This window comes from Bacillus sp. UNC437CL72CviS29, assembly GCF_000482345.1.
In the GTDB taxonomy this organism is placed as follows: Bacteria; Bacillota; Bacilli; order Bacillales; family Bacillaceae_G; genus Bacillus_A; species Bacillus_A arachidis.
This window is the reverse complement of sequence record NZ_AXVB01000005.1, coordinates 230687-344863: the sequence shown is the minus strand read 5'-3', so window position 1 is coordinate 344863 and position 114177 is coordinate 230687. Positions and strand designations below refer to the sequence as shown.

Here is a 114177-nt window from a genome sequence, read left to right as displayed (position 1 = left end):
GAAAGTGCTGAATTTGTCTTACCTGATCAATACGCTAAACTAGAAAATGAGCAAGTATTAAAAGTAGAAGTGACAATGAAAAATAAAGGTGATAAATCATTAAATATTCTTCCAAATGATTTCGCTCTATATCTTGATGATAAGAAAATGAAAACCTATTTTGGATCAGAAGGAAACTTAAATCCTGGAGAGTTGGATAAGGGTAAGTCAATTACTGGTAATATATTTTTTGATGTAGAAGCTGGAGAAAAGTATGAACTAGTGTATACAAAGTTCATTTCAGATCCGAAAAAAGATAAAGATGAAAAAGTAAGATATAAGATTGATGGCAAAAAATTAGCTGAAAAGGCGAAGGATTTACAAAAGCCAGCAGAAGCGTTAAATGCCTACATAAATGCAGCATTTTATGACAAAGATGCGGGGAAATTAAAAACTTTAACTGGTGAAGATAGTACTCAATTTTTAAATGATTTTGAAGCAGCATTTAAGCAAACGATGGAAAGAGAAATCGGTCAAAAGGTGAATGACGATTTATTAAAAAGTTTATTAGGAAAAATAAAGTTAGCTATTCAAAAAAATGTAAAGTATGAAACGAAAGTAATTTCAAATAAAAATGGAAAAGCAAAGGTTGAAATTAAAGGGAAACCAATTGATAATAGTGCATTAGAATCTAAAATGCAAAGTGAAATGATGAACTTTGCTTCAACAAATCCAAATGCCACAGATGAACAAATTGTTAATCAGGTATTTGCTGTTTATGAGAAATTGTTACAAGAGGTAACAACTTCTAGCATTGAAGAAAAGGCTGAAGTTGAGATGGAGAAACATGGTAAAAATCAATGGAAATTAAATTCTACATCTGCTGGAAGTATGAATCGTATTTTTATGAAATGATGTATGAATCAATTAATTAAACATATTATTTAGAACACGGTAATTTATTAAAGACGATATAGAGAGAAAATAAAAATATGAGTAAAACCTGCTAAAAGAGCAGGTTTTTCTTTTTAATTATGAAAGGATGTATAAAAATGATTCGAATTTTATCTGACCTTAACGCAGTGCAATATTGGGATTTACGTTTGCAGGCATTACGAGTAAATCCAGATGCATTTGTGACAACGTATGAAGAAGCGATGCAAAAAGAAAATCCTGTAGAGGAAGTTGCTCAAAATTTAAATTCAAAAACTAGTTACACATTTGGAGCTTTTAATAACGAAAATCGACTGCTAGGTGTAGTAACATTACTGACAGAGCAAAAGGCAGCCTTTAAGCATAAAGGACATCTTGTTGCTATGTATGTAGATGCTCAAAGTAGAGGGAAAGGATTCGCAAAATGTTTAATTGGAGCAGTAATTGAAAAAGCAAGAGAGCTGAAAATTGAGCAAATTAATTTAGGAGTTGTTTCAGATAATGAAGCAGCAAAAACATTGTATCAATCAATGGGTTTTACAACGTATGGTGTAGAAAGAAGAGCGTTGAAAATGAATGATGTATATCGTAATGAGGAGCACATGGTTTTATTTCTCTAAGAGAATGTTTCAAAAGGGTTGAAGGTGTTTAAAAACAAGAGGCGTATTCATTATAATCATCATGAACAGGCAACTGAGATCAATGAAAAGATAAAGAGTTAGATGGGAGAATTACAGTGAAAGATTTATATTTAGAAAGGGACATGAACCCTCATGTTGCAATATTATATGCTACTGTAAGTGACACATTCAAAAGATTAAGAGATCTAGTTGAAGGTGTAGGAAAAGAAGAATTGTATTACAAAGGTCCTTCTAATGATGAAAATAGCATCGGACAGCTTCTTCAGCATTTAGCAGTTGTAGATTTACATTGGGTGTATCGTTTGAAAGGTGTGCAGGCTCCATTAGTATTACAAGAAAAATATGGTCCTATGCTTGATGAAAAAGGAGAATTGCCCAATATAACAAAAGGTTCTTTGCAAGAACTCATGCACGATTATCAAGATGTTCATAATATGTTTTATAATGAATGTATAAAACTAATAGAAACCGACTTAACCCGCGAAGTCTATTATGAAAAAGCTGAAACAGCTACGATTAGGTGGGGGATATGGCATATAGCTGATCATAGCCGCTATCATCAAGCTCACATAAGCCGATTACGGAAATTGTATCGACAAGAAATAAACATATAAAAGCACTAATTCAAGCATGAAATTTCCGAATTTTATTTCAAATTGATTATATTTTGTTATATAGTAGAGGGAAAACGGTATAAGGGGTTTTAGGATGAAAGCAATTGCAGCGGGAGTTTTGGCATCGTTTTTCTTTGCCTTTACATTTATTTTGAACCGTGCGATGGACATACAAGGGGGAAGCTGGATTTGGAGTGCATCGTTACGATATTACTTTATGGTTCCGCTACTTGTCATGATAGTCATGTATAGAGGAAACTTAAAGCAACTCTTTCAATATATGAAAAATAATCCGAAAGAGTGGTTGTTATGGAGTATTGTGGGCTTCGGTCTTTTTTATGCACCACTTAGTTTCGCAGGTGCATTTGGACCAGGGTGGCTCGTTGCCTCAACATGGCAAATTACGATTATAGCAGGAATTTTATTAACACCATTCTTCGCAACGAATTCGCTACATAAAAAAATTCCAATGAAAGAATTGATGATGTCTGCTGTCATATTATTAGGTGTTCTTCTCATGCAAGTAGAGCAAGCTTCTTCTTTAGGGATTCGTGAAACTGTTTTATGTGTAGTTCCTGTAATAGTTGCAGCGTTTGCTTATCCATTTGGTAATCGGAAAATGATGCAAATATGTAAAGGTGAGATAGATGTTTTTCAGCGAGTTCTTGGAATGACACTCGCAAGTTTACCATTTTGGTTTTTGTTATCAGGTTATGAGGTTTCTACAAATGGCTTGCCATCAAGTGACCAAGTCTTCCAATGCTTCATCGTAGCAATTAGTTCTGGTTTAATTGCTACTGTATTATTTTTCTTTGCAACTGACCTTGTAAAGGATGATCCGCAGAAATTAGCTACTGTAGAAGCGACGCAATCTGGTGAGGTTTTATTTGCGCTATTAGGGGAGTTGATATGGTTATCTGCTCCGTTTCCATCATCGCTATCATGGATTGGAATGAGTTTAGTGGTGGTTGGAATGATTTTGCATAGCTATGTTGCAGTTGTCGTGAAAAAGGATGAAAAAATAACGGCGTGAATGAATATTAGCTCTTTGAAAATAAGGAGCTAATATTTTTTTTATGTAGGAATTTACATGGAATTAAAAGGATTCATTCATTTTCTAAATAGATTAGAAGACAATCATATATTCTATAAGATAAGTAAAGTGAGAAGGGAAAGCATTATGGTGGAAGTGACTGTACTAAGGCAACGATGGGAAATTGAATTCCTAGTTGCAGATTATAGTGATTAAGTAAAGAGAAAGGAACGGATGCATAATTATAGTGGGCTGATCCTTTTTTGTTTTAATCATATGAATTGATATATACTAACTTTATATGTAACATATAATAAAGGTGGGAGTTCCTGTTTACTGAGACGTGTTTTCGCATAGTAAGGATAGAACAAATAGATTAGGCTAAAGGGAGAGAAAGAAATGAATAATATGGAAAAAGATATAAATATAACAGATAAAAACATGGATAATATCGTTACGTTATATATTACTAGACACGGCAAAACAATATTAAACACAAATGAACGTGTACAAGGCTGGGCTGATTCTCCATTAGTGGAGAAAGGCATTGAAGTAGCTAAAGGTTTAGGGAATGGATTACAAGATATTCTTTTTGTTGATGCTTATAGTAGTGATAGTGGGCGTGCAATTGAAACTGCTAACTTAGTATTAAAGTATAGTGGACAATCAAATTTAAAACTTGAACAAAGGAAAGATTTACGTGAATTAAATTTTGGGATTTATGAAGGTGAAAAGATTGAAAATATGTGGGAGGCTATTAAAAACCTTGCTGGTGTGAAATCAGCGACTGAATTAATGAAGTTCTCTATTAAAGAGATTACCAATTTCATTGTAGAAGCAGACTCTACAAAACAAGCTGAAAATTGGGAAGTATTTTCAACTCGTATCAAAAAAGAAATTGATAAAATTAGTGAAGACACCGCCAAAAATGGAGGAGGTAACGTTTTAATCGTATCTCATGGACTGATGATCACTTCATTAGTAGAAATGCTTGATAGTAGTAAAACAAAAATGGGGGTAGAAAATGCAAGTGTAACTAAAATTCTCTATCAAGATGGGACGTATAAAATTGAGTCTGTTGGCGATATGAGTTATGCTGAAAAAGGTAGCGAGATTGTAAAATCGTGATAGTTTGTATAAAGTAATAGAATGAAAAAGACGGATTTCTTATGAAGATAAGGACGTCTTTTTCTTTGGTTTTTTTTAGTTATGAAGTATTGTGTTTTTATTGTTGTGACGTAACTCCTTCATTCTGTTTTATCTCAAAAATTTTTTTACCATCTTCATTTACAATGTTTACAGAGTCTCTTAATTTATTTACGCCAATATACATAACAGGGGTTTTATCTCTACCTTTATCTTTTTCCACATGTAATACAATAACTGATTTATCTTTTTCATCTTTCACTTCTTTTACTGTAATTTTATCATTCTGATATTTTTCGCCAAATGCTAAAAATATCATCATTTTTCCTTCGCTAATTCTTTCAATTGAGTGATGAACAAGTGTTGGATCTTCTTGTGCTTTTTCATACAGATTAATTGGTCCGAATTCACCTTCATTATATCTAGATTTTTCTAGAACCCAATAGTTTTCATAATCGCTTGTAAATAGAGTACATCCACTTAATCCGATCATACACAGTACTCCAAAAATGAATATGAATTTTTTCATATTATCCACCTTTAAAAAGAATATGATTCATATAATCATACCATAAATTTACTATTTTGGATTTTTAATCTTATATTTATAGATTTAGTACTTAACGTGTTCGTTTAGATTAAAAATTGAGAAAAATATGATAAAATATTGATAGTGAATTCAAAGTGAAAATTGGTAGTTTATAAAATCTTAACACAGAACAAACGGGGGAGTAATCATGAAAATAAACGACATAGTGGCGGAAACGCAATTACCAAATACAATTGAAACGATATCAAATGATTTACAGGCATTAGGACTTAAAAAAGGAATGACAGTGATTGTTCATTCTTCTCTTAGTTCAATTGGTTGGGTATCTGGTGGGGCAGTCGCGGTTGTAGAAGCGTTAATGAATGTAATTACTGAAGAAGGTACGATCATTATGCCGACACAAACGTCTGATTTATCGGATCCAAAAAATTGGGCAAGACCTCCTGTTCCAGAAAGCTGGTGGCAAATTATTCGAGACAACGTTCCAGCATTCCATCCAGATATAACCCCAACACTCGCGATGGGAAAAGTTGTAGAATGTTTTCGTACATATCCGAATGTAAAACGGAGTAATCATCCATTAAATAGCTTCGCAGTATGGGGGAAACATGCAGAGACTATTATAGCTGAGCATTCACTTTCCATTAGTTTTGGAGAACACTCACCTTTAAAGAAAATATATGATTTAGATGGATATGTATTGTTGATAGGTGTAGGCTATGATTCTAATACATCGATTCACCTATCTGAAATACGTACAGGAGCACGTGAATTAATTAAAGTTGGAGCACCCGTTTTAGAAAATAACATAAGGGTGTGGAAAGAGTTCGATGAAATGGATTATGATTCTGACTTGTTTGTTGAGATTGGAAAAGAGTTTGAACGTATAAATGCTGTAACAATTAATAAAGTAGGAAATGCAACGTGTAGATTAATGAAACAAAAAGAAATTGTTGACTTTGGTGTACAATGGTTTCGTTCGAAAAATAAGTAAGGGATGGTTATGATGAAGGGGAAAAAGATTTTAATTACAAGTGGTGGCTGTTTAGAGAAATGGGATCAAGTACGTGGTCATACAAATTTAGCAAAAGGTACAATCGGAAGAATGCTTGCTGAAGAAGCGATGACAAAGGGAGCACACGTTATATATTTACATGGTTATTTCGCTGAAAAGCCGCATACTACCAATGATCAATTAGAATTACATCCATTCGAAGGTATTGTTGATTTACAAGATAAGATGAAAAGTATCATTACACACGAGAAAATTGATGCAGTAATTATGGCGGCAGCTGGATCGGATTGGATCGTTAATAAAATTTGTGATCAAGATGGAAATATACTTGATAAGAATGGGAAGATTTCAAGTGATATAGCACCAATTATTCATTTTCAAAAAGCACCAAAAATATTAAAACAAATTAAACAATGGGATCCAGAAACGGTTTTAGTTGGATTTAAACTTGAAAGCGATGTCAATGAAGTAGAATTAATTCAACGTGCGAGTGAAAGAATGAGGCAGGCGAAAGCAAATCTTATGGTAGCAAATTCTCCGCATTCATTATATTCAAATGCAGCCATCCATCATGTAATCGGAGAAGATGGTAATGTTTGTATTTGTGAAGGGAAAGATGAAACAGCAAAAGAGATTGTAACCAAATTAGAACAGTTATGCAATCGTGTAGAAGAGGGGAGTTTGGGCCGTTTATAAAAAGGGAGAGGTGTTCATGCTTTTTCAAGATATCAAAGTCATTGTATTAGATTTAGATGGTACATTGTTAAATAATGAAAAGAAGGTATCAGAGAGAAATATAAAAGCAGTTTTGGATTGTCATAGAAAAGGAATACATATTATTTTTGCGACAGCAAGAGCTCCTCGTTCTGTAAAACAGTTTCTTCCAAAGGAATTACAGAGTATTGGAATGATGGTGTATTACAATGGCGCTCTATTACGGGATCAAATAACAAAAATGAATTACCATTACCCAATTGATGCTGTTCACACAGCGGAAATTATCAATTTTGTTATGCAAACGCAACCTGCTTCTTTCATTGCAATTGAGGTACAAGATACATGTTACATTAATCAAAATATAAAAACAAATTTTATAACAGCGACGAAGCCGATTGTTATGACGAATGAAGAAATGAAACAACGTTCTGTATCTAAAATACTGTTACACTCGTTTTCTCACTATGAAAAATTAGAAGAACAATTTCGGCATAAAGTAAACGTAATTTGTACAGATCAAAATCAGCTCGTCCAAATAATGGGGCGTAATGTTTCGAAAGAAAATGCTGTGTTGAATTGGTGCCAAAAGCACGAGATAAGTGCAAAACAAGTAATGGCATTTGGTGATGATTGGAATGATATCGGCTTGTTCAAAGAATGTGGTTATCCAATTGCGATGGAAAATGCAATTTTGGAGCTAAAAGAATTAGCATATTGCATAACAGATAGCAATGAAGAGGATGGTATAGCATGTATTCTGGAGCAGATAAGGAGTGATGTAGGTGAAACACTTATTGGAGCAAACGATTCAATTTCGGAATGAAAAAATATGTACAAGTAAGGGATATACTCATTGGGTTAACTAACCTTACCCAGCATCCAGAAGTTCTCTATGAATGCGCTTATATACATGATGTAATGGGACTTAAAACAGAAGCTGTTCCATTTTACGAAAAAGCAATTGTAAATGGACTTAAAGGAGAAGCATTATGTAGGGCATATATTGGACTCGGAAGTACATATCGATGCATCGGTGAATACGATAAAGCGATTGTTACATTAGAAGCTGGGCTCAAAAAGTTTCCGGACAATGAAACCATGAAAGTAGTTCTTTTCATTGCAAAATATAATATTAAAGAATATGAAGAAGCAATGAAATTATTGCTTAAAACTGTTGTGAAACTAGAAGATGTACACGAATATGAAAGAGCTATTTTGTTCTATAAAGACCAGCTTAATAAGATTTTTAAATAAAAAGGAGAGAGTGCATGAGTGATTCAATTTCACATAAAAGAAGAAATGTTTCGATTGGTCTTATTGCTTTAATTGTAATATCAAATTATCTAGCATATACACTTCCTATTGTACCCGCTGTACCGAAGGAAATGGTGCTAGGGTCCTTGTTTGATTTTCTTATTGTAATTCCAGTTATTACGTATTTCTTTATCATACGAAAACGCTATTCGTTAACTTATATATTTCCAGTTGTAATAGCAGGCTATATTGCCGCAAGATTCATAATTCCAAGCGATTATTTACAGTCGTTTTCATTTGTTTCTTATATTTTAGTTGCAGGAGAAATTGTGTTTATCGGTTTAGAGTTATTTATTCTATATAAGACTGCTAGAGCATTACCGAAGATTATACGATGTTATAAGCAATATAAGAATGAATATCCATCATTTTCTTTTGCAATTGATAAGGCATTAGATAAAACATTCACAAGAAATACTGTAGTAAATGTGATCGTTACAGAATGTAAGTTATTTTACTATGCTTTATTTTCTTGGCGTACAAAGATGCCAGAAAGTCAGCATGTTTTTTCATATCATAAAAAGACTGGAGCAATTCCATTTTATATTATGCTGATTCACGCAACATTAATTGAATCAATTGGGTTTCATTATTTACTTCATCAATGGAATCCAGTGTTAGCTTGGATTTTACTCATTTTAAATATATATGGAATCCTTTATTTTTTAGCTGAGATACAAGCAGTCCGTAAAAATCCATATATTATGACAGAAACAGAAATGATCATTCAAGTTGGATTTGGTAGGAAAATTGTTGTACCATTTTTTCAAATAGAAGAAATTTCCTTTTACAAAGGTGAAGTATTAACTAAGGAAGAAGGAAAAGAAATATTCGAAGCAACGGTAATGGAATTTATAAAAGAACCGGCTACCTTTGAAATCAAATTAAAAGAGCCGTTAACAGCGCAGTTACTATATGGATTTACGAAAAAGGTGAATCGTGTACATGTGAATGTGGATGATAATCGGAGATTTTATGAAGCAATTGTTGAAAAACTAGAGAAAGATGAGGAATAAAAGAATAGGAATCAGTAAAACCGGCAAGCGAGAGACTTGCCGGTTTTCATCGTAAAAAATTAGAAAATATGATAAAATTAAGAGGTAACTTATGGTACGGTTGGTTGTTCAATTATCACTTCTCCAGGCTTGAAGGGAGGTGATAATAAATGAGTGAAATTTCGTTATTGTTGCAAGGCGGATTATTTCTCGTTGCACTGTTAACGTTTGTTGTCGTTTTAATCGATAAGCTCAAAAAATAACAACCCACCTACGCCAATAGAATGTGGGTTGTCTCGTTTGTAAGAAACAAATAGGATAAATGAACAATCCAATCTGCTAAGTTACATGGACTGGTGTGTAGCCGCACACTAGTCTTTTTTATTTATATACAATTTATAATTGTTTTATGTGATTGTATTGTTCTTTTCATACTCATTATAACATAGTGTCTTTTCAACAAGAAAGGAGACCGTATGTTCTTGTTGCGAATTCTTGTTATTTAACTATGATTCAATCTGTAAAAATAACTTTGTTATCCAAAGATTATTAAATGCGAGTCGTTTGTGTACTCTTTTGTTTAAATAATTGATCCATGTATTGTTTTAAATTCTCAATATAGAATTCTTGCTTTTCTACATCATTCACTCCAACAATTGGAGATGGAAGTTGATATTTTTTTCGAGAAAGATGGACAACAACATCGAAAATATCAAATAGGCGAATAAAGCAGAATAGACCATCTTTATCACTTAATAAAATAAAGTAATGGTTATCGCTAGTCGTATTGAGGGTATTCCACAATGAGCTTTTACTTAAATCACGAACAATGCTTCGTTCTTTTAATTCGATAAAGTCAACATTAGATATAATAGTAGAAATATCAATCGCATCAGGATCATTAAAATAACCGTCAATTGTATGTACTGCGAATATATAAGCCATTTTTAAGATACTCATTTTATATTTACGGTTATCTAAAAGTAATTCACGTTGAATGGAGCTTGCTACTTTCGTTACACGTTCTTCTTTCCAAATTTCATTATGTAGTGAAATATCATGTTTTTTACATAGTTTCATAATTAACGCATTAGAATAATATACTTCGCCGTTCGTTTCAACTTCTTCCGTTTCCGCTGCCGCTAATTCTTGACCATATTCATTCGTATAAAGAGGAGAATCAATTTGTTGCTTCATTTGTTCGATTTTGTATTGGATTAGTTTATGCCTGATTAATGGTCGGTCTACGTTTGTTGTGAGATGCTCATAACAAGTATCACAAATTAAATTTGTAAAATAATATCCACATAAAATCTCTGGGACAACATGTTGTTCACTAAGTTCTTTCGTTTCTTTTCTGCAAATGATACATTGCGTCATATTTATCACCTTTTACCCTGAAAATTTGTATGTATTCTTATTGTAGTGTATTTATTAGTATTTTGGAACATTGAAGATGAAAATAGAGTATAAAATTCATGAGTGTTTTGATACAATAAAGTGAAGTGCTAATTTAAAGGAGGCTGTTTTTTTGAAATCGAAAGTGCACTTTTGGACATTGGAAGTGCTAATGGTTGTAGGGATTATATTTATTTGCACAAAAATATCATTTTTATTTCAACCCATTGGTATATTCATTTCAACTTTATTTTTCCCAATTTTAATCGCTTTGTTTTTATACTTTATATTTAATCCCATTTTAGTGTTTTTAGAAGGGAAAAAGGTTCCTAGAAATTTAGCGATATTGTTGTTATATGTTTTTATCATTACACTAACTGCAGTCTCAATTGGTGTAGTCGTTCCGACGATTTCACAGCAGCTGATGGATTTAGTGAAAAATATGCCAACATATATCAAAGAGGGAAAAGTATACATACAAGAATTATCTCATCATAGGCTATTTGAATGGTTAGCTACACAAAATTATGTATCAATTGAAACGATTGAAAAAAATGTAATGGAGTATTTGAAAGAAATACCAAATACAATCACGTCGAGTGCAACGGCTTTGTTTGGTATTATTACAAACGTTGCATTAGTAATTTTTACAGTACCGTTTATTTTGTTTTATATGTTTAAAGATGGTCATGCATTCCCAAGGAAAGCTGTTGGTTTTTTACCAGAATCGTATCGTGAAGAAGGACTTCATATTATAAAAGAAACAGGCGAAACGTTGTCTGCCTATATCCAGGGACAAGCGCTCGTTTGTTTATTTGTCGGTGCATTTACATTTGTAGGATATATAATTATTGATTTGCCGTATGCTTTCGTTTTAGGGATTATAGCGGCATTTACTAATATTATTCCGAACTTAGGGCCATTTATTGGAGCGGCACCAGCTGTAATTGTTGGATTATTTGTATCGCCCATGCAAGCTGTTTGGGTAATTGGTATCGTAACAATTGTACAGCAATTTGAAAGTAATATTATTTCACCGCGTATTATGAGTTCGAAATTAAATATACACCCTTTAACAATCATTGTGTTAATCCTTGGTGTAGGTAATTTCGCTGGTATTATTGGAATGATTTTAGCAGTACCAGTTTACGCTGTGACGAAAACGATTGTTTCAAACTTGGTGAGATTGATTAAGATGAAAAGAAATAATCGGAAATAAAAAGAATTCATAAGAATCAAGAAAGATACATTGCTTTTTAGCAATGTATCTTTTTTTGATTGTGATGTAAAAAGATTTGAAGAAGGGGGATTGCTGCCTTGTTATATATAACGATTAAAGTTAATTTACACATATAAATAATAATAAAAACGCCTAGTTTTTAAGATGTAATTAGCCGTTTTTATTGTATGATTTTTGCATACTTATTTGAAGTATATGGCCTTTTAAAGGTTAACGAACTATGTGGAATCCCTCTCAATAATCCAAATCATTTTTTTACACCGCGCCATTAACATCTTAATTCACTCCTTTTATAATATTTAAATTTGCATCATTATAGATGTGTATAATACTTGCTTCTACGATCTCGAATTTCATCAGAAACTTTTTTATATTGCTCTTTTTGTACAATTTCAGCTTCAGTTAATCGCTTCTTTTGAATCGTAATCGTTAAAAAGAATACATGAAATTTCATAAATGAATTCCTCCTTTCGTAAAGGAATTATAGGTGACTGCAATAAGGAAGTTGCCGCTCTTTCACTTCATTCATAGCGTGTTGAATTTGTTGTTCGTGTAACATTTCGAACTCAGAAACTTTGTTTTTGTGAATTGTGATAGTTAAAAAGAATACTTGGAATTTCATCAGGTAAATCCTCCTATTTATATGAGTTTTTAGTACATATGATTGTAATAAGAAACTTGACGTTCTTTTGTTTCGTTTATCATTTTTTGAATCTGCTGTTCATGTGAAATCTCAGTTTCAGAAAATTGATTTTTATGAATGGTAATGGTTAAAAAGAATACACGAAATTTCATAAGATGATTGCTCCTTTTGAAAATTATTTTTTAATACATTTGATTATAATAAGAACTCTTGCGATCTTTTACTTCTTCCATAATCTCTTTTAATTGTTGTTTACGTAAAATATCAGTTTCAGATAAAGATTTTTTTTGAAGAGTAATCGTAAAAAAGAAAATGTGAAAAGTCATTAACGAATTCCTCCTTTCGTAAAGGAATTACAGGTGACTACTGTAAGGACTTTGACGCTCCTTTATATCACTCATAGCTTTTTGAATGTGTTGATCATGCACAATTTCGACTTCAGATAATTGCTTTCGTTGAATTGTAATACTGAAAAACAGTACGTGAAAAGTCATTGAATATTTGCTCCTTTCTTAAAGAAATGGTGTCAGAGATTTAAAAGATCGCACAAAAAAGCCACAGAAGGATACGGTTCTCCTGTGGCAGGGCATGAAAAAGCCACAGGTAAGCATACGACCTCCTGTGGCGAATGTGTTAATTAAAGAAAATATCGAACGATTTTCAATTCTCCATTAGGGTGGTCGAACTAATATTTAATTGTAAAACAGGTGCAACATGTAATTTTAATTTCATCATTTCATTCGACCTCCTTTTAGAATTTTTTTCTTACGTTAGTAAGTATATACAATTAATGGATAATTGTAAACATAAAAAATGAAAATTTTAAATTTTGATTAAAGTGCGTATATTTTTGAAAGGAATTGTATGATTCATGATAGGATTTAGAGATGAGATAAATCAGTCAATTTTAGAGGATCATATCTTTTTCATCAAGAGACAGGAGGGAGAGAAAGATGGAGCTGTTTTATAAGATTGCCTATCATCGAATGTACGACCATTATTTATCTAAACTAATTCAAACAATTGGGCACTTACATGCAGAAGAATTATGGAAGCAAGAGGATTCAGCGAATTCAATTGGTGGCATCGTATTACATATTTGTGAGCATATAAAAAGGAATAGTAGCCGTTATTCGAATCCAAATATACATTTTGAAAATGGGATTGAAGAATACTTTCCGATTGTGCAATTGAGTCCAGAAATGTTATGTGAAACTGTACAGAGGACATTTGATGAATGGGAAAAAAGTTATGTTAAAGCTTGTAAGGAAATGAGTAGGATAGACATGCATGATCTGTTTCATTTAGTGGAACATACAGGTTATCATTTAGGACAAGTGGTAGATCGTACAAAATTATTAAAGGGAATGAAGCTGAATTTCTGTCAAAATGGTTTAAATGAAAAGAACTTGAAAGTATGTATAGAAAATACAACCGTTTTATAAATAGTTTTTAGAGAAGTATCATCCTGTAAGGTGTGATACTTCTTTTTTTGAAATAAATTATGGGAAAATATTGAATGAATCTATATTCCTGTGATATGGTTAATTACATAAGTAATGAACATATGAACCTAAGGTGGTGAAAACGTGAAACCAACACTTGAGCAGAACAAGTTAATATACATACAAATTGCGGAAACAATTGAGGCTGATATTTTAAAGGGGATATTGCTTGAAGAAGAACAAGTCCCATCGACAAATCAATTTGCTAAGATGTTACAAATCAATCCAGCTACAGCAGCGAAAGGGGTAAATTTACTAGTGGATGAAGGGATCTTATATAAAAAAAGAGGGATTGGAATGTTTGTTACAAAGGGAGCAAAAGAAGTTGTATTAAAAAAACGGCAAAATGCTTTTATGACTGAATTTTTACCTAAAGTGTGGGAAGAAGCAAAAGTTCTTGAAATTTCAAAAGAAGAATTAATGAATATGATTCGAAAAATTACGAAGGAGGGGGAATGACCATGATTGCATTCGAAACAAAAGACTTATCGAAAAAATATAGGGGAAAAGCGGCTGTAAATGCAGTAACGATTTCGATGGAAAAACATAAAATATACGGTTTGCTCGGTAGAAATGGGGCGGGGAAAACGACATTATTACATCTTCTTTCTGGACAGATCGTTTCAAGTAGTGGAAGTGTATCCGTATTTGATGAAAATGTTTTTGAAAATAGGAAAGCGCTGCAAAATATTTGTTTTGTAAAAGTGAAAGAAGAAGTTTATTTAAACTATAAGGTGAAAGAGATTTTTAATCTATGTAACATGTTTTATAAAAATTGGGACCAAGCCTATGCTGAAGAACTTACGAGGAAATTTGGGCTTAATGTACAAGAAAAATATCATAAATTATCGCATGGTATGCAGAATGTTGTTGGAATTATTAAGGGATTAGTAAGTAGGGCACCTATTACAATTTTTGATGAGCCGACTACCGGTTTAGATGCGGCGCACCGAGAATTATTTTACAATATGTTGTTAGAAGACTATGGTAATCACCCTCGAACAATTATTTTATCAACGCACTTAGTAGAAGAAGTAGCGCATATTGTGGAAGATGTGCTGATTTTGAAAGGAGGAGAAGTAGTTGTTCAATCAGCCGTTGAAGATTTATTACAGGAAGCCTATTGCATATCAGGCCGAAAAGATAAAGTGGATGAATTTCTAATAAATAAAAACGTTGTACATCGAGAGGTATATGGAAATAAGGAGATTGCTGTTATATGGGAGGGGTTTTCTACTAAAGATTATCAATTTATTGAAAAAGAAGGATTAGAAATTGATAGCGTAACACTACAAAAACTATTTATTTATATAACAGATGATGAGGTGAAATGATGATGCTAATGAAACAATTGAAGTTACATATGAAATTTCATTACAAAGCGATTCTTATATTTTGGATTGTGGCGTTACTTATAAAAGGAACAACGAGTGCAGCGGATTTAAACGGAATAAAAGTAGGATTTTTACAGGATATTTTAAATAATCCTTCGATTGCAATTACATTTTTTATAGTAGTAAGCACTTTTATTATACAGGATGAAGTATTTCGTTTAGTTGTTTCGTTTGGGGTAACAAGACTACAATTTTTTGTTGGGGCAGTTTGTTATATAACATTACAAGCCGTAGTATTTTCATCTCTTCAATTGATTTTTTTACAGAATATAGTATATAGTTCAGAAAGCGCTCGTATAGGGGGGCATTCACTAGGGGGATTTTTTGCACAGTTTTTATTCTACGTTACAATAGCGAGTTTTTTTCAAGTAGTAGTTATTTTTAAACAACGATTTCAGTGGATTGGTCTTGCTGTAGGGGGGACGATTTTCTTAGGGGTAACGAGTGTGCTCTATGGAGAAGTAGGGATAAGAAGTTTCATGTTTATAAATAGTGAAACCTTAATAGACGTACCATATTTTATTATGATTTCAATGGGATTAACTGTAGTCTATATCATAGTTAGTAGTATACTTATTCGTAAAGTTTCCTTTGAGCAAATGATATAAATGATTGTTAGATAAATATTTTAGGAGAGAAGGGACAATGTATGGAGGATACTTCTTCACTATTAACCTCATTTTTATGTATTGCAATGTTAATTTTAAGGAGACGTTATCGATCAATGCATAAACCGATAAAGGGAAATGGAAAGCGAATTTTATTACCACTACTTTTTTTATCACCAGGAATTTTAATGTTTTTTGGTCCTATTCATCCAGCTGTATTATACATTAGTTTTGCGATATTATTTGGGATTCTTTTTGCGCTTCCGCTTATTATACTTACAAACTATGAGAGAAGAGAAGATGGGAATATATATACGAAAAAAAGTGTAGCATTTCTCATTACTTTTATAGGGATTGTAGTTTTAAGGTATGTTTCTAGGAAATATATAATCGATTTGGATCAGCGAACAATAGGCTTATTGTTTTATGTTGTTGCTGCTTCTTATATCATCCCTTGGAGAATTGCTTGTTATATAAAGTTTAGAAAAGTATTTCGTGCAGTTTCATAAAATTGCTGTTTTTGGTTTTGTTGAAGGAGGAATAGAAAATGCGTACTATTTTACTTTTTCTAAATGAGGCGCAAATAGATGAAATTGAAGTGGTTAGAAAAAAACATGATCCTTTATTCGGACTGATTAATCCTCATATTACACTTGTATTCCCTTTTGAAAGCATGGTTACTAACGATGAACTTAAAAAGCACATTATTGAAAGTCTAGAAGGGGTTGATTCGATAGCAATCGAGTTTACAGATCGAATTAGTAATGAAGGAGAGTACTTGTTTTTACTTACTGAAAAGGGAAGTGAAAAAGTAAGTACATTACATGAAAAGTTATATAAAGGGCCTTTAGCGGCATTTTTCCGAAGCGATATTTCTTATATACCGCATGTGACGGTCGGGAGAAAAGAAAATGAAAAAATAGCAAAAGAAATAGCAGAGGAGCTACCGGATTTAAGTATCAACTTAAAATGTGTAATTGAAAAAGTAAGTGTTGAACGTATTGGGGAAGATGGAGAATCAATAATAGAATTTGAAGTGGAACTTCCAAAATAAAAAGGAGATACAAATTTGTATCTCCTTTTTATTGATTTTTCATATATATGTGTTAAAATGGAAAAACGCTCATTGTTTATTTTTATATAAAACTCAATAATTATCCAATTTAATTATAACAAATCGATTACTTGTTTGTCAAACTTTTTATTGAATTTGTTATAGCATTAAACAATGAGCATCAGAACGATTAGTTGATAAGGAGTGGCGATATGGAAAAAACAAATCAAGAATGGAAACAGGAACAACATCGTCTGAAAGAAGTAGTTGGAAAGATAAAAAATCATATTGATACATTAGAGCGATATACGAGTGCAGCAATGAAAGATGTTGTCCAGATTCGAAAACATTTTTGGGACGATGTAACAGTGAATGTTGATAATACAGAAGAGGCTATTGAAACGGCAGCGAGTATTAAACAACAAGCAGAGTTATTATCCGAACGAGAGCAAAGTCATCGCCATGCTTATCAAAAACTAAAAGGACTACAAAGATTACAACAGTCCCCATACTTTGGAAGGATAGATTTCTTAGAAGACGGTGAAAAAAGTGAAGATGCTATTTATCTTGGTGTTCACTCATTCTACGATGAAAATACAGAACAATTTCTTGTATATGATTGGCGAGCTCCTATATCAAGTTTGTATTATGACTATTCTGTAGGAAGAGCAAAATACGAAGCACCTAATGATACGATTTCGGGTGAAATGACATTAAAAAGACAATATGTTATTCGGAATGGCCAAATTGTAAGTATGTTTGATACAGGTGTTACGATTGGTGATAAATTACTGCAAGAAGTATTAGGGAATAACGCTAATACACAAATGAAAAGCATTGTTTCAACAATTCAAAAGGAACAAAACCAAATTATCCGGAATGAAAAAAGTCGTTTGCTTGTTGTGCAAGGAGCTGCAGGAAGCGGTAAAACATCGGCAGCACTTCAGCGTGTCGCGTATTTATTATATCGATATCGGGATTCTCTACACGCTGATCAAATCGTTCTTTTTTCTCCCAACTCGATGTTTAATAGTTATGTTTCCACAGTGCTACCGGAACTTGGTGAGGACAATATGAAACAAACGACATTCCAAGAATACTTAGAGCGTCATGTTGATAAGAAGTTTGAATTGGAAGATCCATTTACACAAATGGAATATGTACTGACAAGAATGGAAGAAAAGAGTTATGAAACACGATTAGAAGGAATTAGATATAAAGCAAGTTCTGATTTTATTGAAGTAGTAGATCGGTATATATCTTACTTAAAACGAGAAGGTATGTTATTTAAAGATATTAAATTTAGAGGAGAAGTATTAATCTCCAAAGAACAAATAAAAGAACGGTTTTATGAATTTGATTCTTCAATACGGATTCCAAATCGAATAAAATTAATTTCTGAATGGCTACTAAAAGAGCTGAAAGAACAAGAAAAAATAGAGAGAAAAAAACTTTGGGTGGAAGAAGAAGTACAGTTATTAGATAAGGAAACATATGCAAAAGTTCATCAGAAATTACAGCAAAGGCAAGAATATTCCCAGGATGCGTTTGATGAATTTGAACGAGAACAAAATATGTTGGCGGCTATCGTTGTGAAAGAACATTTTAAACCACTCCGAAGACGTGTGAAAAAATTACAATTTATTCATACATCAGCAATTTATATACAAATATTTAAAGATCCGCAGTTTGCTAAGCAACTTGTAGAGGAAAGTAAATTACCGCAAAGATGGAATGAAATATGTAAAGAAACAATAGAAAAAATACAAGATTTTTATATGTCATATGAAGATGCAACACCTTATTTATATTTAAAAGATCAACTGGAAGAGTTGCAAAGAAATACATCTGTGCAGCACATATTTATTGATGAAGCGCAGGATTATTCTGCATTTCAATATGCATTCTTAAAACGAATATTCCCTCATACAAAAATGACAATACTAGGTGATTTTAATCAGACCATTTATGAACATGCATCAGAGAATGAATTTTCACAGTTAAGTACGTTGTATGGAGAAGAGCTGAGTGAAAGAATCGTACTTACGCGTAGTTATCGCTCTACAAAACAAATCATTGAATTTACAAGGCAGTTAATTACAGATGGGCATGAAATTGAACCGTTTCAGCGTGACGGTAAACAACCAAGTATAACGGAAGTGAAAGAAGGAAAAGCGCATCATAAAAAGATTGTGGATCAAATCGAGCAGTTGAAGCAAAGAGGTCATAAGACAATTGCGGTTATTTGTAAAACAGCTGAGGAAAGTAAAGAAGCTTATCTTGCACTTCAAACATCATTACAAGTTCGTCTCATTAAGAAAGAAACGAGTTCGTTTGATACAGGTATTTTGATTATCCCATCGTATTTATCGAAAGGGGTAGAGTTTGATGCGGTTATCATCTATGATGCATCAAAGAAAAAATATAGCCGAGAAAGTGAACGGAAATTATTTTATACTGCTTGTACACGTGCAATGCATGAGTTATATATTTATTCTGTAGGGGAAATGAATGCGTTCTTGCAGTCGGTATCCACAGATACGTATATGTTAGAAAATGAAAAGGTTCAATAGAAAACAGGCTACTCTGTAACATTATATAATTGTTAGTACATCACTTATTAGGGAGTGGTGTACTTTTTGTCATATTTAGCGAGAAGACCTCTACCTCAAGCGCGTAACGGTAGGTGGGGGTAGTTCAATTTAGAAGAACTCTATATGACCTTATGTACTATCACATCAAAAATAGTTTTACTACAACACTCGTTTTACTTTAGATAGTATATAATATTACGAAAATAAAGGCTTTGATATCGGGGTATTTATGAAAATATCCACATTAAACAAAACGTTCTCACACAAGAAGAACCATTACAAGAATCTCATTCAAATCCTTTTATTAACGAAGAAGATGTATGAGTGAAATTGGCATGCGAAGCAGTTACGCTAATCTCACCTACAAACGAAAATCATTTTATTCTCTCTGTTGTCGGGATTAAGCGCACTTTAGAAATACTGCTTATTATGCAGTATTTAATTTATAAACCTCAAGTTTGTAACCTTCTTAGATACTTTTCTCTTGTCGAAATTTACTTAGCGTACAGTAGTCATCTATTTTAAAGAATAACAGAAGAATATATAGAAAATGCTACATATATGGGAAGTTTGATCAATTTAGGGGGGACAACCTTGTTCAATCACATAGTAAAAGCTATACCCAATTTATTTACGATCGGAAATTTATTGTGTGGTGTTTTTTCAATTACCTTGAATATGAGTGGCCTTTTGGAAGCAGCCTCTATTTTTATTTTCTTTTCTGCTGTTTTAGACCTTCTTGATGGAAGGATTGCAAGAAAATTGAAAGTGAACAGTGAATTCGGCGTAGAATTGGATTCCTTAGCTGACATTGTTAGTTTCGGAGTTGCTCCTGCACTTCTATTTCATTCGATAGCAGCACCATCTATTTTAACTTCTTTGGCATTTATCCTTTTTCCAACGATGGGTGCCTTAAGATTAGCTAAATTTAGCGTTAAACCAACCATTGGATATTTTAAGGGATTACCTATCCCAGTCGCTGGATTGCCATTAGCTGGAATGGGGTTGTTTTTATATAGCAATGCATGGATTACTTTAATCCTCGCTCTCTTAATGGTAAGTCCAATTAGGTTTAAAAAACTTTAAAAGCCCTTTCAGAAGTACTGAAGGGGCACGTATTCAGTGTTACCGTAAGTCAATATTGTCGTTCGTTTGGATTCGACTTTTGTATAATTGACGAAATTTGATAAAAGAGATAATTCTCCAAGGTAAGATATATCCCAGTGCTACAGTCATAAATAGTGATGCTTTTGTTTCTGGATCTAGCCATTTTAAATAATCACGAAGTAAAAACCGGATAATAAGTACGATGAGAAAGGTAATAATAAAGCTCTTGTTTCTTACAGCATAAATATGCTGATCGGATCGAATTTCATAGTTAGTGGTCCAAATAAGTGGAATTGACAAAAGGAACCCAAAGATAACTGCACAAATCAATTCCCAACCTGAGGCATGTGCTTTTGGATTTAAGATGATGGGAATGCAGGGTAATAACAAAAATAGTATGGGTAAGAGAATGCGGATCCCGTTTCCTTTAATAGGACGATACATTGCTCTAGTTCTACGCCATAAGACCAACGCAGCAACTATGATCACAATAGAGTAAAACGCAGAAGTATCCATAATTTCACTCCTTTACATAATGTATTTCAATTATATGGGAAATATCATGTCATCCACAATATTAATGGATGACATGATATTTATTCAGGGGCCCTTTTTATTATGTAAGTTACATTAAAGGCTAAATTAAGCCGTGAAGTCGATCTCTAGCTCTTCCTAAGTTAATAATAAATTTATTTTGTTGTACGCAATAAGGCCCCAATAGCCCCGCAAAAACCGTGATCTTGCAAGAAGATAGGTTTTTTATTTTGATACACGGTATAATCACCTATAATCTCTTGTAGTTTTTTATTGTTTGAAAGGGTAGATCCAATATAAATGATATGAGCTACATCATTCGCTTCTGCAAATTGAAGGCTTAATGCAGTAACTACTTCACCGACAAGACCTTGAAGGGTTGCAAGTAAATCAGATTTGTTATAATCCACTTCACTGCTAACAGCTTTTCCAAAATTGCTGGCTGTTAAATTACTATCAATAGGGGAAAGAATGCCGTTATAAATATCTCCAACTGTAATATCGAGATTCCGCCTAGATCCTAGTTTTGTATGTTGAATGACTTCTTCAAAACAATCTATATCTGTTAATAATTTTGATAGCCCCATGATAGTTCCTCCGCCAATCCCTGTTCCACCAGTGCGAATATACTTGTTGTTATGGACATAATGAATGGACGTACCGGTGCCGATATTCGTTAAAATAAAGTTGTTTATGGAATGCTTTTCTTGGTCAATGAGATAATGAACACCAGCAAGTGTGGCATCGAATTCTGCAACATACTCTATATTGTATTTTTCTGGAAATGTTGTTTGTAACTGTTCAGCTTTACCACCAGTCAGAGACAATCTATTTATATATTTATTTTTATTGAACCAATCTTTAATTTTGTTTTGCTCATGTGAGTAAAATTTTTCGAAATGCAATTCATTGTCATCATCAAAATAAGCGATTTTTGTTAGTGTTCCTCCAGCATCAATACCGACGGCGCTCTTCATTTTTGCACCCCTTATCATTGTGTAATAATAATGAACATCTATCATTGACTCTTTATGAAGAAATGTAAACTAATAATTTTTCAACTGTAACAATTGGTTTACCGTTTACAGAAGCAATTCCTTTTCCAAGAATAAATCCTCGTTTGTTTCGCAGAACTTCATATTGCAAATCTAGTTTGTCACCAGGTGTAGCGGTTCCATTAAATGTTACACCGTCTAATGAAGAGAGAAATCCTAATCCAGTAGAATTGTTTGTTCCTACGAACGCACCAAGCTGTGCAAGTGCTTCTACAATTAGCAAGTGAGGCATGTTATTTTGCGACTCCGTTATAAACCATTCATTATTTGTTATGAACTTATATCCTTTAACGGATCTTCCATCTTCAATGTCTGTGATTCTATCAATCATTAAAAATGGGTAGCGATGAGGAAGTATATCGTTAATATTCTTGATATTCATAAAGGTCTCCGATCTTTAATCTTTAAATGGGAAAATAATAACCCCTGCTAAAAGCAAGCAGGGGATTTGTAATTAATTTTTGACTAATACATCTGCTTTTTCAAGAGAAAAAATACCACTCTTTTTTATATTTTCAACAACTTGTTGTAACACTTCTTTATCTTGGACAAGTGCGATACGCACAAAACCTTCACCATGTGGTCCGAAAGCATGACCAGGAGTTACAACAACATGCGCACGATCCATCAATGCATAAGCAAATTCTAATGAAGTCCAGCCTATTGGTATTTCCGCCCATACGAACATACTACCAATAGGTTTATCAACATGCCATCCGAAAGAAGCAAAACCATCGACTAAAGTATCTCTGCGTTCTTGATAGATGATACGATTTTTGGCGCAGAAGTCGGCACCGTGACGTAAGGCAACTGATGCTGCCTTTTGAATTGGCAAGAACACACCGTAGTCTGTATTTGATTTAAATTGTGTTAGTGCACCTACAATTTCTTTATTTCCAATCATATAACCAATGCGACTACCAGCTAAGCTATAGCTTTTGGATAAGGAATTAATTTCAACACCAACTTCTTTGGCACCAGGAACAGATAAGAAACTGATTGGTTTCTTTCCATCGTAATAAAATTCTGCATAGGCAAAATCATGTACCACAATAATTTTGTGTTGTTTCGCGAAGGTAATAACTTCTTTGAAGAAATCTTCATGTGCCATTGCTGGAACTGGATTTCCAGGGAAGTTCAATATCATCATTTTTGCTTGTTTAGCAATTTCCTCAGGAATGTCTTGTAAATTAGGTAAAAAGTCATTTTCTTTTTTTAAAGGCATGAAGTAAGGTTTTGCACCTGCCATTTGAATACCTGTTTCATATGCTGTATATCCAGGATCAGGTACTAAAATAAGATCACCTGGATTTGCAAAAACCATCGGCAAGTGAACGAGCCCATCTTGGGAACCCATCAATAATAAAACTTCATTGTTTGGATCTAATTTAACATGGTGATTGTTATCGTAATATTCAGTTACTGATTCGTGAAATTCTTGAATACCTGATAAAGTATAACCGTAATTTTCTTTTCCACTTGCTGTATGTACCATAGCTTCTCTTACAATATCAGCAGGAGGCATATCTGGATTGCCGATACTTAAATCAATCATTTTGTGACCTGCTGCAATTTTTTCTTTTTTATAAGCTGCTAGTTCACTAAATATAGAAGATTGGAATGCTTTCATTCTAGTTGCTAACGTATAAGTCATCAAAACCCCTCCTAAAAAACTGTGTTTTCAATGATCTACTTTTTATATTCTTTTATTATTCTGAAAACACATAATTATATTTTAACACTTTTGAGCCAGAATTCAAAATGTAGTTGTGTAAAAAGAAAAAGAAGGAAAGACTAAAGAGTATGAATGCTACTATATAATGAAGAGGTGTTTCAGGTGAAACAAATTCCAATCGGCGTATCAAATCGGCATATCCATCTGACAAACGAAGATTTAGAAAAACTTTTTGGGGAAGGATATGAGCTAGTGGTTGCAAAAGAACTCTCACAACCAGGAGAATTTGCAGCAAAAGAAACAGTAACGATTAAGACTGAAAAGGCAGAAATCTCAAAAGTCCGTATTCTTGGTCCTATCCGAAAGTTTACACAGGTTGAAATTTCAAAAACAGATGCACGTAAGTTAGGAGTAGATGCTCCGATTCGAGCGTCAGGTAATATTGATGGAACGCCAGGAATTACTCTTATTGGTCCAAAGGGCTCTTTAGAAATTGAAAAAGGCGTAATCATCGCTGAGCGTCATATACATATGACACCTCAAGATGCTGATACCTTTCAAGTGAAAGATGGACAATATGTAAGTGTTAAAGTAGAAGGAAACAGAGGATTGGTTTTTAATCAAGTACTAATTCGTGTAAAAGATACTTACGCATTAGATATGCATATCGATACAGATGAAGCAAATAGTGGGAGTATAACAACCGGAGACTTTGGACAACTCTTACAATAAGAAAAAATCCATCTCAATGTTGAGATGGATTTTACATGTTTGATACTTTGGAAGTATTTTTAGTTGTTTGCTTTTGTTTTGATAACGACATAAGGATAATGAATAATGAAATGACACCGAAAATAAGCACCATATACTGCAATCCAATTGTATCTAAGAAAAATCCCGTTCCAAGTAAGACAATTTGGAACATGACCCTTTCAAACATATTACGGAATGAGAAAAGACGTCCGTGATAGCTTTTTTCAACTTTCGTTTGAAAAACTGTCGACATGATAGGAAAGAAGCAACCGACACTAAATCCGAATAGCCCGAATGATACAAGTGCCATCCAATTTACATCACTAAAGAACAGTGAAAGATGTGCAAAAGCAGTACAGAACGCAAAGAAGTATAGCAATTTTTCTGGTGGGAAATACTCGGACAGACGTTTAATAACGAAGGCTCCTAACATAAATGCGATCCCTTCAATCGTATAAATAAATCCTTTTATTGTTGTATCATGTTGCATCTCACTAATATTAATTACCATCAAGTTAAAACCGCCAATGAATAAAAGGGGAATGACGCTTAAAATAAGTGCACAAAATGCGATTGGAATTCCTTTTAAAATACGGAATACTTCCATAAAACTGTTGTCTTTTTCTGTTTTTTTATTTGGAGTATTGTTTTTTTGATCTTCAAATTGTAATAGAAATGTTGATAAAAATAATAGTGCATATGCAATCATTGAAAAAGCGTATATATATTGCAAACTCATCATAACAAGCAAAACGCCACCTAAGGATGTACCAACGATACGAGCAATTGTCCCGATATTCATATGAACACCATTCATCTGTAATAGCTCATGTTCACGAACGATAAGTGGAATAACTGATTGTAATGCAGGAAAATAAAACGCAGCTGAAATTTGAATGGCAATCATAAAGGCAATCATAAAAGCAATACTTTCATATTGAATAGCAAAAAACATAAAAACAACGCTTATAACGCGACCAAACCCTGCATATAGAAGGATTTTTTTCTTTTCATATTGATCAATCATTCGGCCAGCCATTGGTCCAACAAGAACACCTGCTAATAGTCCAATAAACATAATCATTGATTTCATAAAATCGGATGGTATATGTTTTTGCATGAACTCTAGATTACCAAGAATACCGAGCCATAAACCGAGTCCTGCAACAAACTCACCGCTTAGAACAATCCAGACGTTTTTATTACGCCACATAACAAAACCTCTCAGTCTTATAAAATAGGAAAAATTGTATATAAACCCTCCTTTTATTCATATATTTCAATCGTTCTTTTTTGAATCAGAGTCTATATTACGTGTTTGATAACGGAAATTCAATCTTTTTGTTTGGGATGAAAAATTGAATTTATAAAGCTAAAAAATCAAATTTACATATTAGAAAATACATTGGAATAAATTTAAAATGTATGAGGGAGGGATACTCATGATTCAACAATTTTTTAAAAAATTGTTCGACGAGTTTTTGCAGGAGCAGAAAGAGGAGATAATAGCAAAGCTTTGTTTTTGGATTGCATATTATTACATATCAGTCCCAAAATATATGGTGAACTCTAGTGGTATTCTAGTACATATGAATCAAACGCACGAAAGCTATACATATGATACAATTGAAGATTTTTTACGGGAGTATAGTGGGAAAACAAGAGGAGCGCTCAATTTTGAAAGTAAAATATACTATATTAAATTTGAGGAAATAATTAGGGAGAAGTGCCGTGAAATGATTTATGCTTATTACTCTCCGCGTTTTATTGATAGACATTCGTTATTATGTAAAGAGCTATTAAGAGAAATAGGTGTAGGCAAAACAGAAATTGAATGCGGAAGTTTCTATACATTGATTTTTAATTTTTGCGCAGAAACAAAGGATTGGGTCGATGAGTACGAAGAGGATGTGTTAAAAGAACTATTTGTATTGTCACTTTCCTTCGTCGTACAAGCATATGGTTTAAATGTATATAAATATATAAAACATGAAGATCGGAAGGAAGTAGAGTGTTTAGTTCATTGAATAGAGAGGACTTACTTGGTTCTTTACGTTTAGAAAGACGAAACTGTAGTTTATTAGGCTGACTTTCGATAACACGAATATGCGTTCAACATTCGTATATGGAGGAGTAGTTACACGTAACAAGATTGTGTTTAACTAAACTAATATAATGTTTTATCCCTTTGGAATTCCTTGTTTTTACATACTTTTCCTAATTCTAATGATATAGTAAAATATAGTTAAAAAAGAGAGGGGATTAGTATGGCAACAATTGGAATTGATTTAGGAACAACGAATAGTTTAGTAGCCTCTTGGTCGGAGGATGGTGCGACCCTTATTCCGAATGTTCTTGGCGAATTTCTTACACCATCGGTAGTCAGTGTTGATGAGAGTGGTGAAATTTTAGTAGGGCGTATTGCAAAAGAACGATTAATTACTCATCCACAACTGACAGCATCAACTTTTAAACGTTTCATAGGAACAGAGAAAAAATATGAACTAGGTACTTATACTTTTTCTTCTGAAGAACTCTCATCTTTTGTTATTAAATCCTTGAAACAAGATGCAGAGGATTATTTAAATGAAGTTGTTACGGGTGCTGTGATTAGTGTACCTGCATATTTTAATGATGCACAGCGTAAAGCTACAAAGCGAGCTGCAGAAATTGCTGGATTAAAGGTTGAGCGCCTCATTAGTGAACCAACAGCAGCTGCAATTGCATATGGATTATATCAAGAAGAGTCAGAAACAAAATTTCTTGTATTTGATTTGGGTGGGGGTACTTTCGATGTCTCCATTTTGGAATTGTTTGAAGGAATAATGGATGTGAAATCAATCGCTGGTGATAATTATCTTGGAGGCGAAGATTTCACAAGAAGTTTAATGAATTTTTTTCTTGAGTCACATCAACTTGATTCCGATTCTCTTGATTCGAAAACGTTATCATTAATTTATACACAGGCAGAACGTTGTAAGCTTACTTTATGTGATGAACATGCTGCGAATATGAAGGTTATGATAAATAATAAGACATACGAAACTCGTATTAACAGAGGCGAATTTGAAAAAATCGTAACACCACTTCTTTTACGACTTCGTTATCCTATAGAACGTGCACTGCGTGATGCCTCACTGGACCCGAAGGATTTAGATGCTGTTATTTTAATTGGTGGGGCGACGAGAATGCCGCTTATCAAATCTGTTATTTCTAAAATGTTTGGACGTATGCCGTATGCGAATATAAATCCCGATGAAACGGTTGCCTTAGGTGCTGCAATTCAAGTTGCTCTAAAAGAACGAAATAAGGCGTTAGAAGAAGTTATCTTAACCGATGTTTGTCCATATTCCTTAGGAACAAGTGTTGTTCAAGAATTAGGTGATGGAAAGAAAGAGTCTGGGTATTTCCTCCCAATAATTGAGCGGAATACACCGATTCCTGTAAGTAGAGTGGAAAGACTTTATACTATTATGGATAAGCAACAATATATACTTGTAGATGTGTATCAGGGAGAAAACCGTATGGTAGTAAACAATTTAAAACTTGGGGAACTCAAAATTAAAGTACCCCCAGCTCCTGCAGGGAAAGAGTCTATTGATGTCCGATATACATACGATATTAACGGTATTCTTGAAGTTGAAGTAATAAGTACAACAACTGGAGAGAAGAAAAGAGTCGTTATTCAACAAAATGCTGGAAATCTTACAGATGAAGAAATTGAGTCTAGACTTTTAGAATTGAGAGACATTAAAATTCATCCACGAGATCGAGAAGAAAATCGATTGCTTCTAGCAAAAGGTGAACGACTTTATGAAGAATTTCTTGGTGATGAACGGAAAAAAATTGCTATATTGCTACAACAATTTGAAAGTGTACTTATGACACAAAATGATAAAAAGATTAAAGAAGCCGCTAGTATTTTAAAAGAACATATCGAGAGTATAGAAAGGTGGATCAATCGTTAATGAGTATTTGGAGTACGTTAGAGATTGAATCGACCGATGATATTTCAGCTATAAAAAAAGCTTATGCAAAACTTTTAAAAATACATCATCCAGAAGATGATCCAGAAGGGTATCAACGGTTGAGAGAGGCATACGATCAAGCGATTAAAAGTGCGAAGCAAATGAAAGACAAGCCGCTCGTTCAACTAGAAGAAATGGATGGGCATGATAGAGAGCCTATAATCTCTCCATGGATTGACAGCAACGCCGAAATCGCTACTACCGTTATTGCAGAGCACCCAGTTTATTCATTTATGGAAAGGATTGAGGCACTTTATGATGATTTCTTTGCACGAATGGAATCGGAAAACTGGGAAGAATTATTGCGTTCTGATGTGATATGGGATGTTCAATACGCAGCAGCACTTCAAGATCAATTAATAGAGTTCCTCTTATATCATTATTATTTTCCACATTCAATTTGGGTGTTGCTCGACAATGTTTTCCGTTTTAGTGAGCAAAAAGAGGATTTGGAAAGTGAATATGGTGAAGAAAATGTGCAGTTTTTATTAGAGAGAATTAGCGGATTAAAGGGGATGCGTTATGACGTTTTCGAGAAGGACAATCATTTCGATTTCGAAACGTATTTTTATTTACGAGAAGAAGTACAAAGGCAACTTATAGCGAACGAACTAAAAGCCGTAGATGAAGTGTTAACTCGTGCATATTCAATGTATCAAAAGGATCCAGAGTTGTTACGTATGCAAGGTATTTATTATTTACGTACAGAAAATCAGGAACGTGCACTGCAATCATTTAGCGACGTATTGTTAATTGATGCGGATGATCCAGATGCTTTATTGTATCGCGCTCGTATAAATTATAACCGTAGCCAATTTGACACTGCCATTAAGGATTGTGAACATCTGCTTTCGATTCAACCGGAGCATATGGATGCTATGTTGATGATGACGAAATGTTTAGCTAAGATAGGGGAGTTAGAAAAAGCCGAAGATAAGGCGAAAGAGGCGCGAGAAATCGATTTGAACCGCGTGGAATTTGCTTCATATATCAATGAATTATTTGTTAGAAATGGAAGAAAAGAAGAGAAGCAGAAGTTAACAAAGAAACATATAATGAGTTATATTTTGTATTATACTTTCATGTTTTTAAGACGTACTTGGATTTATGTTGTATTATTCATTATTACAATGGTAACCCGGTTGCCGCTTCAATATTTCTTTCTCCTTCCAATTATTTGGGAATTATGGAAATTTTGCAGACTGAAAATTAAAGCATAAGGAGGAGACAGGGTGCTAGTTCTAGGGAAAAGAAAGCAGATTGACCAATATTTTCGCTGCTTGTCCACAGTATGTTTGGATACTCATTTTCTTATGAATTATTATACTGAATATGAATTTACTTTCATAAGAGACCGTATACTTGGTAAAAAGCATTTAAAAAAAGCGCTGAGAAAATGTGGTTGTCAAGAACCAGCAGCGCTAAAAGAGAGAATTGAGTGGTTTTTAGAAGAGGGGTCGCGTTACGAATTTAATTCTATGCGCAATCAATTAAGCCCTCTTTCAGAAGCGAGGAGGAAACAGTTACCTAAAGATCAACCCGACTATGAAAAACTTTATGTCGCTAATCATGGGTTACATATGTTACCGGATTCGGGGATTGCTGCATTTGATTATGCATGGTGTATTTGTTTGAGCCGGATTGGTAGGAGATTAGGTTATTTATCCAAAAAGGAAGCGAATCATTACATGGTGCAAGCAGCAAAACTTGCCCAAAACTCCTATTCGGATTGGAACGAGTATTTTCTTGCTTTTCATATCGGTAGTCATTTTAATAAATTGGACACAGAATTTATAAATCAGGACAAGTACAATCTTAATTATACGCTTAGAATGTTTAGAAGTAAGGACTCATACGTGAATACAATTGCATGGGAAAACGAACTGCTTACAGATTTGAATTAAGAATATTTTTAAAGTGAAAATTCTGAGAATCGTTATTTCTCAGGATTTTTTTATTATTCAAACGGTGTTTCGTTGCGTAAAGAGTGTATGCTTGGCGTGATAAAAATATAGAGGGGATTTTGGCGAAGTTAAAAAGAGAAGGTACAAATAAACTTCTATACTACGATGAAAAGAGGACATTTATATATTCTTGCTGAAAAAGAATATGTAAATATATGTTGAAAGAAGTTGATCCAGAATGAATAATGAAGAACTTATAAAGACTCAATTTGGTAGTAACGCTGAAAAGTATGTCAAAAGTCAAATTCATGCAAAAGGGTCAGATTTGCAATACTTAATGCAGCAAGTTCAAGATCATAAAAATGCTCGTCTTCTTGATATTGCTACAGGAGGTGGACATGTAGCGAATACATTAGCACCATTATTCAAAAGTGTAGTTGCTCTTGATTTAACGGAACAAATGTTGGAAAAAGCAAAAGAATTTATTCATTCTAATGGACATGATAACGTTTCATTTGTAGCTGGAAATGCTGAGAATTTACCATTCTCTAATGCGTCATTTGATACAGTAGTATGTCGTATTGCAGCACATCATTTCCAAAATCCATCTCAGTTCATTCAGGAAGTACATCGAGTATTAGAAGAAATGGGTTTTTTCGTTTTAATTGATAATGTTTCTCCAGAAAATCCAGAGTATGATACATTTTATAATTTTATTGAGAAGAAACGTGATCCGAGTCACGAGCGGGCTTTGACAAAAACAGAATGGATTTCATTATTAGAAAAAAACGGTTTGCAAATGCGATCATGTATTACATTTGAGAAACAATTTAATTTTGATTGGTGGTGCGACATGATGGATGTGCCACAGCAAACGCGCTCAAAGTTAACAGATTGTATGATGAAGACTTCAAATGAAATAAAGGAGTTTTTCAAAATTTGTTTTGAAAATAATAAAGTAGAATCGTTTTATACTGAGATGGCGCTCTTTGTATGTCAAAAAAGCCCAACTTTAAAAAGATAATTATCTTGCAGCCTTTTCCAGATACGTTATACTTAATATGGAGAAAAACAAGATTGAGGAGTAGTAAAAATGATTCGTGTACGTATTGAGGGAACTGAAAAAGAAATTGTCGAATTTTTGGAGAGCATGCCTGAAATTCCTGGATTTGAGAAGACACATGTTAGGGAGCCAAGAAAAGGAAATAATCCCAAATATGATGCAAGTAAGAATGTATTAGCATATTTGTCTTATAAAAAGAGGGAAACTGCTGTTAATAATAAAGTCCTTTAACATTGAACTCCCCCCACCTACCGTTACGCGCTTGAGGTAGAGGTCTTCTCGCTAAATATGATAAACTTGTTTCATTTCCACATGGTTAAGTGGCACTTGGTTCAAGTTAGATATGATGGGTGGTACAATTAAAACAATCGGTTACGCATTGCCATTTGCTCATGCGGTTGATGCTACACGATTTGCTTTATCTGGTGAATACCGTGATCTGGTTGTACCTTTATTATGGGTAGTTGGCAATACGATTATTATCTTTGTAATTGCTGTTTTAGGTTTTAAGAGGAAAATGAAAGCTAACTAAGTTGTATTCATATTTAAAAAATGAACGTTAGTTGAATATAAGGAAAACAATTGTATTATCTCTTTATAGCTGCCAGCAAATAGGTGGCTTTTTTATTTTTTATTGTTTCACCGCCTTGTCTTTTTCACATACTAATAATAGTAGAATATGATAAGGAGGGGGAAGAGAGTTAATAAAAAACAATCTTTTTTTGGAGATTTTGGTATCAATGATGCGGCTGCTTTAAATTGTGCTGATAAAACATGTAATATTGATATCCTTGAGATTGTAACTGAAATGTTTATGTTACGAAGGTAAAAAAATAATGAAAGGAGCGAGCCGACCAATGATGGCGGAAGATCCTTTGTTTTTTCGGAAATCCATGGAAATCACGGCCTAGGATCAATTATTCCGCCGAATAGAGAATTATTCTCTTCAATGTGTAAATATCAAGCACCTTAGTCCCAAATATCTGGTCGATCTATCTGCATCGTTCTCATATAATCTAATATTTGTCCTGTATGAACACTTTCATGATACGCATTCGTAGTAGCATATCACCTAAAGAGCGAATATATCCCGTGTATCCAAGTTCAGTTAGGTTTGAACGATTTATTTTTATATTTTCTAATTCTTCATTTGATAAAGATTTTATAAAATCAATAAACAGTTCATGGTATGGTTGTGCAAAATGGAGTTCGTCCGAAACAGATGTAAATGCTCTTGTCTCATAAGGTGACGTTACATTTTGTGCATCACCTTGATTTTTTAATATTTGCAGATAAATGTATTCAGCTTCTAAAACATGTCTTATCATCTCTTTACAACTTAATGCCTCAGCATCTGGTCTCCAATCTAATGTATCCTCAGGAATAGTTGTCCAAACTTTTATGCTTCGTCTTCTCACTTCTGATGGGTTTAATAATAGTAAATCGACTTTGTTCAATTTATGCTCCCCTTTTCATATGTTCATTTTACTGAATCTTAAGAAAAATACAAAAACATACGTTCTGTTTGTGGAGCCTTTGGGGGGATTATACATGCACCCATTAAACCCAATCTTGAATAATTAGATCAAAGAATAAAGATATAGATTATGTCTCCCGTAAAATCCTTGTTGACGATGGCAGTGTTACTTTAAATCGTTTGGGTTAATCGTATTTTTACAACACACAAGTTAAAAGTATAACTTAATAAAAAAAGTAACATAACTAATGGTAAGCGATGATTTAGGATTATTTTTTTATGATATGAAGGAGGAAATAATATGGCATTCATATGGTCATTAATTGTTGGTGGTATTTTAGGGTGGCTAGCAAGTTTAATTGTTGGTAAAGATGTACCTGGTGGTGTAATTGGAAATATTATTGCTGGGATTATTGGTTCTTGGCTTGGAACATTATTATTGGGTACGTTTGGACCGGTTATCGGAGGTTATGCAATTATTCCAGCATTAATTGGTGCAATCATTTTAATATTTATTGTTAGCTTATTACTGCGTGCATTGCGAAAGTGAATTAAGTGGATTGCTGTCAATTGTCAGCAATCCATTTTTGTATTATTTGTCCTAATCTGTTATGCTACTGTTATACAATCAGGAGGTGTCAGCATTGAAATCATTTACAGTAAACTTTCATCAAGAAGACAATGCAAAAGCAACAACAGTACATAAATTAAGTGAAGAGGACTTCAATAAAGTAACAGAAAACGGTACTCGCCATCTATTTGATTTAGATACAAATGTAGGATTCTTTGTATTCTTTGATGCGGAAGATGCAGAAGGAAACGAGCAATACTTAATGTTACAATATGAAGGAGATCACGAAGAACCAAGTGCTTGCTATGGATTTGATTTGAAATTATTCTATCAATTTTTAGCATTATACTTAAATGATCTTGAGTTCCAAGGTGAAACAGATGAAGAAGAGGAAGAGTATGGTCCGATTCATCATTTGGCTCATTTACTGTACCATATTGTTGAAGATGGTAAAAATATTGAGGTATAAATACATATTTAGGGCTGCTCTTTAATGGGCAGCTTTTTTTAATGGTTTATTTTTTCAAAACAGTACTTATATCTAATTTTTTCTCATAAGCGCCTGTAATATTACGATCGGTATAAACGAATAACCGGCGGGGATACAACAAATTGCATTAAAAGTAATTATCCAAGGATCGTATCTCTGTATTTTCTCTAGAAGATAACATGAATAATGGTGCTAGTTAGTAAAGAGAAGAAAAAAAGCTGTTCTTTTACAAAGACAGCTCTTTTGATTTGTTGCGCTCTACAGAAGAAACAAAATAGGTTTGGATGATTCCACCGATTATTAATAAGCAAGCACAAATATAAAATAGGGTACTGCCGTTTACATAGCCTAATACCATTGCTCCAATAACGGGACCGCATGTTCGAGAAATGTCCCAGTGTATGCCGTAAATGGAAAAATATAATCCGCGCATGTGACTTGGTGCGATTCCTGAAACAAAGCGGAGTAAGTGATTTAAAGCAATGCTTTCACCAATTGTAAGGAAAAGCAATGTAAAGAAGAGTGACCATAATGTTGTAGAATAACCATAACCGATGGCTGCCAATGTATAAAAAACATATGAAATCATGATGATTTTTGGCATTGAAAATCGTTCAGACCATTTGACAAGACCAACTTGTAGTATGATTTCCATAATTGCTCTACAAGTTGAAATGAATGCGAGAACGAATAAGAAATTTGGAAAGATATTCTCTGCAAATACACGATAATTTGTTTCAGTTTGAGCATAGAAAAAGCTAATCGGAAGAGTAGATATCATAAGTCCGAATACGGCATAATGCTTAAAAATAAATTCTTTCTTTGTTGTGACTTGTGTTGATTTTTGAGCTGTTTGAATGATTGGCGCTGTTTCGGGAAGCTGCGTCCATACGAGAATGGCATATAGCAGGAGAGCCATAGCTTGAATTATAAATAAGTATTCAGGATGACTGTTATAAATAAAGGCACTAATGAACGGACCAATTACAGCTCCGACTGCTCCCACTGATTGAAGAACAGCAAATATTTCCGCTTGTTGTTCTGGCGCAGTTAAATCTGCAATTTGAGCACGCTGAGCAGGAATGTATAGGGAGCGGCCAACACCATTCATTACATATAACAAAGCAAAGAACGGGACTGATGCAGCGAAAACAAATCCACCGATTGCAATTGCCTGTATGAATAATCCAAGTAACATAATTTTCTTTCTACCGTACTTATCTGTTACGCCTCCAGCAATGATTGTGAATATGATATCAGAAAGTGGTTGCAAGCCAAAGAGAAGCATCGTCAGGACGACATTTCCTTCTAAAGCTTTATTGACATGTACAATAAAAATTATTGCTAACATCGCCTCAGTTGTTCTTGTTAACAATTCACCTAGTAGTCGAATCCAAATCGGTTTACTATAACGTTTTATAAGAGTTTTCATTCTTTATTTCCTCCTTTCTATATGGAAATCTTAAGATAGAAGCAAGGAATGAAAAAGGGTAGAATGAAAGAGTGGGATTTTTCACCTTTTAGGGGGATGAATATGGTTATTTTAGATCAGTACGTTCAGCTTTGGATCCGGTATGGAAAAGGGAGACCAGAGGGAGAAAAAATAGAAATAACATTACAAAATATATCTGAAACATTGTTTTGTACTGATAGAAACAGTAAATTTATTATAAAAAAATTAGAAGAGCTAGGATGGGTTTGTTGGTCTCCAGGACGCGGGAGAGGGAATCGATCAAAGGTATGGTTTCAAAAAGATCCCGCTGTATTAATTTTAGAAAAGGGGAAAGAAATAACGAAACAGGGGGATGTAAAAGGCGGAAAAGAATTTGTTGAACAATATATGGAGTATTTTCCAATGCTGCAAAAACAATTCCAAACTTGGATAAATTCAATATTTGGTTATCAAATTGAAATGACGACTCAAGGTAGACAAGATGTACTTCGTTTACAAGTTGAAATGCGTCCGAAGATTCTATTGGATCCTGTATATGCTACAATGCGTTCAGAATGTCATATGGTGAAACATGTTTACGACACGCTTGTATATGTGAACGAAAGTACCAATGTAATAGAGCCGAGACTTGCGTTTCATTGGGAGTATAATGACGACCAAAAAGTGTGGACTTTTTATTTGCGTAAAGGTGTGCAATTTCATAATGGTAAACGTTTCACAGCTCATGATGTTGTCTACTCATTCGATAGATTTATGAATAGGGAGGATAATCCGTACTTGTGGATGTTGCAGCATGTTGAAAGAATCCATATTGTAAATGAACATATTGTGGAGATATACTTGCATACAGAAAATAAGTTGCTATTACATATTCTAGGTGCAGAACAGTGTTCTATTGTAACGGAAGATGAAGAAGGGAATGTAAGTGGAACAGGGCCATTTAAATTACGAGAAAATAACGATTCTATCTTTGTATTAGAAGTACATAATTCATACTTTCGTGAACGACCATTTCTTGATCGAATTGAACTTTGGAATGTGCCGAAAAGTACGGATGAATATGACGTTTCGATGAAAGCTGAGCATAAAGAGATAGAGAACCCTCATAAAGAACTTTCTAAAATGGAATCTAACGTAACGTATGTTACGTTAAATACTAAAAAACAAGGACCTTTGCAAAATAGTACATTTAGGCAAGCATTATATGGAATAATTCATAGTAATAAAATAATAGATGAGTTAGAGGGAGAACGCGGTGAGGGAGCAGATGAATTATTACTAGCAAATCGTGCAACTTGGAGCATAAATGAGGGTGTGAACACTCTTCTACAAAAGAGCGAATATAGTGGCGAAGTATTATACTTATATACGTTTAAAGAACAAGATCATGTGGAAGATTCTAAGTGGATTCAAAAAGAATGTGCAAAGTACGGAATTACAATTGAAATACATTTTCTCGATGCACTGGAATTATTACGAGCGGAAACAATGGAACAAGCGGATTTGATTCATGATAGCGCCACAATTAGTGAGAAAATAGAGCTAAGTTTTTTACAAATGTTTCTTGCAAAAAATAGTTTTATAAATCAACATAGCTCTCTAGACTTTAATAAACAATTACATGCGTACTTTAATGAACCGAATGCAGAAAAACGAATGACATTGTTACGCGATGTGGAGGACACATTGTTACGTAACATTCATATTATTCCTTTATATCGTAATAAACAGCACATAAGTACACATGAAAAAGTACAAAATATAAGAATTAATTCTCAAGGATGGATTGATTTTTACCATATATGGTTTAAACCTTGATATAAAGGGACTCTTTCGAAATGAAATGGCATACGAAAGGGTCTTTTTTATGTGGAATAAACGTCTGGTTGTGAACATGATTATGCATATTTATGGAAAACACTCATTTACAATGTAACAGTGTTATGTTACATTGTTATCAGGAAGGAGTGTTATACAGTTGAGTACAGATTTAATTTCAAAAAAAGATTTATTGGAACTGACTGGTATTTCATACGGGCAGCTATATAGGTGGAAACGAAAGAATTTAATACCAGAAGATTGGTTTATCAGGAAATCGACTTTTACAGGGCAAGAAACATTTTTTCCGAAAGAAAAGATATTAGAGCGTATTGATAAAATTCAAACGATGAAAGAAGACCTATCGCTTGATGAATTAGCAAATATGTTTTCACCAAGTGTATCTGAGATTTCTTTCATGAAAGAAGACATCATCCGAAAGGGTATTGCTTCAGAACCGGTTGTACAATTTTTTATAGAACAAATGAATAAACAGGCAGAATTTCAGTTTGTAGATATTCTTTATGTATTTATTTTAGAGGAATTGCTTCAATCCGGAGAAATTAGCTTGGAAGAAGGCAAGATGATACTGCAAGTATTTCACGAACATTATGAAATCATGAAACAAAAGAATAGTGAATTAGTTGTGGCTCGTAAACTCGGTATTTCTACATGCTTCTTAGTATCAAATGTAGATGATTTATTTTTCGAGAAAGGTACGAAGGTAGTTGTACGTTTAACAATTATGCAATATACAGAAACGTTAAAATCAAAACTATTATAGTGGAGGAGAAATAGTGCGTACAGAAAATTTAATTATAAATGGTTACGGTTCTTCTAATGGTGGGGAGTTTCATAAAGTACAATTAAACGGAAAAGGAACTGTGAACGGGAATGTTGAATGTGACAACTTTGAATGTAACGGTTCTGGTAGTGTAAATGGTGATTTAAAAAGCAAGAGCGCAAAAATTAGTGGGTCTGGTAAAGTTGACGGTACAGTAAGCACTGAAAATATGCGAATTGATGGAAAAGCAACGATTACAAAAGATGTAACGGCTAACGATTTGAAAATTGCTGGAAAAGGAGCAATTGGTGGTACTTTGAAAGGTGAAGAGCTTAAAATCCGCGGGCAAGCGACTATTGACGGTAATTGTGAAGTAGATATCTTTTCGTCAGAAGGACAGTTTACAATTGGAGGTCTACTAAGCGCCGATGAAATTGACATCGATATTCACGGTACATGTAGAGCAAAAGAAATAGGTGGTCAAACAATTAAAGTAAGGCATAGAGAAACAGCATTTAGTAGACTTTTTAAAACAGTGTTTGGGTCGCACTTAGAAGCTGAATTATTAGAAGGTGACAATATAGATATTGATCACGTACAAATCAAAACAGTAAGAGGGAACAATGTTACGGTAGGGCCAAATTGTGAGATTGGACTGATTGAATATACGGGAGTTCTTCATGTGGATAAAAATGCGAAAGTAAAAGAAATTCAGCAAGTTTAATTTTGGGAGGAAGTGAGGAATAGATATGGGAAATCAGCATAGTCTCACTGTGAACGGATCAGGTAGTTCAGCAGGTGGAGCTTATAATAAAGTGAAAATCCGTGGTGAAGGAACGATTTCTAACCATGTTAGTTGTAATGAATTTAAGACGTATGGAACGAGTGATGTTTCTGGTGATATGAAGGCAAAAAATTATGTCGTCTATGGAGAAAGTGAAGTTCAAGGAAATATACAGGCAGAATATGTGAAAGTGTATGGAAATACGCAAGTACAAGGTAATGGCCACGTTGAGAAGATGAAAGTGAGAGGTATGTTTGAAGTCAAAGGCAAATTATCTGGAAATGTTGTAGATATTAAAGGAGCTTTACATGTTAAGGAGGATATTGAAGTAGAAGAGCTATTATTAACAGGTGGACTTGAAAGTGAAGGTCTATTAAATGCTGAAAATATTCATATTACACTCCGTTATGAAGGAAGCAAAATACGAGAAATAGGCGGCAAAAAGATTACGGTACAAAAAAAATCTAGATTTATGCCTTTTACACCCCATACTGGTACCCTTCAAGCAAGCCTTATTGAAGGGGATGATATTTATTTAGAACATACAATAGCTGAAGTAGTAAGGGGAAACAATGTTACCATTGGTCCTGGGTGTGAAATTGGTGTTGTAGAATACCATACTAGTTTTAATCAAAAAGGAAAATCAGTTGTAAAAGATCATAAACAAATATAGGTATTAAGAGGGAGAGTAAGACACATGGTTGCAAAGGATAGTAAACTCGGCTTTGTAGTTGCCGGTTTATTGCTAGGGATTTTAATGGCATCAATGGATAATACCATTGTTGTGACAGCAATGGGAACGATTGTTGGTGATTTAGGCGGATTAGAAAACTTTGTCTGGGTCGTATCCGCCTATATGGTAGCGGAAATGGCAGGGATGCCGATTTTTGGAAAGTTATCAGATATGTATGGGAGAAAGAAATTCTTTATTTTCGGTTTAATTGTTTTTATGATTGGTTCTGCACTTTGTGGTACAGCAGAAAATATTACGCAGTTAGGTATTTATCGTGCGATTCAAGGTATTGGCGGGGGAGCGCTTGTTCCGATTGCATTTACGATTGTATTTGATATCTTTCCGCCCGAAAAACGCGGGAAAATGGGCGGATTATTTGGTGCGGTGTTTGGATTGTCTAGTATTTTCGGTCCGTTACTTGGTGCATATATTACAGACTATATTAGCTGGCACTGGGTGTTTTATATTAACTTGCCGCTAGGGGTTCTATCACTTATTTTTATCATATTCTTTTATAAAGAATCACGCGTTCATCAAAAACAAAAGATCGATTGGTTTGGTGCAATTACACTTGTTGGTGCAGTCGTGTGCTTAATGTTTGCATTAGAACTTGGCGGACAGAAGTATGATTGGGATTCTACTTTTATTTTAAGTTTATTTGCAGCATTCGCTATTTTAATGATTATGTTTATTTTCATCGAAAGAAAAGTGGAAGAACCTATCATATCGTTTGAAATGTTTAAACAGCGTTTATTTGGGATGAGTACAATTATCGCTTTATTTTACGGGGCTGCTTTTATGTCAGCAACTGTCTATATTCCTTTATTCATTCAAGGAGTATATGGCGGGTCCGCAACGAATTCCGGTCTATTACTATTACCAATGATGTTAGGGTCAGTCGTTACAGCACAGTTAGGTGGATTTTTAACATCAAAGCTAAGTTACCGTAATATCATGATTATTTCAGCTGTTATTATGCTTGGTGGATTGTTCTTACTAAGCACATTAACACCAGAAACAAGTCGTGTATGGTTAACGATTTATATGATTATTATCGGTTTTGGCGTAGGTTTCTCATTCTCGGTATTAAGTATGGCTGCAATCCATAATTTCGGTATGAATCAAAGAGGATCGGCAACTTCAACGAGTAACTTTGTTCGTTCACTAGGGATGACACTTGGAATTACTATCTTTGGTATGATTCAAAGAACAGGTTTTCAAGATCAATTAGAAGAAGCATTTAGAGGCATGGACGATGGAATCAATAGTAATGCGCTAGGGGATGCAAGAGCAATCCTTTCAGAAGGCGCAAGATCTCAAATTCCACCGCAAATATTAGATAAAATTATTGATGCACTTTCGAGTTCTATCGTTCAGACATTTATGTGGGCATTAGTTCCAGCAGGTTTAGCATTCTTGTTTATCTTCTTTATGGGGAATGAGCGAATGGTATATAAGAAGGAACAAAAAAATATAAAAGCAGAGACATCAAAAGCATAGAAAACGAAAAACTCCTTTCTAGATTAGAAAGGAGTTTTTCGTATGTAACGTAACCAATTAGCCTTCAATTATTTCGTATTCTTCGTCTGCTAATAATAAAATTTGTGTTTTTTTGCCTTTGTTTTGTACTTCAATTACATCGTATGTGCCTAGGTCTCTTAATTTATTTTGAGACACATTTACCATTACTTCAATAGAATCGATTAAAATATCTTCTTCGATATATGATTCAGGCAATGCCATATCCTCTGTATCTAATACACATGTGTATAGCATTTGTAAATGTTCTGCAGTTGGGTTTTCTTCTTGAACATCAATAATGTCTTTTACTGTTTCCATGTGTTCTTCTTTTGCTTGGTATACTTTAATTTTAGCCATTATTTCATTCTCCTTTATAACATAGTCGTAGAGGCTACAATCTATTATAACGTTTTTTGATGAAAACATGAAATTGTTTCCTTATTTTTAGATGGGATTTTATACTATCATTGTGTATTATTTTATAAGGAATAAAGAATTTATTTTTCAGTTCATAACAAGAACCTTATTATTCCCACTATTAAGGACGTAAGGAGATAATTAGTATGAATAAGAAAGTGAAAGTTTTAAAAGGTACGATGGTAATGTTAGCGTGTGTGGCAATTTTTGGTACAGTTTTTCCTCATGTTTTAGATCCAAATGAAACGATGGCAGGTAAAGTTTCAATTGCGATTTTTGGTATAGTAGGTACATGTTTACTATTTTCTATCATGTGTTTTTTTGTGAAAAAGGCTATTTTAAGAGGGTAGTTGTTACATTTTTAATAAAAAGGGGGAGTGGTTTTTTTGAAAGCTTCATATTCTGATTTTTTAAATTTAATCATCCTGATTGTAGTTATTTTTGCTCTATGGAGGTTAAAAGTGTGGTCTAACAAGAAGTATAATGTTCCTAAAGTATTTCAATGGTTTCCTAAAAAGTGGGGGAAAAGAAAAGTGTCGGAACAATTTTTTCAATCAAAACTGGATGCTGAAGGAAAAGGAATTTGGATTACTTATTATGCGGTTGATTTATATGTAGTTACCATTCCATTACAAGTGAAAAAGTATAATACACTTTAACTGCATTCAAACAGAAGTCTCCTGTCTCAAGGCATGTGTTAGGGAGGAGACTTCTGTCAGTCGTAACTGATTAAAATTTTATAGTGCAAACAATAAAACATTCTTATCGTATTCTTGTAAGCACCACTTATATTTAGCTATGATAATAGGATGAACAGCTTTTTGATCTGTATCAACATTTTTATAACCATATTTTTTATAAAAATCCGCAAGTTCCTCAAAAGGAATACAATAGACATGAGATGCATCTGATTGTTTGGCTTCTTGCACTAAAAAAGAAACGAGATCTCCAGCTAATTTATAACCTCTGTATTTGGGAAGGATGTAAATACCGCCCATCTCTATCGTATTTTGATCAATATATACTAAACGTCCTAACCCTGCATATTCTCCGTTGTACGTTATAATCGCAACTTTATCCTTTTTCAAGTCACTTGGCACAAATCCCGCGTCTTCATATTGATAATTAATCCATTCTAAATCTTCTAATGAAGCAAACTTGATTCCCATAAAAATACACCCCTTGAAAAGTTTTTATATTTCTATTATATAGGTGATAACGTGACTTGTAATAAAATAATAGTTTCGTATCTCCATATAAATCATGTTGAAAAGAAGTTCATTTCTTGCTATCTCATGCATAGAATAGTCTAATAATACTTTTTCTTTCTTCACAAGTGTTTTACGTATATAATTTAAAGGTAATTATTCTTTTTTCGTATACTTATAATAGAATAGAGGTTTAAAAAATGAGCGTCAAAATCATTACGGATAGTGCGGCGGATTTACCAAAAGAATTGCTGCAAACTTACGATATTGATTTGATTCCACTTCGTGTATATGATGAAGCGGAAACTGAGTATTTAGACGGGGTAACGTTAGAATCGACTCAATTGTTACAAAAGATGAGAGAGGGCGAAGTGTACAAAACGTCGTTACCATCATTAGAAACATTTCAAGAAAAATTTGTTACATATGCAAAGCTAGGTACACCTTGTATATATGTAGCTTTTTCATCTGAACTTTCTGGTACATATCAATCTTCAGTAGTAATTAAAGAAGAAGTAAAAGAAACATATGCGGATTTAGATTTAGAGATTATTAATACAAAGTGCGCTTCACTTGGTCAAGGGCTTGTTGTATTAGAGGCTGCGAAAATGGCTAAAGAGGGTGCTTCAAAGGAAGAAATTTTGAACCGAATTGCTTTTCTAACAAAACATATGGAGCATATCTTTACTGTAGCTGACCTGCAGTATCTTGTTAGAGGTGGGCGTTTAAGTAAGGTAGCTGGATTTATTGGTGGCCTATTAAACATTAAGCCAATTTTAAACGTTGAAGAAGGAAAGCTTGTACCGCTTGAAAAAATAAGAGGAAGAAAGAAAGTTTTAGGCCGAATGGTTGATATCATGGAAGGTCGAGGAAAGAACCTGAAAGATCAAACAATCGGAATCACACATGGTGATGATTTAGAAACTGCCAATGCATTAAAGGCATTAATTACTGAAAAATTTGGCTGTGAAGTATTTATTGTAAATACAATTGGTGCAGCAATCGGTGCGCATACAGGACCAGGCGTTGTAACACTGTTTTTCTTAAATGAAGTAGAGTAAAGGATTGATCTTTTGATCAATCCTTTTTGTTATACAATTAAGAATACTGCTAACATAATTAGACATAACATGTTATCTTGCAAAAAAAGTACCTGAGGTCTATCCTCAAGTACTTTTTTATTATTCATTGATTTGTTTTTTTACGGGTAAAAAGCTGCAAAGGAAAGTAGTGAAGTGAGAACTAGTCCGAAAGAAACTCTCTCAGTCGTATCAATGTTTAAACCGTTATTCCATTGATAAATAAAGGATACTAGTATTAAAAGTGTAGTAAATCCTGCAACATATCTTACTATTTTTCGCGCCTTTTTGTCATGTGTTCTCTAAATCATATTCATCCCTCTTCTTATTTAATAAATATTTTTGATTGTAATAATCGATAAACAATAACTCCTTGTAGCTCATTTAACAACCGTTATTTTGTTTAATAAGATGTCTTGATTTTTCCGAATACGTAATAGACAAATCCATATGTAATAAGTTGGTGTGATGAATCGAATATCACATGTATGATAAGAAATCCATACATCATATTTGTGTAATAAATAAGTGCAAGCTGCTAGAGATAGGGTAGAAATAACAATTGTTTATATTTGCTTCAAATCTTTTTTCTAGCAAGTTTATCATATTTAAAATATACAATGCCGTTTATGTTAATAACAAGTAGTTAAATTTTATAAAAAAATGATAAAAAAATTGGCTTTTTTACCAATTTTTTTTAACAAGTGGATAGAAATTATAGAATTACAACAGTACAATTAAAATAGAATCAGTATTTAAATAGTTATTTCATTATTAGGAATGTTTGAATACGGGGTGGAAACATGCAAATCGGGAAACGAATACGACAAATTCGTATACATAAAGGATTGCCGCAAGGGGAACTTGTATCCTGAAAACAAACTGGATGGAAATTGTTTTTAATCTTCGTTTTTCTGTTTCATTGCATAGAGAATTTTTATCTAGTAATCAAATATGTATAATTGCATAAATAAATTGAAATATATAAGTTATGATTAAACTACATTTTAATGTAGAAGGGTATCTTTGCTTAAAGTGAAACCGTTTACGTTATAGATGAAATTAAGGTTTAGGAGATTCGTATGAAAAAGAAATTATGTACAATGGCTCTTGTCACAGCGATAGCTTCTGGTACAGTGGTAATCCCAGCAGAAGTACATGCTTGTGGAATAGGAGAAGTAATGAAACAAGAAAACCAAGAACAACAAGAACATAAACGTGTGAAAAGATGGTCTGCAGAGCATCCGCATCATTCAAATGAAAGTACACATTTATGGATTGCACAAAATGCAATTCAAATTATGAGTCGCAATCAAGATAAGACAGTTCAAGAAAATGAATTGCAATTTTTAAATACGCCTGAATATAAGGAGTTATTTGAAAGAGGTCTTTATGATGCTGATTACCTGGATGAATTTAACGATGGAGGTACAGGTACAATTGGCATCGATGGGCTAATTAGGGGAGGATGGAAATCTCATTTCTATGATCCTGATACGGGAAAGAATTATAAAGGAGAAGAAGAACCAACAGCTCTCTCGCAAGGAGATAAATATTTTAAATTAGCAGGTGAATACTTCAAGAAGGATGACCGAAAACAAGCTTTTTATTATTTAGGTGTTGCGACGCATTACTTTACAGATGCAACCCAACCAATGCATGCCGCTAATTTTACAGCTGTCGATATGAGTGCTTTAAAGTTTCATAGTGCTTTTGAAAATTACGTGACGACAATTCAGGATCAGTATAAAGTATCTGATGGTGAGGGCGTATATAATTTAGTGAATTCTAATGATCCAAAACAGTGGATCCATGAAACAGCGAGACTCGCAAAAGTGGAAATCGGAAACATTACCAATGACGAGATTAAATCTCACTATAATAAAGGAAACAATGCTCTTTGGCAGCAAGAAGTTATGCCAGCTGTTCAGAGGAGCTTGCAAACAGCCCAAAGAAATACAGCGGGATTTATCCATTTATGGTTTAAAACATATGTTGGCAAAACGGCTGCTGAAGATATTGAAAATACGATAGTGAAAGATTCTAAGGGAGAAGCAATACAAGAAAATAAAAAATACTTCGTCGTACCGAGTGAGTTTCTAAATAGAGGCTTAACATTTGAAGTATATGCTTCTAATGACTACGCATTATTATCGAATCACGTAGATGATAATAAAGTTCATGGCACACCAGTTCAGTTTGTATTTGATAAAGATAATAACGGAATCCTTCATCGAGGAGAAAGTGTACTGCTGAAAATGACACAATCCAACTATGATAATTATGTGTTCCTAAATTACTCTAACATGACAAATTGGGTACACCTTGCGAAACGAAAAACAAATACTGCACAGTTTAAAGTGTATCCAAATCCAAATAATCCAACTGAATATTTCTTATATACAGATGGCTATCCAATCAATTATCAAGAAAATGGAAAAGAAAAAAGCTGGATTGTTTTAGGGAAAAAAACGGATAAACCAAAAGCATGGAAACTTATAGAGGCTGAATAGGATTTTCTATAATATTAAAAGAAAATGTGTATGTAGTTTTGAAATATTTCATGTATTTAGAAAGAGTTGTTTTCGTTCATTAGTTAAAATTAAATTTTAAAGGGGATATGTGTATATGGTGTTCCGAAATACAAAACTTGCTATTTTTACTATTTCTTCATTATTTATTCTAGGTTCTTCATCTTTATCGTTTACAGATACCGTATATGGTGAAGGCACTTCTTCGACTTCAAAAGTAAATCAAGGTGTAGCAGCAGCGAATTATGATGATACATATTATAATAGCGCGAAGGGGAAAACGGGAGTAGAATTGAAAAAGGAACTTCATAATATTATTGATAATCATACAAAGATATCCTACAGTGCAGTTTGGGATGCACTAAGAGATACTGATGAAGATCCAAATAATAAAAATAATGTGCTCCTTTTATATACAGGACGTTCACAAGGGAAATTCACGAATGGTTCAGGGGTTGATAATTGGAACCGAGAGCATGTTTGGGCAAAATCTCACGGTGATTTTGGAACGGCTGCAGGTCCTGGAACTGACCTTCATCATTTAAGAGCTACGGATGTATCAGTCAATAGTTCACGTGGGAATTTGGATTTTGATAATGGCGGTGTGAATCATTCAGAAGCGACAGAGTGTAAATACGATAAAGATTCTTGGGAACCTCGTGATAGTGTGAAAGGCGATATTGCTAGAATGTTATTTTACATGGCTGTTCGTTATGAAGGAGATAGCGGTGAAGTAGATTTAGAACTTAATGAAAAAGTAAATAACAATAAAGATCCATATATGGGGAAATTATCAGTCTTACTAAAATGGAATGAACAAGACCCTGTTGATGATTTTGAGCGAAAACGTAATGAAATAATCTATACAAAGTATCAACATAACCGAAATCCATTTGTAGATCATCCTGAATGGGTAAATGAAATTTGGAAATAAATCAATTTTTTGTATAAATATCTTTGTCAAAGTAAGGGGATTGATTAGTATGATCAATCCCTTTTTATGTTACAACAATGGACATGTACAAGATTGGTATGGAGAGATTTGTAAGATTACTGGCGGAGTCTCCTTTGAAAAGTTGGAATATTGAAAGATATGAAAATTATATTAATTCATATATAATTAGCTAATGAAGGCAGTATTGTAACTATTTGTAAAAGTAGGAGGCTATAACATGAATCAAATAATTGATCACCCGACGAATTGGGATTTGAAAAGGCTATATCCTGAAGAACAAGACCCTATGTTATCTACAGAAATAGAGAAAATAGAGCAATTAATAGAAACATATAAAGAAAATCGAGACCCAGCAATTCTTTCGAAAATTATACAAAATATCGAAAAGGCAGAGTATTACTTTTATTGCCTTTCTACTGAACAAACAGATGAAGCAACTACTGCTTTCCCCCACACAAAAATAAATACTTTGAAAACAGAAGTTCATATATTACTACAAGAATCGAATCATGAAAAAAGTAACTTCCCCGAAAATCAAAATATCAACTTTATAGAAAATGAATTAAAAGCTTGGGAAGATATGTACATACAATTACGAAATAAATTAGAAATACATAATAATAATGAAATATTCTCATTTGGAAAAGCAAACTATCTTGCGATGAATGCTGAAACTCATCATGAAAGATTATCGGTATTTTCTTCTCTTACAGAGGCATTGGAAAAGGAGGAAGCGGTATTTGCTAGCGTGCTAAATCATATGGGCAGATTGCGTAATCTAAAAAGTAACCTCTTACAAGAAAAAGAGGTATTGTCACAATCCCTTCAATCAAACGGGATTTCTAAAAATGCATTATTGGAAATGTGGAATGCCATTGAAGGAAATCTTGAAAAGTTATCGAGTGTTTTAGATTTTTATAGAAATAGTAAAGAAACACTTACATGGCATAAACTTATGACATCAGAAGAAAATGAACAGATTGAAATTCCTTTTTCAATAGCGATCGAGAATATTTATGATGCCTTAAAGGAAATTGATGAAGAACTAGCACAATTTGCAAAATGCGCTATTATGAATGAATGGGTAGATGCTGAGCCACGAGATAATAAGCCTCCTAGTGGGTTTTGCGCTCCTTTCTTAAGTGAAGGAGAGTCTCGAATTTCATTACGGTATGATGGAACAATTGATAGTGTAAGAATATTAGCACATGAATTAGGACATGCATGGCATTTTTATGTAATGAGCGATGAGCAGTCTACCGCATTTTTGGATGATTACCTTCCAATGAGTATGGCTGAATCAGCATCCATATTCTTTGAAATGGTACTTGTAGATTATTTAGTTAAAACAGCAGAAAGTGAAGAACTGAGAAAATCATTACTTAGCTGGAAAATCAGAAACAGCTTTAATTATGTAATGGCCATTCGAGCTTCTTTTCAATTTGAGCAAACATTTTATGAAGAAATTCATAAGGGGCCTTTAAGTGCGGATGAATTAGAGAGATTATCTGTACTCTCACAAAAAGCAGCTTATGGAAATTCTCTAACTCAATATCAACCTTTTGTTTGGATGAAATATGGCCAATTTTATTCAGCGAATGTTCCTTTTTACAACTATCCATATACATTTGGTTATCTACTAAGTTTAGGATTATTAGAAATGGCAAAACAAGATGGTGGTGAGTTTCATTCCAAATATAAAAAATTCTTGTGTGAGACTGGAAAGCGCCCAGTCGAAGAGTTGGTGAAACAATACTTTGACATTGACCTTGCGGATAATGAGTTTTGGGAGAAATCATTGCTTCAAATAAATAAGGATATTGATGAGTATTTACAGCGTGTATAAGAGAAAGTTTAAGCCATTTATTATAAGAAAACACGTAGGGGAAGTGTATGTAAGAAATGGAACAACAGTACATAAAAGGTATACCATTTTGTAGCTTAGAGTATAAGAGAGTAATAGACTTATTAAAAAATTGGTTATCTGAAAAGGAAAATAAACCAAAGTTTATTGTTACAGCGAATCCTGAAATTGTGATGTCGGCCAGACAAACTTCAGCGGAATCTGTACATTTCAAAAACATTTTACTATCTGCGGATTTAATAACAGCAGATGGAATAGGTGTGATACTCGGTTCGAAAATTTTAAAAGGAACATTGAAAGAGCGTGTTACAGGTGCAGATCTAACGCATGACTTAATAGAGTATTGTAATCAAGAGGGGTACCGTGTATTTCTTTTCGGTGCTGCACCAGAAAGTAATGAGAAAGCGTTAGGAAATTTAAAAATGCGCTTTCCACATGCTATTTTTGAAGGACAACATGGCTTTGTCAAAAATGAGCAGTTAGAAGAAGTCAAACTTCACATTCAAAAATTTGAACCACACTTACTATTGGTAGGGTTAGGATCTCCTAAGCAAGAAGTATTCATTTATGAAAATCTTCAAAGGTTAAACGTACCTTTATCTATTGGTATTGGAGGTATGATTGATATTTTATCTGGCACGGTAAAACGAGCTCCAAAACTAATGAGGGATACTGGTACAGAATGGTTATATAGATTAGTAACACAGCCTAAAAGAATAAAACGACAGTTGATCCTTCCGAAATTTTTAGTATCCGTTATGGCTGAGAGAGTCCGGAAAAGTGTTCATTAACTTTTTCTGATAGAAACTTCATCTATAATCGAGAAGAGCTAAACGATCAATGAGAAAGATCGGTATTATTGGAGTAATGTAAATTGAAATATACAGATTAAGAATATGTAAAGGAGCTCGACTCTCAATGGCAAGAAAATTATTAACGCAAAGATTTCCTTTTTTAATTCCTATTAGAATTAGACAACGTAGGCTATTTAAAAAAATAAGTGACCGTCTTGAAGGGCATAAATTTTCAAAAACATTTGAGCGAAATCCATTACCTTACAGGATTTATAAACATAAATCTTTGCTTATTAGAAAGTTAGGTGATACGGATATACAGCTGCAATATAACAAAATCACCAATTTAAGGTTAGCTATCTGTAAAATAAACCAGGTAGTAATTAGACCGGGAGAAACATTTTCATTTTGGCATCTTGTTGGTAATTCTAATGAAAAGGCTGGATATAAAGAAGGAATTATTCTAATGAATGGCGAAGCGATAAAGGGAATAGGCGGTGGTCTCTGTCAGTTAGGGAATCTTCTCTACTGGATGTTTCTTCATTCAGAGTTGGAAACAGTGGAAAGATATCGTCATAGTTTCGATCCATTCCCTGACTACGGACGTGTAATTCCATTTGGAACAGGTGCCACTTTGATGAATGGTATTATTGATCTCAAATTGAGAAACAATTCAAATATTACCTATCAAGTCAATCTACATCTTGACGAAGAATATATATACGGAGAAATTAGGGCATCTCAGTATCCTCCATATAAGTATTCTATCGTTGAAGAAGATCATTGTTTTGTAAAAAAAATAGATAAAGTATACAGACAAAATAAAGTTTATAAAAAAATAGTTGATCGTGTCACAGGTAACTTAGTTGACAAAGAACTAGTCTTGGAAAATGATTGTTTAGTAAAATATGAAGTAGATGATGAGAAAGTTGTAGGTTCTGTATAGACAAAGATTTTCACTTATCTAAAGATATTTGAAAAAACGGCGTAAATAATTTAAAATAAAATCTTTCAAGGTAAAAAAATAAAGAAAAAGATTCCATAAAACGATGTTTTATGGAATCTTTTTCTTTATAAGTAATTATGATTTTACTTTTAAATGCTTCAATAAACGTTCCGGATGACCTTGTACATAATAAAAGTGTGGATTATTTTCATCATCATAAATCATGATATAAGGTTTTTCGTTAAGTGGAAGGAGTACAAGTACTTCATCTATTGTTGTATGAATCCATTGATTTGTAATGGTAACCGGTTTAGATAAAGGGACTTTTATCATATGGCCAGTTTTAGGGACAACGTTTAGGTTTTTAAATGCTCCAGTAATGGATTGGGCATATTGTATTGCCTCTTTTTGAATTTCTATGTCTAGGGATTGTTTTTGCACGACCATCTCCTTTTGACAATCAAAAACTTCGATTTGTTTATTTGTTTCTGCGAAAACATTTGCGGATAATAAAAATGAAAACAGAAAAATGAATCCTATTTTTTTTAACATGAAACAACACCTCATATTTACTATTCCCTCAAATAATATATATATTTTTGGATTTGCAATATTTCTTGTCATTGTACTTGTTTGGATATTATCAAAAACGATTACAACACCGCTAAAAGAATTAAGAGATGTTGCAGAAGATATTTCCAATCTAGAATTTAAGAAAACAAAAGTGAAAACAAACGATGAAATTGGCGATTTAGCCAATAGTATTAATATTATGAGTGATAAATTATATGAAGCTCATCAGGATTTAACGAATAGAAATGAAAAATTGAAGCGATTTATGGGGGATATTACCCATGAATTAAAAACACCTATAGCTTTAGTAAAGGCGTACTCTATAGGGATTAAAGATGGTCTTGATGATGGGATATACTTAGATACAATTATTAAATAAACTGATCAAATTTCAAATTTAATAGAAGAGTTATTACGTTTTTCGAAATTAGAAAGAGACCCATTACAAAAAGAAGAGGTACGGATAGAACCGCTTATTAAAAATATAATTGATAAACATGAAATTGGATTCCAAGCTAAGGATATACATTTACAAATGGATTGTCGCGCGAGAGATGCGATTATTTATGCAGATTCGGATAAAATGAAAATGGTATTTAATAATTTAATTTCAAATGCAATAAAATATACAACAAATCAAAATATCAAGATTGTGTTTGAAGAAAGAAATAGTTATGTATATTTTAGTATTCAAAACGGAATTGATCCTGAAGTAAGTACAGATATCGGAAAAATTTGGGAGCCGTTTTATGTGTTAGAGAGACCTCACGCAATAAAGAAATATCAGGAACTGGATTAGGACTAGCGATTGTAAAGAGCATTTTAGAACGACATGGTTTTGATTATGGTGTTTCCATTATAAAAGAGGAAATACAATTTTTTATGTATATAGAAAAGAGGGAGTAAATTGAGTGAGGTAAAAAACATAATGAATAATCAAACGTTACATGATTGGGTTTTTGACACGTTGAAATAACTTGTTTATCAAATGCTAAATCCTTCTCTAATTCAAGCCAAAGGAACCAATAGAGATAGTTGTTCTAAGTAATAAGTGCCTACACCTTCAAGTAACTAATAATAAAGGTTTTATTGACCATATCTACTTTTATTTATTAAATTTGTTTGATTCATAATGGACAATCTAATTTTTGTGCTTATTTAGAATAAAGTAATCTATAATCCTCAATTTGGAGGGATAAAACTTGAGACCGTATGTAGAGCATCATCATAACCTTACACTTTTATGTTCTAATATATGTAACCATTGCTTTTCTCTTCCACCATCAGTAAAAAATATTTGTCTTTCGGGATGTATGAAAAATTGTTTTACACAGCATTTTTATCATATACCTCATATCTGGAGATAATCCCAGTAAAAAGTACAGAAACAAATTGTTACTGTACTTTTAATATTTTTTATAAGCATTTGCCCCAACTTATCCTTATTTTTATACCGAGTCGACAACATCTCAACCTATATTATACAAGTCATTATCCTGACCAATAAACAATGCTATAAAGAGAAAAATATAATGGAGGTGGAGTTATGGGAGTTGTTAACGCTACAGATGCAGATATTGCACTTTTAGCAAGATTACTCAGAGCAGAAGCCGAAGGAGAAGGAACTCAGGGTATGTTACTCGTTGGAAATGTAGGAATTAACCGACTAAGAGCAAATTGCTCTGACTTTAAAAATCTTCGTACCATTAGACAAATGATTTTCCAAGAACATGCATTTGAAGCTGTTACGCATGGATATTTCTATCAAAGAGCAAGAGAAAGTGAAAAACGTTTAGCTCGTCGAGTTATCAATGGAGAGAGGTACTGGCCTGGGAAATTTAGTTTGTGGTATTTTAGGCCACCAGGCGATTGTCCTCAACAATGGTATAATCAGCCCTTTGTAGGACGTTATAAAAAACACTGTTTTTTTCAACCAACGGCCGCAACTTGTGAACAAGTTTATAACACATTTTAAACACTGATAAAAGGCTGTAATTACAGAAAAAACAATTGAAAAATGAACTGTATCTTATAAAGTGGACCGTTTAATAAAAAGACCTTTAGAAATTAAGCACTTAAAAGATGGTTCCGGTACAATACCGGAACCATCTTTTTTGAGTTTCCACGATTCAAGGTACAGTTCAGCTTACTTTCGTAAGCTCTTTTTATTTATAAAAATTTTATTCTGTCAAATAGATGTCACATGAACATTTTATAGTATAGGTATACCCGAATTAAGCATAAACGATATAGGAGATGAATCTATGAAACAATTATTAAAATATATAGTAGTAATTTGTACGTTAACACTTTTATGCTATGCCGCTTATATGAAGTATGAAAAACAAAAAGAAATTGAAAATAATAAATTAGTAATTACTGAAATCTCGAAGCAATACGGTGTACCAGAATGGATTCCACTTGCAATTGCTGATCATGAAACAAAATTTAATCGAAAAGCTGTTGGAGATAAAGGGACATCTTTTGGGCTATTTCAGTTACATCGAGGCGGATTAGCACCTGCACAATTTTCAGAAGAGAACTTAAAAGATGCAAAAACGAATGCAACTATAGCGATCTCGCATATGGTGAGTTCCTATAAACGCGGAGTAAACAAGGGGTTAACAGAATTAGCGCTTTTGAAATATGTCGCCAATACATCAGGGTGGCCTGGAAATTTAGGAGAAGATTGGACAGATAATAACACGCAATATAATGTTGGGTTAGAGAAATTATATAAGCTATATAAGAAAGATTAAAATATTACAAATTTCTCAAGTTTTCGCTCTCTTATAAACTGAATTTTCTGTCATTTTATTGTATAGTGAAGGGATAGAAGAATATAAAGGGGGAAGGGATTTGAAGAAAAAACAGTTTATAATTGCGCTTTCGACAATGTTTTCTTTAACACTTACATCAGGTATTTCTAGTATTACAGTACATGCAGAAAAGAACGAAGAGAGTTCGATAAAATTTTCTTCGCTACCGTTAAATGGTAAAGTGCCAGAAACAATAGCCCAGTCGACCAGAATTGAGTTGGAAAATGGAATGACGAAACCTATTTATTCAATTGATGAGGCGATTGTAGAAAATTTATTTGTAGAAACTGAGATTGATAGTGACCGAGATGGGAAGCAGGATCGTGTGTCGATAAAAGTAATGCGACCGAAAACAGAACTAGATGTGAAAGTTCCCGTTATTTATGAAATGAGTCCTTACCGGTCGGGAATAAAAGATGTACCGGTTTATAATGTTGATGAAGAATTACATCCTACTGGAGGCAAACCTTATGCAGGACCAGCCAATCTCGGTTCATATGGAAATTACTATGTTCCTCGTGGATATGCGGTTATTTTAGGAGAAAGTATTGGTACTGGAAAATCAGACGGATGCCCAACAACTGGTGACGAACAAGAAATACTTGGCACAAAATCTGTCATTGATTGGGTAAATGGAAGAGCAAAAGCATTCACAGAAGATGGTAAGGAAATAAAAGCAGATTGGTCTACAGGAAATGTTGGAATGACAGGTGCATCTTATAATGGAACATTGCCGAATGCTGTTGCAACAACAGGAGTTGAAGGGTTAAAAACAATTATTCCAATTGCGGCAATTAGTAGCTGGTATGATTATTACCGTGCAAATGGGGCAGTTGTTGCACCAGGTGGTTACCAAGGTGAAGATACAGATAATATGGCAGAAGCAGTGCTAACACGAGAGAATCCTGAAGTTTGTCAAAAAATCACGAAAGAGCTAACTGATGGACAAGACCGAAAAACGGGAGATTATAATGATTTTTGGGACAAGCGTAACTACGTGAAGGATGCTAAAAACATAAAGGCAAGTGTATTTATTGTACATGGTTTAAATGATTGGAATGTAAAGACAAAACAGTTTTCAGGGTGGTGGGAAGCTCTTGGAGAAAATAATGTTCCTCGCAAAATGTGGTTACATCAAGGGGGACATGGTGGAACATCAAGTAATAACTGGCAGCAAACACAAAATAAATGGTTCGATTATTGGTTATACGGAATTGAAAATGGAATTATGAACGAACCGATGGTAGATGTACAACGAGAAAATAAAACGTGGCAAAAACTTGAAAATTGGCCAGACCCTGCAGCGGCTCCGTCTAAAATACGTATGCTTTTAAGTAATAAAGCAGTAGATTTACCGCTTCGAATGGGGGCGGTACAACAAGTGTCCTCATTATTAGATGATGCAAAAATAAAAACGAATCAATTAGTAGCAAATCCAGAATTAGAATCACCAAATCGGTTAGTATATGTAATGCCTAAGCTTGAAAAAGAAATGAGAATAAGTGGTACACCAAAAATTTCATTTAAGGGTAGTATTGATCGCCCCGTATCAAACTTAACTGCATTGCTTGTTGATTATGGTGGTGTAAAACCTGAAATTGTGACGAGAGGATGGATGGATCCACAAAACTTAAATGGAATAAACTTCTCAGAACCAATTATACCAGGAAAAGATTACTCATTTACATGGGACATGCAGCCGGATGATTATGTATTCCAAGCTGGGCATCAAATAGGAGTCGTATTAATTGCAAGTGACTATGACTATACGATTCGTCCAAAAGCAGGGACGAAACTTACGGTGAAATTAAGTGAATTAACATTGCCAATCGTAAAATAGAAGGAAGCCTCCGAATGTGGAGGCTTTTTTGTACTAAAAAAGGAAGGGATCTTAACATGAAATTGCCAAAAGGGTGTTATAAAGGGAATGGAAGAAGCGAAGGGAGTAGCTTTAACTAAAACAATATGCACTATATACTACGCTATTTTGAAATAATAACAGATTTATTATATAATATTTTCGTATTAATAATCGATAATTGTAATTTTAAAAATAAGGAGAATGTAATATCCCTATGAAAGATGTAGATTTTATACTAGAAAGTGATGAAACATTAAAGCCATCTGAACGATTAGTATTATTACTATTAGAAAAACATAGAATTTTATATACAAATGATCTGCTAGCACTATCTAATTTATCATATAAAACATTAACAGATTCATTAACCGATCTCGTAGTAAAATCATATGTATTAAAGGAGACAGGAAAGGGAAGAAAGCAAAATTGCTATAGGTTAATGTAAAGCCTATTACATTTATAAAAAAATATAAAACCAATGATTTTTCAAATGAAATATAAAAATGATTTTTATATTTCATTTGAAAATATAATTCGAATAGAAAAATATCAATGAGTGTTTTTATAGTAAACTCATTAACTATTTTCGTATTTGTAAAAATATATTCGAATTTTAAAAAATGAAATAAATGCACTAAAACACGGATATTTTTGTGTTTTTTATATAAAAACGTTAAATTATTTTATGTAAAAATAATTTAATTGAATCCTGGACGGTTCATTCTAAAAATGGGCCGTTTTTTTTATTGTAAAAATATTTTTTAATACGATAACTTGAAAATTAAATTAACATTTATAATATTATTATGTAAACTACTCTGTGGTAAAAAGGAATTCTCCATGTTCAATAGAATTATTTCATAGTTAGGAAATAAAATGAATCTATGTAAGGGGAAGATAACGATGAATCCAATTATAGCAATTACAAATGCTGTAATGAATGGAGAACTAGAGAAGGTAGTGGAATTAATAAATGAAGATCAAAATCTGGTGCATGTTTATAGTGAAGATGGCTGGACACCACTGCATTTAGCAGCTTATTTTGGTCATAAGGAAATTGCGAGTTTTCTCTTGAAAAAGGGCACTAATTTACATGTGAAAGCGAAGAATCAAAATGAAAATACATCTTTGCAAGCAGCGATTGCAAACAAGAAAATCGAAATGGCTACATTTTTAATTGAGCAGGGGGCAGATGTTAACGCTGTACAAAGTGGCGGTTGGACAGGACTTCACGAAGCGGCTTTATTAGGCGATGAAAAAATAGTAGCATTACTTATTGAAAATGGAGCAGATAAAAGTATTAAGAAAAATGATGGTAAAACAGCATATGATATCGCATTAGAAAAGGGATATCAGCATCTTCTACATCTTGTATAAAGAAAATTTAAAAAATACATATAAAAAGGGAAGAGATTATATGATAAACCACTGGCATGTGGGAATTTTTTTATTTGATGAAGTAGAAGTATTGGATTTTACGGGATCATTTGAAGTCTTTTCTGTTACAACAGAAGCAAATGGAGTTCATCCGTTCACTGTTCATACCGTCAGCCAAGAGGGCCAAATAATAACAGCGAGAAATGGCTTGAAAGTACAACCAGATTTTAGTATTAAAAATTTACCACCAGTTGATATTTTAATCATTCCGGGTGGATTAGGCGTTAGGGAATATGAAATGAAAAATGAGATTATTATAAGTTGGATCAGGCAGCAAATGAAAGAGGTAAAGTTAATGGCTTCTGTATGTACAGGGGCACTACTTCTTGCGAAAGCAGGTTTACTTGATTCAAGGAAGGCGACTACACATTGGGCGAGTATTGAAAGATTTAGAAATGAATTTCCAACTGTAGAAGTATTAGAGAATGTAAAGTTTGTTGATGAAGGACACATTATTACTTCTGGAGGAATTTCGGCCGGAATTAATATGTCATTTCATATAGTAAAAAATTTATTAGGGGTAGAAATTGCAGAAGCAACAGCAAAAAGAATGGAATATGATATTGAGCTGCGCAATTAGCTGAATATGAAAATCTTATGGATGTAATAGGATAAAAAAGATCAGTAACAATGAATTGCTACTGATTTTTTTGTTTAAAGCTCTAGTATATATGCTAACTCTTCTTCTAATAGAAGTGGTCGTACAGAAGCAGCTGCATTTTCGGTGGCTTGATGAGCGGTTTTTGCTCCTGGAATAGCAACAGATACTGCAGGGTGTGATAGTACATAACGAAGAGCCACCTGTCCTAAAGTTCGGTTAGGATTTGAAAGAGATCTCAATTGTTCAACTTTTTGTAAATCATCTTGAAACCATGTTTCTTTTGGCCAATCTTGTCGTAAATCACCATCAGGAAATGTTGTTTGGTTAGTAAACTTTCCAGTTAATATCCCCATTTTTAATGGTCCACGAATGACAGCTCCTAAATTTTTCTCTTGTAAGTAAGGTAAAATATCATTTTCAGGTGCTCGGTTAAGTATGCTGTAGTCAAGTTGTACAACATCAATTTCACCGTATTGATTAAAATTTTTTATATATTGTAAATCATGGGTTGAAACACCAACAGCTCTTACTTTGCCATCACGCTTTAAAATTTCAAATGCGCGAAGAAATGCTTCTGTTTCTTCTTTTTTATCCCACCAAATATGACAAAAATAAACATCAATGTAATCTGTTTGCAGGCGAAGTAAGCTAGTTTCGAATACTGCAATTATTTTTTCTGCTGTATCATAGACAGGTTCTCTATCAGGATCATAGTGATGACCAATTAAACCTCCTTTTGTGGAAAGGACAATGTCATTTCGATGTTTTTTTATTACTTGTGCCACTAATTTTTCACTATGTCCTAATCCATACACATCAGCAGTATCGATAAAATTTACTCCATGCTCTATTGCCGTTTTCATAGCAGCAATAGAATGTTCATCATTGACAGGTCCCCATTCATCACCGCCGATTGCCCATGCTCCAAATCCAATTTCAGAAACAGTTAAACCGGTTTTTCCTAAGTCGCGGTATTTCATTTGTTTACCTCCTTAATAAAAGGAATTACTAATAAATTATTCACTGAAAAAGCAAATGTGTTTATGAGATCTTTTTGCCTAGCTTAAAAACATAAAACACTAATATATAGCACAAAATATAAAATTTTCATCTGAAATATAGAGATGTCGTCGAAAGGTATCTCTAATTGGTTAATTTATGAGATTTTTTTATGGAGGAGCTTATTTTACGTGAAGAGAATTTAGGTTAGTAAGAAAGTATGCCTGTGGTAGTGAAATAAAATGAGTTAGGGGGATTTAAAAAATGAGGAAACTCAAGAAAGTAAATGTTCCTAATACACTACAACAACAAACACAGTATAATGAATACCGAGTTATGAATAAGAGAAAATTGCGTCGGTTTATTTTAGCTTTTATTTTTATTTTTTCAGCAACTTTTTATGTTCAATATATTCTTACTAAGCAAGAAGAAATAATTGTAGAAAAGCGAGCTACGATTAAAAATCAACAAAAGCAATTAATTTCTATAAAAAAAGATTCCCGTTATTTAAAGAGTGAGGTTGCAAATTTGACTGATAATGAAGAAGAGATTTTAAAGTTTGCGAGAAAAGAGTATCAATTCTCTAAGCCGAATGAAACTATATTTGTATTACCTGAGTAGATAGCGTGTGTTAAAAACAGTTAGCAAAGAGCTAACTGTTTTTTTAACACACGCTTTGAATGAGTTGGGAGAAGAAAGCATAATGTCACTGATTCATTCCCTTTATAAAAAGATATGGATATATCGATAACCGCGAACAGTTTTTGTTGTTATAATTTTCAAAAAGGAGAGGGGATATGAAAAAAACAGACTTTATATATGAATTAGAGAAACAAATTAAAAGTATAAATGGAGATGTAAGTGTCATGGTACAAGGGGAAATTATGTATCGGTACAATGAACAATTGATTCATCCGTCAGCTAGCCTTATTAAGTTACCTATTCTTTCATGTGCTATAGAAACGATGAAGGAGGGTATTTTACATCCATATGAATTAATTTCTATTGCATCTCTTGAAAAAACTGGAGGAAGCGGTATAGTTGCTTCATTACGTACACCAAGTATAACGATACAAGATCTTATTACATTGATGATTACAGTTTCTGATAACACTGCGACGAATTGGCTTATAAATAAGTTGAAAATGAATCATATTCAAAGACATATTGATTCACTACGGTTAAATGGGACGAAACTACAACGATATATGATGCAAGCACCTAAGGAACCGGGAAAGGATAATGTCACAACAGCTGAAGATATTGTATCTTTACTAAAGTACTATGAAAACGAAGAACAGTTTTATAAACCACTTCAAAATCAACAATTTACCTATAAATTATGTGGGAAGTTAGAGAGGGTTAAAGGGCTTTTAACAGCGAACAAAACGGGAGAACTGCAAACTGTTACACATGATGCTGCAAGACTGAACATAAATAACCGAATAGTATATGTAGCTGTTTTAAGTTCAAATGTTGAATGTGTGCATCATACGAATTATATATTTTCAGAGATTGGAAGTTTAATTGTACAATATTTACTAAAATAAATATTGTTAAAATTCTGTCAATTGTATATAATATACAGTAAACGGATACATTTCTTAATTAACGATGAGCCGTCAGCCCATGCGCCTGTTAAGAAAACCGTTATCCTCGTATAGGAAAGGAAGATATATGTGTATGCTTCTAATACGATTTATATCGTAGGGGACGCTAAAGCACCTCAAAATAATCCTATTACAGAAAAGTTTAAAAGCTACTTTGTTGCGTTTGTTGTAGAAAAAGATACAGGGAAAATTGTGGATGCGGATTGTTCAGCAACCATTGCATTAACGAGCCAATTTGTAAAACATTTATTTCTACATAGAAATATGAATGACCCACAATTAGTAGAAGAGATTAGAAATCGGTATTTCGGATCTTCTCAAAAAGCATTACTTGTAGCATTAAAAGATGCACAAAAAAAATATAATCAAATCGCTGCTTTGTCTACACATTCATAGACAAAATCCAGCCATAAGAGTCTTTCTTATGGCTGGATTTTTTTATTGGACAGAAAGGATGAATGAAAATGAAAATCATGGATCTAACGTTAAAACGGCGCTATATCAAGCTTCATACACCGTTTAAAACAGCATTGCGCACTGTAACTGAAATTGAAAGTATTGATGTTTTTATTCACACAGATGAAGGTATTGTAGGAAAAGGAGCTGGAGCCGCGACTCCGGTTATTACTGGGGACTTTGCGAGTGGAATGGAAGAGGCTATTTTAGGACCGATTCGCTCTGTATTAATCGGGAAAGAATTGCAGCACTTTCAAACATTACTGTTACAAATTCAAATGAGCTGTGTAGGAAATACGAGTGCGAAGGCAGCGGTAGATATGGCGTTATATGATGTATATTGTCAACTTCATAATATGCCATTATATGCGTTACTTGGTGGAAAGAAAGAGATTCGAACAGACATTACAGTAAGTGTTGATGAGCCTTTATTAATGGTCAAAGAAGCAAAAAATCATGTGGAAAAAGGATTTCACATATTGAAAATTAAAGTTGGTAAATCAGCCGATCTGGATTTAGAGCGTATTGAAGCAATCAGAAATAGTGTACCGAAGGATGTTACTTTGCGCTTAGATGCGAATCAAGGTTGGAGTCCAAAAGAAGCTGTCGCGATTATTCGGGAAATGGAAAATAGAAAATTAAATATAGAATTTGTAGAGCAACCCGTTCATGCGAAAGATTGGGAAGGAATGAAATATGTAAAAGATCATGTACAAACACCAATTATGGCTGATGAAAGTGTTTTCTCAGCGCAGGACGCTTTAAAGCTTGTTCAAGGACAGTATGCTGATCTATTAAATATTAAATTGATGAAATGCGGCGGGATACGGGAAGCGTGGAAGATTGCTGATATCGCCGGCGCTGCCGGTGTAAAATGTATGGTTGGTAGCATGATGGAATCATCGCTTTCCGTAACAGCAATTGCACATGTAGCAGCCGCTCATCCAAATATTCATTACTTTGATCTTGATGCTCCTTTATGGTTAATGGAAGAGCTGAGCGGAATCACATATAACGGACCAAAGGTAAACCTGCATCATGCAGTGAATATAAAATAAAATTCCAGCAGAAGGGTTTTCTTTGAAGTCACAATTTTTTTGAACAGGGAGAAATATTAATAAAAGGGGGATGTGTTTATGAGGAAAGTCATTACTATGTTTTTTAGTTGCTTGTTAGTATTTTCAACTTTTTCTGTAGCGAATGCTGAAGATGTAAAAGGTAATCAAGCATATGTAGATGTAGCGGCTGCAACATTATGGACTGGGCCCAATTTGCTTCGTCCTATTGATGAGCCAAGTGCAACGAATCCTGTTGATTTATGGAAATGGACGAAATCAATGACGCTTGATGAAAAGCTTTGGTTAACAAGTACAAATAAATTAGAAACACAAGCTTTATTGGGGCAGGAAGTAACAATCATTGATCGGCAAGGTGAGTGGGCAAAAGTAGTTGTTCATGGTCAGCCAACGCCAAGAAATGAGGCTGGTTATCCAGGATGGGTTCCAGTAAAACAGCTAACCTATAATCAAGAATTTGCAGAAAAAAAGGAGCAACCATTCGTTCTAATTACAAAGTCGACAGCTATTTTATACATTAATCCATCTGATAAATATAAATCTTTAGAGGTTAGTTATAACACACGTTTACCACTAATAAGTGAAGATAATATGTCGTATCGAGTATTATTACCAAACGGACAAAAAGCATGGTTACGGAAAAATGACGGAAAAGTATATAAATCACAAAATGACATTCCTATTCCAACAGGTGATGATTTAGTGAATACTGGGAAATTATTTTTAGGGTTACCGTATATATGGGCTGGAACAAGTGGTTTTGGATTTGATTGTTCGGGCTTCACACATACGATTTACAAATCACATGGTATCACAATTCCGCGGGATTCAGGTCCACAATCAAAAGCGGGGATTGCTGTTGAAAGAGAAAACTTGCAAAAAGGTGATTTAATATTCTTTGCGTACAATCAAGGAAAAGGGAGTGTTCATCACGTGGGCATGTATATTGGAGATGGAAAAATGATTCATTCTCCAAATGCAGCAAAAACAGTTGAAATTATTCCTGTAAACACCCCGGGTTACATTGAAGAATATGCAGGAGCACGTCGTTATTTACCTTAATAAGAGAGTAATAGAACAATAATACAAGGGGGTTTTCGAATGAACAAAGTTGTTCGTTTTTCATTAGTTAGTACGTTACTACTTTCTTCATTTTTAGCTGGTTGTGGAAAAGAAAAAACGACTACAAAACCAAAAGAAGAGAAGAAAATATTGCAGTTAACTGAGACAGGAGAAATTCCATCATTAAATTCCTTAAAAGTAACGGACGCTGTTGCATTTAACGTATTAAATAATGTAATGGAAGGATTGTTTAGACTTTCAAAAAACGATGAGGTCATTTCTGGTATTGCGCAAAAGTATGAGGTTAGTAAAGATGGAAAAACATATACATTTCATTTACGTGATGCGAAATGGTCTAATGGTGATTCTGTAACAGCACATGATTTTGTATATGCTTGGAAACAGCTTGTTAATCCCGAAACTGGCTCTGAATATGCATATATCATGTATGACGTGAAAAATGCAGAAAAGATAAACAAGAAGCAAATGGGGCTGGATGAATTAGGGATAAAAGCTCAAGATGATAAAACGTTTACTGTAGAGTTAGAACATGCTGTCCCGTATTTTACAAAATTACTTTGTTTACCATCCTTTTATCCAATTAACGAAAAGTACGCAAAAAAACAAGGAGATAAATATGGTTTGGAAGCGAATACAACTCTATATAACGGGCCATTTACATTGTCAGAATGGAAGCATGAAGCAAGTTTCACAATGAAGAAAAACAATCAATATTGGGATAAAAAAGAAGTGAAATTAGATGAAGTAAATTACCAAATTGTTAAAGAAATTTCGACGGTAGTAAATTTATATCAAACAGATAAAGTAGATCGTGCTGTTATTTCGACAGAATTTGTTGATAAATATAAAAATGATAAAGAGTTAAAGCAATATACTGATCCTGTTATGTATTTCTTCCGTTTTAATGAAAATGTACCAATTCTGAAAAATAAAAATGCCCGTCTTGCACTTAGTATGGCTTTTGATAAAAAGGGACTTGCGACTTCATTTTTAAACGATGGATCAGTACCTGCCAACTACTACGTTCCAAATGGCTTCTTGAAAGGGCCGGATAAAAAAGATTTCAGGGAAACAACGACAGAGTTTAATAAAACGAGTGTAAAACAGGCAAAAGAATATTGGGAAAAGGCGAAGCAAGAAACAGGAATGAATGAAGTTACGTTAGAAATGCTAAACTATGATTTAGATAACTTTAAAAAAGTAGGAGAATTTATTAAAGAAGAATTGGAGAAAAACTTACCAGGATTAACCGTGAAAGTGAAGTTACAACCACACTCTCAGAAACTAGCATTAGAGAAAAAGAAAGAATATGAAATGTCATTATCACGTTGGTTACCTGATTATCCAGATCCAATGACGTACTTAGAAGTATTTATTTCAGAAAGTGGCGTCAATAATACAGGCTATGCCAATCCAGAATATGATTCATTAATTAAAAAGATAAAAATGGAATTAGGAAATGACGAAAAGGCACGTTGGAAAGCGATGCAAGATGCAGAAAAAATGCTACTTGATGAAGTGGTAATTGCACCGGTGTTCCAGCGAGGATTATCTTATTTACAAAAGTCATATGTAAAAGATTTATATGTACATCAATTTGGGCCAGCAACTAGCTTGAAATGGGCAGATGTGAAAAAATAAAAATGAAGTATAGAAAAAAACAGACTTCGGTTGAACGATAGTCTGTTTTTTTCTATAGATGTATATCGTTGTTTTAGGATTTGCAATATAAAATGAAAGAAAATTCATGATATAATTTAACGAAGTAAACTTATTATGAAGGGGAAGAGAATATGTCAATCCAGGTCAATGACAAATCAATTCGTACAGAAAGACTTTTAATGAGAAGACCTACTTTAGAAGATATTGATGCATTCCATCAAATTGTGAAAAACGATGAAGTTGGTAGATGGCTTGCAGTATCTAGAGGGATGTTAAGGGAAGAAGCCAAGCAGTATGTTGGAAAAATCATAAAACATTGGACTGAAAATGGTTTTGGTGTGTGGTTCCTATTTCATAAAACAACGGGAGAACTAATGGGGCATTGTGGTTTAAGATATATCGATGAAACAAGAGATGTGGAGATTATGTACCTTCTTGATCCGAAGTTTTGGGGGAACGGGTTTGCTACAGAGGCTACTCATGCATCGATTCAATATGCATTTCATGATTTGAAGGTTCAAAAATTAATCGCAAGAATTAAAAGTACAAATGAGAAATCGAAGAATGTTTTAGAAAAGATTGGATTTACATACACGCACGATGTAGATTATGATGGACGTCAATTATTATATTATGAATTTAAGAATGTATTTCAATAAAAATTGATTAGTATGTAGGACAAACATAAAAACAGGAACAGCTTTTTGAAGCTGCTCCTGTTTTTAATATAAAGGGTTTTGTTGTGGACAATTTGGAAAAGGATGTATATCTTGAATTTGTCTAAAATCATAATGTTTCATTGCAAATTGCGCTTGATATAAGTATTCATACAAATAAATATGTCCATCGTGTACACCACATAAGACTCCAGATGTTCCTTGACCGTTTACTAAAGAAACTCCGACAGGCTTACCGATTAAATATTGAACTTTTTGTTGCCAATGCATGTGTAAATTCCTCCTTTTACGATAATATACGAACTTAGGAAAGGAATGGTTGCTTATCCGTTTGCGTTTACTTAATGCAGGAGGATTTTCTTATACCGTCTAGAATAAGTCGATGTGAATGACATATGGTAATGAAAATTAAAGAACAAGGAGAGGCTCATGAGTAAAGAATCTATTTTGAAGGAAAAGTTAAGTTTAATAGAATGGTGCAAGGGATTAAAGAGTTTACCTGATGATATATGGTTTAAAGCATTTCGAAATGGTTCCTGGGGAATTGCAGATGTTATTTCGCATTTTATAATTTGGGACGAGTTTTTAATTCAACATAGGGTATCTTATTTCATACATTTAGAAAGCCTACCGAATGTTTCAAATGATGTTGAGAAAATGAATAATAGTGCTATTCAATATGCAAGATCTGGTATTTCAAAAGATGGGATAATTAATCAATTCACTCTTACAAGAGAGCGTTTAGTCAGTCTTATAAAAGAGATTCCTGGTCAAAATTTTAATAATGATTATCAATTCGGAAAAGAAAGTATGAAGTTAAATGATTATTTTTTGATTCTTGTTCAACATGATTTGAAGCATAAAAAAGAAATCATTGATTTTTTAAAAAGTAACCAGATTCAATTATAAAAGTATAGCGACTTAAAAAACACCATCAATTCAGTTGATGGTGTTTTTAAGTCGTTATCTTAAGTGATTCATTTAACCAAGTTTTCTTCGTTTTTTAAACCATATTTTTAAAGTGAAATATAAAACAATTAATATGACTCCACCAATAGCGAACGATGTCACATATGGTCCAGCTACTTCGTTAATATTACCCCAATTTTCTCCTAGCTTTTCGCCTAAATAGATAAAGATGATAGACCATGGGATAATTGCAAGAGCTGTAAGTGTAATAAAGCGTATAGGTGACATTTTAGTAATTCCGGCAGGGATCGAAATGGCATGGCGAACGACTGGAATGAATCGTGCTGTGAAAATAACACCGGTTCCATAGCGGTTAAACCATGCTTCTGCGGCATCAATTTGTTTTTTATGGATGAAAATGTATTTACCATAGCGCTCTAGTACAGGTCTTCCCCCGTAACGCCCGATCCAATAAATAAAGATTTGGGCGATAACACCACCAATCGTACCAAATACAACGGCTCCTACAAATGAGATGTTTCCTGAGAATACTAAATAACCTGCATAGGCGAGAACGATTTCGCTTGGGATAATCTCAATCATAAGTCCAAGCATAACGCCCCAATAACCAAGGCCTTCTAAAAATGATAATACGGAATGAATAAAACTACCTAACATGTTGCACCTTCTAGTCCATAAATTTTTAAAAATTGTAAGAGGTGAAATGCCACTTACTGTTTAGGGAAATAATATATAATTGATTTCTCATATATAAATTATACATCAAACGTTTACCGTATAGCTATTTTAAGGTTTTTACGTATTTGTGAAAGATAGTGTTGTACGATCTTGTTTCTAATCTTTATAGTAAGGTATACAAATTGGAATTTCATGAAGAGACAATAAAAAGTATATTAAAAATTTCTCATACTTAAAGGAGAATGAAGTTTTTAATAAACAGAAAATTCGATATAATATAATAGGAATTTTATTATTTGAGGAGGGGGAAACTGTGCAGATTACAGATTCAATTTATGGAAGGGTTTCGATTCAAGATAGAGATATCATTGAATTAATAAAGACAAAAGCATTTCAAAGATTGGCTCATATTAAACAGCAAGGACATACATATTATTTACATCCGAATGCAACACATACAAGGATAGAACATTCTATAGGGGTATATGTACTTGTAAATAAAGTTATAACGCATCTTACTACAATCAGTGACATTGATTTGACAGAATATGAGCAGAAAGTTGTTTCTATAGTAGCTCTTCTTCATGATATTGGGCATGGTCCATATTCACATTGCTTCCAACGAATATCTGGTCAAGATCATGGTGATTGGACGATACAGATTATTCAAGAAGATAGAGATGTACGTACTATCTTAGAACGGACACCTAATTTATTAGAAGATGTAATCCAAGCCTTGTCAGAAGAAAATAGTTTTCCAATTATCGATGAACTCTTGTTTTGTTCATTGGGTATGGATCAGCTTGATTTTTGGAATCGTGATTTATATTATTCATCACTACAAGTAGAAAGAATTCCAATTGAGAAACTCATTTCTACTATGCGTATGGTGAATCAAAAGCTTGTCATTGAAGAATCTGGAGTACCGTATATAGAGCATCTAGTAAAGGTGAAAAGCGCTCTTTATCATAATGGATTTGGTCATCCATTTGTAGTGGGAAAAGATTTATTATTTCAACTTATTTTTCAGAAGATAAAAGAAGATAACATTTCATTTTATAGCCCACTATTACAAAACTTTTTTCAAAAAAGAGAAAAAGAATTAGAAGTAAAAGATTTTGTCCATTTAGTTGATGAGGTTATTTTAAATGAAATGAAGTATTTTGCAGTATCGGAACATGAGCAATTAGCAGAGTTAGCTCAATTATATCTTTCAAAATCACGAAGTTTAGATTGGGAATCGGGATTAGAAGGTGACTTTGCATGTTATAAAAAAGAAGTTCGATATATATCGGAAGTTATGAAGGAAAAGAAAGGGTATAGTTCATACATAGGTGGTATTTATATAAATAAAAATTCGCATTTCATGGATATTTTAGAGCTATCCAAATACATTCAAGAAATGGTCGCTTTGCCAAAAAGAGAGTATATGTACTATTTATAATAAGAAAGAAAAAAAGAGAAGCGAATTTCGCTCCTCTTTTTTATGGTTTCACATCTAAATTTTGTAGAAATAATGTTGCCGATACATAGCGTTTTGCCAACATTTGTACATATGCGGTATGTACAGAGAGCGTTGCGATAATAATCGCATTACGAATGGCTTCCCGTTGTTCATTGTTGATTTGGTCAAATTTACTTGCGATTTTATCCGCTTTTTCTTTTACAATATTTTCAATTGTACGAACGGTATCAGTCGCGTTTAATTGTAAACAACCACCTTGATTCAACTCTTCAAATAAAGAGGAGTAAGCAACGTATAGATGAACAGGATTAATTAAATCATCACTTCGATCGGCTGGATCATTTACAATAAGTCTTAATAACTTACGTATAGATTCAAAGTCTAGTGCAGTTTTCAAATCTTCTACAATAAATAATAATGCTGCTTGTTCAATTGAATATTTTTTTCCTTTTTGTGGTGAACCGATCATTTCTTTTATATCTCGTTTTACCCAGTTTTGCATAGCTGTTACCGAAAAACTGGTGTTTTCAATTTGATTACCAAGCGCAACAATCTCATTTAATGAAAAACCAATATCTGTATCTTCAATTTTAATTAGTTTTTCAAAAATAGGTGAAAGAGCGGTTGTAATAAAAGCTGTAACACTTTGACCACACTCAATATCTTTTTTATGTGACTTTGCCCAAGCTTCTTGCAAAATAACGAGAGGCCTTTTTGTATTCCATCCTCTAAGAGAAAGAAGGAGCGTCGCCATTTCGTTTCGTGTGAGATGAAATGTTTCCATCTTTTCACCTCCAAAATTATAAAAGTTCTTATGAACTTATATTATGTTTAGTTGCTTGTAAAGTCAATTCTGTTTTTCTTTATTTTTCCTGTTAACTTAAGTTTTTTTAAATTATTAATAAAGTTAAGTAAATAACGCTTGCTTATTTCAATAAAAGTTCATATAATAGGTTCATAAGAACTTTTTATTTAACTTTAAAATAAATCTATCATTCTTATTTTAGAGAAAGATAGATTTCACATATATCTATAGTAAAAGGAGACTGGATATACTATGTTGAAAAAACTCGTTACAGTAATGACTGCATTTATGGTTGTTTTTGGAGCTAGCAGTTTTGTTTTCGTAGATCATGCAGCAGCGAAGAGTTACAAATCAGGTAAAAAATCATTTACACCAAGTTCAGGACAGAATTCGAAAGTGGATTTAAATAAAAAAGATTCTAATGTGAATGCACAGAAAACAAACCCTGATTCAAAAACAAAAGCATCAAACACAGCACCAAAGAGTAATAAAGGAAGCTTTATGAAAGGTTTATTACTAGGTGGTCTTGGTGGTTTATTAATGGGAAGCTTATTTGCAAACATGGGAGCACTTGGTTCTGTGTTAGCGTTCATGGTAAATATGTTAGTAATGGCTGGTATCGTCATGTTAGCGATTCGAGCATTTAAATATTTCAAAAATCAACGTAAGAAACAGGCGGAAGAAGCAGTATGGAAACGATAAAAATCTCTGAACAAGAGCTTATAAATGCACTATGTGTATATATTGCAGAAAAGCGTCAAGTTGGTCCAGAAGCAGTTTTAGTTGAATTGATGTATGATGATGACTATGGTTTTTCTGCTGAAGTAGAAGTAAATGGTCGCCAGCAAATTTTAATTCAAGCAAACTTAATTGAAGCACTTCGCTTATGGCTTGATAGGGAATATAATATCAATCCATTTGCAGCAAGATTACAACTTGAATTAGATGATAATGAAGGTATTTTCGCATTAGCGAATTTAAATAACTCGGATGAGTAATAAAGAGGGCTGTTGAGAGTAATCTCGCCAGCTCTTTTTTAGTATGTATATTTTAAAATGAAATAAACCTGGAACTTGAAAGCGGAGAGAATCGAATTCATTTCTTATGCTTATGAACTTTTAGGTATGGTGCAATTATAGATGGGGAAAAGCTTTATTTGGTATTATACTGTTTTTATCTAAAGATCCAATGGGAAAGGCTACAAATAATTAGTTAGAGCATCTATAAGGAAAGAAAAGAAAGCAAAGGTGAATGCCTTTGCTTTTTTGATGGAATCTTGGTGATTGAAGGATAGGAAGTATGGCTTAACTTAACTTTCTTGCAATTTTACTTTTAACAAAATCTGCTTAAAAAATGTTGAAGGATTATGAAAGTCAGAAAAAAGCAGGATGTGAAGGCATTGAATCTTGGGAAGAAAAATGTAAAGAACTAGAAAGAAATAGTGCTAAGGAAAAAGTTACGATTGATCAAAGTGTAAAGTTTTGATTCTGAAAATCCCTTTTGTTTTAAAATATATTATTATAAAAGTGATTGGAAGAAAGAATGAAGCACATTGTTAAAATGATCAGTTTCTTCTAGAAATGGACAATGACAGCTGTTTTCGAAAATAACAAGCTTAGAATTATGGATATGTTCATGCAGATGTTCGCCCGCAGCTACTGGAATTAATTTTTCTTCTCTACCAAAGCAAAGTAAAGTTGGTTTGGTAATTGACTTTAATTCTTCACGGTAATCAACAACAGATTGATCAAACAAAATAGCACTCGCAATAGAAGCTGGAACTTTTGTTACTTCTTCAAGCATCCAAGTTGCATCTTTTGTAGAAAGGGGATTTTTAAACATGAGAGGGATAAACCCCTTTAGAAACTCCGCTTGATTTGTTTGAACTTCTCTCATGAAGTGAATGAGTGTTGCGAAATCAAAGGCACCAATAGGGAAATCAGGCCATTTAAAATCAGACGCTAATTCATCTATAATAACAGAACCTTTAATATTTTGTTCTCCAAATTGCTTTATATATTCCCATACAACAAATGCTCCCATCGACCAACCTACTAAGATGACATCTTTTAATGATAAGCTTTCTATAAAAGCGTGTACATCATGGGCATAGTTTGCAATCGTATGTCCAGTTTCAATATGAGGAGAGCGCCCATGACTTCGTAGATCAATCGAGATCGCACGATATTTTTCACTGAAATAAGGAATTTGTTTATGAAAAAAACGGCTGCTCATCCAAACACCGTGGAGAAAAAGAATAGGTGTACCTTTTCCTTGTTCTTCGTAATATAATTCCACACCATTTTCAAGCTTTATAATAGGCATAATAATAAACCTCCTTTTCATGATTTTATTCGTTTTTCCAAATTTTTTTCCTTTTAATATAGGAGAAGAGGGATGTTTTTTGTGAATATGATAAAAACTTGATTTTATTTATAAAAAATGTGTTTAAAATATTGTCATATTTGCTTCTTTAAGATATCCTTTTCATGAAGAGGTGGAAATCATGGAAAAAGTACTAGTTTTCGGGCATAAAAACCCAGACACAGATGCAATTTGTTCTGCAATTGCTTATGCAGAGCTAAAAAAAGAATTAGGAATGAATGCTGAGCCTGTACGTTTAGGTGAAATCAGCGGTGAAACTCAATTTGCGTTAGATCATTTTAAAGTAGAAGGACCGCGTTTTGTTGAGACAGTAGCAAACGAAGTGGACAACGTTATTTTAGTTGACCATAATGAACGTCAACAAAGTGCTAACGATATCGAATCTGTTCGTGTGTTAGAAGTTATCGATCATCACCGTATTGCAAACTTTGAGACAAGCGATCCTTTATACTATCGTTGTGAGCCAGTTGGTTGTACAGCTACAATCTTAAACAAAATGTACAAAGAAAATGGCGTTGCAATTCGTAAAGAGGTTGCAGGTTTAATGTTATCTGCAATTATCTCAGATTCTTTACTATTCAAATCTCCAACTTGCACAGAACAGGACGTAGCGGCAGCTCGTGAATTAGCAGAAATCGCTGGTGTTGACGCAGAAAGCTATGGCTTAGAAATGTTAAAGGCTGGTGCAGATTTAAGCGGTAAAACAATGGAGCAATTAATCTCACTTGACGCAAAAGAATTCCAAATGGGCGATGCAAAAGTTGAAATTGCACAAGTAAACGCTGTTGATACAAACGACGTTCTTGTACACCAAGCGGAATTAGAAAAGGTAATTTCTGCAGTAGTAGAAGAAAAAGGGTTAGACCTATTCTTATTCGTTGTAACTGATATCTTAACGAACGATTCAGTTGGTCTTGCAATCGGTAAAGCAGTGAATGTTGTTGAGAAAGCATACAACGTAACGTTAGAAAACAATACAGCAACTTTAAAAGGTGTTGTGTCTCGTAAAAAACAAATCGTTCCTGTATTAACAGAAACGTTCCAAGCTCTATAAGAGTACTTCGGATGTAAAAGAACAAGCAGATATACAGTCTGCTTGTTCTTTTTTGTTTTTAGGAAGGATAAAATTTCGGATATCAAGGTCTATTCTTTTCCTATTTCATTTAGAAAAAATAAACCTTGGTCAGGAAGAAAAGAAAAACCTACTATTTTTATCCGTGAATGAAAAATGCTATGATTTTATTATGAAGTAGATTTTATGGGATTGAAAGAGAAGAGGGGAAAGAACGTAATAATGACAAGACTATGCATAATTCCATGTGGGAAAAAGAAGATTTGGGATAAGTACCCTGATAAGGGACCAACAGAAGCGAAGGGTGTATACATTAGTCCATTCGGAAAAGCATGCCAAGCATATGCTTCTCAATTTTTTACACACTGGGTTATTTTATCAGCTAAACATGGATTTTTATTGCCAACTGATATAATAGAAAAAAACTATGATCTTGCTTTTGATTCAAAAAGCGATGAAATTATTTGTATAGAACAATTAAAAAAACAGATGATTGATAAAGAGCTGCTAAATTTTGATGAAATTGTCCTGCTTGCAGGAAAGAAACATAAAAAAGTAGTAACAAAATTATATCCAGAAGAGATTATTTCTTACCCGCTAGAGGGATGTAAAGGGATTGGATATATGTTGCAGAGGTTGAAATGTGCGGTTGAAAATCATAACGAGATTTAGTAAAAGTTAAAGAAATCGATTGATACTGTATAAAAAAGTGTTGTGTATCGTTAGAAATACAGGCTTATAAGCTGAGAAGTTGGATGGGGAGATGTTAAAATGTCCTACAAGAATGAAATTGATAAGTTGCTATGTATGCTCGATCGGTTAGAAAATCAAGAGGTAGAAATTTTAGATATTACAGAAGAAATGTTGCCTGTTTATCTATTTTCTAGAGCTGATTTTGAAGAAGGACAATTAGGTTATCGTGTAGGAGGGTTAGAAAATGAATCTCTTATTGGAAACGAAAAAGGGGATTGGAAAGAAAGCTGGTTTGTTATTGGATATGAGGAATTAATGGGAGATCCATTTTTTGTTGATGTAAAAGATATTGATTTTCCAGTGTATACAGCTGAACATGGCATGGGTGAGTGGGAGCCACTTTTACATAGTGATTCACTAAAAGAATTTTTATCTGTATTAACATATCGAGATGAAGATTAATCATTCATAGAAAAAGGGATGTAGAAATCCCCTTTATCATATTTAGCGAGAAGACCCCTACCTCAAGCGTGTAACGGTAGGTGGGGGTAGTTCAATTGTAATTGATTACTTCCTCCATAAGGCTTCTTATTTCTTTAACTGGTGGTTTTTTATTATACACATCAACATATGAAAAATAATAATTTAAATTTCTAACAAGACCTTTTCCTATTTTTGAACTAAGGAAAGGAAATACTTGTCCAGTGTAGTCTTCGAGAGATTTACAATAGTATTTTTCATCCAAATAAATACTGTATTTACATGTTAGCTCTACTAGTGGGATGCCTTCAGAATCATACACATCTTTAGATTCAAAAATGTCTATTAGTGCAAATCTATCATTAAGATAAACTTTTCTCTTCTTTTCAGGCTTATTAGAAAGAATAAAAGCGATACCTACTGCGTTAATCAATATTTTTCCTCCTATAAATATAAATAAGGATATTAATAAAATATCTCTATACATGTTAAATGTAAAGAGGTAAGGTGGTTGGTAATAATTATGTAAAGGAATTTACGAGTTGATAGGGAGAAAAAGTTTAATAGATATCGATTCAAAAATGAATCGGTATCTTCTGTTATTGAAAAACTTGAGGGAATTGTTTTACGATCGCTGCTGTAATAGCGTCAGCCATTTCTAAAGCTCCTTTCTCTATTTTGTCATACAATTTAAAACTGGATTGATAATCTTTATTTAAAATAGATACAGCCTCTGATTTTGTTAGTGCTAGATGTTCATAAAACATTTGAGCAATTAGATGAAATAAGAGCATGTTTTGATTAATCTTTTTTTAAACATGCTCTTTCTATTTGTCTTTTATCAGCGTCATTCTCATTAATTTGATCAAACTTTATTTTAAAGCTACACCTGTGATTCCGATCGAGGTGCTTCTGCTTTTCTAAAGAAGTTAGGCGGGAGATTAACTGTCCGTAAAAGCTCGATTGGTGAGGGCTAATAATCAGTTTCACTTTATAAAGAGATGTGGGAATTTATATGGATCTTAAAGGGGATTTTTTAAGTCAATTGTAGGAAAGTAAATTGAAGATGTTAATAAGGGGGATATAAAAGAAATGAAGCCCTGCAAGGGAAGTTACAGGGCTTCGTAAGGGTATATTGCCGAGAATGTCGGGCTCGACAAAGTAAGCATAACATGAATTTCTTGGAAATAGTGCTGGTAAATGCGTCCAAATGAAGAGAGGCCTAGTGCGGAGGCTATAAGAAATCTTTCAAACAAAGTCAAAGAGACCTACTTCCCGCGGGCAGGTCTCTTTGGCTAGATAATGTTGATGAGTAATAACCCATCTGGAGTATCTTTATAGTAACAAACAGAATGGGGTTTGTGTATTGAGAAAAAATTTTAGCTGTCATCAATAGTTACTTTATACGTGTCACAATTTCATGCTTTTGTTACATTTATAGGGTCATGGGGGAATAAAAAAGGCCTGCAAATAAAAGGCAGGTCGTAAGAAGGGACTTTAATCCAATAGATTTATTAAATATTAACAATTAGGATGAATGAAGTCCATGGGTCGCGCATTGAGAAATGTTGTATGAATGCTATTCATGTTTTTTCTCATTAAAAAAGATGTTAAAAAGCTTTTTGTAGGAAAATAAAGGTCGATATTTATAAATATATTCATATTTCCAGGCATCATTATTAGAGACTTTGAGTTGTTTATCCGAAGAGCGAAAGGCAATTAGATTATTGTTGCGTTTCATAAATAAACCTCCTTTAATTTGATGCGGTTATATTATGGAAATGAATGTGTGATTTGTGTGAGAAATAGTTCAAATGAGAATCTTTTCTTTTCATTATCTTATTGAAATTTCCTTTTCATAAGGTTTTGGTCTGTTTTTGAAGTACTGTAATCCATAGAAAGCAACTAGTATTCCGATACTCATTAAAATCCAGATGGAAGAGAAAGAGAGAATGATAAAGAAACAGACAATTAAACTTAAAGAGAGAATTTTGTTAAATAAACCTGGTAATAATTTATATGCTGCAAAGATTCCGCATATGGTATTACAGATAAAGAAAGCATTTGCAATGGCTACGATTTGTTCAACTGTAATGAGATGGTTATATAGGCAGATAAATACGGCAGTATGTATACTTACTAATAACAGTAAAGAAAAGATTGGTACATTCGATTTCGTACGATAGGAAAGTTTAGATAATTTCTTTATATATTTCGCCTCAGAAGCGATAAGACGTGAGACACCGCCAACAACCAATAAATATGTACTCATGCAAAGAACAGTAGTAATAAAGGCAATAAGAGGAATAGCAAACTCACCAAATAAAGTAGCTAATATGACTGTTATTCGTAAATTTTCTTGATTTGAACTTGGAATTTCAATCCATTGTGTAGCGCCTGCTACGACAAGACAAACAACCGTTACAGTAAATGTGCTTATCGCAATTGCTTGCGGAATCGTTTTCTTTCGATTTTTGACCTCCATACTGTAATTCCCAATAATCTCCCAACCTACTAAAGCCCAAAAGAGCAGTAAAATACTATATCCAAAATTACCAAAAGAAAAAGATGTTTGAAATAGATGTTCTGATCGAAGATGAGGAATAGAACTGATTCCTCCACTTAATAAAAGAACGGTTGCAGCTGTTGAAAATACAAATGATATTTTTCCAATAGATGATATATCTAATAATAAAATGAATATACAAACGCTCATTAAAAGAAAACCAATTCCCTCTAACGGAAATTTAAAGTTTGAAAATAAAGCTGCTATATATTGACTAGCTGTCATCAGAACAGCTGTTGGTCCTAGACAACCTGCTATGATAAAGAGAATAGAAGTTAATTGTTTTATAGAAGGTCCAAAAGCTTGATCGACTGCATGTGCAATTCCAGATTCACTGGGGAAGCGAATGCTTAACTTACCAAACAATGAAGCAAAAAGAAATCCAACTCCCATAATAAATAGCCAAGCAATAATGGCATAATCTCCAGTTGTTTTGTAAATAAGTGGGGGAAGTAAAATGATTCCCGATCCTAAAATGGGACCAATAATTAAGCCGCTGAGAAGTAATGGCCCTAATTTTTTCTTTCTCATATGTACATACATCTCCTTTTGAAAAATTAAAAAAATTTGTTTCTTTTATTGTAAATCGGGTTTATTTATCAGTAAAATAGATATATATGAAGTTAATTATCGGAAATTATGATGTTAGAATGGGGATATTGAAATGGAGATTCGGCATTTAAAAACATTTAAAACAATTGTTGAGTTAGGAGGATACACACGGGCAGCAGACTATTTAGGGTATGCGCAATCTACTGTAACAGGACATATTCAAGCAATTGAACAAGAAATGGGACAGCCTTTATTCAATCGGTTAGGGAAAAAAATGGTGTTAACAGATGTAGGGAAGCATTTACTGCCTTATGCCAATGAAATGATTGCTTTGTCCGAGAAAGTAAAACAAATCCCAAGCATGGATAATGAGATTACTGGAAAAATTGTAATTGGTGCTCCAGAATCATTAACAATTTACCGATTGCCCTCTATTCTTCACGAATATAAAAAGAAGTATCCAAAAGTAAAGATCACATTAAAAGCTTCAACTTGTTGGGAATTACGAAATGATTTAAAGAGCGGGAATATAGATATTGCTTTTCTCTTAGACACAGAGCGTCATGAAGAGGACTTACATATCGAACCACTTGTCATGGAGCAAATGGCGTTTGTTTTTCCTAAAGACTATATTGTGAGACAAACAGATTCACAAGTTGTCCAATTTTCTCAAGAGGAAACCTTTTTGTATACGGAACGTGATTGCAGTTACCGAGCGTTTTTTGAACATTATTTACAAAGACAAGGAATTCAACATGAAAGTACATTCGAATTTTGGAGTATTGAGGCCATAAAACAATGTGTAATGTGCGGATTAGGGATTTCTTTATTACCAATTATTACGGTCCAGCAAGAGTGGAAAGATAGGAGATTACACGCTGTTATTGCAAATGAAACAAAGTTTGCGACACAACTTGCGTATCATAAAAATAAATGGTTTTCTCCAGCTTTGCATGAGTTTGTAACGATTATTCGTAAGCATGCGAAGCGATGGAGAGAAGTAGAGGGTACAATGATTTTCGAGTAATGATATAATATTACTAGATGAAAGACTAAGAAAAGCAGGTGAATCTTTTTTGTTTACAAAAGCACAAGAACTTTTAGCGTCCTATTTTGGTTACAAGTCATTCCGCAGAGGGCAAGATGAGACAATTAAAAATGTATTGGATGGTAAAGATACCGTTTGTATTATGCCAACAGGCGGTGGTAAATCGATTTGTTATCAAATTCCGGCATTAGTATTTGAGGGGACGACATTAGTTATATCGCCGCTTATTTCACTTATGAAGGACCAAGTAGATACGTTAGTACAAAATGGAATTTCAGCTACATACATTAATAGTTCTATTTCAATTACAGAAGCAAACCAACGAATCCAATTAGCGAAACAAGGTCATTATAAGTTGCTATATGTAGCGCCAGAGCGTCTAGATTCAATGGAATTTGTGGATCAATTAATTGATATGAAGATACCGATGATTGCAATTGACGAAGCACACTGTATTTCGCAGTGGGGACATGATTTCCGCCCAAGTTATTTACATATACATCGTATATTAGACTATCTTCCAGAAAAGCCGCTTGTATTAGCGTTAACTGCGACTGCAACACCGCAAGTGCGAGAAGATATTTGTCGCGCGCTAGAAATTGATCAAAAAAATACAATTATGACAACGTTTGAACGGGAAAATTTATCGTTCTCAGTAATCAAGGGACAGGATCGAAATGCATATTTAGCGGACTATATTCGTCAAAATAAAAAGGAATCTGGAATTATTTATGCAGCGACAAGAAAAGTTGTTGATCAGTTGTATGAAGATTTATATAAAGCAGGGGTTTCAGTTGCTCGTTATCATGCCGGAATGAATGATCATGATCGTAATGGACAGCAAGAGCGATTTTTACGTGATGAAGTGAGCGTAATGGTAGCGACATCTGCATTTGGTATGGGGATCGATAAATCAAACATTCGTTATGTTATTCATTATCAACTCCCGAAGAATATGGAAAGTTATTATCAAGAAGCAGGACGTGCTGGCCGTGACGGATTAGATAGTGAATGTATTTTGTTATATTCTTCTCAGGATGTACAAGTACAGCGCTTTTTAATTGATCAATCCACTGGAGAATCACGTTTCTCAAATGAACTTGAAAAATTGCAGTATATGACAGATTACTGCCATACAGAACAATGTTTACAATCATTTATTCTAGAGTACTTTGGTGAAGAACCAAAAGAAGATTGTGGACGCTGTGGGAATTGTACAGATGAACGTGAGAGCGTCGACGTTACGAGAGAATCACAAATGGTTTTATCATGTATGATTCGAACAAACCAGCGATTTGGAAAGCAAATGATTGCACAAGTATTGACCGGATCAAAAAATAAAAAAGTAGTTGAATTCAATTTCCATACATTACCTACTTACGGTCTTTTATCGAATCGTAGCGTAAAAGAAGTAAGTGAGTTTATTGAGTTTTTAATTTCAGAAGAATTAATTGCGGTGGAACACGGGACGTATCCAACCTTAAAGGTAACAGAAAAAGGGAAAGAAGTATTGCTTGGAAATGAAAATGTGTTACGTAAAGAAAGAGTGGCAACAAGACAAATTGTACAGGATCATCCATTGTTTGAGATATTACGTGAAGTTCGGAAAGAAATCGCGCAAGGGGAAGGCGTACCACCATTTGTTATCTTCTCTGATCAAACGCTAAAAGATATGTGTGCGAAAATGCCACAAAGCGATGCAGAACTTTTACAAGTTAAAGGGATTGGAGAACATAAACTTGCGAAGTATGGTTCGCACTTTTTACAAGCAGTCATTCATTTTATTGAAGAAAATCCAGATTACGCAGATACGATTAAGACAGAAGTTGTTACGGAACGCAAGAAACCTAGAAAATCATCGACAAATTCTCACTTAGAAACGTATGAAATGTATAAACAAGGAACGGAGTTAAGTATAATCGCAAAAGAACGAGGCTTATCAAGTCAAACTGTCGAAAACCACTTAATTCGCTGTTATGAAGAAGGAATGGAAGTGGATTGGCATAGTTTCGTTCCAGCAGAATATGAATCTCTTATTGAAACAGCAATGCAACATGCAGAAGGCGGATTAAAGTCGATTAAAGAACTGCTTCCTGCTGAAGTGAGTTACTTTATGATTCGTGCTTATTTACAAATAAGAAAATAGAGAAGTACAAAGGGGATAAGGAAATGCATTATGTTTTTGTTTACGGCACTTTAAGAAAACAACAATCAAATGCTCATTACTTACATAGGGCAACGTGTATAGCTGAAGAAGCATGGACTCATGGGAAACTTTTTGATACAAATGAAGGCTATCCTGCAATGATTCGATCGAAAGAGGATAAAGTGTATGGCGAAGTATATGAAGTAGATGATGAGATTTTAAAAAAGTTAGATGAACTGGAAGTGTATACAGGTAATCCAGAACAAGATTTATATGATCGTATTATACAGACTATCTATTTTGGAGATTATAATAGGGATGCATATGTTTATGTTGCGCAGAATGACGAAATGTTACAAAAACCCATTTCTTCTGGCGATTGGACACGTTACCAAAAAATATAGCTAGGACTAATTAAGTTTTTTAGGAATTATGCAACATGTCCTTAGCTCAAGTTCTAGAGAATTGGTCAAAATTGCAGATTTACAGATAAACTATTTGGGAAATCAATTTAGAATGTTACTTATCTATTTAATTTAATAGAGCAGGCAAACAAAAAGACGGAGGGCGTAAACCCTTTGTCTGTTTTTATTTTTTGGAAAATTCTTACTCGATCTATTGACTTTGTAAACGTATTTTTTATACAATTGTATTTCGACTGAAATTTTCGAACGGACAGGAGGGAATCATCACAATGAGTATTATATTTGAAGAAGAATTCCAGCGGATGAAAGAGACTTTAGCTACAATGGATGAGCAATTAGAGAAATTGGAAAAGATCCCAGTTTATTATGGAGAAGATTTTAAAGAGCAAATCCTTGAAAGTATGAGGGAATCAAGTCGGAGAAACTTACGTGTTGGTGTACAAGAACCATACTTTGGACGACTAGATTTTCAGGAGGATGGACAATTAGAACCAAATCCAATTTATATTGGTAAAGTAGGTGTTTCAGATGAAGAAACGATGAAACCAATTGTTATTGACTGGCGTGCACCTGTTGCGAGCATGTTTTATTCATTTACTGGTGGTGAAGAATCGGCTTTTTATCATTCACCAGACGGACTAGTAGAAGGAGATGTGTATTTAAAAAGAAATATCGCCATTCGCAAAAGAGAACTAGAACGTGTGGTTGATACATATACAAAAGGAAGTGAAGATGTATCTCTTGCGGATGATTTTCTTCTATATCGATTAGGTGAAAATAAAGATAATAAATTAAAAGATATCGTTTCGACGATACAATCCGAACAAAATGATATTATTCGTGCAGAGAAAAACATGCCACTATTGATTCAAGGGGTTGCAGGAAGCGGAAAAACAACAATCGCTTTACATCGCCTTGCTTTTTTAATTTATGAATATCGTGAACAGCTAGAGGCAGAGAGAATGATTGTATTTGCACCAAACAGTTTGTTTTTAGATTATATTTCTAGTGTACTTCCTGAGCTTGGCGTCGGAAATATTAGGCAAACAACATTTCAAGATTGGGCGCTACGTACGTTAGATGATGCGGTGAAAGTAAAAAATACAGAAGAAAAACTGAAACAAGCTTTTGCAATAAATCGTGATGATAGCAAGGTTATGCTTGGTAAATTAAAAGGAACGCTGAAGTTTAAGTCATTTATTGAAAAAAGTATTGCTCAATTTGAAGAGAATTTAGTACCAGTAAAAGATTTTGAAGCGTGGGATAAAGCTGCTATTACAGTAGAAGAGGTTAAAAAATGGATGCAAGTGGAATATAAACACTATCCATTAATGAAGCGTAGAGAAAGATTGGTTGGCCGAATAAAACGCTGGATTGAGATTGAACTTAAAAAGTTTGAAGGAACAAATGAGAAAAAAGTATTAAAAAAAGAAGCTACAAAGAGATTAAATGCCTATATGAAATTTTGGCCTAAAATGAGCCCGTTATCATTTTATAGTTCGATGATGCAGCGAAAAGAAATATTGGAACTTTTGCCTGAAGAACTTGTTCAAGACACAGAAAAAAGTTGCCGTAAAAAAGAAGTGTATGTAGAAGATTTAGCACCTCTTATTCATATTCACCATAAATTAGCGGGTATTGAAATCGGGCAAAAATTCCACCATGTTGTTATAGATGAAGCGCAAGACTTTTCACCATTCCAAATTTATATATTAAAAGAAATTACAATGGGTAATTCCTTTACGATTTTAGGTGATCTATCGCAAGCTATATATGATTATCAAGGAATTGAAGACTGGAATGACTTTAAAGAAGTGTTTCAAGAAACGGGTTATTTTGAACTGACGAGAAGTTATCGTTCTACAAAAGAAATTATTGAGTTTGCAAATGAAGTGATTAAAAATGCTGAAGTTCCAGTAGGATTCGCAACCCCTGTTTTCCGCAGTGGTGAGAAAGTAAAAGTTATTTCGACTGACGACCAATTTGCCGCAATTGTAAAGACTCTACAACATATGCAGAATGAAAATGTGAAAACGATCGCTGTTATAGGAAGAACAGATGAGGAATGCCGCGATTTATATGAGAAGTTAACAGCTGAAGGAATCACTGTTAATGTCATCGAAGCAAACCAAAATAAATATGAAGGCGGCATTTCAGTTGTGCCTGTGTATTTAGCAAAAGGATTAGAATTTGATGCGGTACTTCTTATCGATGTTGATGAAGTACATTATAAAGGTACAAAGCATGATGCAAAATTATTATATGTTGGATGTACAAGAGCTCTCCATGACTTACGAATCTTCTATTCTGGAGAAGCATCACCTTTAATTCGAGGAATACAAGAAGAGTTATATGAAAGTAAATAATAGATGTTTAAAGAGGATTTTCAAGTGACTAGCGGGAAAATCCTCTTGTTTTTTCTATAACTAAGAAGGGAAGAAGGAAAATGACTATGATTACAAAGATAATGAAAAAAAGAGAATGGGAAGTAGCAAAAGCAAAAGGAAATATAATTGAAGCTTCACTAATGCAAGAAGGATTTATTCATTGTTCTTTTTTAGAACAATCTCTTCAAGTGGCAGAAAAACATTTTAGCAGGGAAATGGAGTTAGTACTACTTCTAATTGATTCGTCATTAGTTGATGCGGAGATAAAATATGAATTTGCTTCTAATGGTCAAAACTATCCACATATATACGGAACTGTAAATACTCATGCTGTTGTGAAAGTAGTAGAACTTCAGAAAGAAAATGGCGTCTATGTTTTACCAGTAGAGTTGGAATAAAAATAGTAGAATACCTATTTGTTAACCTCATAAAAGGATTTTTGATTTGTATTATCGAAATACTGAAAGGGATAAACACGAAATCGAGAAGAGGCGTACAAATGGAGGAAGTAATCAAGAAAATAAAAGAAATAAAATCGGGTCAGGTAGGTATAGTTGTTTATTCACCAGAAAGCCAAAATATTATCGCTTTATATAATGATGATATATTGGTTCCACTAGCGTCTGCCGCAAAAGTGGCAATTGGATTTGTGGTAGCTAAAATGGTTGAAGAGAATCAAGTTCGCTGGAGTGATGAAATCGCAAATATCGTATTTAATCCGAAAGAAGATAGTAAAGAAATATATCCACATCTACAAAAAAGAACTGTATTAACATTAAGAAATGCTGTGGAAGTAATGATTGCATGTCATGACAATTGTATTGCACAATCTGTTGTGAACTTTTGCGGTGGATGGGAAGAAGTAAATAAGAGAATTCAATGTTCCTTTTCAAAGATTAATGTTACGAAAGACCCAAGGGATGTGAAAAACGTTGGGAAATTAAAACAAGTTCTTAAACTTTTAATTCATATATTCCAAGGATATGAATCGGATCCAGTGTTATGGGAACCCATTATAAATGGAATGGTAAGACAACAAGGGAAATATGAGGGAATACGAAGTTACCACTTGGCACATATGACAGGTGGATTGTCTACAGCTGTTATGAATATTGGTATACTAGGAACATTTCATGAAAATCCATTGCTTTATGTAATTGGTGGAATGGAGTTACCAAATCGGTATGAGAATCAAGAAGCTGATATGAAAATAATAGAAACATTGCAATGTTTGTATAAAGAGTATACAGGATGCTATCTATAATGAAGAGAAAGGAGAATAGACTTGGAAATTACACAACAAAACAATTCAAAAGACAGCGAGTACATTAAAAATAAAGTAATCCAATACAATATGTCTGTACTACCAGATGAAGTAAAAAGTCCACTAGAACATGTAAGTTTTCTATTAAAAGACAATGCTGGCAAAATATTTGGAGGCATAACAGGCACAATATATTTTTATCACCTCCATATCGATTTTTTATGGGTGGATGAGTCAGTACGTCATGGAGGATATGGTAGTCAACTATTAAATAAAATCGAAGAAATTGCCAAAGAGAAAAACTGTAGGCTTATACTACTTGATTCATTTAGTTTTCAAGCACCTGAATTTTATAAGAAACATGGTTACAGGGAGTTTGGCGTAGTGGAAGATCATCCTAAAGGGTATAGTCAACATTTTTTAGAAAAGCAATTAAAATTGTGAAATAATTATATTATGTAAATTGAATATTGGGAGGTAAATAGAATGTACAATTATACATTTCATCATAAACAACCTATTACTGCAAAAAAAGTGAAGCTACTGTACAATTCTGTTGGTTGGTGGCCTGAAAGAGATGAAGAAGATATTTCTAAAATGTTAGAGAATAGTATAGCGATTGGTGTATGGAAAGAGAAGCAATTAATAGGATTTGCAAGAGCAGTAACTGATGGTGTGTTTCGAGCGTATATTGAAGATGTTGTAGTACATAATAGTGTAAGGAATAAGGAAATTGGTGAGAAAATGATGACAATCTTGCTTCATGAGCTTGCTCATATAGATATTGTAAGTCTATTTTGTGAAGAAAAATTAATAAAATTCTATGGAAAACAACAATTCAAAGCAACGAGGCAAATAGTCATGCATCGTAATCAGCTTACAAGATAAGAGAATACGAGGTGGGAAGGGATCAAAGGAAGCAACACGTACATACTGCTTTTCAAAAAGAAAAGTAACGAAGATTCTCTAGACGGATGGAATGCTACATGTATGAGAATTCATAATAAAATATTTGTAATTGATACACTGATGAATCAAGTACCTGAAACGAATTATTCTTTGGGGACAAGAGTGATGGAAATTATATAATATAGTCTGATGAAGACCAATAGGAGACAGGCCATGAAAGAGAACGAATTGTATGTTTATCACATCGTTACTAGGAAAAAAATGATTCTTGGGCAGATAATTAACTTTGACAAGAACCAAAATAATACCTTATATCGCTTCTTTTTTGAGAGAGAACAATTGAATTCAAAAGGTGAAGACTTTATTCAGATTGTACAAGATCATTATACAAATACAGGATTGAACATGAATAAAGAAAATGCCGAAGTAGCGATTAAGTATGTAGACCAAACAATCAGAGCAATTAGAGAAGTGATAGTAGAAATGGTTAGACTACAAGAATATCCTGAATATCCTTCAAGATTGTCTTGCTTATACGCTGCGAAAAGTTATGAAGATGCTTTGAAATGGAAAAAATTATTTGATTCTTATAGTCGGAAAGTTTTGCAGATTGTTAAGCTTCGAGTTATGGGGAATTCTTTTGAGGGTGATGGAAACCTTTTACCAAAGGAAGATGGTGTTCCTTTCTCTCGAAAAATTGAACAAGCTAAAGAATATTGGAAGGGTAATGTAAAAAATGAGCTTCCAGAGCTTTTAATTAATGGGAAAATTGAAGTGGTGGAAATTATTGATGATTTCTCAGCTTAAATTCTAGGAAAGTCTATGAATAAATGAACGAGAGGAAGAAAAATAGTATGTCAAAGTTATTACATGAATTATCTAAATTGAATAGTGAAATACTACGTTCTGAAGTATTAGATCATTTAAAAGTTACTTCAGGAAAATTGGTTGCTTGTGATCCTCTTATTTTTAATAAAAATCACTTCGAACAAACAATTAAGCTAGGTACATATCCAATTATTGCTTGGTGGAACGAGGAAGATGGTGTAATTGCTGGTGCTGAATTGAAAGTATCGGAATCAAAAGCGGTAGAGTGGAAGATGGCAACAAAGCCAGGGCAGAATGTAAGTGAACTAGAGGAAGGCTACATTTTTGGCTATCCAGTTGATACGGGACTAGGGTGTTTTGCAGATGTAGAAGCAATTGATAAGTTAGAAGAAGTAGAAGATAGACTACAACAAGAACTAGGAGACGAATTTATTAGTTTGTATGATGATCTAATAGATGACGTACTAACAGAACATGATGATGAGTGGGGAAATTGTGTAGTGTGTGAGGAAACGGGGAGTAATATTATTATGTTCCGTTCGGGTTATGGTGATGGTTTTTATCCTTCCTATTGGGGGATTGATGAGAAGGGAAATATAGTTTCACTGGTAACTGATTTTCAAGTATTGCATGAGGAATAAATGAATAATGGTATAGGGGCTTTGAACAGTAGAGTAGAATGAGATGTGGAAATCAGAAATACACGCTTAGACGCTGTACATAGATAGAACAATGAGGAGTTTCAATTAGATTACATATCGGAAATCGTGCTGAAAGGGAACATGCACATCACTTTTATAAAAATATGGGGTACAAGTTTTGTGAAAGGTTTGGTGTGATGAGAGAGGATTTAAGAATGGAATATAAACGAAATAGGGTACTGTATGCGGCACTAACCATAATAGTAATTATCTTTGGATTGGGATCAAGAAAGTTCGCGTATGTTTTACCAGATTTATTAAATGCCTATTTAGGAGATGCACTATGGGCGCTGATGATTTTCATTGGAGTTGGATTTCTTTTTCATAAAATGGAGACTAAAAAGATTGCATTTTTAAGTTTACTATTTTGCTATGGGATTGAAATGAGTCAATTATATCATGCGGAATGGATAGATAGTATACGGGCAACGCCATTAGGTGGACTTATATTAGGATATGGTTTTTTGTGGAGTGATTTATTAGCGTATACAATTGGAGTTGGAATAGGTATGCTTTTTGAATTCATATTTCGAAAAGTATAAAAGGCTTCGGATTTCATAAAGGGGTATATGTACAATGGAACACATATTAGATATTACAAATTTTTGGTTTCAAGACGAGCAAGTAACAGTAGAAACGACCCAACCGAAAGTAACGAAGATTATAAGGAATAAGTAAAATTATATATTAAAAGAAAAAGTTCAAAAGGCAGTTGTTGGCTGAAAGAAAAGTATTAAATCAACTTGCACAACGTTGGATGAACGACAATGTGCTCACTGCTATCTAGAATCACAAACCCATCGCACAAGAGATTGATCTTACCCTCGCTCAACTCGCAGTAGCTTGGGTACTACAAAACCAGGACGTTTATAACTTTCCACCGACGATGGAACGACAGAAACACCCATTCCTGTTGCGACTAAATTAACAATAGTTTGCATTTGAATAGCTTCTTGAACAACATTTAAACTTACACCATAATCCAAAAAGTAGCTAACAATTAAATCATAAAAATTTGGGCCAAAATGACGTGGAAACAAAATAAATGGTTCATCAATTAACAATTGGAGTGGAATTTCGGGTAATGAGGCGAAAGGGTGATCTTGATGTAAAACCAATCTTAAAGATTCTTCAGCACAAACTTCAGAAGATAGTATCTCATTGTTCTGTTTAGAACGAAAAAATCCAATATGAATTTGTTTTTCATAGAGTGCTTTTAGTTGCTGCTCCGTTGTCATTTCACGTAATATAAGATGGATTTTATGAAATATCGTATTTTCCTAATGTCCATTTTGATCCATCCCTTCTGCTAAAATCCAATAAGGACTTCTCATTTATTATCAAACTCATATAGGTACCTAGTATTTTCGTAGCCATGATTTTTATGTTTTACGGCTCTTTGGTATTAGGGAGAGGAGATGTTTTAGAGTTTATCGACCTGTTCTATAGAATAAGGAAAAAATACCTTTCTTCAAATAACCTGTCAGCTAGTTAAGTAATTACACAAACCCATTTTAACATAAATATCCAACATAAAAATCACCTCAAAGAATAACTAAAGAGGTGATTTTTATCAATCTTTATGATAAACAAGCATACAGGACATAATGTCTCATATGTTGCATATATTGCAATGAAAACAGTACAAGAAAATTTTGTTCCTTGGTTAGCTTCATAAACTGATATGTTAGCAGAAGATTGGGAGGTTATAGAGTTATGGAAAATACGGTAACTCAACAGGATATTGATAATATTTTAGAAAAAACGAAATGGACAGTGGAAGAATTTCATGGTAAATGTACAGTCGTGGTTGCGAAATTGCCAAATGGATTTATTTTAACCGAATCCAGCTCATGTACTAATCCTGCTGATTATGATGTGAATATTGGTATTGAATGTTGTAAAGAACGTATTGTAAATAAAATTTGGAAATTAGAAGGATATAGATTGCAATGTGAGTTAGCTAAATTCGTTTAGTTAGCCACTATTAGTGAAGTGTCCTAAAAAGTTAGACGATTCCTTCCTTAGGTAACTTCTTGGGCATGAACTCGGTATTGTACCGGGCTCATGCCCTTTAGTTTTGTCATAATACTTTTATTCCTTTTTCAGTTGCAATAATTGTTTTATCTACCATGTTAATAAATAGACCAGTTTCAATTACACCCGTTATCATTTTTAACTGCTGATGAGTTTCGAGTGGATTGGCTATTTGATTTGGAAAAATACAATCTAAGATCATATTTCCATTGTCTGTTTTAAATGGTTTATTGTTTTGGATACGTAAAATTGTCTGGCAGCCAAATGATTGAATTCGTTTTGCAGTTTGCTCCCAAGCGAAAGGTACTATTTCAATAGGAAGAGGAAAAATACCTAAATTCGTTACAAGTTTCGATTCATCAGCGACTATGATAAGTTTCTGGGAAGACACAGCAACTATTTTTTCGCGAAGAAGTGCACCACCGCCCCCTTTAATTAACTGTAAATCCGGGTTAATCTCATCTGCACCATCAATGGTGAGATCAAGATAATCTACGTCATTTAAAGAGATTAAGGGGATAGACAGTTGCTCTGCTAATTTTTGAGTTTCTATTGATGTTGGTACAGCTTGAATAGATAAACCTTCATTTACTAGCTGTCCCAATTTTTGTATTGTCCAATATACAGTGGAACCAGTACCAAGGCCGATTTTCATCCCATCTTTTACAAAATCACTAGCATATTCACCAACTAAGCGTTTTAAATGTTTCATTCTGTTGCCTTTTCATTCCACAGGACGCGGCCCAGCATCTAATCCAGAATTTTCAACAGTCAATATTGGGCGAACGGTTAAATCAGTCTGTACACGCATTTGACATGACAATCGCAAATGATCTTCAATTCCTTTTTCGGTAATAGCATTCTTCTCAATATGTGTAGGCTCGTAGAAGTCTCCAGATACGATTTCTACACGGCAAGTCGTACAACGTGCTTTCCCGCCGCAGCGATGAAGAATATGGATATCATTATCTTCGAGTGCTAGTACTAACTTTGTTCCTTCTTTTACATCAAATGTGCCATTACCTACAACAGTTAATTTTGGCATATTCCAGCCTCCTCGTGTAAAATTCTACATAACATATTTATGACCGCACAATTACAAACATAAACATGATTTTTTTTATTTGACCCGTAACTTTTTCATTTGTTCAATCGTTAATTAAGTAAGCGCTGAAAAGGAGTGATTATTTTGTGCACAAAAGTAACTCAGATGTTAAGAAATCCTATCGATATGAATCATTCAAATAAAAACTTTTTAATTGAAAATTACGCAGAGTTAAAAAGGTACTGTACATTTTTAACCAAAAGTAAATGGGATGGAGAAGATCTTGCCCAAGAAACGGTTTGTAAAGTACTTCAAAAATATGTGGAGAAAGATATTTGTATTACGCTTCTATATAAAATTGCTCGAAATAAATGGCTAGATCAACTAAAAACAAAATCAGTTCAAGAGAAATTAGAGCAGGAGGTTCCATTTGAAGAACCGCATGGTAAAATTGCTGATTTGCATGAGATGGCAGAGAAAGTCTTGTCTTTATTAAATATACAGCAATCCGTTATCTTCTTGTTAAAAGATGTTTTTCAATACAGCTTATCAGATATTGCGGAAATATGTTCAATCTCAGAAGGTGCAGTGAAGGCTTCCTTGTTTCGTAGTAGAAATAGATTGAAAACGGTAAGTGAAGAAGAGAAGATTGAATTAGCCGGGCAGGATGATGACGTTGAAGTAATTGTAACAGCTATTCGTGAACAAAAACCACAATTGTTAACAAAACTTCTTCCGACAATACAGTTTGAACACGTATCACCTAAGCAGCCTGTACTATTATTCAATACAAAAGCACCTTCTTCTTACGGTTATATGCTATGTGCAGCTTAAAAAGTAGATGGAGGGATTATAATGAATGCAATTCCGTATGTTGTAGAACAAACAAAATTAGGAGAACGCTCCTATGATATATATTCAAGGTTGTTAAAAGACCGTATTGTCATGATCGGATCAGAAATTAATGATCAAGTAGCAAGCAGTATCGTGGCACAGTTATTATTTTTAGAGGCAGAAGATGCGGAGAAGGATATTTTTCTTTATATCAATAGTCCAGGAGGCTCAACTACAGCGGGATTTGCGATATTAGATACAATGAATTTGATTAAACCCGATGTTCAAACACTTTGTATGGGATTCGCAGCGTCATTTGGAGCCTTATTGTTACTCGCTGGAGCAAAAGGAAAAAGGTTTGCGCTTCCAAATAGTGAAATTATGATTCATCAGCCACTTGGCGGAGTAAAAGGGCAAGCGACGGAGATTGAAATAACTGCAAAACGAATATTAAAGTTAAAACATGATATTAATAAAATTATATCGGATCGAACAGGTCAACCAGTTGAAAAGGTAGCGGAGGATACAGAAAGAGATTACTTTATGACTGCAGAAGAAGCGAAAGTATATGGTATTGTTGACGCTGTTATTGAAAAAAAATAACTTAAAATAGGCCAGAGAATATATGATTCTCCGGCCTATTTTTATGCCATAAATCAATCTTTTGTCCATTCATCAACTAATGCTTGATTCTGTTTAATCCATTTTCGTGCAGCTTCTTCAGGGTCCTTTGTTTTATTTAACATCACCATTAAAGTACCAAGTTGTTCGTCATTCATTTTCCATCTATCGAAATATTTCACAATCTCTAGATAATCTTTTTCAAAACCTTTTCGTACAGAGTAATAAATGTCGTCTTTTTCACCATATACTTTTTTAGGGTCTTTTAAATATTTCAAATCAAATTCTGAAAAGCCCCAGTGTGGATTCCAAAGCGTTACAGCGATTGGTTTCTTTTGCGTATAAGCCTTTTTTAGCTCACTCATCATTGCCGCTTCCGAAGATTGGACAAGTTTTAGCTTGATATCATATTCTTTCATTGCTTTATCCGTTAAGTTCATAAGGCTACTACCAGGTTCAATCCCTACAATTTTGTTGTTCAATTCATCCTTATGGGCGTTTAAATCTTCGATGCTGTTAATATCTTTCATATAAGAAGGAACAACCAATCCAAGTCCAGTGCCCTCATACCATTTCGATTTTAACACAATGTCATTTTTATACCGATCATTTAAGGGCTTATCGGTAACCGGAAGCCATACTTCTAAATTTGCATCAACATCGCCGCGAGCGACACCAGTCCAAATGGCTGCTTTTTCTAAATACATGAGTTCAACTTTATAGCCTTTTTGTTCTAATAAAACTTTCCACATATTTGCAGCCGCAATATTTTCCTTCCAACTTGTTACACCAAGTTTAATTTTCCCTTTCGTATTTGCATTTGTAGCATTACAAGAGGCAATAATCATACTAATAAATAACAAAGTGCTTATAAGCCATATTTTCCGTTTCATTGAATCCTCCCGTTTCATAAATAGAAATTTTCATTTCGTTTTGGATCGCGTTGTTAGTAGGAATAAATCTATAAGTGAACCTTCTTATTATGAACGGAAACAAGAATTTTAAAAAAATCCTCTTTATGTAATATTTCTGTTTAAAATCGTTACACTATGTGAATAGATAGGCAGAAAAGGAGTCGTTTTATGGAAAATACAAAAGTACGTGTAGAAAACGTAACAAAAGTATTTGGAAAAAATCCTCAAAGAGCAGTCGCCTTATTAAAAGAAGGAAAAAGTAAATCAGAAATATTGAAAGAAACAGGAATGAACGTTGGGGTGAAAAAGGCAACGTTTGAAGTATATACCGGAGAAATTTTTGTCATTATGGGGCTATCTGGGAGCGGAAAATCAACTCTTGTTCGTATGCTCAATCAGCTTATAAGGCCAACAGCAGGCCACATATACATAGACGGGGAAGATATCGCAACAATGGGGAAAGAGGCGCTTAGGAAAGTCAGAAGAACGAAAATGAGTATGGTTTTTCAAAAGTTTGCACTGTTCCCACATCGTACCGTCTTACAAAATGTTGCCTATGGATTAGAAATACAAGGGGTTCCAGTAGAAGAAAGAGAAGCAAAGGCACTAGAATCACTTAAATTAGTAGGATTAGATCATCATAAAAATAGTTATCCAGGGCAACTAAGTGGTGGAATGCAGCAGCGCGTTGGAATTGCCAGAGCTCTTACAAATGATCCAGATGTTCTACTTATGGACGAGTCATTTAGCGCATTAGACCCACTCATTCGAAAAGAGATGCAAGATGAATTGTTAGAGCTGCAAGATAAGATGGAAAAAACGATTATTTTTATTACACATGATTTAGATGAAGCGCTACGAATTGGGGATCGTATCGCATTAATGAAAGACGGAGAAATTGTGCAAATTGGTACTCCAGAAGAAATTATGATAAGCCCAGCCAATGAATTCGTAGAGAAATTCGTTGCTGATGTGAATTTAGGGAAAGTGATTACTGCTGAATCTATTTTGAAAAGACCAGAAACATTACTAATTGACCGCGGACCACGTGTAGCACTACAAATTATGAGAAATGCAGGTGTGTCCACTGTATATGTTGTAAATAAAAAACATGAATTTTTAGGTATTTTAACGGCTGATGATGCCAGTAAAGCTGTTCAAAAACAATGGCCAATCGCAGATTTACTCTTGAAGGATATTCCGCATGTTTATTTAGATACATTATTGGAAGAAACATATGCAAAAATGGCGGAAATGAAGCTGCCGTTACCAGTAATTGATGAAAAGAAAAGGTTAAGAGGCATAATAAAACGGGAAAGTGTCATTCAAGCCCTCGCAGGAAATATTGAAGAAGAGGTGAATGACGGTGAATAGTATTCCGCGTATTCCTTTAGGTGAATGGGTTGATGCATTCGTTGCTAGTTTATATGCGAATTTTGAAGGACTGTTTAGAGGGTTTTCATATGTCATTGGTGGTTTTGTTGATTTACTTACAAATTTCTTAACATTGATTCCAGCATTTTTAATGATTATAATCGTATGTTTTCTCGTTTGGTATACAACAAGGAAAATATCTTTAGTGGTATTTGCGTTAATCGGCTTATTATTTATTCTAAACATTAACTATTGGGGACAAACGATGCAAACATTGGCGCTTGTTCTCACATCAGTCATTATTTCCATTATTGTCGGGATTCCAATAGGTGTGTTAGCATCCCAAAATGAACGGTTTTCAAAAATATTAAAACCAACATTAGACTTTATGCAAACAATGCCGGCGTTCGTATACTTGATTCCAGCGATTACATTTTTCGGAGTAGGCGTTGTTCCTGGTATTATCGCTTCTGTTATTTTTGCAATGCCACCGACAATTCGTTTTACGGATTTAGGAATTAGACAAGTACCAGAAGATTTAATTGAAGCTGCAAATGCATTTGGTTCAACTACATCGCAAAAGTTATTTAAAGTTCAGTTACCTCTCGCAACGGGAACTATAATGGCTGGTGTAAACCAAAGTATCATGCTGTCCTTATCAATGGTTGTTACAGCTTCACTTGTAGGAGCACCGGGGCTTGGTGTAGATGTATATCGTTCTGTAACGCAAGTTAACATTGGAATGGGGTTTGAAGCTGGACTAGCTATTGTAGTCATTGCGATTGTATTAGATCGGATTACGCAAGGGTTTCACCGGAAAAGAAAAGGTTAAATAAAAACACGCATCATAATGGATCTTCTCATATACGATGCGTGCTTTTTATTGTGATGAAAGATCGGAAAAGATTACATACGAACAATTACCGAACCTCCACCCGGGGCACAAACTTGATTTTGTTGTTGTTCCATCGATTTGATTAATTGGTTGTTTTTTTCATTAACGCGATTAATTTTGCTAATTGATTTTCAAGATTCGTCATTTGCTGCTTCATATAATAAGAATCGTTAGGAAGCGGTGGTGTAGTTCGTACAGATTGGTTTTGATGGGGGATAGGTAGGTGATTGAAATGTGAATTCATATAGGGGTGCATGGGATTTCTTCCTCCTTCAGTAAAAGATGGCTTTCTATAGTAAATGCCTATATACGTGTAAAGGTGACTTGTGAAAAATAAGGTAATAAGTGCGAAATACGAGATCATTTTGATTTTCATTTCTGTAAATGAATAACCAAAAAAATCTGATATTTAGGAAAAATCTAACTTGTATTCCGTTTTTATGATATTATAAAATATAAATTCAAGGAATGTGAGGGATGCATATGTCTATTCAAAACTTCTCTGAAGAAAGCTGTTTCATTTGTCAAAAACATAACGGAAATATTCAAGTACCTGGTGGGACAATTTATGAAGATAACCTTGTATATGTAGGACATGTCTATTGGGAAGAGGACAAGACGTATCTCGGATATGTAATGATTGATATAAAAAGACATACGCCAGGATTAGCTGAATTAACAGAAGAAGAAGCGAAAGCTTTTGGTTTAATTACGAGCAGAGTAAGCCGTGCATTAAAAGAATGCGAGGGTGCAGAACATATTTATGCTTTCGTTTCTGGTAATGGAGTAAATCATATGCACATGCATATAATTCCACGTTATCCAAATACACCAAAGGAATTTTGGTCACCAACTAAGGTAGCAAATTGGGAAGGTGCACCATATGGACAAGAAGAACAAATACAAAAACTATGTGAAAGAATACGAACATATATGGTGAATGAGTATGCATACAACAAATAATACACAATATTCATGGGTTGGTAGTGACGAAATGTATTTAGGGGAAATTTCAGTTCAGCAACATGGTGAGATAGTGCTTGGCAGATATGGTGGGAATAAGAGTGCAGGCGCAAAGAAGAATGAAGACGGTGCTTTCGTTTGGTCAAATGGAAACTGGGAATTTGCGATGATATTAGATGGTCACAATAGTGCAGAAAGTGTTGCTTTAGTAGTACATACAATAAAAAATGAATATGAAAATATAAAAGCTTTATTAGAAAAACCTGTTGAAACGGTATTTCGATCTGTTGAAAATCATTTACTCGCACTTTTTCAATCAAATTCATTTAAACAGTCGTGCCAGCAAGTAAAAGGTGAAACAGCTTGCTTAATATGTGTAAGAAAAGAAAATTATATTTGGTGGTTTTCTATAGGAGACTGCCTCGTTTATGTATTTCATGAAGAATTACATAAGTTAGGACAATATATGCTGAACCAACGTCATTTTTATGAATGGATTGGGCATGTGAATACATTTTCTTTACCAGTCCCGTGTTATTCTTCTGGTATTCGAGAACTACGTACAGGAAGAAATAGAATCATAATGGTAACAGATGGTGTACTAGAATGCGGAGAACGCCGTTATGAAAATCCATTTTATTTGTATAAAGATATGTATGAAAATAAACCAGAATTAACAAAATGTGTTCAAGATGTCTTAGAACATGTTCATCATCAACTTGGACGAGATAGTGCCACGATAATGAGTTGGGATTATGATAATCGTGTGTATGCTACTTATCCGAGCGATCAACCGGAGAAAATCCGATCTGTAAATTCAGTACAACAGAGAGAGGAAAAATGAAAAGGCTGTTATTACGTTCAGAAGCGATTATTATGAATGGAGATCATTCTAAAGTTCTTGTTTAGTGTGACAAGCAAGAAACATTTTATCGCTTTCCGGGTGGATCGATTGAATTCAGTGAAACAGCATGTGAAGTGATTATAGTAAATTACAGGGAAGTGGAGAATGGATGTCTCTCACTAAAGTGATTGTGTTGACTCTACTTGTATTCTTGTTTTGTTTAATTATTACATTATTTCATGATATATGTATTCCAACCTGTTGGTTAAAAGAGTAAAATAATAAGAGTCGTTATCACAATTTCAATGTGTATAACGACTCTTATTTATTAGTAGTCCTCTGCATTACATCTTCTTAAGACTTCTCAAAACAAGAAACTCCCACACTCTCCACGGAAGAAATTTTTTCGCAACCATCATCAATTTTACACCTTTTCCAATTGGATATCGTAATGTTGCCGTTTTTGTTTCAGCAATTGCTACAATCTTTTGAGCAACATCTATCGGATCGCCAAATGTTTCACTGCTACTATTCATATGATTCTGTATTTTATCCATATATTCTTTATAGGGAGAGGTTGTTTCTACATAATTTTCTGCAAGTTCTTTACCAACTTCCCATATGTTTGTGTTATAGGAACCGGGTTCAATTAATGAAACATCTATTCCATACGGTTTTACCTCTAGGCGCAGGGATTCACTCCAACCTTCTAATGCATATTTGGAGGAAACGTAAGGAGATAAACCAGGAAAACCAACTTGGCCACTAATACTACTTACATTAATAATTTTTCCACTTTTTTGTTTTCGCATATACGGTAATACAATTTGAGATATTGATATTGCTCCAAACACATTCGTTTCAAATTGTTTGCGATATTCTTCTATTGGAATTTCCTCTATAAATCCACCGCTCGCATATCCCGCGTTATTAACGAGAAGATCTACTTGATTTAATTCTTTTAAAAACAATTGAAATGCCTGTATAGATTTTTGATCTGTAACATCTAATTGATGAATTTTGATATTTTGTTTTAAATGTAATGCAGTAGCTTGAGATAATAATTCTGCTCGTTTATCAAGGTTACGCATTGTAGCGATGACGAAATAGTCTTTCTTTGCAAGTTCAAGGGTAGTTAAAAGGCCAAATCCACTGGATGCACCTGTAATAATCACGATTTTACTCATTTTTCGCTCACTTTCTTTTTTCTTACATCATAACGATTTACGTGTAGAAAATCTATCATTCTCTTACATCACATCGTCAAGCATAGATATTGTTTCTTTACATACATTTGTTATTGATTACTATATAGCTTGCCAGTCCTTTATTTGTCCGCAAATTGAAACTCAAATGTTCTCCAAAAAAATGCTTCAAAGATATATTGAATCCAATCTGAAATTTATAGATGAAAATTGAAAACGTATATTCGCTGTTATAGAAATTGTTTCGAATGAAAGAACAGATGAAGGGAAACTTCGGTTTGCAGCAGACCATACTAAAACTATTTTTCTTCCTATTGGAAATATTCTACGTTTGGGCATGCAGAAGGAGGGTTTCGAGAGTTTTTCACATCGTCCTTATAGCCTAGAGCTAATGAGAAATTCCGATCTTAACGTTAAAGATTACACGAAAGAACTTATCAAGATCTTTGAGCGGGCAATTCAAAAGTAACGTATTACCTTAAGGAGGGGGAAGGACATGATATTTTATGAGGTTATTTGTTTTTGTTGTAAGAATGTATTTCGGGTATATGAAGGAACTGAAAAATATAAGAAATTCAAGGAAGACCAGAAAGGTAAATATTGCTGTGACGAATGTAATCATAAAATACAGCTTGAAGCAATAAAACATTTTTTTAGATAGTGATAATAGCTACTTATTCTTAACTGATGGAACCTATGATAAACTGAGATTATCAAGATTTACCATTTAGGAAAATATCTTATCGAACAAATTGGTGGGGGGTATTTAGCTAGAATTGCAGTAAATTATTAAGGGCTTTAGCTGTTTTATTTTTCTAAATCAATTTAATGTAAAAGGGGTATATTATGATTATTAACAAACAAGAGTTTGACGTAAATGGGATAATGTATACTATTAGATCTGCAATGGATAAAGATGCAAAAGACTTATCAGAGTTAAGATTACAGATTGATGGAGAGACTGAAAATTTGGATAGAGAAAAAGGAGAGGGATTCATAGATACAAAGGAGGTTGAAGAGATTATACAAACAGACACTGAAAGTCCAAGAAACCTATTTTTAGTTGCTGTAGTGAATAACAGGATTGTTGGTTTTTCAAGGTGTGAGGGAGTGAATTTAAAGCGATTCTCGCATAAGGTAGAATTTGGAGTATGTGTATTAAAAGAGTTTTGGGGATATGGTATCGGTAAAAACCTTTTAAAAGAATCTATCTCTTGGGCTGACAGCAACGGGATTAAAAAGATTGCTTTGAATGTTTTAGAAACAAACGGTAAAGCAATTAAATTGTATGAAAAACTTGGTTTTGAAATAGAAGGAATATTAAAAAATGATAAAAGGCTTGCTGATGGTAAATACTATAATACTATTATTATGGGAAGATTTAATGGAGAATAGCTTATGGAATTACATATAGACGTTTCTAAGCGAGTAAAATAAAGTAGAAACATAGGCGAAAAGGAGTGAGAATCTTGCAACTAGGAACAAAATTATGCATTAGTATCGTGTCCACTGTTTTGTTCATTATAGCAAGCACAATATTTTTTCTAAATAATCATCCGATGAAATGGTTATGGATTTTTATTGCAGTGAGTTCTATTGCGCAAAATGTAGTGATATATAGAAAATACAAAAGTATTCATTAAAATATTGGAATTGTTAACATGTTTGTGTCATCTTCCTGATTTTATTGGAAACGTTTTTATGGGGTTTTATAATAAAATTATATTTCCTAGCACGAGCTCCTAAAAATGAATCTCCAACAATGAAGAAAAGGGAGATGATTTATTACAGTACGGATTTAGAGGCCAGATGGAGGTACCTAGATATAATTAGGATGGATGCTAGGGAAATGTATCACCTGTGGCAAAGTTATTAGATGTTCCGTCTAGTACGTTTTATAAACGAATGCAACGGTTCCAATTGTAAAGAAGTAGATGTCGGTAAATCTACTTCTTTTGTATGTAGATGCATGTTCTGTCGGAATATGCGCTTACCGGGGAAATAGTAGAATGAAATGATTTCTATAGAGAGGGGAAATCTTTTAAGTTGGTCAACGCGATAAAGTCTACTACTTTACGGTTTAATGATAGTTTTCTTTAAGAAACTTTGAAATCATATGGTATTCATTCCATACTCGTTTCCTACCGATATCTGTTAAGTACCATGTTTCTTTCGTAAGATTTCTATGATCTTGTAAAGGAAGAACATCGATAGTCATGTCATTTGTAGCAAACGCGGTCGCTATAAGCAAGAATCTTTTCATAAAAAAAGTTTTTCCCGCTAATAAAATATTTTTGTTTTCGGTTGTTTTTGATAGAAGAAGCATTGCGTTTTTTATAACATCATTAGCAGTATTAGCTTCTCCTGTTATTGGAATAACGAGTTCTTCAGGAATTCCTGATTGAACTAGGACTTCTTTATGAAAAGTAAACTCATTTGCATTTAAAAATATATTATGTACACTGGGAATCATAATGGTTTTAAAGCTTTCCTCATGAAATAATGTGATAATTTGTTCATTTAATTCAGTGTAATGACCAGGATGATAGAGAACAGCATCTGGATTAGGAAATTTATATTGTCTTTCTATAAAAATCATTTCACTTAATAGAGTAGTAAATTGGTTATTCATAATATACATACCTTTCTTAAGAAATATTTATATACCTTTAAGTTATTCGGTGCCATAAATATTTTTCCTTTAGCTCACATAAATAAAGAAAAAATAAAGGAGAATCTGTCAAAACGTGCGCTTACCAGGGAAATAGTAGAAGTGTTTATAATGAAATTTCCTAGAAGTAATGCGAAAGGAGCGTTATAAATGAAGTATATAGAGGTTGGAATCGGAAATAGATGGTTTATTCGAACAGAAATAGAACGAGAAGATGGGACTGAATTTGAGCAAAAAGGAGTTGTGAAACCTATTTGTTTTGAATCATGCTATTTACGAGTTTGGTTTCGAAAAAATTGTTTTATATTAGACTCAAAAGAAGGATTTAAGAAATCAAAAAAGAAGCGGGATGAATATAAGTTTATTTTGGGAATTGTGAGTAGGATATAATAAAAAAGATGTCTAATTGAAGTTTTTTTTTGAAATAGGAGGTTAAGATGCAAATAATTCATAGAATCCTTGTAAATTAAGGGTTCTTTTTTAATAGATAGGGAATATTACAAGCTTCCATACTTTAAAATAAATGAAATACCACAGTTAGCTTTGTTATATCTTAAAAAATATCTTATGATTATAATGGAATTTAAAAATAACTAAGATTTACAATTTAGGGAGAATTAATATGATTATATGGAAAATGATAGAACAATTTGCTTTATATGATTTACACAAGAAAAAAAGTAAGGATTTACAATTTGATCGAAATTTTCCTAAACTAGAAGGTGAAAAGAGGATAGAGGAGTTTTATAAATTATATCCAGCTGCTATTGCCTTTAATTCGCATGAATTACAGTACGGAAGATATGAAATAGGGGAATTTAAATATGAAAGTGCTATTCAATCTGACCATTTAAATAATGATATTGTAAAGGGAGAGGCCTATTTAAATACAAATAAAGAAGTTCCTAATGTTATTTTTGTTCATGGTTGGCGAATGGAATCAAATGACCGAGTTAAAAATATTTTTCATAAACGAATTATGGATTTAGGATGGAATATGTATTATTTTACACTTCCATATCACTTTGAAAGAAAACCCGAGGAATCTCTATACAGTGGCGAATATATGATTAGCGCAAATATTCAACGAACCATTCAATCGGTCCAACAAGCTGTAGTTGATTTAAGAGCATTAATCGACTGGATAAAAAGGAATAAGAAAGGACAAATAGTATTAATAGGTATTAGTTTAGGTGGGTTTATAACAAATTTAACGGCTCTTGTTGAGAGTAACATTGATGTATTAGCTTCTATACTCTATGCTAACCAATTGTCCTATTCAATATGGAATACAAGTCCTGGGAAATTCATTAAAGCTGATTTACAACATCATGGTGTCACATACGAACAATTAATCCAATATTGGAAGGTTACGGAGCCTAGTCAAGCGCTACCAAAGGTGAATAAAGAAAACATTCTATTACTATCAGCAAAATATGATCAATATGTACATTTTCAGGATACTGAGTATTTATGGACTTCTTGGGATAAGCCAACTAGATATATTTATAATTCTGGTCACGCAGGAATTGTACTTAATCGTAATAAAATTGCTACTGATACACTGGGATTTATTTGTAGTCGAATAATGAGAAAGTAGTGTGATCGTATTTGTAACATTAAGATGGATAATGATTCATTCATTATAAACAAAAAAATGCGCGCTTACTCTTAATATGAGAAAAATTAAGATTTCTTATATAGTCCTGAGGTATACATCTCTGTTAGTGTAAATACAATTTCCTCTACATCTATTTCCTTCTCATTTCGAACAATTTCCCATAGAAACATTTCGTTCATAGAGAACCAACCACGTGCTACTATTGCTTTATTTAATTCATTTCGTGCCAATCCATTTTCCTGAGAATAGGTGATATCTTGCATAATTCGATTTATAAAACGTTCTTGAATATCATTCCACTTTCGTTGAATTTCTTTTGACGCACCGATAGCCTCTTCAACGACTTGTAATATATTTCTTTCTTCTTCAGTTATTTGTAAAAAAGCTCGCGTTTGATTTTGTATCATACTGTGAGCTTCTTTTTTTGTTTTAGGCGAAAAGGAACGTTCGGCAATTTGATAAAAGCGGTTCATAATATCTTCCATAAGGATAATAAGGAGCTCATCTTTATTTTTAAAATATACATATGCCGTACCATAACCAGTTTCAGCATGTTTAATAATTTGAGAGATTGTTGTTTTGTGAAATCCGTTTTCTAAAAAAACATTGCGGGCAGATTTTAATAATTTATTTCTCGTTTCTATAGATCGCTGTTGTCTTGTTGAAAGAAGACCTTTTTCCAAACTGGACACTCCTTTATACTGAAATATCTGAAAATATATTTTTATTCTAGTTGAATCGAGTACAAAAAGTCAACTGACATAATATCATTGACGTTATGTCAATTTTGATGTTATATTTCAATTAGTTGGAATAAAAAGAAAATTAAGAGAAGGTGAAAGAATGTATCGAGAGCCATTTGAACCATCTTGCGACTATGCGATTGAATGTGATAAATATGATGAACTTGCTAATTTTCAAAAAGAATTTTATAAGAAAGTAGATACAATATATTTAGATGGTAATTCATTAGGATTACTTTCAAAAAGAGCGGAAAAATCTTTACTTACTATGCTAGATTCATGGAAAGAGTATGGTATTGATGGGTGGACAGAAGGAGAACATCCTTGGTTTTTTCTCTCTGAACAATTAGGTGAATTAACTGCTCCTCTTGTTGGTGCTTTACCTGAAGAGGTAATTGTAACCGGTTCCACGACAACGAATATTCATCAAGTCATTGCGACGTTTTATGAACCGAAAGGAATTCGCACAAAAATTCTTGCAGATGAATTGACATTCCCATCAGATATTTATGCGTTGCAAAGCCAAATCCGTTTAAAAGGATTAAATCCAGATGAACATCTTGTACGAGTGAAGAGCAGGGATGGTAGGATGCTTCAAGAGGAAGATATTATTGAGGCGATGACTGATGATATTGCGTTAATTTTATTGCCTGCAGTGCTATATCGAAGTGGGCAAATTCTTGATATGAAGCGATTAACAGCTGAAGCGCACAAACGTGGTATCCATATTGGTTTTGATTTATGCCATTCCATCGGTTCAATCCCGCATGACTTTAAGGGATGGGATGTTGATTTCGCAGTATGGTGTAATTATAAATATTTAAACGCAGGGCCTGGTGGTGTTGCTGGATTATATGTAAACAAGAAACATTTTGATCGTCTTCCTGGGCTTTCTGGCTGGTTTAGTTCGAGAAAAGATAAGCAATTCGATATGGAACATACATTAATGGCAGCTGAACACGCCGGGGCATATCAAATTGGTACACCTCATGTGTTAAGTACAGCGCCGCTAATTGGTTCTCTTGAGATTTTCAAAGAAGCTGGCATTGAAAGATTACGAGAAAAATCATTACACATTACTCGTTATATGCTAGATTTAATCAACTATGAACTGAATGGGCTTGGATTCACAATTGGAAATCCATTAGAGGACGAGAAACGCGGGGGACATATTTATTTAGAGCATCCCGAAGCTACGCGTATATGTAAAGCATTAAAAGCAAATGGAGTTATTCCTGATTTCCGTGCACCAAATGGAGTTCGCCTTGCGCCAGTTGCTTTATATAACACGTATGAAGAAGTGTGGAAGTCTGTGCAAATTTTGAAGAAAATCATGAAAGATGAAGAATATAAAAAATTTGAAAATAAGCGAGAGGTTGTGGCATAAGCGATGAAAGAATCTGATTGGATTGATATTTCACAACCATTAAATAATGATATCGCGACATGGCCAGGAGATACGCCATTTTCATACGAAGTCTCATGGTCAAAAGAACAAAGCGGATCTGTTAATGTTGGAAAATTAACGATGAGTATTCATACAGGTACGCATATTGATGCGCCATTTCATTTTGATAATAACGGAAAAAGAGTACTAGATTTAGATGTTAACGTCTATGTTGGTAAAGCTCGAATTATAGATGTATCAGGTATCGAAAGTATTGGCGCAAAAGAATTAAAAAAATTCCCTTTAGATGGAATAGAGAGGTTATTACTTCGGACTTCTTCACATGGAAATGCACAGGAGTTCCCGCAAGTAATTCCGTATTTACGTGCTGATATTGCACCATTTCTTTCGAAAAAAGGCATTCGATTAATCGGGGTAGATGTACCTTCTGTGGACCCATTAGATGATAAAGAATTAGCAACCCATCATCAATTATTTAAACACGGTATTCATATCTTAGAAAATGTTGTATTAGACCATGTACAAGACGGAGATTATGAACTGATTGCCTTGCCACTTGCATTGACAGATGCGGATGGTAGTCCGGTTCGTGCAGTTTTAAGACCACTATAAGAGCAAGCAGATGATGCATAGAAGGGGTGTTCATTTTTATGAAAGAAAATGAAAAAGTAATTATGGAAAAGGGAATTCATACGGATTTTAAAGAAAATATGACATACGGAGAGTATTTACAATTAGATAGTTTGTTAGGAAGTCAAAAAAGATTATCTGATCACCATGATGAAATGTTGTTTATTATTATTCACCAGGCAAGTGAACTGTGGATGAAACTCATTTTACATGAACTTAACGCAGCGATTGAATCGATTCAAAATGAAAGGTTAGCACCGGCATTTAAAATGCTTGCACGCGTTTCAAAAATTCAATCGCAAATTATTCAATCTTGGGATATTCTTGCAACGCTTACGCCATCTGAATATATTGAGTTTCGTGATTCACTCGGTCAAGCATCGGGATTTCAGTCCTATCAATACCGTATGATTGAATATGCACTTGGTTATAAAACGCCTCATGCATTAAAAATTTATGAAAAAGATCCAGAGTTACATGCTCGTTTGCATAAAGCGCTTCATTCAGCAAGTCTTTACGATGTTGCAATTCAGGCGCTTGTAAAAGAGGGATTCCCAATCAATCCAAATGTTTTAAATCGTGATATTACACAGCCTTATGAAGAAGATGCGACAGTTGAAGCTGCATGGTTAGAAGTGTATGCAGATGTAAAAAAATATTGGGATTTATATCAACTGGCTGAAAAGTTAATCGACATTGAAGATTGGTTACAGCAGTGGCGATTCCGCCATATGAAAACAGTAGAACGTATTATTGGACATAAAATGGGAACAGGTGGATCATCTGGTGTTTCTTATTTAAAACGTGTTCTTGATCAACGCTTTTTCCCAGAGCTTTGGAATGTGAGAACGAAATTGTAAAAAATTAGCAAAAAGATGATCGAAAGAACATAACCATTAAGTTAACAAAAATGAGCCCGATACTGAAAGCATCGGGCTTATTTTTGTTAGATATAGAATACAAGCTTTTACATTTGGTATACTCAAATAAGACTTTAATTTATGTGATTTTTTAAGAGTTGTATGGAAGGGAATTTTGATATTTTTGAGTGATATCAAATGGTAACTATTTGGTATACAGGTGTATTTTTAACCATTTTATGATAGGTCTTGAAAAATCTTACAAAAATAAAAATCATATTTCTACATGATGTAAACAATAAGTTGTATATATTTGGAAAATAAGTATATGTGATACACGTTGCAATTAATTCATGCTATAATCTGTTACACATCTCACAATTAAAGGAGTATTCTATGAATAATTTCCCTAAAAGTTTATTGGTTTTATTTCTAATCGTAATATGTAGTTGTATTCTTTTAGGTATGTAAACATAGAAAAAAGGAAGTAAATTTTAATCATTTACTTCCTTTTTTCTGTAGGGAAACTATCGTGTTCATAAGCTGTTTAGTACATCAAAAGATACTATAGCATTCATCTTTTTTATTACATCCCTAGAGCAAAGCAATTAGTAACGTTAAATTAATCAACAAAAAAATTAAAAAATACCATTAAAGAAAAAAAGGTTCACTATTTCACAGTAGAATAGTAAAGACTATTAGAAGAAAGCAAGTGTTTGGAGGAACGAATATTGGATTTTTACATGCTAGAAAATATGTTTAAAAGTAAGAAAGTAAATACATTTCTCGTTTATCAACAAGGTGAGTTAACAACCAAATATTATAAAACAAAAGAATGTGCAAACAATTTATATAAAATTAATTCTATTACTAAAAGTATCGTGTCGATTTTAATCGGTATAGCAATAGATAAAGGATACATAAGTGATATACATACTTCTATAGCAAAGTGGATTCCACATGTACCGAAAGAAAAGAAGGGATTAACCATTTATCACTTGCTGACAATGACAACTGGTGAAGAATGGAAGGAGTTTGGTAATGGAGTTGTATTTCCAAACGATTTTGTGGAATCAGACAATTGGATAAAATACATTTTACAGAAACCATTAATAGAAGAGATAGGAACGAAAATGAATTATAATTCAGGTTCTTCACATTTGTTAAGCTATATCCTACAAGTTGCAACTGGAAAGACAACGGAGCTGTTTGCAAAGGAATATCTATTTAATCCTTTACAAATTACCGAATATGGGTGGCAACAAGATCCACAAAATATTTATGTTGGTGGATTTGGTGTGAAAATGAAAGGGGAGGATTTGTTAAAAATAGGATTATTATGTCTACAGAATGGATTTTGGAGCGGAGAAAAGATTGTATCCTCAAGTTGGATTGAACAATCGAGTAAGCCGCGTTTTTTAACATACGAGCATGTTGGGGCATATGGCTATCACTGGTGGATATTAGACAATGGGAGATTTCACATACCGTATTATATATATTTTGCAATGGGATATGGTGGGCAATATATTATCATTGTTCCGCAGTTAGAAATTGTGGCAGTAATAAGTAGTCAAATGCCAAAGCGCGGATTAGTACCACTTAAATTATTTATCGAGTATTTAGAAGAGATACATAAACATACATAAATTTTAGATTGGGCTCTAAATCCCATACCCATCAAGTTAACGGTGAGTTTGAAATTTATGGCTCAAATCTTTGGTCTTTCTCATTTAGTTGGTGCTGTAATACTGTTTGTTTTATATATAACTAACAAGAATTCTATGATACGAGTAGAATACGTACTAGGCTATGTAATGGTAGTTGTTTTCTTTACTATGATGTTTGGCTTGAGAATCGTAAAGAGATTTGATCAGTAATTGGGGTACAGCCGAGATACGTGTAAAAATAGGTCATAGACTTACTTTTATTTCTAATTTCATTTGAAATCGGATTTTTTGTTTTTTATAAAAAGGAGTAAAGTGGTGAAGGTTAAAGAGAATAGAAAATTTAGGCGATCTTTTAAAACAATGTTGAAATTATATAACTTTTAAGGGAAGACATTTTGACTTCCCTTAATTCGCTTTTAAAGAAGATTATACATCAATCATTTTTTATTTTATTATTATTTAACGTATATATGATTTTTCAGCCATTGTCTGAAATACTGCAACTGTTCCTCAGTATGGAAATAGTGTTCTCCATTCTCCATTACTTGCAAATTACAGTTAAAACGTTTATTAAATTCAGATACAACGTCAAACTCACATAAGTTATCTTCTGAACCATAGAGAATTGAAGTTGGATTATTCCAAGCAACAATAGGATGTTCTTTCACATAACAGTAGTAATCCCAATAGAGAGTTTGTCCAATAGGTGTAGAAATTTCTTTCTCTATTTTTAGTCTACTCTCACTTACGTTAAACCATGTCATCATATTATTTATGATACGTTCCATATTTACCACAGGAGAGAGAAACAAGCACTGCTTCAACGGCTCATGACTATATTCTAATAGACTAAAATACGCTCCCATGCTACAAGCAAAAATGCTTATATTATTTGATAACGATTTTGCATAGGTCATAATTGTATTAAGGTCTTGGACACAGTTTTGAACTTTGTAAAGATAGGTATCATCCTTACGGTCACCATGTTGAGGTAAATCAAAACTAAGCACTTGATAACCTACTGCTGTTGCTTCTTCTGCAAATACAATAATTGAGTTATCTGCCTTGTTTGACATGTTACCATGCACCACCACAAATAACTTATCTGATTTGTCACCCCACAAAACCGCTGGAATATTTTCTATTTTAAAATTATTTTTCATCATTACAATTTATCCTCCATGAAATACAAATAATTCGTCATTCCTAATATTACAAATGTATATACCTAAATAAATATTGGCTCTCTTTCTTTAAAATCTGTTATTCTTGTATAAGCATGGGCTACATTGCATTGAACCATAAAGTTCTTGATTTTAACAACTTCTTTGTCAGTTTCAAATAATTGTAGCCATTTAAACCAATACAAATAGTTGCTGATATATTTAGTTGCAACACCATTAAACTTATTCATCCACTTTTTTAATTTGCTGTGTACAGCATTAATGTGTTGAATATGGTAAATTCCTTCTTTATGTTTTCCTCTTTTATGAGATTTTCTCGGCGTTTTAGAAGGTTTTGTACCTTTGAAACTCTCTGCAAAGAATACTTCATCAGCCTCAATTACACCCTCAACAGAGCCTACACCAAAAAATGACCTTATACAATCAAGTATTTTGTGTCTCCAAAAGAAACTTGTTGCAATATTAATCTCTACAATTGTAGCACTCTTTCTAATGGAAAAACCTGCAATCATACATTTAGCGTATTTAAGCCAATTATCTAATGTTTTCTTGCTTTTGTAAGTGGCAGAGTTTGTGAAGTCAGTAAAAGTCTTATTGCAGGATTTACAAATATATCGTTGCTTCCCTTTATACTTGCCGTTTCTTGATACAGTTTCAGCACTACAATGTGGGCAGATTTTTCCCTTGGCAAATCTAAATTCCTTGACTTCTTGTGTACCTAATACAAGTAGGTCTTCTAAATAGGAAAGTAACTGTTCTTGTTGAGATACTGATAGTTTTTGAATATCTGAAATCAAAGAATTAACACTTGCCGTAATAATACCTCCAAACCTGTATGTATATGGCTTAATTATAGTATATCTACTATTAATATATTAATTTTCAACATCTATTTAAAACATAGCCACAATTTAAAAAATACTGCCTTCTTTCAGGAGACAGTATTTTTTTCCTGACTTATTATTAAAACGCCCAGTTTCCTTTACAGAAAATTGGTTCATGTGTGCCATCTGCTGTAATGCCGTCAATATTAAGTTTAGCAGAACCAATCATAAAGTCTTCGTGTATAATACTAGAGTTTGCCCCATTTTCTGCAAGTTCTTCTTTTGTCATTGTCTTACCACCGATTAAGTTAGTTGCATGGGCATGCCCAATTGCTAAATGGCAAGATGCATTTTCATCAAATAACATATTATAGAATAAAATATTTGTATTAGAAATTGGTGAATCATGAGGTACTAATGCAACCTCTCCTAAGAAATGAGAACCCTCATCTGTCTCAACTAAATGTTTTAATGCTTCTTCACCAATATCAGCTTTATATTCTACAATGCGTCCATTTTCAAATGTAAGTGTAAAGTTATCGATAATGTTACCTGCAAATGCTAATGGTTTTGTACTTGATACTTGCCCATTTACACCTGTTTTTAATGGCAATGTAAATACTTCTTCTGTTGGAATGTTAGCCATAAATGGTACATTTTTTTCATTTAAGCTACTAGCTCCAGCCCATACATGTTTTTCTGGAAGTTCAATTGTTAAATCTGTTCCAGGACCTGTATAATGAAGCGCCTTATAATGTTTTTCATTTAAATAATCTACTTTTTTATGTAATGTTTCATCATGTTTTTTCCATGATTCCACAGGATTCTCTAAATTTGCACGAGTTGCTTGGAAAATTGCATCCCATAGCTTTTCTTCTTGCTTTTCTAATGTAACATCAGGGAACACCTTTGCTGCCCATTCTTTCGTAGGAACAGAGATCACGCACCAGCTTACTTTATCTGCTTGTAAATAACCGCGGTATACTTCCATTGCTTCTCCAGCAACCTTATGAGAACTTGCAATTCGCTTTGCATCTACACCTTTTAATAGATCTGGATTCTCTGCATAGATAGACATAAATGCAGCGCCTTCTTTTGCAAGCTCTTCACGTGCATGCGCCTTCCAAGCAGGGAATTCTGAGAATGCTTCTTCAGGAGCTAAGTCAAATTTTAAACGTGTTAATACTTCATCGTTCCAATCTACATATACATGCTTTGCCCCTGATTTATATGCTTTTTCTGTAACAAGGCGGACAAATGGAGCTGCCTCAAGTGGCGCATTAATAGATAATATTTGTCCAGGCTGAATATTAACACCGACATTTACTGCAAGAGTAGCATACTTTTCTAATGTTTGTTCAAATGACATAGGTATAATCTCCTTTGTGTGAAAGAATTTATTATAAACATAATACACAAAATATTCAAAAATACGACCTGTAATCTCTAATCTTACAAAAATGTAAGATTTCTGGTTAGCTTGATGGGCATGGCTCTAAATCCCCAAACGAAAGAAATTAAATGGCAACATGCGGTAAGTTGGCTATTATTTCCGCTATTATATGTAATTTATAGTTTAATACAAGGAGCTCTTATTAATTGGCACTCATATTCGTTCTTGGATCCAAGAATAAATGGTTACGGAAGTGTCTTTTTATATAGTGTAGGAATCGGGATCGCAATTGGATTCATTTGTGTACTTGTAAAAACCCTAGGAAATCGATCTTTAAGATTCCAAAAAATTTAATATGTCTATTCTAAAAGTAAAAACCCCTCTGTTTAACATTTGTCAACAGAGGGGTTTTTACTTTTGATTGAAAGCCAATGCATGTTATCTACTGGTTTTCTGAAATATAATCTTCAAAAATTTCTCTGTTTTTGTATCAAACTCTACATCAACAAAAACGCCATATTCCTTTCCATCTTCACGCAGCCATAATTTAAATTTTTCTGTTGTTACATTTACTGTCTTTGGTTTTCTTCCAATATGAAGGTAATCAATAATTTGCGCTTTTGGATATTTTTCTTTCGTTTTTTCTACCGCAAGTTTACCCCATTTTGCATATGGTGGTTGAGCGTGAACAACTGATGAGTGCATATATATATTGCAATATGTTGTAGCAAATACAATTCCTAATACGAAACATGTAAAAATACGCTTCATAATAAACTCCTTTTAGCCGTTTTTCTTATTGTGTACATGCTGTCTAAATCATATAAGTTTGGATTTTTTTGTCTTCATTACATAAAAGAGTTTTATTTACAAAACATAACCATGAAATCATCACTGCAAATAAGGAGGGAATTATATGCGTTCTACCGCAATTTTTAAAATACTGATTTTATTTGTATTAATCGGTATATCTGTAATTGTAAGTAGTGGGCAAACAAGAAATGTGCAAGCTTTTTCTAATCAAGTAATTCAAAGAGGTGCCTCTGGAGAAGATGTCATTGAATTACAGTCGCGATTAAAATCTAACGGGTTTTATAAAGGAAAAGTAGATGGTGTGTTTGGCTGGGGTACATATTGGGCACTACGAAATTTCCAGCAAAAGTTTGGTTTACCTGTAGATGGCTTAGCGGGAGCGAAGACGAAGCAAATGCTTGCGAAAGCAACAAAGTACGAGAAATCGACTGCTAATAAAGGAAACACAGGTGGTGGACAAGGTAGCAAGCCAACTCAAAATAAAGGTACAAATGTGCCAAATGGTTACTCACAAAATGATATTCAATTAATGGCGAACGCAGTATATGGTGAATCTCGTGGTGAACCATATTTAGGACAAGTTGCAGTAGCGGCAGTTATTTTGAATCGTGTAACGAGTCCATCATTCCCAAATACAGTATCTGGGGTGATTTTTGAACCACGTGCCTTTACAGCAGTTGCTGATGGTCAAATTTATTTAACACCGAATGAAACTGCGAAAAAAGCTGTATTAGATGCGATTAATGGCTGGGATCCTACTGGAAATGCACTTTATTATTTCAATCCAGATACTGCAACGAGTAAATGGATTTGGAGTCGACCACAAATTAAAAAAATCGGCAAACATATTTTCTGTAAATAGAGTGGAGGTGAAGAAATGTTAAGAGGTATCATAATTGTATTGTTAACAATCGGCGTAGTTGGAACTGGGTATTGGGGCTATAAAGAACACCAAGAAAAGAATGCGGTTTTAATCCGGGCAGAAAACAGCTATCAGCGTGCTTTTCATGATCTAGCATATGAGGTTGATTTATTACACGATAAAATTGGAACAACACTCGCAATGAATTCGCGAACATCGTTATCACCGGCATTAGCTGATGTATGGCGTTTAACATCAGAAGCCCGTTCTGATGTAGGACAACTCCCTTTAACATTAATGCCGTTTAATAAAACAGAAGAATTTCTCGCGAATATTGGTGATTTTAGTTATCGTACTGCAATTCGTGATTTAGAGAAAGAGCCTTTAAACGATCAAGAATATAAAGCATTGCAAGGTTTATATTCTAATGCAGCTGATATTCAAGACGAACTTCGGAAAGTACAACATCTTGTCTTAAAAAATAATTTACGTTGGATGGATGTAGAACTTGCGCTTGCTTCAGATAAAGATCCAGCGGATAACACGATTATTGACGGGCTTAAGACGGTTGAGAAAAATGTAACATCCTATTCTTCAGATAATTTTGGTCCAACTTTCACAAGTATGCAAAAGGCGAAAAAAGGCGGCTTTGAAGCAACAGGCAAAGCGATTTCAAAAGATGAAGCGGCAAAAATTGCAAAATCATTTTTAAATTTAAAAGGCGATGAAAAAGTAGAAGTTGAGAAAAGTGGTAAAGGTGCGAAAGAATCATTTTATAGTGTAAAGATTCAAGATCCTAAAACAAAGAATGAATTTTATATGGATATTACCGAAAAAGGTGGATATCCAATATGGGTAATGAATAACCGTGAAATTAAGGAACAAAAAATCAGTTTACATGACGCAGGAAGTAAAGGATTAACCTTTTTAAAGGACCATAAGTTTACTAATATGGAGCTCTTCGATAGTTCACAATATGATAATATTGGTGTGTTTACGTACGTTGTGAATGAGAATGATGTGCGTATTTATCCAGAAGCGATTCAAATGAAAATTGCCTTAGATGATGGATCGATTGTTGGTTTTTCGGCAAAAGAATATTTAGCATCTCATCAAAAACGGACCATTCCAGCTGCAAAATTAACAGCTGCTGATGCGAGAAAGAAAATCAATCCAGATGTGAAAGTAATGGAAGAACGTAAAGCGATTATTGTGAATGCTACTCATAAAGAAGTTTTATGTTATGAGTTTGTTGGAACATTAGGAAAAGATACGTATCAAATTTTTATTAATGCAAATGACGGAACGGAAGAAAAAGTGAAAAAGATGCAGGCTGTAGAAAAAGTTTATGACTAAACATCAATGATAAAGTGGTGAAAATAATGAAAATTCTTATATACATGCTTATGATTTGTCTAGCTGTTACAGGATGTAGCATCGGGAAGCAAAATAATGCTCAAGAAAAACCAGAGCAAAAAAATATTTCCATGAGAAATGTTAATTATCAGGCAAATAATAATAAACCCAATGAAAAGGTTGCAGATCATTTAGCATCTTTAGCCTCTAGTATACCAGGGGTGAAAGATGCAACTGCGGTAGTTATAGGGAAATACGCTGTTGTTGGTATAGATGTAAAAGCGAAATTGGATCGCTCTCGCGTA

At 33.6% G+C, this 114177-nt stretch carries 127 protein-coding genes and 12 pseudogenes (2 of these 139 only partly in view); 101 read left to right on the top strand and 38 right to left on the bottom strand.

The annotated features are described in order from the left end of the window. The 6 genes from M014_RS0107075 to M014_RS0107050 form a co-directional block, all read left to right on the top strand. Window positions 1–894: the 3' portion of a DUF5105 domain-containing protein gene (locus M014_RS0107075; protein WP_026591096.1), read on the top strand. The gene continues 159 nt to the left of window position 1, outside the view; 894 of the gene's 1053 nt are visible here — the last part of the coding sequence; its start codon lies beyond the left edge, outside the window; it ends in the stop codon at window positions 892–894. A gap of 137 nt (window positions 895–1031) precedes the next feature. Then, a complete protein-coding gene (locus M014_RS0107070) occupies window positions 1032–1532 on the top strand; it encodes a GNAT family N-acetyltransferase (RefSeq protein WP_026591095.1) in 501 nt (166 codons plus the stop codon). Between the two features lie 116 nt (window positions 1533–1648). Next, complete coding sequence (locus tag M014_RS0107065) at window positions 1649–2167, top strand: DinB family protein (RefSeq protein WP_026591094.1); 519 nt, start codon at window positions 1649–1651, stop codon at window positions 2165–2167. Between the two features lie 94 nt (window positions 2168–2261). Further along, a complete protein-coding gene (locus M014_RS0107060) occupies window positions 2262–3200 on the top strand; it encodes a DMT family transporter (protein WP_026591093.1) in 939 nt (312 codons plus the stop codon). 57 nt (window positions 3201–3257) lie between these two features. Beyond that, a complete protein-coding gene (locus M014_RS29100) occupies window positions 3258–3416 on the top strand; it encodes a hypothetical protein (RefSeq protein WP_155924321.1) in 159 nt (52 codons plus the stop codon). A gap of 183 nt (window positions 3417–3599) precedes the next feature. Next, window positions 3600–4328 carry a histidine phosphatase family protein gene (locus tag M014_RS0107050; RefSeq protein ID WP_026591092.1) on the top strand — a complete coding sequence of 243 codons (729 nt, stop codon included), beginning with the start codon at window positions 3600–3602 and terminating at the stop codon, window positions 4326–4328. Window positions 4329–4425: 97 nt separating this feature from the next. Here the strand turns inward: M014_RS0107050 and M014_RS0107045 are convergent, their stop codons facing one another. Continuing rightward, entirely contained in the window at window positions 4426–4875 is a 450-nt protein-coding gene (locus tag M014_RS0107045; protein WP_026591091.1) for a hypothetical protein, read from the bottom strand. A 208-nt stretch (window positions 4876–5083) separates the two neighbouring features. Between M014_RS0107045 and M014_RS0107040 the strand changes: the two genes are divergently transcribed. The 6 genes from M014_RS0107040 to M014_RS29980 all read left to right on the top strand — a co-directional run bounded on the left by M014_RS0107040 (window position 5084) and on the right by M014_RS29980 (window position 9200). Beyond that, complete coding sequence (locus tag M014_RS0107040; protein WP_026591090.1) at window positions 5084–5890, top strand: aminoglycoside N(3)-acetyltransferase; 807 nt, start codon at window positions 5084–5086, stop codon at window positions 5888–5890. A gap of 3 nt (window positions 5891–5893) precedes the next feature. Continuing rightward, window positions 5894–6607, top strand: coding sequence for a phosphopantothenoylcysteine decarboxylase domain-containing protein (locus tag M014_RS0107035; protein WP_026591089.1), 714 nt, complete (start codon window positions 5894–5896; stop codon window positions 6605–6607). Window positions 6608–6623: 16 nt separating this feature from the next. After that, a complete protein-coding gene (locus tag M014_RS26545) occupies window positions 6624–7451 on the top strand; it encodes a Cof-type HAD-IIB family hydrolase (protein WP_051588556.1) in 828 nt (275 codons plus the stop codon). Beyond that, window positions 7448–7882 carry a tetratricopeptide repeat protein gene (locus M014_RS26540; RefSeq protein WP_051588555.1) on the top strand — a complete coding sequence of 145 codons (435 nt, stop codon included), beginning with the start codon at window positions 7448–7450 and terminating at the stop codon, window positions 7880–7882. The genes M014_RS26545 and M014_RS26540 overlap by 4 nt, the downstream gene beginning before the upstream one ends. A 14-nt stretch (window positions 7883–7896) precedes the next feature. Next, complete coding sequence (locus M014_RS0107020; RefSeq protein ID WP_026591088.1) at window positions 7897–8958, top strand: hypothetical protein; 1062 nt, start codon at window positions 7897–7899, stop codon at window positions 8956–8958. Window positions 8959–9107: 149 nt separating this feature from the next. Then, complete coding sequence (locus M014_RS29980) at window positions 9108–9200, top strand: putative holin-like toxin (RefSeq protein WP_098302256.1); 93 nt, start codon at window positions 9108–9110, stop codon at window positions 9198–9200. A 286-nt stretch (window positions 9201–9486) separates the two neighbouring features. Here the strand turns inward: M014_RS29980 and M014_RS0107010 are convergent, their stop codons facing one another. Beyond that, window positions 9487–10317: an HNH endonuclease gene (locus M014_RS0107010; protein WP_026591087.1), complete on the bottom strand. Its 831-nt coding sequence runs from the start codon at window positions 10315–10317 to the stop codon at window positions 9487–9489. A 151-nt stretch (window positions 10318–10468) separates the two neighbouring features. Here M014_RS0107010 and M014_RS0107005 point away from each other — a divergent pair, with 151 nt between their 5' ends. Next, window positions 10469–11554 carry an AI-2E family transporter gene (locus M014_RS0107005; protein WP_026591086.1) on the top strand — a complete coding sequence of 362 codons (1086 nt, stop codon included), beginning with the start codon at window positions 10469–10471 and terminating at the stop codon, window positions 11552–11554. Between the two features lie 334 nt (window positions 11555–11888). On the opposite strand, the gene M014_RS0107000 is transcribed toward M014_RS0107005, so the two are convergent. Genes M014_RS0107000 through M014_RS0106980 form a run of 5 tightly spaced genes read right to left on the bottom strand, consistent with a single transcriptional unit; the run spans window position 11889 to window position 12712 of the window. Beyond that, window positions 11889–12029, bottom strand: a complete 141-nt coding sequence (locus tag M014_RS0107000) for a YrzI family small protein (protein WP_026591085.1) — start codon at window positions 12027–12029, stop codon at window positions 11889–11891. Window positions 12030–12056: 27 nt separating this feature from the next. Beyond that, window positions 12057–12197: a YrzI family small protein gene (locus M014_RS0106995; protein WP_026591084.1), complete on the bottom strand. Its 141-nt coding sequence runs from the start codon at window positions 12195–12197 to the stop codon at window positions 12057–12059. A gap of 29 nt (window positions 12198–12226) precedes the next feature. Beyond that, window positions 12227–12370 (bottom strand): YrzI family small protein, encoded by a 144-nt coding sequence (locus tag M014_RS0106990; RefSeq protein WP_026591083.1) that lies wholly within the window; start codon window positions 12368–12370, stop codon window positions 12227–12229. 30 nt (window positions 12371–12400) lie between these two features. Next, window positions 12401–12544, bottom strand: coding sequence for a YrzI family small protein (locus M014_RS0106985; RefSeq protein ID WP_026591082.1), 144 nt, complete (start codon window positions 12542–12544; stop codon window positions 12401–12403). A gap of 27 nt (window positions 12545–12571) precedes the next feature. Then, a complete protein-coding gene (locus tag M014_RS0106980; RefSeq protein WP_026591081.1) occupies window positions 12572–12712 on the bottom strand; it encodes a YrzI family small protein in 141 nt (46 codons plus the stop codon). Window positions 12713–13171: 459 nt separating this feature from the next. Here M014_RS0106980 and M014_RS0106970 point away from each other — a divergent pair, with 459 nt between their 5' ends. The 8 genes from M014_RS0106970 (at window position 13172) to pssA (ending at window position 20459) form a co-directional block, all read left to right on the top strand. Beyond that, entirely contained in the window at window positions 13172–13663 is a 492-nt protein-coding gene (locus M014_RS0106970) for a hypothetical protein (RefSeq protein ID WP_026591080.1), read from the top strand. Window positions 13664–13807: 144 nt separating this feature from the next. After that, window positions 13808–14182 carry a GntR family transcriptional regulator gene (locus tag M014_RS0106965; RefSeq protein WP_026591079.1) on the top strand — a complete coding sequence of 125 codons (375 nt, stop codon included), beginning with the start codon at window positions 13808–13810 and terminating at the stop codon, window positions 14180–14182. A gap of 2 nt (window positions 14183–14184) precedes the next feature. Then, window positions 14185–15057 carry an ABC transporter ATP-binding protein gene (locus M014_RS0106960; protein WP_026591078.1) on the top strand — a complete coding sequence of 291 codons (873 nt, stop codon included), beginning with the start codon at window positions 14185–14187 and terminating at the stop codon, window positions 15055–15057. Next, entirely contained in the window at window positions 15054–15725 is a 672-nt protein-coding gene (locus M014_RS0106955; protein WP_026591077.1) for a DUF4052 family protein, read from the top strand. The genes M014_RS0106960 and M014_RS0106955 overlap by 4 nt, the downstream gene beginning before the upstream one ends. 41 nt (window positions 15726–15766) lie before the next feature. Further along, on the top strand, window positions 15767–16234 hold the full coding sequence (locus tag M014_RS0106950) for a CcdC family protein (RefSeq protein ID WP_026591076.1): 468 nt from the start codon (window positions 15767–15769) through the stop codon (window positions 16232–16234). 38 nt (window positions 16235–16272) lie between these two features. Beyond that, window positions 16273–16779: a 2'-5' RNA ligase family protein gene (locus M014_RS0106945; protein WP_026591075.1), complete on the top strand. Its 507-nt coding sequence runs from the start codon at window positions 16273–16275 to the stop codon at window positions 16777–16779. Window positions 16780–16991: 212 nt separating this feature from the next. Then, the gene (gene helD / locus M014_RS0106940) at window positions 16992–19352 is read left to right on the top strand and encodes an RNA polymerase recycling motor HelD (protein WP_026591074.1); all 2361 of its coding nucleotides are present in this window, start codon (window positions 16992–16994) and stop codon (window positions 19350–19352) included. A gap of 615 nt (window positions 19353–19967) precedes the next feature. Further along, complete coding sequence (gene pssA, locus M014_RS0106935) at window positions 19968–20459, top strand: CDP-diacylglycerol--serine O-phosphatidyltransferase (RefSeq protein WP_026591073.1); 492 nt, start codon at window positions 19968–19970, stop codon at window positions 20457–20459. 39 nt (window positions 20460–20498) lie between these two features. On the opposite strand, the gene M014_RS0106930 is transcribed toward pssA, so the two are convergent. From M014_RS0106930 to M014_RS0106915, 4 genes are all read right to left on the bottom strand, one after another. Then, a complete protein-coding gene (locus tag M014_RS0106930; RefSeq protein WP_026591072.1) occupies window positions 20499–20996 on the bottom strand; it encodes a cytochrome c biogenesis protein CcdC in 498 nt (165 codons plus the stop codon). Between the two features lie 173 nt (window positions 20997–21169). Next, window positions 21170–21991 (bottom strand): type II pantothenate kinase, encoded by an 822-nt coding sequence (coaW, locus tag M014_RS0106925; protein WP_026591071.1) that lies wholly within the window; start codon window positions 21989–21991, stop codon window positions 21170–21172. Between the two features lie 52 nt (window positions 21992–22043). Further along, window positions 22044–22451: a 3-hydroxyacyl-ACP dehydratase FabZ family protein gene (locus tag M014_RS0106920; protein WP_026591070.1), complete on the bottom strand. Its 408-nt coding sequence runs from the start codon at window positions 22449–22451 to the stop codon at window positions 22044–22046. A 72-nt stretch (window positions 22452–22523) separates the two neighbouring features. Further along, a complete protein-coding gene (locus M014_RS0106915) occupies window positions 22524–23723 on the bottom strand; it encodes an LL-diaminopimelate aminotransferase (RefSeq protein ID WP_026591069.1) in 1200 nt (399 codons plus the stop codon). A 183-nt stretch (window positions 23724–23906) separates the two neighbouring features. Between M014_RS0106915 and pduL the strand changes: the two genes are divergently transcribed. Next, window positions 23907–24476, top strand: a complete 570-nt coding sequence (gene pduL, locus M014_RS0106910) for a phosphate propanoyltransferase (RefSeq protein WP_026591068.1) — start codon at window positions 23907–23909, stop codon at window positions 24474–24476. Between the two features lie 31 nt (window positions 24477–24507). Here the strand turns inward: pduL and M014_RS0106905 are convergent, their stop codons facing one another. Further along, complete coding sequence (locus tag M014_RS0106905; RefSeq protein ID WP_026591067.1) at window positions 24508–25710, bottom strand: MFS transporter; 1203 nt, start codon at window positions 25708–25710, stop codon at window positions 24508–24510. Window positions 25711–25939: 229 nt separating this feature from the next. Between M014_RS0106905 and M014_RS0106900 the strand changes: the two genes are divergently transcribed. From M014_RS0106900 to M014_RS29975, 8 genes and pseudogenes are all read left to right on the top strand, one after another. After that, window positions 25940–26524 carry a hypothetical protein gene (locus M014_RS0106900; RefSeq protein ID WP_026591066.1) on the top strand — a complete coding sequence of 195 codons (585 nt, stop codon included), beginning with the start codon at window positions 25940–25942 and terminating at the stop codon, window positions 26522–26524. A 240-nt stretch (window positions 26525–26764) separates the two neighbouring features. After that, window positions 26765–28465 (top strand): molecular chaperone HscC, encoded by a 1701-nt coding sequence (locus M014_RS0106895; RefSeq protein WP_026591065.1) that lies wholly within the window; start codon window positions 26765–26767, stop codon window positions 28463–28465. Further along, window positions 28465–29745, top strand: a complete 1281-nt coding sequence (locus M014_RS0106890) for a J domain-containing protein (protein ID WP_026591064.1) — start codon at window positions 28465–28467, stop codon at window positions 29743–29745. The genes M014_RS0106895 and M014_RS0106890 overlap by 1 nt, the downstream gene beginning before the upstream one ends. A 75-nt stretch (window positions 29746–29820) precedes the next feature. Next, window positions 29821–30429 (top strand): DUF1266 domain-containing protein, encoded by a 609-nt coding sequence (locus M014_RS0106885; RefSeq protein ID WP_243765202.1) that lies wholly within the window; start codon window positions 29821–29823, stop codon window positions 30427–30429. Between the two features lie 238 nt (window positions 30430–30667). Beyond that, window positions 30668–31453 (top strand): class I SAM-dependent methyltransferase, encoded by a 786-nt coding sequence (locus M014_RS0106880; protein WP_026591062.1) that lies wholly within the window; start codon window positions 30668–30670, stop codon window positions 31451–31453. A gap of 69 nt (window positions 31454–31522) precedes the next feature. Next, the gene (locus M014_RS0106875) at window positions 31523–31723 is read left to right on the top strand and encodes a YvzF family protein (RefSeq protein WP_026591061.1); all 201 of its coding nucleotides are present in this window, start codon (window positions 31523–31525) and stop codon (window positions 31721–31723) included. Window positions 31724–31835: 112 nt separating this feature from the next. After that, window positions 31836–32024, top strand: coding sequence for a hypothetical protein (locus M014_RS0106870; RefSeq protein WP_231503912.1), 189 nt, complete (start codon window positions 31836–31838; stop codon window positions 32022–32024). 115 nt (window positions 32025–32139) lie between these two features. After that, window positions 32140–32462: pseudogene (locus tag M014_RS29975) on the top strand (nucleoside hydrolase); the annotation flags it as partial. Here M014_RS29975 and M014_RS26535 read toward each other — a convergent pair. Then, window positions 32462–32949 (bottom strand): annotated as a pseudogene (locus M014_RS26535) (DinB family protein). The pseudogenes M014_RS29975 and M014_RS26535 sit on opposite strands and share 1 nt — an antisense overlap. Window positions 32950–33270: 321 nt before the next feature. Between M014_RS26535 and M014_RS0106860 the strand changes: the two are divergent. After that, window positions 33271–33519, top strand: a complete 249-nt coding sequence (locus M014_RS0106860) for a GlsB/YeaQ/YmgE family stress response membrane protein (protein ID WP_026591059.1) — start codon at window positions 33271–33273, stop codon at window positions 33517–33519. A gap of 94 nt (window positions 33520–33613) precedes the next feature. Then, entirely contained in the window at window positions 33614–34009 is a 396-nt protein-coding gene (locus tag M014_RS0106855) for a hypothetical protein (protein WP_026591058.1), read from the top strand. A 247-nt stretch (window positions 34010–34256) separates the two neighbouring features. On the opposite strand, the gene M014_RS0106850 is transcribed toward M014_RS0106855, so the two are convergent. Further along, window positions 34257–35462, bottom strand: coding sequence for an MDR family MFS transporter (locus M014_RS0106850; protein WP_026591057.1), 1206 nt, complete (start codon window positions 35460–35462; stop codon window positions 34257–34259). A gap of 48 nt (window positions 35463–35510) precedes the next feature. On the opposite strand from M014_RS0106850, the gene M014_RS0106845 reads away from it, so the two are divergent. From M014_RS0106845 to M014_RS0106825, 5 genes are all read left to right on the top strand, one after another. Further along, window positions 35511–37301 carry an SgrR family transcriptional regulator gene (locus M014_RS0106845; RefSeq protein ID WP_026591056.1) on the top strand — a complete coding sequence of 597 codons (1791 nt, stop codon included), beginning with the start codon at window positions 35511–35513 and terminating at the stop codon, window positions 37299–37301. Between the two features lie 160 nt (window positions 37302–37461). Further along, the gene (locus tag M014_RS0106840; protein WP_026591055.1) at window positions 37462–38085 is read left to right on the top strand and encodes a YhbD family protein; all 624 of its coding nucleotides are present in this window, start codon (window positions 37462–37464) and stop codon (window positions 38083–38085) included. 13 nt (window positions 38086–38098) lie between these two features. Beyond that, on the top strand, window positions 38099–38809 hold the full coding sequence (locus tag M014_RS0106835; RefSeq protein ID WP_026591054.1) for a polymer-forming cytoskeletal protein: 711 nt from the start codon (window positions 38099–38101) through the stop codon (window positions 38807–38809). A gap of 25 nt (window positions 38810–38834) precedes the next feature. Next, complete coding sequence (locus M014_RS0106830) at window positions 38835–39542, top strand: polymer-forming cytoskeletal protein (RefSeq protein WP_026591053.1); 708 nt, start codon at window positions 38835–38837, stop codon at window positions 39540–39542. A gap of 24 nt (window positions 39543–39566) precedes the next feature. Then, on the top strand, window positions 39567–41102 hold the full coding sequence (locus M014_RS0106825; protein ID WP_026591052.1) for an MDR family MFS transporter: 1536 nt from the start codon (window positions 39567–39569) through the stop codon (window positions 41100–41102). A gap of 57 nt (window positions 41103–41159) precedes the next feature. On the opposite strand, the gene M014_RS0106820 is transcribed toward M014_RS0106825, so the two are convergent. Continuing rightward, window positions 41160–41480 (bottom strand): hypothetical protein, encoded by a 321-nt coding sequence (locus tag M014_RS0106820; RefSeq protein WP_026591051.1) that lies wholly within the window; start codon window positions 41478–41480, stop codon window positions 41160–41162. Between the two features lie 206 nt (window positions 41481–41686). On the opposite strand from M014_RS0106820, the gene M014_RS0106815 reads away from it, so the two are divergent. Next, window positions 41687–41890 (top strand): hypothetical protein, encoded by a 204-nt coding sequence (locus M014_RS0106815; protein WP_026591050.1) that lies wholly within the window; start codon window positions 41687–41689, stop codon window positions 41888–41890. Between the two features lie 27 nt (window positions 41891–41917). Beyond that, on the top strand, window positions 41918–42199 hold the full coding sequence (locus M014_RS0106810) for a hypothetical protein (RefSeq protein ID WP_051588553.1): 282 nt from the start codon (window positions 41918–41920) through the stop codon (window positions 42197–42199). A gap of 78 nt (window positions 42200–42277) precedes the next feature. Here M014_RS0106810 and M014_RS0106805 read toward each other — a convergent pair whose 3' ends face one another. Then, window positions 42278–42709: a GNAT family N-acetyltransferase gene (locus tag M014_RS0106805; RefSeq protein ID WP_026591048.1), complete on the bottom strand. Its 432-nt coding sequence runs from the start codon at window positions 42707–42709 to the stop codon at window positions 42278–42280. 239 nt (window positions 42710–42948) lie between these two features. Between M014_RS0106805 and M014_RS0106800 the strand changes: the two genes are divergently transcribed. The 6 genes from M014_RS0106800 to M014_RS0106770 all read left to right on the top strand — a co-directional run bounded on the left by M014_RS0106800 (window position 42949) and on the right by M014_RS0106770 (window position 50917). Next, entirely contained in the window at window positions 42949–43809 is an 861-nt protein-coding gene (locus M014_RS0106800) for a DegV family protein (protein WP_026591047.1), read from the top strand. A 1100-nt stretch (window positions 43810–44909) separates the two neighbouring features. Further along, window positions 44910–46340, top strand: a complete 1431-nt coding sequence (locus tag M014_RS0106795) for a zinc dependent phospholipase C family protein (RefSeq protein WP_026591046.1) — start codon at window positions 44910–44912, stop codon at window positions 46338–46340. Window positions 46341–46455: 115 nt separating this feature from the next. Beyond that, window positions 46456–47292, top strand: a complete 837-nt coding sequence (locus M014_RS0106790) for an endonuclease I family protein (RefSeq protein ID WP_026591045.1) — start codon at window positions 46456–46458, stop codon at window positions 47290–47292. A 238-nt stretch (window positions 47293–47530) separates the two neighbouring features. Next, on the top strand, window positions 47531–49159 hold the full coding sequence (locus M014_RS0106780; RefSeq protein ID WP_026591044.1) for a M3 family metallopeptidase: 1629 nt from the start codon (window positions 47531–47533) through the stop codon (window positions 49157–49159). A 56-nt stretch (window positions 49160–49215) separates the two neighbouring features. Further along, window positions 49216–49968, top strand: a complete 753-nt coding sequence (locus M014_RS0106775) for a WecB/TagA/CpsF family glycosyltransferase (RefSeq protein WP_026591043.1) — start codon at window positions 49216–49218, stop codon at window positions 49966–49968. 127 nt (window positions 49969–50095) lie between these two features. Next, window positions 50096–50917 (top strand): VanW family protein, encoded by an 822-nt coding sequence (locus M014_RS0106770; protein ID WP_026591042.1) that lies wholly within the window; start codon window positions 50096–50098, stop codon window positions 50915–50917. Window positions 50918–51052: 135 nt separating this feature from the next. On the opposite strand, the gene M014_RS0106765 is transcribed toward M014_RS0106770, so the two are convergent. After that, window positions 51053–51469, bottom strand: a complete 417-nt coding sequence (locus tag M014_RS0106765; RefSeq protein WP_026591041.1) for a hypothetical protein — start codon at window positions 51467–51469, stop codon at window positions 51053–51055. 10 nt (window positions 51470–51479) lie between these two features. On the opposite strand from M014_RS0106765, the pseudogene M014_RS26530 reads away from it, so the two are divergent. From M014_RS26530 to M014_RS0106725, 7 genes and pseudogenes are all read left to right on the top strand, one after another. Continuing rightward, a pseudogene (locus M014_RS26530) lies at window positions 51480–52396 on the top strand (sensor histidine kinase); the annotation flags it as partial. A gap of 640 nt (window positions 52397–53036) precedes the next feature. Further along, the gene (locus tag M014_RS0106750) at window positions 53037–53465 is read left to right on the top strand and encodes a cell wall hydrolase (RefSeq protein WP_003198028.1); all 429 of its coding nucleotides are present in this window, start codon (window positions 53037–53039) and stop codon (window positions 53463–53465) included. 289 nt (window positions 53466–53754) lie between these two features. After that, entirely contained in the window at window positions 53755–54249 is a 495-nt protein-coding gene (locus M014_RS0106745) for a transglycosylase SLT domain-containing protein (protein ID WP_026591038.1), read from the top strand. A 100-nt stretch (window positions 54250–54349) separates the two neighbouring features. Beyond that, window positions 54350–56149, top strand: a complete 1800-nt coding sequence (locus M014_RS0106740) for a Xaa-Pro dipeptidyl-peptidase (RefSeq protein WP_026591037.1) — start codon at window positions 54350–54352, stop codon at window positions 56147–56149. Between the two features lie 235 nt (window positions 56150–56384). Then, complete coding sequence (locus M014_RS0106735; protein WP_026591036.1) at window positions 56385–56615, top strand: hypothetical protein; 231 nt, start codon at window positions 56385–56387, stop codon at window positions 56613–56615. A 458-nt stretch (window positions 56616–57073) separates the two neighbouring features. After that, a complete protein-coding gene (locus M014_RS0106730) occupies window positions 57074–57547 on the top strand; it encodes an ankyrin repeat domain-containing protein (RefSeq protein WP_026591035.1) in 474 nt (157 codons plus the stop codon). Window positions 57548–57587: 40 nt separating this feature from the next. Further along, window positions 57588–58187, top strand: a complete 600-nt coding sequence (locus M014_RS0106725) for a DJ-1/PfpI family protein (RefSeq protein WP_026591034.1) — start codon at window positions 57588–57590, stop codon at window positions 58185–58187. Between the two features lie 74 nt (window positions 58188–58261). On the opposite strand, the gene M014_RS0106720 is transcribed toward M014_RS0106725, so the two are convergent. Then, complete coding sequence (locus M014_RS0106720; RefSeq protein WP_026591033.1) at window positions 58262–59188, bottom strand: aldo/keto reductase; 927 nt, start codon at window positions 59186–59188, stop codon at window positions 58262–58264. 283 nt (window positions 59189–59471) lie between these two features. Here M014_RS0106720 and M014_RS0106715 point away from each other — a divergent pair, with 283 nt between their 5' ends. From M014_RS0106715 to M014_RS0106685, 7 genes are all read left to right on the top strand, one after another. Beyond that, window positions 59472–59828, top strand: a complete 357-nt coding sequence (locus tag M014_RS0106715) for an FtsB family cell division protein (RefSeq protein ID WP_026591032.1) — start codon at window positions 59472–59474, stop codon at window positions 59826–59828. Between the two features lie 176 nt (window positions 59829–60004). Continuing rightward, entirely contained in the window at window positions 60005–60757 is a 753-nt protein-coding gene (locus M014_RS0106710) for a serine hydrolase (RefSeq protein ID WP_026591031.1), read from the top strand. Between the two features lie 129 nt (window positions 60758–60886). After that, window positions 60887–61213, top strand: coding sequence for a DUF3870 domain-containing protein (locus tag M014_RS0106705; protein WP_026591030.1), 327 nt, complete (start codon window positions 60887–60889; stop codon window positions 61211–61213). A gap of 68 nt (window positions 61214–61281) precedes the next feature. Continuing rightward, window positions 61282–62331 carry a dipeptide epimerase gene (locus tag M014_RS0106700; protein ID WP_026591029.1) on the top strand — a complete coding sequence of 350 codons (1050 nt, stop codon included), beginning with the start codon at window positions 61282–61284 and terminating at the stop codon, window positions 62329–62331. A gap of 78 nt (window positions 62332–62409) precedes the next feature. Then, window positions 62410–63411 (top strand): C40 family peptidase, encoded by a 1002-nt coding sequence (locus tag M014_RS0106695; RefSeq protein ID WP_026591028.1) that lies wholly within the window; start codon window positions 62410–62412, stop codon window positions 63409–63411. Window positions 63412–63450: 39 nt separating this feature from the next. Further along, window positions 63451–65073 (top strand): peptide ABC transporter substrate-binding protein, encoded by a 1623-nt coding sequence (locus M014_RS0106690; protein WP_026591027.1) that lies wholly within the window; start codon window positions 63451–63453, stop codon window positions 65071–65073. Between the two features lie 152 nt (window positions 65074–65225). Further along, window positions 65226–65753, top strand: a complete 528-nt coding sequence (locus M014_RS0106685; RefSeq protein ID WP_026591026.1) for a GNAT family N-acetyltransferase — start codon at window positions 65226–65228, stop codon at window positions 65751–65753. 63 nt (window positions 65754–65816) lie between these two features. On the opposite strand, the gene M014_RS0106680 is transcribed toward M014_RS0106685, so the two are convergent. After that, on the bottom strand, window positions 65817–66041 hold the full coding sequence (locus tag M014_RS0106680; protein ID WP_026591025.1) for a hypothetical protein: 225 nt from the start codon (window positions 66039–66041) through the stop codon (window positions 65817–65819). A 159-nt stretch (window positions 66042–66200) separates the two neighbouring features. Here M014_RS0106680 and M014_RS0106675 point away from each other — a divergent pair, with 159 nt between their 5' ends. After that, window positions 66201–66680, top strand: a complete 480-nt coding sequence (locus tag M014_RS0106675) for a DinB family protein (RefSeq protein ID WP_026591024.1) — start codon at window positions 66201–66203, stop codon at window positions 66678–66680. Window positions 66681–66752: 72 nt separating this feature from the next. Here M014_RS0106675 and M014_RS0106670 read toward each other — a convergent pair whose 3' ends face one another. Further along, window positions 66753–67358 (bottom strand): DedA family protein, encoded by a 606-nt coding sequence (locus tag M014_RS0106670; protein WP_026591023.1) that lies wholly within the window; start codon window positions 67356–67358, stop codon window positions 66753–66755. Between the two features lie 334 nt (window positions 67359–67692). Here M014_RS0106670 and M014_RS0106665 point away from each other — a divergent pair, with 334 nt between their 5' ends. After that, entirely contained in the window at window positions 67693–68823 is a 1131-nt protein-coding gene (locus M014_RS0106665) for an HD domain-containing protein (RefSeq protein ID WP_026591022.1), read from the top strand. Between the two features lie 40 nt (window positions 68824–68863). Here M014_RS0106665 and M014_RS0106660 read toward each other — a convergent pair whose 3' ends face one another. Next, the gene (locus M014_RS0106660; RefSeq protein WP_026591021.1) at window positions 68864–69628 is read right to left on the bottom strand and encodes a DUF1836 domain-containing protein; all 765 of its coding nucleotides are present in this window, start codon (window positions 69626–69628) and stop codon (window positions 68864–68866) included. A 273-nt stretch (window positions 69629–69901) separates the two neighbouring features. Between M014_RS0106660 and M014_RS0106655 the strand changes: the two genes are divergently transcribed. Both M014_RS0106655 and M014_RS0106650 read left to right on the top strand, forming a co-directional pair. Next, entirely contained in the window at window positions 69902–70351 is a 450-nt protein-coding gene (locus M014_RS0106655; RefSeq protein WP_026591020.1) for a hypothetical protein, read from the top strand. Beyond that, window positions 70339–70647 (top strand): YxcD family protein, encoded by a 309-nt coding sequence (locus M014_RS0106650; protein WP_026591019.1) that lies wholly within the window; start codon window positions 70339–70341, stop codon window positions 70645–70647. The genes M014_RS0106655 and M014_RS0106650 overlap by 13 nt, the downstream gene beginning before the upstream one ends. Before the next feature lie 520 nt (window positions 70648–71167). On the opposite strand, the gene M014_RS0106640 is transcribed toward M014_RS0106650, so the two are convergent. Further along, window positions 71168–71974, bottom strand: coding sequence for an alpha/beta fold hydrolase (locus M014_RS0106640; RefSeq protein ID WP_026591018.1), 807 nt, complete (start codon window positions 71972–71974; stop codon window positions 71168–71170). Between the two features lie 181 nt (window positions 71975–72155). Between M014_RS0106640 and ppaC the strand changes: the two genes are divergently transcribed. From ppaC to M014_RS0106625, 3 genes are all read left to right on the top strand, one after another. Further along, window positions 72156–73088: a manganese-dependent inorganic pyrophosphatase gene (gene ppaC / locus M014_RS0106635; protein WP_026591017.1), complete on the top strand. Its 933-nt coding sequence runs from the start codon at window positions 72156–72158 to the stop codon at window positions 73086–73088. Between the two features lie 240 nt (window positions 73089–73328). Continuing rightward, window positions 73329–73778 (top strand): DUF6884 domain-containing protein, encoded by a 450-nt coding sequence (locus M014_RS0106630; RefSeq protein WP_026591016.1) that lies wholly within the window; start codon window positions 73329–73331, stop codon window positions 73776–73778. 99 nt (window positions 73779–73877) lie between these two features. Then, a complete protein-coding gene (locus tag M014_RS0106625; RefSeq protein ID WP_026591015.1) occupies window positions 73878–74261 on the top strand; it encodes a hypothetical protein in 384 nt (127 codons plus the stop codon). Window positions 74262–74352: 91 nt separating this feature from the next. Here the strand turns inward: M014_RS0106625 and M014_RS0106620 are convergent, their stop codons facing one another. The 4 genes and pseudogenes from M014_RS0106620 to M014_RS0106605 form a co-directional block, all read right to left on the bottom strand. Beyond that, the gene (locus M014_RS0106620) at window positions 74353–74712 is read right to left on the bottom strand and encodes a hypothetical protein (RefSeq protein WP_026591014.1); all 360 of its coding nucleotides are present in this window, start codon (window positions 74710–74712) and stop codon (window positions 74353–74355) included. 166 nt (window positions 74713–74878) lie between these two features. Beyond that, window positions 74879–75049: pseudogene (locus M014_RS0106615) on the bottom strand (acetylglutamate kinase); the annotation flags it as partial. Between the two features lie 809 nt (window positions 75050–75858). Then, window positions 75859–76020, bottom strand: coding sequence for a hypothetical protein (locus M014_RS29570; protein ID WP_176527711.1), 162 nt, complete (start codon window positions 76018–76020; stop codon window positions 75859–75861). Window positions 76021–76113: 93 nt separating this feature from the next. Beyond that, window positions 76114–77376 carry an APC family permease gene (locus M014_RS0106605; protein WP_026591012.1) on the bottom strand — a complete coding sequence of 421 codons (1263 nt, stop codon included), beginning with the start codon at window positions 77374–77376 and terminating at the stop codon, window positions 76114–76116. Window positions 77377–77509: 133 nt separating this feature from the next. On the opposite strand from M014_RS0106605, the gene M014_RS0106600 reads away from it, so the two are divergent. The 13 genes and pseudogenes from M014_RS0106600 to M014_RS29960 form a co-directional block, all read left to right on the top strand. Beyond that, window positions 77510–78424, top strand: coding sequence for a LysR family transcriptional regulator (locus tag M014_RS0106600; protein ID WP_026591011.1), 915 nt, complete (start codon window positions 77510–77512; stop codon window positions 78422–78424). A 49-nt stretch (window positions 78425–78473) separates the two neighbouring features. Continuing rightward, the gene (gene recQ, locus M014_RS0106595) at window positions 78474–80591 is read left to right on the top strand and encodes a DNA helicase RecQ (protein WP_026591010.1); all 2118 of its coding nucleotides are present in this window, start codon (window positions 78474–78476) and stop codon (window positions 80589–80591) included. A 23-nt stretch (window positions 80592–80614) separates the two neighbouring features. Further along, complete coding sequence (locus tag M014_RS0106590) at window positions 80615–80995, top strand: gamma-glutamylcyclotransferase family protein (protein WP_026591009.1); 381 nt, start codon at window positions 80615–80617, stop codon at window positions 80993–80995. A 290-nt stretch (window positions 80996–81285) separates the two neighbouring features. Then, window positions 81286–83382: a HelD family protein gene (locus M014_RS0106585; RefSeq protein ID WP_026591008.1), complete on the top strand. Its 2097-nt coding sequence runs from the start codon at window positions 81286–81288 to the stop codon at window positions 83380–83382. A gap of 86 nt (window positions 83383–83468) precedes the next feature. After that, window positions 83469–83801: a DUF952 domain-containing protein gene (locus tag M014_RS0106580; protein WP_026591007.1), complete on the top strand. Its 333-nt coding sequence runs from the start codon at window positions 83469–83471 to the stop codon at window positions 83799–83801. 101 nt (window positions 83802–83902) lie between these two features. Next, window positions 83903–84667 (top strand): serine hydrolase, encoded by a 765-nt coding sequence (locus M014_RS0106575; RefSeq protein ID WP_026591006.1) that lies wholly within the window; start codon window positions 83903–83905, stop codon window positions 84665–84667. 90 nt (window positions 84668–84757) lie between these two features. Further along, entirely contained in the window at window positions 84758–85111 is a 354-nt protein-coding gene (locus M014_RS0106570; RefSeq protein WP_231503916.1) for a GNAT family N-acetyltransferase, read from the top strand. 42 nt (window positions 85112–85153) lie between these two features. Beyond that, a complete protein-coding gene (locus M014_RS0106565) occupies window positions 85154–85555 on the top strand; it encodes a GNAT family N-acetyltransferase (RefSeq protein ID WP_026591004.1) in 402 nt (133 codons plus the stop codon). Between the two features lie 4 nt (window positions 85556–85559). After that, window positions 85560–85687 (top strand): annotated as a pseudogene (locus tag M014_RS29565) (MmcQ/YjbR family DNA-binding protein); the annotation flags it as partial. A gap of 102 nt (window positions 85688–85789) precedes the next feature. Next, a complete protein-coding gene (locus tag M014_RS0106560) occupies window positions 85790–86383 on the top strand; it encodes a DUF2441 domain-containing protein (RefSeq protein ID WP_026591003.1) in 594 nt (197 codons plus the stop codon). A 47-nt stretch (window positions 86384–86430) separates the two neighbouring features. Continuing rightward, window positions 86431–87045, top strand: coding sequence for a DUF4241 domain-containing protein (locus M014_RS0106555; RefSeq protein WP_026591002.1), 615 nt, complete (start codon window positions 86431–86433; stop codon window positions 87043–87045). A 215-nt stretch (window positions 87046–87260) separates the two neighbouring features. Then, window positions 87261–87647 (top strand): ribosomal maturation YjgA family protein, encoded by a 387-nt coding sequence (locus tag M014_RS0106550; RefSeq protein ID WP_026591001.1) that lies wholly within the window; start codon window positions 87261–87263, stop codon window positions 87645–87647. A 200-nt stretch (window positions 87648–87847) separates the two neighbouring features. Further along, a pseudogene (locus M014_RS29960) lies at window positions 87848–87973 on the top strand (aldo/keto reductase); the annotation flags it as partial. On the opposite strand, the pseudogene M014_RS26525 reads toward M014_RS29960, so the two are convergent. Continuing rightward, window positions 87924–88373, bottom strand: a pseudogene (locus tag M014_RS26525) (LysR family substrate-binding domain-containing protein); the annotation flags it as partial. The pseudogenes M014_RS29960 and M014_RS26525 overlap by 50 nt on opposite strands. Before the next feature lie 448 nt (window positions 88374–88821). On the opposite strand from M014_RS26525, the gene M014_RS0106530 reads away from it, so the two are divergent. Then, entirely contained in the window at window positions 88822–89082 is a 261-nt protein-coding gene (locus M014_RS0106530; protein ID WP_026591000.1) for a Gp49 family protein, read from the top strand. A 106-nt stretch (window positions 89083–89188) separates the two neighbouring features. Here the strand turns inward: M014_RS0106530 and rpiA are convergent, their stop codons facing one another. Together rpiA and M014_RS0106520 are read right to left on the bottom strand one after the other, a co-directional pair. Beyond that, the gene (gene rpiA, locus M014_RS0106525) at window positions 89189–89854 is read right to left on the bottom strand and encodes a ribose-5-phosphate isomerase RpiA (RefSeq protein ID WP_026590999.1); all 666 of its coding nucleotides are present in this window, start codon (window positions 89852–89854) and stop codon (window positions 89189–89191) included. A 12-nt stretch (window positions 89855–89866) separates the two neighbouring features. Beyond that, window positions 89867–90187 (bottom strand): 2Fe-2S iron-sulfur cluster-binding protein, encoded by a 321-nt coding sequence (locus M014_RS0106520; protein WP_026590998.1) that lies wholly within the window; start codon window positions 90185–90187, stop codon window positions 89867–89869. Between the two features lie 144 nt (window positions 90188–90331). Here M014_RS0106520 and M014_RS0106515 point away from each other — a divergent pair, with 144 nt between their 5' ends. Both M014_RS0106515 and clpP read left to right on the top strand, forming a co-directional pair. Beyond that, the gene (locus M014_RS0106515) at window positions 90332–91021 is read left to right on the top strand and encodes an RNA polymerase subunit sigma-70 (protein WP_026590997.1); all 690 of its coding nucleotides are present in this window, start codon (window positions 90332–90334) and stop codon (window positions 91019–91021) included. A 21-nt stretch (window positions 91022–91042) separates the two neighbouring features. After that, window positions 91043–91624 (top strand): ATP-dependent Clp endopeptidase proteolytic subunit ClpP, encoded by a 582-nt coding sequence (gene clpP, locus M014_RS0106510; RefSeq protein ID WP_026590996.1) that lies wholly within the window; start codon window positions 91043–91045, stop codon window positions 91622–91624. 53 nt (window positions 91625–91677) lie between these two features. On the opposite strand, the gene M014_RS0106505 is transcribed toward clpP, so the two are convergent. Beyond that, on the bottom strand, window positions 91678–92535 hold the full coding sequence (locus M014_RS0106505) for a glycine betaine ABC transporter substrate-binding protein (protein WP_026590995.1): 858 nt from the start codon (window positions 92533–92535) through the stop codon (window positions 91678–91680). Window positions 92536–92724: 189 nt separating this feature from the next. Between M014_RS0106505 and M014_RS0106500 the strand changes: the two genes are divergently transcribed. Next, window positions 92725–93930, top strand: coding sequence for a quaternary amine ABC transporter ATP-binding protein (locus tag M014_RS0106500; RefSeq protein ID WP_026590994.1), 1206 nt, complete (start codon window positions 92725–92727; stop codon window positions 93928–93930). Further along, window positions 93923–94762: an ABC transporter permease gene (locus M014_RS0106495; protein ID WP_026590993.1), complete on the top strand. Its 840-nt coding sequence runs from the start codon at window positions 93923–93925 to the stop codon at window positions 94760–94762. Before M014_RS0106500 ends, M014_RS0106495 begins: the two co-directional genes overlap by 8 nt. Window positions 94763–94836: 74 nt before the next feature. Here the strand turns inward: M014_RS0106495 and M014_RS29560 are convergent. After that, window positions 94837–95081, bottom strand: a pseudogene (locus M014_RS29560) (hypothetical protein). Between the two features lie 227 nt (window positions 95082–95308). Here M014_RS29560 and M014_RS0106485 point away from each other — a divergent pair. From M014_RS0106485 to M014_RS29955, 3 genes and pseudogenes are all read left to right on the top strand, one after another. Beyond that, window positions 95309–95788: an HIT family protein gene (locus M014_RS0106485; RefSeq protein WP_026590992.1), complete on the top strand. Its 480-nt coding sequence runs from the start codon at window positions 95309–95311 to the stop codon at window positions 95786–95788. Further along, window positions 95766–96632, top strand: a complete 867-nt coding sequence (locus tag M014_RS0106480) for a PP2C family serine/threonine-protein phosphatase (protein WP_026590991.1) — start codon at window positions 95766–95768, stop codon at window positions 96630–96632. The genes M014_RS0106485 and M014_RS0106480 overlap by 23 nt, the downstream gene beginning before the upstream one ends. Further along, window positions 96629–96775 (top strand): annotated as a pseudogene (locus M014_RS29955) (NUDIX domain-containing protein); the annotation flags it as partial. The gene M014_RS0106480 and the pseudogene M014_RS29955, both read left to right, overlap by 4 nt. Window positions 96776–96976: 201 nt before the next feature. Here the strand turns inward: M014_RS29955 and M014_RS0106475 are convergent. Continuing rightward, window positions 96977–97819, bottom strand: coding sequence for an oxidoreductase (locus M014_RS0106475; protein WP_026590990.1), 843 nt, complete (start codon window positions 97817–97819; stop codon window positions 96977–96979). A gap of 514 nt (window positions 97820–98333) precedes the next feature. Between M014_RS0106475 and M014_RS27975 the strand changes: the two genes are divergently transcribed. The 3 genes and pseudogenes from M014_RS27975 to M014_RS30595 form a co-directional block, all read left to right on the top strand. Continuing rightward, complete coding sequence (locus tag M014_RS27975; protein WP_081810979.1) at window positions 98334–98498, top strand: DUF2197 domain-containing protein; 165 nt, start codon at window positions 98334–98336, stop codon at window positions 98496–98498. Between the two features lie 185 nt (window positions 98499–98683). Further along, window positions 98684–99232, top strand: a complete 549-nt coding sequence (locus tag M014_RS0106465) for a GNAT family N-acetyltransferase (RefSeq protein ID WP_026590989.1) — start codon at window positions 98684–98686, stop codon at window positions 99230–99232. Window positions 99233–99682: 450 nt separating this feature from the next. Further along, window positions 99683–99763 (top strand): annotated as a pseudogene (locus M014_RS30595) (helix-turn-helix domain-containing protein); the annotation flags it as partial. Window positions 99764–99917: 154 nt separating this feature from the next. On the opposite strand, the gene M014_RS0106460 reads toward M014_RS30595, so the two are convergent. Further along, window positions 99918–100469 (bottom strand): hypothetical protein, encoded by a 552-nt coding sequence (locus M014_RS0106460; protein WP_026590988.1) that lies wholly within the window; start codon window positions 100467–100469, stop codon window positions 99918–99920. A gap of 189 nt (window positions 100470–100658) precedes the next feature. Between M014_RS0106460 and M014_RS0106450 the strand changes: the two genes are divergently transcribed. Both M014_RS0106450 and M014_RS0106445 read left to right on the top strand, forming a co-directional pair. After that, complete coding sequence (locus M014_RS0106450; protein WP_026590986.1) at window positions 100659–100898, top strand: DUF3977 family protein; 240 nt, start codon at window positions 100659–100661, stop codon at window positions 100896–100898. Window positions 100899–101130: 232 nt separating this feature from the next. After that, complete coding sequence (locus M014_RS0106445) at window positions 101131–102108, top strand: alpha/beta hydrolase (RefSeq protein ID WP_026590985.1); 978 nt, start codon at window positions 101131–101133, stop codon at window positions 102106–102108. 86 nt (window positions 102109–102194) lie between these two features. Here M014_RS0106445 and M014_RS0106440 read toward each other — a convergent pair whose 3' ends face one another. Further along, entirely contained in the window at window positions 102195–102812 is a 618-nt protein-coding gene (locus tag M014_RS0106440) for a TetR/AcrR family transcriptional regulator (protein ID WP_026590984.1), read from the bottom strand. A 160-nt stretch (window positions 102813–102972) separates the two neighbouring features. Here M014_RS0106440 and kynU point away from each other — a divergent pair, with 160 nt between their 5' ends. The 5 genes and pseudogenes from kynU to M014_RS30435 all read left to right on the top strand — a co-directional run. Continuing rightward, window positions 102973–104259, top strand: coding sequence for a kynureninase (gene kynU / locus M014_RS0106435; protein ID WP_026590983.1), 1287 nt, complete (start codon window positions 102973–102975; stop codon window positions 104257–104259). A gap of 3 nt (window positions 104260–104262) precedes the next feature. Then, window positions 104263–104892 carry an arylformamidase gene (kynB, locus tag M014_RS0106430; protein WP_026590982.1) on the top strand — a complete coding sequence of 210 codons (630 nt, stop codon included), beginning with the start codon at window positions 104263–104265 and terminating at the stop codon, window positions 104890–104892. Between the two features lie 38 nt (window positions 104893–104930). Further along, on the top strand, window positions 104931–105770 hold the full coding sequence (gene kynA / locus M014_RS0106425; protein ID WP_026590981.1) for a tryptophan 2,3-dioxygenase: 840 nt from the start codon (window positions 104931–104933) through the stop codon (window positions 105768–105770). Between the two features lie 731 nt (window positions 105771–106501). Next, complete coding sequence (locus tag M014_RS0106420) at window positions 106502–107419, top strand: serine hydrolase domain-containing protein (protein ID WP_026590980.1); 918 nt, start codon at window positions 106502–106504, stop codon at window positions 107417–107419. A 42-nt stretch (window positions 107420–107461) separates the two neighbouring features. Beyond that, a pseudogene (locus M014_RS30435) lies at window positions 107462–107650 on the top strand (hypothetical protein); the annotation flags it as partial. Between the two features lie 245 nt (window positions 107651–107895). Here M014_RS30435 and M014_RS0106415 read toward each other — a convergent pair. The 3 genes from M014_RS0106415 to M014_RS0106405 all read right to left on the bottom strand — a co-directional run bounded on the left by M014_RS0106415 (window position 107896) and on the right by M014_RS0106405 (window position 110817). Continuing rightward, a complete protein-coding gene (locus tag M014_RS0106415) occupies window positions 107896–108606 on the bottom strand; it encodes an alpha/beta hydrolase (protein WP_026590979.1) in 711 nt (236 codons plus the stop codon). A gap of 62 nt (window positions 108607–108668) precedes the next feature. Continuing rightward, a complete protein-coding gene (locus tag M014_RS0106410) occupies window positions 108669–109442 on the bottom strand; it encodes an IS1/IS1595 family N-terminal zinc-binding domain-containing protein (protein ID WP_035414648.1) in 774 nt (257 codons plus the stop codon). A 145-nt stretch (window positions 109443–109587) separates the two neighbouring features. Further along, complete coding sequence (locus M014_RS0106405; RefSeq protein WP_026590977.1) at window positions 109588–110817, bottom strand: aminopeptidase; 1230 nt, start codon at window positions 110815–110817, stop codon at window positions 109588–109590. A gap of 120 nt (window positions 110818–110937) precedes the next feature. Between M014_RS0106405 and M014_RS29555 the strand changes: the two are divergent. Then, window positions 110938–111195: pseudogene (locus tag M014_RS29555) on the top strand (Pr6Pr family membrane protein); the annotation flags it as partial. An 84-nt stretch (window positions 111196–111279) separates the two neighbouring features. Here the strand turns inward: M014_RS29555 and M014_RS0106395 are convergent. Continuing rightward, window positions 111280–111612, bottom strand: a complete 333-nt coding sequence (locus tag M014_RS0106395) for a YqzG/YhdC family protein (RefSeq protein WP_026590976.1) — start codon at window positions 111610–111612, stop codon at window positions 111280–111282. 145 nt (window positions 111613–111757) lie between these two features. On the opposite strand from M014_RS0106395, the gene sleB reads away from it, so the two are divergent. The 3 genes in view from sleB to M014_RS0106380 are tightly spaced (at most 26 nt apart) and all read left to right on the top strand, a layout consistent with a single transcriptional unit that may run on beyond the window. Continuing rightward, window positions 111758–112516 (top strand): spore cortex-lytic enzyme, encoded by a 759-nt coding sequence (sleB, locus tag M014_RS0106390; protein WP_026590975.1) that lies wholly within the window; start codon window positions 111758–111760, stop codon window positions 112514–112516. Between the two features lie 15 nt (window positions 112517–112531). Then, a complete protein-coding gene (gene ypeB / locus M014_RS0106385; RefSeq protein ID WP_026590974.1) occupies window positions 112532–113872 on the top strand; it encodes a germination protein YpeB in 1341 nt (446 codons plus the stop codon). 26 nt (window positions 113873–113898) lie between these two features. Further along, a protein-coding gene (locus M014_RS0106380) for a YhcN/YlaJ family sporulation lipoprotein (RefSeq protein WP_026590973.1) crosses the window boundary here: on the top strand, window positions 113899–114177 show its start. The gene runs 318 nt beyond the window's last position; only the first 279 of its 597 coding nucleotides appear in the window; the start codon lies at window positions 113899–113901; the stop codon falls past the right edge of the window.

What these genes read in the sequence shown, in the direction of transcription:
- M014_RS0107045 (WP_026591091.1), bottom strand. Translation starts at nt 4,875, where the DNA reads ATGAAAAAATTCATATTCATTTTTGGAGTACTGTGTATGATCGGATTA.
- M014_RS0106575 (WP_026591006.1), top strand. Translation starts at nt 83,903, where the DNA reads ATGGAGGAAGTAATCAAGAAAATAAAAGAAATAAAATCGGGTCAGGTA.
- M014_RS0106750 (WP_003198028.1), top strand. Translation starts at nt 53,037, where the DNA reads ATGGGAGTTGTTAACGCTACAGATGCAGATATTGCACTTTTAGCAAGA.
- M014_RS0106870 (WP_231503912.1), top strand. Translation starts at nt 31,836, where the DNA reads ATGATGGGTGGTACAATTAAAACAATCGGTTACGCATTGCCATTTGCT.
- M014_RS0106820 (WP_026591051.1), bottom strand. Translation starts at nt 41,480, where the DNA reads ATGGCTAAAATTAAAGTATACCAAGCAAAAGAAGAACACATGGAAACA.
- M014_RS0106520 (WP_026590998.1), bottom strand. Translation starts at nt 90,187, where the DNA reads ATGCCAAAATTAACTGTTGTAGGTAATGGCACATTTGATGTAAAAGAA.
- M014_RS0106500 (WP_026590994.1), top strand. Translation starts at nt 92,725, where the DNA reads ATGGAAAATACAAAAGTACGTGTAGAAAACGTAACAAAAGTATTTGGA.
- M014_RS0106920 (WP_026591070.1), bottom strand. Translation starts at nt 22,451, where the DNA reads ATGAATATCAAGAATATTAACGATATACTTCCTCATCGCTACCCATTT.
- M014_RS26545 (WP_051588556.1), top strand. Translation starts at nt 6,624, where the DNA reads ATGCTTTTTCAAGATATCAAAGTCATTGTATTAGATTTAGATGGTACA.
- ppaC (WP_026591017.1), top strand. Translation starts at nt 72,156, where the DNA reads ATGGAAAAAGTACTAGTTTTCGGGCATAAAAACCCAGACACAGATGCA.
- M014_RS0107050 (WP_026591092.1), top strand. Translation starts at nt 3,600, where the DNA reads ATGAATAATATGGAAAAAGATATAAATATAACAGATAAAAACATGGAT.
- M014_RS0106690 (WP_026591027.1), top strand. Translation starts at nt 63,451, where the DNA reads ATGAACAAAGTTGTTCGTTTTTCATTAGTTAGTACGTTACTACTTTCT.
- M014_RS0107040 (WP_026591090.1), top strand. Translation starts at nt 5,084, where the DNA reads ATGAAAATAAACGACATAGTGGCGGAAACGCAATTACCAAATACAATT.
- M014_RS0106585 (WP_026591008.1), top strand. Translation starts at nt 81,286, where the DNA reads ATGAGTATTATATTTGAAGAAGAATTCCAGCGGATGAAAGAGACTTTA.
- M014_RS0106550 (WP_026591001.1), top strand. Translation starts at nt 87,261, where the DNA reads ATGGAATATAAACGAAATAGGGTACTGTATGCGGCACTAACCATAATA.
- M014_RS0106445 (WP_026590985.1), top strand. Translation starts at nt 101,131, where the DNA reads ATGATTATATGGAAAATGATAGAACAATTTGCTTTATATGATTTACAC.
- M014_RS0106790 (WP_026591045.1), top strand. Translation starts at nt 46,456, where the DNA reads ATGGTGTTCCGAAATACAAAACTTGCTATTTTTACTATTTCTTCATTA.
- M014_RS0107035 (WP_026591089.1), top strand. Translation starts at nt 5,894, where the DNA reads ATGGTTATGATGAAGGGGAAAAAGATTTTAATTACAAGTGGTGGCTGT.
- M014_RS0106605 (WP_026591012.1), bottom strand. Translation starts at nt 77,376, where the DNA reads ATGAGAAAGAAAAAATTAGGGCCATTACTTCTCAGCGGCTTAATTATT.
- M014_RS0107020 (WP_026591088.1), top strand. Translation starts at nt 7,897, where the DNA reads ATGAGTGATTCAATTTCACATAAAAGAAGAAATGTTTCGATTGGTCTT.
- M014_RS0106450 (WP_026590986.1), top strand. Translation starts at nt 100,659, where the DNA reads ATGAAGTATATAGAGGTTGGAATCGGAAATAGATGGTTTATTCGAACA.
- M014_RS0106460 (WP_026590988.1), bottom strand. Translation starts at nt 100,469, where the DNA reads ATGAATAACCAATTTACTACTCTATTAAGTGAAATGATTTTTATAGAA.
- M014_RS0106725 (WP_026591034.1), top strand. Translation starts at nt 57,588, where the DNA reads ATGATAAACCACTGGCATGTGGGAATTTTTTTATTTGATGAAGTAGAA.
- M014_RS0106405 (WP_026590977.1), bottom strand. Translation starts at nt 110,817, where the DNA reads ATGTCATTTGAACAAACATTAGAAAAGTATGCTACTCTTGCAGTAAAT.
- M014_RS0106780 (WP_026591044.1), top strand. Translation starts at nt 47,531, where the DNA reads ATGAATCAAATAATTGATCACCCGACGAATTGGGATTTGAAAAGGCTA.
- M014_RS0106655 (WP_026591020.1), top strand. Translation starts at nt 69,902, where the DNA reads ATGTTGAAAAAACTCGTTACAGTAATGACTGCATTTATGGTTGTTTTT.
- M014_RS27975 (WP_081810979.1), top strand. Translation starts at nt 98,334, where the DNA reads ATGATATTTTATGAGGTTATTTGTTTTTGTTGTAAGAATGTATTTCGG.
- M014_RS0107000 (WP_026591085.1), bottom strand. Translation starts at nt 12,029, where the DNA reads ATGAAATTTCATGTATTCTTTTTAACGATTACGATTCAAAAGAAGCGA.
- M014_RS0106715 (WP_026591032.1), top strand. Translation starts at nt 59,472, where the DNA reads ATGAGGAAACTCAAGAAAGTAAATGTTCCTAATACACTACAACAACAA.
- M014_RS0106795 (WP_026591046.1), top strand. Translation starts at nt 44,910, where the DNA reads ATGAAAAAGAAATTATGTACAATGGCTCTTGTCACAGCGATAGCTTCT.
- M014_RS0106710 (WP_026591031.1), top strand. Translation starts at nt 60,005, where the DNA reads ATGAAAAAAACAGACTTTATATATGAATTAGAGAAACAAATTAAAAGT.
- M014_RS0106765 (WP_026591041.1), bottom strand. Translation starts at nt 51,469, where the DNA reads ATGTTAAAAAAAATAGGATTCATTTTTCTGTTTTCATTTTTATTATCC.
- M014_RS0106640 (WP_026591018.1), bottom strand. Translation starts at nt 71,974, where the DNA reads ATGCCTATTATAAAGCTTGAAAATGGTGTGGAATTATATTACGAAGAA.
- M014_RS0106395 (WP_026590976.1), bottom strand. Translation starts at nt 111,612, where the DNA reads ATGAAGCGTATTTTTACATGTTTCGTATTAGGAATTGTATTTGCTACA.
- M014_RS29570 (WP_176527711.1), bottom strand. Translation starts at nt 76,020, where the DNA reads ATGAAACGCAACAATAATCTAATTGCCTTTCGCTCTTCGGATAAACAA.
- M014_RS0106845 (WP_026591056.1), top strand. Translation starts at nt 35,511, where the DNA reads ATGAAAAAGGGTAGAATGAAAGAGTGGGATTTTTCACCTTTTAGGGGG.
- M014_RS0106680 (WP_026591025.1), bottom strand. Translation starts at nt 66,041, where the DNA reads ATGCATTGGCAACAAAAAGTTCAATATTTAATCGGTAAGCCTGTCGGA.
- M014_RS0106900 (WP_026591066.1), top strand. Translation starts at nt 25,940, where the DNA reads ATGATTCAACAATTTTTTAAAAAATTGTTCGACGAGTTTTTGCAGGAG.
- M014_RS0106825 (WP_026591052.1), top strand. Translation starts at nt 39,567, where the DNA reads ATGGTTGCAAAGGATAGTAAACTCGGCTTTGTAGTTGCCGGTTTATTG.
- M014_RS0106670 (WP_026591023.1), bottom strand. Translation starts at nt 67,358, where the DNA reads ATGTTAGGTAGTTTTATTCATTCCGTATTATCATTTTTAGAAGGCCTT.
- M014_RS0106685 (WP_026591026.1), top strand. Translation starts at nt 65,226, where the DNA reads ATGTCAATCCAGGTCAATGACAAATCAATTCGTACAGAAAGACTTTTA.
- kynA (WP_026590981.1), top strand. Translation starts at nt 104,931, where the DNA reads ATGAAAGAAAATGAAAAAGTAATTATGGAAAAGGGAATTCATACGGAT.
- M014_RS0106930 (WP_026591072.1), bottom strand. Translation starts at nt 20,996, where the DNA reads ATGGATACTTCTGCGTTTTACTCTATTGTGATCATAGTTGCTGCGTTG.
- M014_RS0106830 (WP_026591053.1), top strand. Translation starts at nt 38,835, where the DNA reads ATGGGAAATCAGCATAGTCTCACTGTGAACGGATCAGGTAGTTCAGCA.
- M014_RS0106860 (WP_026591059.1), top strand. Translation starts at nt 33,271, where the DNA reads ATGGCATTCATATGGTCATTAATTGTTGGTGGTATTTTAGGGTGGCTA.
- M014_RS0106625 (WP_026591015.1), top strand. Translation starts at nt 73,878, where the DNA reads ATGTCCTACAAGAATGAAATTGATAAGTTGCTATGTATGCTCGATCGG.
- M014_RS0106695 (WP_026591028.1), top strand. Translation starts at nt 62,410, where the DNA reads ATGAGGAAAGTCATTACTATGTTTTTTAGTTGCTTGTTAGTATTTTCA.
- M014_RS0106995 (WP_026591084.1), bottom strand. Translation starts at nt 12,197, where the DNA reads ATGAAATTCCAAGTATTCTTTTTAACTATCACAATTCACAAAAACAAA.
- M014_RS0106580 (WP_026591007.1), top strand. Translation starts at nt 83,469, where the DNA reads ATGATTACAAAGATAATGAAAAAAAGAGAATGGGAAGTAGCAAAAGCA.
- M014_RS0106895 (WP_026591065.1), top strand. Translation starts at nt 26,765, where the DNA reads ATGGCAACAATTGGAATTGATTTAGGAACAACGAATAGTTTAGTAGCC.
- M014_RS26540 (WP_051588555.1), top strand. Translation starts at nt 7,448, where the DNA reads ATGAAAAAATATGTACAAGTAAGGGATATACTCATTGGGTTAACTAAC.
- M014_RS0106955 (WP_026591077.1), top strand. Translation starts at nt 15,054, where the DNA reads ATGATGATGCTAATGAAACAATTGAAGTTACATATGAAATTTCATTAC.
- M014_RS0106890 (WP_026591064.1), top strand. Translation starts at nt 28,465, where the DNA reads ATGAGTATTTGGAGTACGTTAGAGATTGAATCGACCGATGATATTTCA.
- M014_RS0106560 (WP_026591003.1), top strand. Translation starts at nt 85,790, where the DNA reads ATGAAAGAGAACGAATTGTATGTTTATCACATCGTTACTAGGAAAAAA.
- sleB (WP_026590975.1), top strand. Translation starts at nt 111,758, where the DNA reads ATGCGTTCTACCGCAATTTTTAAAATACTGATTTTATTTGTATTAATC.
- helD (WP_026591074.1), top strand. Translation starts at nt 16,992, where the DNA reads ATGGAAAAAACAAATCAAGAATGGAAACAGGAACAACATCGTCTGAAA.
- M014_RS0106465 (WP_026590989.1), top strand. Translation starts at nt 98,684, where the DNA reads ATGATTATTAACAAACAAGAGTTTGACGTAAATGGGATAATGTATACT.
- M014_RS0106630 (WP_026591016.1), top strand. Translation starts at nt 73,329, where the DNA reads ATGACAAGACTATGCATAATTCCATGTGGGAAAAAGAAGATTTGGGAT.
- M014_RS0106745 (WP_026591038.1), top strand. Translation starts at nt 53,755, where the DNA reads ATGAAACAATTATTAAAATATATAGTAGTAATTTGTACGTTAACACTT.
- M014_RS0106590 (WP_026591009.1), top strand. Translation starts at nt 80,615, where the DNA reads ATGCATTATGTTTTTGTTTACGGCACTTTAAGAAAACAACAATCAAAT.
- M014_RS0106675 (WP_026591024.1), top strand. Translation starts at nt 66,201, where the DNA reads ATGAGTAAAGAATCTATTTTGAAGGAAAAGTTAAGTTTAATAGAATGG.
- M014_RS0106775 (WP_026591043.1), top strand. Translation starts at nt 49,216, where the DNA reads ATGGAACAACAGTACATAAAAGGTATACCATTTTGTAGCTTAGAGTAT.
- coaW (WP_026591071.1), bottom strand. Translation starts at nt 21,991, where the DNA reads ATGAAGAGCGCCGTCGGTATTGATGCTGGAGGAACACTAACAAAAATC.
- M014_RS29100 (WP_155924321.1), top strand. Translation starts at nt 3,258, where the DNA reads ATGGAATTAAAAGGATTCATTCATTTTCTAAATAGATTAGAAGACAAT.
- M014_RS0106735 (WP_026591036.1), top strand. Translation starts at nt 56,385, where the DNA reads ATGAAAGATGTAGATTTTATACTAGAAAGTGATGAAACATTAAAGCCA.
- M014_RS0106600 (WP_026591011.1), top strand. Translation starts at nt 77,510, where the DNA reads ATGGAGATTCGGCATTTAAAAACATTTAAAACAATTGTTGAGTTAGGA.
- M014_RS0106530 (WP_026591000.1), top strand. Translation starts at nt 88,822, where the DNA reads ATGGAAAATACGGTAACTCAACAGGATATTGATAATATTTTAGAAAAA.
- M014_RS0106805 (WP_026591048.1), bottom strand. Translation starts at nt 42,709, where the DNA reads ATGGGAATCAAGTTTGCTTCATTAGAAGATTTAGAATGGATTAATTAT.
- M014_RS0106475 (WP_026590990.1), bottom strand. Translation starts at nt 97,819, where the DNA reads ATGAGTAAAATCGTGATTATTACAGGTGCATCCAGTGGATTTGGCCTT.
- M014_RS0106485 (WP_026590992.1), top strand. Translation starts at nt 95,309, where the DNA reads ATGTCTATTCAAAACTTCTCTGAAGAAAGCTGTTTCATTTGTCAAAAA.
- M014_RS0106980 (WP_026591081.1), bottom strand. Translation starts at nt 12,712, where the DNA reads ATGACTTTTCACGTACTGTTTTTCAGTATTACAATTCAACGAAAGCAA.
- M014_RS0106945 (WP_026591075.1), top strand. Translation starts at nt 16,273, where the DNA reads ATGCGTACTATTTTACTTTTTCTAAATGAGGCGCAAATAGATGAAATT.
- clpP (WP_026590996.1), top strand. Translation starts at nt 91,043, where the DNA reads ATGAATGCAATTCCGTATGTTGTAGAACAAACAAAATTAGGAGAACGC.
- M014_RS0106950 (WP_026591076.1), top strand. Translation starts at nt 15,767, where the DNA reads ATGGAGGATACTTCTTCACTATTAACCTCATTTTTATGTATTGCAATG.
- M014_RS0106815 (WP_026591050.1), top strand. Translation starts at nt 41,687, where the DNA reads ATGAATAAGAAAGTGAAAGTTTTAAAAGGTACGATGGTAATGTTAGCG.
- M014_RS0106970 (WP_026591080.1), top strand. Translation starts at nt 13,172, where the DNA reads ATGGAGCTGTTTTATAAGATTGCCTATCATCGAATGTACGACCATTAT.
- M014_RS0106570 (WP_231503916.1), top strand. Translation starts at nt 84,758, where the DNA reads ATGTCTGTACTACCAGATGAAGTAAAAAGTCCACTAGAACATGTAAGT.
- kynB (WP_026590982.1), top strand. Translation starts at nt 104,263, where the DNA reads ATGAAAGAATCTGATTGGATTGATATTTCACAACCATTAAATAATGAT.
- M014_RS0106990 (WP_026591083.1), bottom strand. Translation starts at nt 12,370, where the DNA reads ATGAAATTTCGTGTATTCTTTTTAACCATTACCATTCATAAAAATCAA.
- M014_RS0106880 (WP_026591062.1), top strand. Translation starts at nt 30,668, where the DNA reads ATGAATAATGAAGAACTTATAAAGACTCAATTTGGTAGTAACGCTGAA.
- M014_RS0106770 (WP_026591042.1), top strand. Translation starts at nt 50,096, where the DNA reads ATGGCAAGAAAATTATTAACGCAAAGATTTCCTTTTTTAATTCCTATT.
- rpiA (WP_026590999.1), bottom strand. Translation starts at nt 89,854, where the DNA reads ATGAAACATTTAAAACGCTTAGTTGGTGAATATGCTAGTGATTTTGTA.
- ypeB (WP_026590974.1), top strand. Translation starts at nt 112,532, where the DNA reads ATGTTAAGAGGTATCATAATTGTATTGTTAACAATCGGCGTAGTTGGA.
- M014_RS0106700 (WP_026591029.1), top strand. Translation starts at nt 61,282, where the DNA reads ATGAAAATCATGGATCTAACGTTAAAACGGCGCTATATCAAGCTTCAT.
- M014_RS0106915 (WP_026591069.1), bottom strand. Translation starts at nt 23,723, where the DNA reads ATGACTTATACGTTAGCAACTAGAATGAAAGCATTCCAATCTTCTATA.
- M014_RS0106555 (WP_026591002.1), top strand. Translation starts at nt 86,431, where the DNA reads ATGTCAAAGTTATTACATGAATTATCTAAATTGAATAGTGAAATACTA.
- M014_RS0106480 (WP_026590991.1), top strand. Translation starts at nt 95,766, where the DNA reads ATGAGTATGCATACAACAAATAATACACAATATTCATGGGTTGGTAGT.
- M014_RS0106720 (WP_026591033.1), bottom strand. Translation starts at nt 59,188, where the DNA reads ATGAAATACCGCGACTTAGGAAAAACCGGTTTAACTGTTTCTGAAATT.
- M014_RS29980 (WP_098302256.1), top strand. Translation starts at nt 9,108, where the DNA reads ATGAGTGAAATTTCGTTATTGTTGCAAGGCGGATTATTTCTCGTTGCA.
- M014_RS0107070 (WP_026591095.1), top strand. Translation starts at nt 1,032, where the DNA reads ATGATTCGAATTTTATCTGACCTTAACGCAGTGCAATATTGGGATTTA.
- M014_RS0106505 (WP_026590995.1), bottom strand. Translation starts at nt 92,535, where the DNA reads ATGAAACGGAAAATATGGCTTATAAGCACTTTGTTATTTATTAGTATG.
- M014_RS0106730 (WP_026591035.1), top strand. Translation starts at nt 57,074, where the DNA reads ATGAATCCAATTATAGCAATTACAAATGCTGTAATGAATGGAGAACTA.
- M014_RS0107010 (WP_026591087.1), bottom strand. Translation starts at nt 10,317, where the DNA reads ATGACGCAATGTATCATTTGCAGAAAAGAAACGAAAGAACTTAGTGAA.
- M014_RS0106660 (WP_026591021.1), bottom strand. Translation starts at nt 69,628, where the DNA reads ATGGAAACATTTCATCTCACACGAAACGAAATGGCGACGCTCCTTCTT.
- M014_RS0106800 (WP_026591047.1), top strand. Translation starts at nt 42,949, where the DNA reads ATGAGCGTCAAAATCATTACGGATAGTGCGGCGGATTTACCAAAAGAA.
- M014_RS0107060 (WP_026591093.1), top strand. Translation starts at nt 2,262, where the DNA reads ATGAAAGCAATTGCAGCGGGAGTTTTGGCATCGTTTTTCTTTGCCTTT.
- M014_RS0106415 (WP_026590979.1), bottom strand. Translation starts at nt 108,606, where the DNA reads ATGATGAAAAATAATTTTAAAATAGAAAATATTCCAGCGGTTTTGTGG.
- M014_RS0106850 (WP_026591057.1), bottom strand. Translation starts at nt 35,462, where the DNA reads ATGAAAACTCTTATAAAACGTTATAGTAAACCGATTTGGATTCGACTA.
- M014_RS0106875 (WP_026591061.1), top strand. Translation starts at nt 31,523, where the DNA reads ATGATTCGTGTACGTATTGAGGGAACTGAAAAAGAAATTGTCGAATTT.
- kynU (WP_026590983.1), top strand. Translation starts at nt 102,973, where the DNA reads ATGTATCGAGAGCCATTTGAACCATCTTGCGACTATGCGATTGAATGT.
- M014_RS0106985 (WP_026591082.1), bottom strand. Translation starts at nt 12,544, where the DNA reads ATGACTTTTCACATTTTCTTTTTTACGATTACTCTTCAAAAAAAATCT.
- M014_RS0106650 (WP_026591019.1), top strand. Translation starts at nt 70,339, where the DNA reads ATGGAAACGATAAAAATCTCTGAACAAGAGCTTATAAATGCACTATGT.
- M014_RS0106905 (WP_026591067.1), bottom strand. Translation starts at nt 25,710, where the DNA reads ATGTGGCGTAATAAAAACGTCTGGATTGTTCTAAGCGGTGAGTTTGTT.
- M014_RS0106960 (WP_026591078.1), top strand. Translation starts at nt 14,185, where the DNA reads ATGATTGCATTCGAAACAAAAGACTTATCGAAAAAATATAGGGGAAAA.
- M014_RS0106565 (WP_026591004.1), top strand. Translation starts at nt 85,154, where the DNA reads ATGTACAATTATACATTTCATCATAAACAACCTATTACTGCAAAAAAA.